This is a genomic window from Flavobacterium crocinum, assembly GCF_003122385.1.
GTDB lineage: Bacteria > Bacteroidota > Bacteroidia > Flavobacteriales > Flavobacteriaceae > Flavobacterium > Flavobacterium crocinum.
Genome location: NZ_CP029255.1, coordinates 461374 through 576716 on the forward strand (window position 1 = coordinate 461374; position 115343 = coordinate 576716).

105 protein-coding genes, 3 tRNA genes and 3 rRNA genes (2 of these 111 only partly in view) are annotated in these 115343 nt (G+C 33.9%); 49 read left to right on the forward strand and 62 right to left on the reverse strand.

All coding sequences use genetic code 11. The features are described 5' to 3' along the window. The 6 genes from HYN56_RS02245 to HYN56_RS02270 all read left to right on the forward strand — a co-directional run. Positions 1-380, forward strand: the 3' portion of a protein-coding gene (locus tag HYN56_RS02245) for a GbsR/MarR family transcriptional regulator (RefSeq protein WP_109190689.1). Its footprint begins 124 nt before the window's first position; only the last 380 of its 504 coding nucleotides appear in the window; its start codon lies off the left edge, out of view; the stop codon is at positions 378-380. 68 nt (positions 381-448) lie between these two features. Next, positions 449-796 (forward strand): hypothetical protein, encoded by a 348-nt coding sequence (locus HYN56_RS02250; protein WP_109190690.1) that lies wholly within the window; start codon positions 449-451, stop codon positions 794-796. Continuing rightward, positions 793-1533, forward strand: coding sequence for a YqjF family protein (locus tag HYN56_RS02255; RefSeq protein WP_109190691.1), 741 nt, complete (start codon positions 793-795; stop codon positions 1531-1533). The genes HYN56_RS02250 and HYN56_RS02255 overlap by 4 nt, the downstream gene beginning before the upstream one ends. Before the next feature lie 27 nt (positions 1534-1560). Beyond that, the gene (locus tag HYN56_RS02260) at positions 1561-2379 is read left to right on the forward strand and encodes a thiol-disulfide oxidoreductase DCC family protein (protein ID WP_109190692.1); all 819 of its coding nucleotides are present in this window, start codon (positions 1561-1563) and stop codon (positions 2377-2379) included. A gap of 101 nt (positions 2380-2480) precedes the next feature. Then, the gene (locus HYN56_RS02265; protein ID WP_109194700.1) at positions 2481-3389 is read left to right on the forward strand and encodes a TIGR01777 family oxidoreductase; all 909 of its coding nucleotides are present in this window, start codon (positions 2481-2483) and stop codon (positions 3387-3389) included. Positions 3390-3529: 140 nt separating this feature from the next. Then, positions 3530-3985: an SRPBCC family protein gene (locus HYN56_RS02270; protein WP_109190693.1), complete on the forward strand. Its 456-nt coding sequence runs from the start codon at positions 3530-3532 to the stop codon at positions 3983-3985. A gap of 754 nt (positions 3986-4739) precedes the next feature. Here HYN56_RS02270 and HYN56_RS02275 read toward each other — a convergent pair. Beyond that, positions 4740-5552, reverse strand: a complete 813-nt coding sequence (locus HYN56_RS02275) for a UbiA prenyltransferase family protein (protein WP_109190694.1) — start codon at positions 5550-5552, stop codon at positions 4740-4742. A 224-nt stretch (positions 5553-5776) separates the two neighbouring features. Here HYN56_RS02275 and gcvP point away from each other — a divergent pair, with 224 nt between their 5' ends. From gcvP to HYN56_RS02305, 6 genes are all read left to right on the forward strand, one after another. Further along, on the forward strand, positions 5777-8626 hold the full coding sequence (gcvP, locus tag HYN56_RS02280) for an aminomethyl-transferring glycine dehydrogenase (RefSeq protein ID WP_109190695.1): 2850 nt from the start codon (positions 5777-5779) through the stop codon (positions 8624-8626). A gap of 530 nt (positions 8627-9156) precedes the next feature. After that, entirely contained in the window at positions 9157-10215 is a 1059-nt protein-coding gene (locus HYN56_RS02285) for a 3-oxoacyl-ACP synthase III family protein (protein WP_109190696.1), read from the forward strand. Between the two features lie 284 nt (positions 10216-10499). Next, the gene (locus HYN56_RS02290; protein ID WP_109190697.1) at positions 10500-11024 is read left to right on the forward strand and encodes a methyltransferase; all 525 of its coding nucleotides are present in this window, start codon (positions 10500-10502) and stop codon (positions 11022-11024) included. Between the two features lie 89 nt (positions 11025-11113). Further along, positions 11114-11962 carry a glycosyltransferase gene (locus HYN56_RS02295; RefSeq protein WP_109190698.1) on the forward strand — a complete coding sequence of 283 codons (849 nt, stop codon included), beginning with the start codon at positions 11114-11116 and terminating at the stop codon, positions 11960-11962. A gap of 79 nt (positions 11963-12041) precedes the next feature. Next, positions 12042-12788, forward strand: a complete 747-nt coding sequence (locus tag HYN56_RS02300; protein WP_109190699.1) for an MlaE family ABC transporter permease — start codon at positions 12042-12044, stop codon at positions 12786-12788. Beyond that, a complete protein-coding gene (locus tag HYN56_RS02305) occupies positions 12788-13555 on the forward strand; it encodes an ABC transporter ATP-binding protein (RefSeq protein ID WP_109190700.1) in 768 nt (255 codons plus the stop codon). Before HYN56_RS02300 ends, HYN56_RS02305 begins: the two co-directional genes overlap by 1 nt. Before the next feature lie 81 nt (positions 13556-13636). Here the strand turns inward: HYN56_RS02305 and HYN56_RS02310 are convergent, their stop codons facing one another. From HYN56_RS02310 to HYN56_RS02325, 4 genes are all read right to left on the reverse strand, one after another. Continuing rightward, positions 13637-14239, reverse strand: a complete 603-nt coding sequence (locus HYN56_RS02310) for a SprT-like domain-containing protein (protein ID WP_109190701.1) — start codon at positions 14237-14239, stop codon at positions 13637-13639. Between the two features lie 82 nt (positions 14240-14321). Further along, a complete protein-coding gene (locus tag HYN56_RS02315) occupies positions 14322-14999 on the reverse strand; it encodes an SDR family NAD(P)-dependent oxidoreductase (RefSeq protein WP_109190702.1) in 678 nt (225 codons plus the stop codon). 35 nt (positions 15000-15034) lie between these two features. After that, positions 15035-16006, reverse strand: coding sequence for a M28 family peptidase (locus tag HYN56_RS02320; protein WP_109190703.1), 972 nt, complete (start codon positions 16004-16006; stop codon positions 15035-15037). Between the two features lie 130 nt (positions 16007-16136). Then, positions 16137-17279: an acyl-CoA dehydrogenase gene (locus tag HYN56_RS02325; RefSeq protein WP_109194701.1), complete on the reverse strand. Its 1143-nt coding sequence runs from the start codon at positions 17277-17279 to the stop codon at positions 16137-16139. A gap of 491 nt (positions 17280-17770) precedes the next feature. On the opposite strand from HYN56_RS02325, the gene HYN56_RS02335 reads away from it, so the two are divergent. From HYN56_RS02335 to HYN56_RS02345, 3 genes are all read left to right on the forward strand, one after another. Beyond that, positions 17771-18346: a chalcone isomerase family protein gene (locus HYN56_RS02335; RefSeq protein ID WP_109190705.1), complete on the forward strand. Its 576-nt coding sequence runs from the start codon at positions 17771-17773 to the stop codon at positions 18344-18346. Positions 18347-18488: 142 nt separating this feature from the next. Next, complete coding sequence (locus HYN56_RS02340) at positions 18489-19715, forward strand: Glu/Leu/Phe/Val dehydrogenase dimerization domain-containing protein (RefSeq protein ID WP_109190706.1); 1227 nt, start codon at positions 18489-18491, stop codon at positions 19713-19715. A gap of 524 nt (positions 19716-20239) precedes the next feature. After that, entirely contained in the window at positions 20240-21145 is a 906-nt protein-coding gene (locus tag HYN56_RS02345; protein ID WP_109190707.1) for a hypothetical protein, read from the forward strand. Between the two features lie 368 nt (positions 21146-21513). On the opposite strand, the gene HYN56_RS02350 is transcribed toward HYN56_RS02345, so the two are convergent. Then, positions 21514-21909: an ExbD/TolR family protein gene (locus HYN56_RS02350; protein ID WP_109190708.1), complete on the reverse strand. Its 396-nt coding sequence runs from the start codon at positions 21907-21909 to the stop codon at positions 21514-21516. Between the two features lie 3 nt (positions 21910-21912). Next, on the reverse strand, positions 21913-22605 hold the full coding sequence (locus HYN56_RS02355; protein WP_109190709.1) for a MotA/TolQ/ExbB proton channel family protein: 693 nt from the start codon (positions 22603-22605) through the stop codon (positions 21913-21915). 131 nt (positions 22606-22736) lie between these two features. Here HYN56_RS02355 and HYN56_RS02360 point away from each other — a divergent pair, with 131 nt between their 5' ends. From HYN56_RS02360 to HYN56_RS02375, 4 genes are all read left to right on the forward strand, one after another. Beyond that, on the forward strand, positions 22737-23963 hold the full coding sequence (locus HYN56_RS02360; protein ID WP_109190710.1) for a bifunctional folylpolyglutamate synthase/dihydrofolate synthase: 1227 nt from the start codon (positions 22737-22739) through the stop codon (positions 23961-23963). Positions 23964-24141: 178 nt separating this feature from the next. Continuing rightward, a tRNA-Val gene (locus tag HYN56_RS02365) sits at positions 24142-24219 on the forward strand. Positions 24220-24282: 63 nt separating this feature from the next. Beyond that, positions 24283-24846: a hypothetical protein gene (locus HYN56_RS02370; protein ID WP_109190711.1), complete on the forward strand. Its 564-nt coding sequence runs from the start codon at positions 24283-24285 to the stop codon at positions 24844-24846. Between the two features lie 25 nt (positions 24847-24871). Then, positions 24872-25294 (forward strand): NUDIX domain-containing protein, encoded by a 423-nt coding sequence (locus HYN56_RS02375; protein WP_109190712.1) that lies wholly within the window; start codon positions 24872-24874, stop codon positions 25292-25294. 78 nt (positions 25295-25372) lie between these two features. Here HYN56_RS02375 and HYN56_RS02380 read toward each other — a convergent pair whose 3' ends face one another. Beyond that, on the reverse strand, positions 25373-26080 hold the full coding sequence (locus HYN56_RS02380; RefSeq protein ID WP_109190713.1) for a DUF6090 family protein: 708 nt from the start codon (positions 26078-26080) through the stop codon (positions 25373-25375). A gap of 218 nt (positions 26081-26298) precedes the next feature. Continuing rightward, the gene (locus HYN56_RS02385; protein WP_109190714.1) at positions 26299-26658 is read right to left on the reverse strand and encodes a MerR family transcriptional regulator; all 360 of its coding nucleotides are present in this window, start codon (positions 26656-26658) and stop codon (positions 26299-26301) included. A 165-nt stretch (positions 26659-26823) separates the two neighbouring features. On the opposite strand from HYN56_RS02385, the gene HYN56_RS02390 reads away from it, so the two are divergent. Then, complete coding sequence (locus HYN56_RS02390; protein ID WP_109190715.1) at positions 26824-27840, forward strand: serine hydrolase domain-containing protein; 1017 nt, start codon at positions 26824-26826, stop codon at positions 27838-27840. Positions 27841-27910: 70 nt separating this feature from the next. Here the strand turns inward: HYN56_RS02390 and HYN56_RS02395 are convergent, their stop codons facing one another. Both HYN56_RS02395 and HYN56_RS02400 read right to left on the reverse strand, forming a co-directional pair. After that, positions 27911-28966, reverse strand: a complete 1056-nt coding sequence (locus tag HYN56_RS02395) for a hypothetical protein (protein ID WP_109190716.1) — start codon at positions 28964-28966, stop codon at positions 27911-27913. Positions 28967-29109: 143 nt separating this feature from the next. Continuing rightward, positions 29110-30222, reverse strand: a complete 1113-nt coding sequence (locus tag HYN56_RS02400; RefSeq protein WP_109190717.1) for an acyltransferase family protein — start codon at positions 30220-30222, stop codon at positions 29110-29112. Between the two features lie 359 nt (positions 30223-30581). On the opposite strand from HYN56_RS02400, the gene HYN56_RS02405 reads away from it, so the two are divergent. After that, a complete protein-coding gene (locus HYN56_RS02405) occupies positions 30582-31472 on the forward strand; it encodes a DMT family transporter (protein WP_109190718.1) in 891 nt (296 codons plus the stop codon). Between the two features lie 62 nt (positions 31473-31534). Here the strand turns inward: HYN56_RS02405 and HYN56_RS02410 are convergent, their stop codons facing one another. The 10 genes from HYN56_RS02410 to HYN56_RS02460 form a co-directional block, all read right to left on the reverse strand. Continuing rightward, positions 31535-32128 (reverse strand): YdeI/OmpD-associated family protein, encoded by a 594-nt coding sequence (locus HYN56_RS02410; RefSeq protein ID WP_109190719.1) that lies wholly within the window; start codon positions 32126-32128, stop codon positions 31535-31537. Positions 32129-32202: 74 nt separating this feature from the next. Further along, the gene (lpxA, locus tag HYN56_RS02415) at positions 32203-32976 is read right to left on the reverse strand and encodes an acyl-ACP--UDP-N-acetylglucosamine O-acyltransferase (RefSeq protein WP_109190720.1); all 774 of its coding nucleotides are present in this window, start codon (positions 32974-32976) and stop codon (positions 32203-32205) included. 66 nt (positions 32977-33042) lie between these two features. Continuing rightward, entirely contained in the window at positions 33043-33606 is a 564-nt protein-coding gene (locus HYN56_RS02420; protein WP_109190721.1) for a Crp/Fnr family transcriptional regulator, read from the reverse strand. Between the two features lie 386 nt (positions 33607-33992). Next, a 5S ribosomal RNA gene (gene rrf, locus HYN56_RS02425) occupies positions 33993-34102 on the reverse strand. 187 nt (positions 34103-34289) lie between these two features. Beyond that, positions 34290-37170: ribosomal RNA gene (locus tag HYN56_RS02430) — 23S ribosomal RNA — on the reverse strand. 135 nt (positions 37171-37305) lie between these two features. Then, positions 37306-37379: transfer RNA gene (locus HYN56_RS02435), tRNA-Ala, on the reverse strand. Between the two features lie 92 nt (positions 37380-37471). Then, positions 37472-37545 (reverse strand) — tRNA-Ile (locus HYN56_RS02440). Positions 37546-37671: 126 nt separating this feature from the next. Next, positions 37672-39185 (reverse strand): 16S ribosomal RNA (locus tag HYN56_RS02445). The 16S, 23S and 5S rRNA genes sit together here with 2 tRNA genes alongside, the layout of an rRNA operon. 966 nt (positions 39186-40151) lie before the next feature. Beyond that, positions 40152-41387: an ABC transporter permease gene (locus HYN56_RS02455; protein WP_109190723.1), complete on the reverse strand. Its 1236-nt coding sequence runs from the start codon at positions 41385-41387 to the stop codon at positions 40152-40154. A gap of 99 nt (positions 41388-41486) precedes the next feature. Continuing rightward, on the reverse strand, positions 41487-41981 hold the full coding sequence (locus HYN56_RS02460; protein WP_109190724.1) for a YkgJ family cysteine cluster protein: 495 nt from the start codon (positions 41979-41981) through the stop codon (positions 41487-41489). Positions 41982-42053: 72 nt separating this feature from the next. Here HYN56_RS02460 and HYN56_RS02465 point away from each other — a divergent pair, with 72 nt between their 5' ends. Next, complete coding sequence (locus HYN56_RS02465) at positions 42054-42761, forward strand: class I SAM-dependent methyltransferase (protein ID WP_109190725.1); 708 nt, start codon at positions 42054-42056, stop codon at positions 42759-42761. Between the two features lie 19 nt (positions 42762-42780). Beyond that, positions 42781-43326, forward strand: a complete 546-nt coding sequence (locus HYN56_RS02470) for a YfiT family bacillithiol transferase (protein WP_109190726.1) — start codon at positions 42781-42783, stop codon at positions 43324-43326. Positions 43327-43386: 60 nt separating this feature from the next. Here HYN56_RS02470 and HYN56_RS02475 read toward each other — a convergent pair whose 3' ends face one another. The 8 genes from HYN56_RS02475 to HYN56_RS02510 all read right to left on the reverse strand — a co-directional run bounded on the left by HYN56_RS02475 (position 43387) and on the right by HYN56_RS02510 (position 49854). Further along, complete coding sequence (locus HYN56_RS02475) at positions 43387-44019, reverse strand: 7-carboxy-7-deazaguanine synthase QueE (RefSeq protein ID WP_109190727.1); 633 nt, start codon at positions 44017-44019, stop codon at positions 43387-43389. A gap of 100 nt (positions 44020-44119) precedes the next feature. Further along, on the reverse strand, positions 44120-45787 hold the full coding sequence (locus HYN56_RS02480) for a tetratricopeptide repeat protein (protein WP_109190728.1): 1668 nt from the start codon (positions 45785-45787) through the stop codon (positions 44120-44122). Positions 45788-45803: 16 nt separating this feature from the next. After that, the gene (locus tag HYN56_RS02485; RefSeq protein WP_109190729.1) at positions 45804-46727 is read right to left on the reverse strand and encodes a PstS family phosphate ABC transporter substrate-binding protein; all 924 of its coding nucleotides are present in this window, start codon (positions 46725-46727) and stop codon (positions 45804-45806) included. A 2-nt stretch (positions 46728-46729) separates the two neighbouring features. After that, a complete protein-coding gene (locus HYN56_RS25185; protein ID WP_109190730.1) occupies positions 46730-46960 on the reverse strand; it encodes a hypothetical protein in 231 nt (76 codons plus the stop codon). Next, positions 46960-47763, reverse strand: coding sequence for an energy transducer TonB (locus tag HYN56_RS02495; protein ID WP_091494873.1), 804 nt, complete (start codon positions 47761-47763; stop codon positions 46960-46962). The genes HYN56_RS25185 and HYN56_RS02495 overlap by 1 nt, the downstream gene beginning before the upstream one ends. 30 nt (positions 47764-47793) lie before the next feature. Continuing rightward, the gene (locus HYN56_RS02500; protein ID WP_109190731.1) at positions 47794-48357 is read right to left on the reverse strand and encodes an ExbD/TolR family protein; all 564 of its coding nucleotides are present in this window, start codon (positions 48355-48357) and stop codon (positions 47794-47796) included. A 17-nt stretch (positions 48358-48374) separates the two neighbouring features. Beyond that, positions 48375-48986, reverse strand: a complete 612-nt coding sequence (locus HYN56_RS02505; protein WP_109190732.1) for an ExbD/TolR family protein — start codon at positions 48984-48986, stop codon at positions 48375-48377. A gap of 43 nt (positions 48987-49029) precedes the next feature. Beyond that, the gene (locus HYN56_RS02510; RefSeq protein ID WP_008464979.1) at positions 49030-49854 is read right to left on the reverse strand and encodes a MotA/TolQ/ExbB proton channel family protein; all 825 of its coding nucleotides are present in this window, start codon (positions 49852-49854) and stop codon (positions 49030-49032) included. Positions 49855-50234: 380 nt separating this feature from the next. Here HYN56_RS02510 and HYN56_RS02515 point away from each other — a divergent pair, with 380 nt between their 5' ends. Next, positions 50235-51755 carry a helicase HerA-like domain-containing protein gene (locus HYN56_RS02515; RefSeq protein ID WP_109190733.1) on the forward strand — a complete coding sequence of 507 codons (1521 nt, stop codon included), beginning with the start codon at positions 50235-50237 and terminating at the stop codon, positions 51753-51755. Positions 51756-51829: 74 nt separating this feature from the next. Here the strand turns inward: HYN56_RS02515 and HYN56_RS02520 are convergent, their stop codons facing one another. Continuing rightward, a complete protein-coding gene (locus tag HYN56_RS02520; RefSeq protein ID WP_109190734.1) occupies positions 51830-53173 on the reverse strand; it encodes an FAD-dependent oxidoreductase in 1344 nt (447 codons plus the stop codon). A gap of 303 nt (positions 53174-53476) precedes the next feature. Here HYN56_RS02520 and HYN56_RS02525 point away from each other — a divergent pair, with 303 nt between their 5' ends. The 6 genes from HYN56_RS02525 (at position 53477) to HYN56_RS02550 (ending at position 59506) form a co-directional block, all read left to right on the forward strand. Then, on the forward strand, positions 53477-54070 hold the full coding sequence (locus HYN56_RS02525) for a GNAT family N-acetyltransferase (protein WP_109190735.1): 594 nt from the start codon (positions 53477-53479) through the stop codon (positions 54068-54070). A gap of 78 nt (positions 54071-54148) precedes the next feature. Further along, on the forward strand, positions 54149-54940 hold the full coding sequence (locus HYN56_RS02530) for a helix-turn-helix domain-containing protein (protein ID WP_109190736.1): 792 nt from the start codon (positions 54149-54151) through the stop codon (positions 54938-54940). 75 nt (positions 54941-55015) lie between these two features. Then, entirely contained in the window at positions 55016-56545 is a 1530-nt protein-coding gene (locus tag HYN56_RS02535) for a serine hydrolase domain-containing protein (RefSeq protein WP_109190737.1), read from the forward strand. A gap of 26 nt (positions 56546-56571) precedes the next feature. Beyond that, positions 56572-57048, forward strand: a complete 477-nt coding sequence (locus HYN56_RS02540) for a nuclear transport factor 2 family protein (protein WP_240622648.1) — start codon at positions 56572-56574, stop codon at positions 57046-57048. Positions 57049-57255: 207 nt separating this feature from the next. Further along, positions 57256-58710, forward strand: a complete 1455-nt coding sequence (locus HYN56_RS02545; RefSeq protein WP_109190739.1) for a serine hydrolase domain-containing protein — start codon at positions 57256-57258, stop codon at positions 58708-58710. A gap of 346 nt (positions 58711-59056) precedes the next feature. Beyond that, positions 59057-59506 carry a hypothetical protein gene (locus HYN56_RS02550; protein WP_109190740.1) on the forward strand — a complete coding sequence of 150 codons (450 nt, stop codon included), beginning with the start codon at positions 59057-59059 and terminating at the stop codon, positions 59504-59506. A 101-nt stretch (positions 59507-59607) separates the two neighbouring features. On the opposite strand, the gene HYN56_RS02555 is transcribed toward HYN56_RS02550, so the two are convergent. Next, positions 59608-61998 (reverse strand): penicillin acylase family protein, encoded by a 2391-nt coding sequence (locus tag HYN56_RS02555; protein WP_109190741.1) that lies wholly within the window; start codon positions 61996-61998, stop codon positions 59608-59610. Between the two features lie 119 nt (positions 61999-62117). On the opposite strand from HYN56_RS02555, the gene HYN56_RS02560 reads away from it, so the two are divergent. Both HYN56_RS02560 and HYN56_RS02565 read left to right on the forward strand, forming a co-directional pair. Further along, positions 62118-63674, forward strand: a complete 1557-nt coding sequence (locus tag HYN56_RS02560; protein WP_109190742.1) for a hypothetical protein — start codon at positions 62118-62120, stop codon at positions 63672-63674. A 464-nt stretch (positions 63675-64138) separates the two neighbouring features. Next, positions 64139-65947 (forward strand): hypothetical protein, encoded by a 1809-nt coding sequence (locus HYN56_RS02565; protein ID WP_109194702.1) that lies wholly within the window; start codon positions 64139-64141, stop codon positions 65945-65947. A gap of 60 nt (positions 65948-66007) precedes the next feature. On the opposite strand, the gene HYN56_RS02570 is transcribed toward HYN56_RS02565, so the two are convergent. The 23 genes from HYN56_RS02570 to HYN56_RS02680 all read right to left on the reverse strand — a co-directional run bounded on the left by HYN56_RS02570 (position 66008) and on the right by HYN56_RS02680 (position 92689). After that, positions 66008-66448, reverse strand: a complete 441-nt coding sequence (locus HYN56_RS02570) for a YMGG-like glycine zipper-containing protein (RefSeq protein WP_109190743.1) — start codon at positions 66446-66448, stop codon at positions 66008-66010. Between the two features lie 259 nt (positions 66449-66707). Beyond that, entirely contained in the window at positions 66708-67985 is a 1278-nt protein-coding gene (kynU, locus tag HYN56_RS02575) for a kynureninase (protein WP_109190744.1), read from the reverse strand. A gap of 309 nt (positions 67986-68294) precedes the next feature. Then, positions 68295-69344 (reverse strand): tRNA preQ1(34) S-adenosylmethionine ribosyltransferase-isomerase QueA, encoded by a 1050-nt coding sequence (gene queA, locus HYN56_RS02580; RefSeq protein WP_109190745.1) that lies wholly within the window; start codon positions 69342-69344, stop codon positions 68295-68297. Positions 69345-69710: 366 nt separating this feature from the next. After that, positions 69711-70940, reverse strand: a complete 1230-nt coding sequence (locus HYN56_RS02585; protein ID WP_109190746.1) for a 3-phosphoshikimate 1-carboxyvinyltransferase — start codon at positions 70938-70940, stop codon at positions 69711-69713. A 98-nt stretch (positions 70941-71038) separates the two neighbouring features. Then, positions 71039-71365 (reverse strand): nucleotide pyrophosphohydrolase, encoded by a 327-nt coding sequence (locus HYN56_RS02590; protein ID WP_012022600.1) that lies wholly within the window; start codon positions 71363-71365, stop codon positions 71039-71041. Between the two features lie 100 nt (positions 71366-71465). Then, positions 71466-73388 (reverse strand): DUF3857 domain-containing protein, encoded by a 1923-nt coding sequence (locus tag HYN56_RS02595; RefSeq protein WP_109190747.1) that lies wholly within the window; start codon positions 73386-73388, stop codon positions 71466-71468. Between the two features lies 1 nt (position 73389). Next, positions 73390-75402 (reverse strand): DUF3857 domain-containing protein, encoded by a 2013-nt coding sequence (locus HYN56_RS02600; protein WP_109190748.1) that lies wholly within the window; start codon positions 75400-75402, stop codon positions 73390-73392. Positions 75403-75446: 44 nt separating this feature from the next. Next, positions 75447-77354 (reverse strand): DUF3857 domain-containing protein, encoded by a 1908-nt coding sequence (locus tag HYN56_RS02605; RefSeq protein ID WP_109190749.1) that lies wholly within the window; start codon positions 77352-77354, stop codon positions 75447-75449. 64 nt (positions 77355-77418) lie between these two features. Then, a complete protein-coding gene (gene dtd / locus HYN56_RS02610) occupies positions 77419-77871 on the reverse strand; it encodes a D-aminoacyl-tRNA deacylase (protein WP_109190750.1) in 453 nt (150 codons plus the stop codon). Positions 77872-78022: 151 nt separating this feature from the next. Beyond that, positions 78023-79000, reverse strand: a complete 978-nt coding sequence (gene rsgA, locus HYN56_RS02615) for a ribosome small subunit-dependent GTPase A (protein WP_109190751.1) — start codon at positions 78998-79000, stop codon at positions 78023-78025. A gap of 258 nt (positions 79001-79258) precedes the next feature. Next, the gene (locus tag HYN56_RS02620) at positions 79259-80341 is read right to left on the reverse strand and encodes a bifunctional 3-deoxy-7-phosphoheptulonate synthase/chorismate mutase type II (protein ID WP_109190752.1); all 1083 of its coding nucleotides are present in this window, start codon (positions 80339-80341) and stop codon (positions 79259-79261) included. Between the two features lie 13 nt (positions 80342-80354). Continuing rightward, a complete protein-coding gene (locus HYN56_RS02625) occupies positions 80355-81209 on the reverse strand; it encodes a prephenate dehydrogenase (protein ID WP_109190753.1) in 855 nt (284 codons plus the stop codon). 288 nt (positions 81210-81497) lie between these two features. Then, positions 81498-82643, reverse strand: coding sequence for a pyridoxal phosphate-dependent aminotransferase (locus tag HYN56_RS02630; RefSeq protein WP_109190754.1), 1146 nt, complete (start codon positions 82641-82643; stop codon positions 81498-81500). 85 nt (positions 82644-82728) lie between these two features. Beyond that, positions 82729-83556 carry a prephenate dehydratase gene (locus tag HYN56_RS02635; RefSeq protein WP_012022608.1) on the reverse strand — a complete coding sequence of 276 codons (828 nt, stop codon included), beginning with the start codon at positions 83554-83556 and terminating at the stop codon, positions 82729-82731. 405 nt (positions 83557-83961) lie between these two features. After that, positions 83962-84261, reverse strand: a complete 300-nt coding sequence (locus HYN56_RS02640; RefSeq protein WP_109190755.1) for a type II toxin-antitoxin system RelE/ParE family toxin — start codon at positions 84259-84261, stop codon at positions 83962-83964. Between the two features lie 9 nt (positions 84262-84270). Continuing rightward, a complete protein-coding gene (locus HYN56_RS02645) occupies positions 84271-84477 on the reverse strand; it encodes an addiction module protein (RefSeq protein ID WP_109190756.1) in 207 nt (68 codons plus the stop codon). 57 nt (positions 84478-84534) lie between these two features. Then, positions 84535-85698, reverse strand: a complete 1164-nt coding sequence (locus tag HYN56_RS02650) for a DUF1501 domain-containing protein (protein ID WP_109190757.1) — start codon at positions 85696-85698, stop codon at positions 84535-84537. A gap of 12 nt (positions 85699-85710) precedes the next feature. After that, positions 85711-87108, reverse strand: a complete 1398-nt coding sequence (locus HYN56_RS02655) for a DUF1800 domain-containing protein (protein WP_109190758.1) — start codon at positions 87106-87108, stop codon at positions 85711-85713. Positions 87109-87392: 284 nt separating this feature from the next. Beyond that, positions 87393-87647, reverse strand: coding sequence for a hypothetical protein (locus HYN56_RS02660; RefSeq protein WP_146194559.1), 255 nt, complete (start codon positions 87645-87647; stop codon positions 87393-87395). A gap of 7 nt (positions 87648-87654) precedes the next feature. Then, positions 87655-88029 (reverse strand): hypothetical protein, encoded by a 375-nt coding sequence (locus HYN56_RS02665; protein ID WP_109190760.1) that lies wholly within the window; start codon positions 88027-88029, stop codon positions 87655-87657. A 117-nt stretch (positions 88030-88146) separates the two neighbouring features. Further along, on the reverse strand, positions 88147-90540 hold the full coding sequence (locus tag HYN56_RS02670; protein WP_109190761.1) for a ribonucleoside-diphosphate reductase subunit alpha: 2394 nt from the start codon (positions 90538-90540) through the stop codon (positions 88147-88149). Positions 90541-90806: 266 nt separating this feature from the next. Then, complete coding sequence (locus tag HYN56_RS02675; RefSeq protein WP_109190762.1) at positions 90807-91784, reverse strand: ribonucleotide-diphosphate reductase subunit beta; 978 nt, start codon at positions 91782-91784, stop codon at positions 90807-90809. Between the two features lie 335 nt (positions 91785-92119). Continuing rightward, positions 92120-92689, reverse strand: coding sequence for a DUF3109 family protein (locus HYN56_RS02680; protein ID WP_109190763.1), 570 nt, complete (start codon positions 92687-92689; stop codon positions 92120-92122). A gap of 317 nt (positions 92690-93006) precedes the next feature. On the opposite strand from HYN56_RS02680, the gene HYN56_RS02685 reads away from it, so the two are divergent. From HYN56_RS02685 to HYN56_RS02695, 3 genes are all read left to right on the forward strand, one after another. Then, the gene (locus tag HYN56_RS02685) at positions 93007-93585 is read left to right on the forward strand and encodes a MarC family protein (protein WP_109190764.1); all 579 of its coding nucleotides are present in this window, start codon (positions 93007-93009) and stop codon (positions 93583-93585) included. 107 nt (positions 93586-93692) lie between these two features. Further along, positions 93693-93896 (forward strand): hypothetical protein, encoded by a 204-nt coding sequence (locus HYN56_RS02690; RefSeq protein ID WP_008465053.1) that lies wholly within the window; start codon positions 93693-93695, stop codon positions 93894-93896. A gap of 3 nt (positions 93897-93899) precedes the next feature. Beyond that, positions 93900-94505 (forward strand): FAD-dependent oxidoreductase, encoded by a 606-nt coding sequence (locus tag HYN56_RS02695; RefSeq protein WP_109190765.1) that lies wholly within the window; start codon positions 93900-93902, stop codon positions 94503-94505. A 182-nt stretch (positions 94506-94687) separates the two neighbouring features. Here HYN56_RS02695 and HYN56_RS02700 read toward each other — a convergent pair whose 3' ends face one another. The 5 genes from HYN56_RS02700 to HYN56_RS02720 all read right to left on the reverse strand — a co-directional run bounded on the left by HYN56_RS02700 (position 94688) and on the right by HYN56_RS02720 (position 98084). Next, positions 94688-95005 carry a hypothetical protein gene (locus HYN56_RS02700; RefSeq protein WP_109190766.1) on the reverse strand — a complete coding sequence of 106 codons (318 nt, stop codon included), beginning with the start codon at positions 95003-95005 and terminating at the stop codon, positions 94688-94690. Between the two features lie 89 nt (positions 95006-95094). Then, a complete protein-coding gene (locus HYN56_RS02705; protein WP_109190767.1) occupies positions 95095-95460 on the reverse strand; it encodes a nuclear transport factor 2 family protein in 366 nt (121 codons plus the stop codon). A 16-nt stretch (positions 95461-95476) separates the two neighbouring features. Continuing rightward, positions 95477-97054, reverse strand: a complete 1578-nt coding sequence (locus HYN56_RS02710; RefSeq protein WP_109190768.1) for a S41 family peptidase — start codon at positions 97052-97054, stop codon at positions 95477-95479. Then, complete coding sequence (locus HYN56_RS02715) at positions 97054-97485, reverse strand: deoxycytidylate deaminase (protein ID WP_091494790.1); 432 nt, start codon at positions 97483-97485, stop codon at positions 97054-97056. Before HYN56_RS02715 ends, HYN56_RS02710 begins: the two co-directional genes overlap by 1 nt. Before the next feature lie 5 nt (positions 97486-97490). Continuing rightward, positions 97491-98084 carry a HupE/UreJ family protein gene (locus HYN56_RS02720; protein WP_109190769.1) on the reverse strand — a complete coding sequence of 198 codons (594 nt, stop codon included), beginning with the start codon at positions 98082-98084 and terminating at the stop codon, positions 97491-97493. 171 nt (positions 98085-98255) lie between these two features. On the opposite strand from HYN56_RS02720, the gene HYN56_RS02725 reads away from it, so the two are divergent. Continuing rightward, positions 98256-98687: a tellurite resistance TerB family protein gene (locus HYN56_RS02725; protein WP_109190770.1), complete on the forward strand. Its 432-nt coding sequence runs from the start codon at positions 98256-98258 to the stop codon at positions 98685-98687. 204 nt (positions 98688-98891) lie between these two features. Here the strand turns inward: HYN56_RS02725 and fbp are convergent, their stop codons facing one another. Continuing rightward, on the reverse strand, positions 98892-99896 hold the full coding sequence (gene fbp, locus HYN56_RS02730; RefSeq protein ID WP_109190771.1) for a class 1 fructose-bisphosphatase: 1005 nt from the start codon (positions 99894-99896) through the stop codon (positions 98892-98894). 262 nt (positions 99897-100158) lie between these two features. On the opposite strand from fbp, the gene HYN56_RS02735 reads away from it, so the two are divergent. Continuing rightward, a complete protein-coding gene (locus HYN56_RS02735; protein WP_109190772.1) occupies positions 100159-100647 on the forward strand; it encodes a GNAT family N-acetyltransferase in 489 nt (162 codons plus the stop codon). 242 nt (positions 100648-100889) lie between these two features. After that, positions 100890-102149, forward strand: a complete 1260-nt coding sequence (locus tag HYN56_RS02740; RefSeq protein WP_109190773.1) for an aspartate kinase — start codon at positions 100890-100892, stop codon at positions 102147-102149. Between the two features lie 70 nt (positions 102150-102219). On the opposite strand, the gene HYN56_RS02745 is transcribed toward HYN56_RS02740, so the two are convergent. Then, positions 102220-102573: a helix-turn-helix transcriptional regulator gene (locus tag HYN56_RS02745; protein ID WP_109190774.1), complete on the reverse strand. Its 354-nt coding sequence runs from the start codon at positions 102571-102573 to the stop codon at positions 102220-102222. 144 nt (positions 102574-102717) lie between these two features. On the opposite strand from HYN56_RS02745, the gene HYN56_RS02750 reads away from it, so the two are divergent. The 11 genes from HYN56_RS02750 (at position 102718) to HYN56_RS02800 (ending at position 114197) form a co-directional block, all read left to right on the forward strand. Beyond that, positions 102718-102924: a hypothetical protein gene (locus HYN56_RS02750; protein WP_109190775.1), complete on the forward strand. Its 207-nt coding sequence runs from the start codon at positions 102718-102720 to the stop codon at positions 102922-102924. Positions 102925-103260: 336 nt separating this feature from the next. Beyond that, entirely contained in the window at positions 103261-103641 is a 381-nt protein-coding gene (locus HYN56_RS02755) for a hypothetical protein (protein WP_146194560.1), read from the forward strand. Beyond that, positions 103625-104272 carry a hypothetical protein gene (locus HYN56_RS02760; protein ID WP_109190777.1) on the forward strand — a complete coding sequence of 216 codons (648 nt, stop codon included), beginning with the start codon at positions 103625-103627 and terminating at the stop codon, positions 104270-104272. Before HYN56_RS02755 ends, HYN56_RS02760 begins: the two co-directional genes overlap by 17 nt. A gap of 165 nt (positions 104273-104437) precedes the next feature. After that, positions 104438-104959: a TlpA family protein disulfide reductase gene (locus tag HYN56_RS02765; RefSeq protein ID WP_146194561.1), complete on the forward strand. Its 522-nt coding sequence runs from the start codon at positions 104438-104440 to the stop codon at positions 104957-104959. Continuing rightward, a complete protein-coding gene (locus HYN56_RS02770; protein WP_109190779.1) occupies positions 104956-107130 on the forward strand; it encodes a peptidase domain-containing ABC transporter in 2175 nt (724 codons plus the stop codon). The genes HYN56_RS02765 and HYN56_RS02770 overlap by 4 nt, the downstream gene beginning before the upstream one ends. 270 nt (positions 107131-107400) lie before the next feature. Next, positions 107401-107844, forward strand: coding sequence for a DUF1648 domain-containing protein (locus tag HYN56_RS02775; RefSeq protein ID WP_109190780.1), 444 nt, complete (start codon positions 107401-107403; stop codon positions 107842-107844). A gap of 99 nt (positions 107845-107943) precedes the next feature. Further along, positions 107944-108174 (forward strand): DUF5808 domain-containing protein, encoded by a 231-nt coding sequence (locus tag HYN56_RS02780; protein ID WP_109190781.1) that lies wholly within the window; start codon positions 107944-107946, stop codon positions 108172-108174. 23 nt (positions 108175-108197) lie between these two features. Continuing rightward, the gene (locus tag HYN56_RS02785; protein WP_091494764.1) at positions 108198-108407 is read left to right on the forward strand and encodes a hypothetical protein; all 210 of its coding nucleotides are present in this window, start codon (positions 108198-108200) and stop codon (positions 108405-108407) included. A gap of 88 nt (positions 108408-108495) precedes the next feature. Continuing rightward, positions 108496-111930, forward strand: coding sequence for a porin family protein (locus tag HYN56_RS02790; RefSeq protein ID WP_109190782.1), 3435 nt, complete (start codon positions 108496-108498; stop codon positions 111928-111930). Positions 111931-111994: 64 nt separating this feature from the next. Continuing rightward, on the forward strand, positions 111995-112549 hold the full coding sequence (locus tag HYN56_RS02795; RefSeq protein ID WP_109190783.1) for a hypothetical protein: 555 nt from the start codon (positions 111995-111997) through the stop codon (positions 112547-112549). Positions 112550-113114: 565 nt separating this feature from the next. Next, on the forward strand, positions 113115-114197 hold the full coding sequence (locus HYN56_RS02800; protein ID WP_109190784.1) for a glycosyltransferase: 1083 nt from the start codon (positions 113115-113117) through the stop codon (positions 114195-114197). 90 nt (positions 114198-114287) lie between these two features. On the opposite strand, the gene HYN56_RS02805 is transcribed toward HYN56_RS02800, so the two are convergent. Next, positions 114288-115343, reverse strand: the 3' portion of a protein-coding gene (locus HYN56_RS02805) for a porin (protein ID WP_109190785.1). It continues 255 nt past the right edge of the window; only the last 1056 of its 1311 coding nucleotides appear in the window; its start codon lies off the right edge, out of view; its stop codon occupies positions 114288-114290.

Genomic DNA, 115343 nt, shown 5'->3' on the forward strand with positions numbered 1-115343 from the left:
CTATGGAAGACATTATGGAAGAATTACAGATTTCCCGCGGAAATGCAAGTATGAACCTAAGAGGTTTAATGGATTGGGGAATTGTTTACAAAGAATTTAAAGCAGGTGAAAGAAAAGAGTTTTTCACAGCAGAAAAAGATCTGGACGAATTAGCAGTTAAAATTTCCAGAGAAAGAAGCAAAAGAGAAATTAAACCTACTCTTAAGATCTTAAAAGAAGTTTCGACAATTGAAGCTAATAATTCGGCAGAAGAAAAACACTTTGTAGACCAAACTTCCAAATTGTATGATTTCGTTTTAAAAGCAGATAATATGCTGGACAAAATGACTGAGTTTAATGATAACTGGCTTGGAAAATTGTTTATGAAAATGATGAAGTAAATCTTCAGATTAAAAAAATTTAAACTAAACTTTCATTTTTTTCTGAAAGTTTAAAACAATCAATAACTATGAAAGCAATAAATTATCTTAATTACTTTTTTGTTGGAACACTGATTATATTGATTGTATTCGGATTATTGAGTAATGAGAGCAGTGGAAATATTACTGGAAGCGGGTTTCTGTTTTTAATATTAACCGGCTTATTTCAAGTGATTTTCGGTATAAAAATGCTTATAGACGAACCGAAAGATAAAAACCTCCAATATTACATAAAAGGAGTTTGTTTCTTTTTTGTCTTATCGTTTATAAATGGCTTCATTTTAAATTATCAGATTCTATATTTTATCCTGTTTGCAATTCCAATTATACTGGCAATTTTCTTTTCTATAATAACCTATAAAAAAGCACACCAATGAACTTCTTAAAAGCAGAATGGAAAAATTTAGCACTTTTCAATTATGAAGTTGAAGCTAAACTATTAGAAAAATATCTTCCAGCAGGAACTGAGATTGATATTTGGAACAACAAATGTTATGTCAGTCTGGTTGGATTTATGTTTAAAAACACCAAAGTTTTAGGATTGAAAGTTCCGTTTCATGTTGACTTTGAAGAAGTGAATTTGAGATTTTATGTAAAACGTTTTGAAAATGGCGAATGGAAACGCGGAGTGGTTTTCATCAAAGAAATTGTTCCTAAAAAGGCGATTACTTTTATCGCAAACACTTTGTATCAGGAACATTATGAAACTCAGAAAATGAGACATGAAATTCATGAAAATGAAGAGCGTAATACTTTCATTTATCAATGGAAAAATGATAAAGAATGGAATACGATGGAATTACAAACTAAAAATATTCCAATAGAAATTGAAGTTGATTCTGAAGCTGGATTCATCACAGAACATTATTTCGGATATACCAAAATCGATGAAGAAACCACTTTTGAATATGAAGTGACACATCCAAGATGGGAACAATTGGAAGTTTTAAATCATCGAATCGATATTGATTTCGAGAAAAATTACGGGAGTGATTTTAGATTTCTTCAAACTCAAAAACCAACTTCTGTTTTTCTGGCTAAAGGATCAAAAATTACAGTGAAGAATAAAAGAAAAATTGAACTGATTCCGATTCAAGAGGAATTATACGCATAAAACTATTCATCTTTAAAACCAAAAATCATGAAAACGTTAGAAAACCAAACCTTACTTTATGATGAAGATTGTCCGCTTTGCAGTTTGTACACGACTGGATTTGTAAAAAGTGGCATGCTTGATGAAAACGGAAGAAAATCGTATTGCCAATTATCTGAAGAAGAGCAAAGTTTTGTGGATTTAAAACGTGCTCCAAACGAAATTGCTTTGGTTGATAATAAAACCAAAACCGTTACATATGGAGTAGATAGTTTAATAAAAGTCATTGGTTTTTCATTTCCTTTAATTGAAAAAATCGCAACGCTTAAACCTATTCATTTTATCCTGAAAAAAATATACTCTTTCGTTTCTTATAACCGAAAAGTAATTATTCCGGGAAATGTAAAAGTAGAAAACAAATTACAATGCACGCCCGATTTCAATTACAAATACCGATTACTTTTTATCGGATTTGCATTAACCATAACAACTTTAATTCTTTTTGGTTATTCTAATTTGATTCCGAGTTTACCAAAAAGCAGTATCACGAGAGAAATTATTCTGGCATTTGGACAAATTGTTTTTCAAAGTTTATTCCTTTTAAAATTTGACAAACAAACAATCCTGAATTACGCAGGAAATATAATGACCGTTTCTTTGATGGGAAGTTTAATTTTAAGTCCAATGTTGATTGTAAGCAGATTTGTTTCTCTTCCAGAAATAATTGTTTTGGGTTGGTTTGGAGTAACGGTTTTAATCATGTTTTTGGAACATTTTAGAAGAGTGAAAATTTTAAAACTTCCTTTTTACTTATCTTACACTTGGATTCTTTATCGAATTCTTGCTTTGATTTTAATTATAAATTAAAGTTGCCACGAATTACACTAATTTCCACTAATTTTTTCTAGCGTTTTGCTAAATAGGAATTCGTGAAAATTCGTGGAATTCGTGGCAAAAAAAACACAATCATGAACAAACTCGTAATAGCATCTGGAACCGGTTTTCTCGGACAAATTTTAGTCAATCATTTCAAAAATAAATTTGAAAAAATTGTAATCCTAACTCGCGGAAAATCTCAGACAATTGACGGAATAAAATATGTAAACTGGAACGCCAGAACTTTTACCGGTTGGGAAAAGGAATTAGAAAATGCAACAGTTTTAATTAATCTTGCCGGAAAATCTGTCGATTGCCGTTACACGAAAGAGAATAAAAAAGAAATTCTTTGGTCAAGAATTGACAGTACAAAAATCCTGAATAAAGCAGTTTTGAATTGTAAAAATCCACCACAACATTGGCTGAATTCCTCAACGGCAACTATTTATCGTTTTTCTTTAGACAAACAAATGGATGAAATTGATGGCGAAATCGGAAATGATTTTTCTATAAATGTGGCGCTTTCCTGGGAAAAAGCATTCTTTAAAACCGAAACTCCAAAGACAATGAAAACGGCTTTACGAACTTCTATTGTTTTAGGAAAAAATGGAGGCGCTTTTATTCCTTTAAAAACTTTGGCAAAAATTGGTTTTGGAGGAAAACAAGGAAAAGGGAATCAGTTTGTAAGTTGGATTCATGAGGACGATTTTGCAAGTGCAGTTGATTTTATTATTCAGAAGGAAATGACCGGTGTGATCAATATTGTTTCTCCTACTCCAATTCGAAATGCCGTTTTTATGCAGAAACTGAGAAAAATCGTTGGTTTTCCTTTTGGAATTCCGATGACTAAATTCTTTCTGGAAATTGGATCTTTCTTTATTCGAACAGAAACAGAATTGGTTTTAAAAAGTCGAAATGTTATTCCGAAACGACTTTTGGAAAATGGGTTTCGATTTAAGTTTGGGGATATTGATGAGGCTTTTGAAAATTTATTGCACTAAAACCACACGCATTTTTGTCATCCCGAGGAACGAGGGATCACACTAGAGAATCGACAAAGATTGACGATTTTGATTGTGGAGTTTCTAGTGTGATTTCTCCTTCGTCGAAATGACAAAACAACGCACAAAACAAGAAAATCATGACAACAATAAACCTCACAACCAAAATTAAAGCACCAAAACAAATTGTTTTCAATGCTTCAAGAAACATCGATATTCATCAGCAATCGGCAAGTCCTTCAAAAGAAAAAGCAATTGCAGGCGTAACATCTGGTTTAATAAATTTGAATGAAACGGTAACTTGGCGTGGTAAACATTTCGGTTTCTATATCACACACAAAAGCCGAATTCCCGTAATGAATCTCTACGATTATTTTGTGGATGAAATGGAAAAAGGAAAATTCAAAACCTTTAAACATGAACATTTTTTTGAAGAAGAAAATGGTTTTACAATTATGAAAGATAAATTACAATATGAAACTCCATTTGGGATTTTCGGAGAACTTTTTGATATTTTGTTTTTGAAAAGACATTTGACCCATTTTCTTTTGGAAAGGAATAAGGTTTTAAAAGAAGTTTCAGAAAACAATAATTGATTGGATTTTATTTCACGCAGATTCTACAGATTTTAGCAGATTTAGCAGATAAAAAAACAAATTCAGTTGCCTCCAGTTTTAACTGGAGGTGAATTAAGGATTAAATATTGTTGGCTTTAGCCGAACTTTGTCATTGGCTAAAGTCTTTATTGGAGGCATTTTTTAACCTCCAGCTAAAGCTGGAGGCAATTCATAAAACAATTAGATGAAAATTCTTCGTTCCAAATTCCAAACATAGCCTGCGGTTTCAACCGCAGGAAGCGTTGTGAAAAGAAAAAGTCTCAATGGTTAAAACCATTGGCCATATTTATCCAAATAAACAACAAATTCAGTTGCCTCCAGTTTTAACTGGAGGTGAATTAAGGATTAAATACTATTGGCTTTAGCCAAACTTTATCATTTGGCTAAAATCCTTATTGGAGATATTTTTTAACCTCCAGCTGAAGCTGGAGGTTAAAAAATAAATTCAATTAAAATTTATTTTTCAAATTCTGATTTTAAACATAGCCCGCGGTTTCAACCTTGGGAAACGTGTACGAATCCGTCTCAGTGGTTGAAACCATTGGCAATATTCTTAATATGTTAGTTCTCTCTATATATATTGAAAACGAATCTTCTCGTTTTACGTTTTGCGTGAGGGATAGGAGCTGTCCGCCGCGGCGGAGCGGATAGCCCGACCCCGATTTGATAAGTGGGCGAATAACTGTAAAGCATTTTGCCCACTTATCAAATCGGGGGCACGTCCAGAATATTTTTAAAGAAAAACTATCATCAGCCACCAAAATATTGGTACACTTTCGACCCAAAAGGAAGTGTAATATTTAGAGCGATTTGGATTGGCAAAAAAGATAAATAACATCAGCATGACAACCATGATCAGATTTATAATCGCATCGTGATAATTGAATGTTGATATAAAAACTTCTAAAAACCAAAACGGAATCAACAATAGAAATCCTAAAAGTTTGGTTTTCTTAATGCCAATTGTCTGCGGAACGGTTTGTAAATGCGGATCATCGTTGGCTAAATCGATGATTTCGAAAACTAAAATCAGCACAAAAACTAAAACAAAACGCTGAATGCATTTGATAAAGAAATCTGTCGTAAACGGAATTTCGGCATTTATTAAAGGTAAAACCAAAGTGGCACCAACCCAGCAAAGTGCTACAATATAAATTTTTACGCCCGCCCAATTTCGGGCATTTCTTCGGTTTGGAAAAAATGGTAAAGTATAAAGTGCAGTAATCAGAAAAATTACGACAGAGATAATTTGGGTAATCCGCTTTAAATGGAAAAAATAATAGCCAACCAAAATTACCGAAATGAAACTCAAAACAGCAATAATTTTTAATTGTGTACCAATTGGATTTTTCTTTACGCGAACCAATGCGTCATATTTTACGAAATTATATCCTACAATTGTTCCAAAAAAAACGAATAGTGCCATTGGCTCATCGTATTGAATATGAAACACATGAAACGTTATTCGGACTAAAGCATAACACGACAAAGCCACGTGAATACTGCTGTTTAAATAAAAATTGAACATTTGTTTTAGAAGTTTCATATCCCGAAATCTAATCAATTGGTAACAAATCAACTCTTTAGTTATAAAATTGATAAAAAATGAAGTTAAAAATACCCATTAAATTATTAATAATACTTAATTTTGCGCCACAAAAAAACAACACATTTACTATAAAATGTAATAAACCTTGTGTAGCATGAGATTACGTCAAATAAAACACCCGGCAAATTACTTTTGATCTTTAAAAAAATAGACTGCTACAAATGAAAACAGATGCTTTTGCTTTAAGACACATTGGTCCAAGAGAAACAGATCTTCAACACATGTTACAAACCATTGGTGTTGACTCGATTGAACAACTTGTTTATGAAACCCTTCCGGACGATATTCGTTTAAAAGCGCCGTTGAATTTAGAACCTGCTATGACAGAATTCGAATTTGCAAATCATATTCGCGACTTAGGAAAGAAAAACAAAACATTTAAATCATACATTGGTTTGGGTTATCACCCAACTATCGTTCCGGCTCCAATTCAGAGAAATATCTTCGAAAACCCGGGATGGTATACTGCTTACACGCCTTACCAGGCAGAAATTGCTCAAGGTCGTTTGGAAGCAATTTTAAATTTCCAGACTACTGTTATCGAATTAACAGGAATGGAAATTGCAAATGCTTCTTTATTGGATGAAGGAACTGCTGCTGCAGAAGCTATGGCGTTATTATTTGACGTTCGTACGAGAGATCAAAAGAAAAACAATACACACAAATTCTTCGTTTCTGAAGAAATTTTACCTCAGACTTTATCGGTTTTACAAACGCGTTCGACTCCAATCGGAATTGAATTAGTGGTTGGAAACCACGAAACATTTGATTTTTCAAATGAGTTTTTTGGAGCTATTTTACAATACCCGGGAAAATATGGTCAAGTAAACGATTACAGTACTTTTGTTGCTAAAGCAAAAGAAAACGAAATCAAAGTTGCCTTTGCTGCTGATATTTTATCACTTGCAGCTTTAACTTCTCCGGGAGAAATGGGCGCTGCAGTAGTTGTTGGAACAACTCAGCGTTTTGGTGTGCCAATGGGGTACGGTGGACCTCACGCAGCTTACTTTGCCACTAAAGATGAATACAAACGTTCAATGCCAGGTCGTATCATTGGAGTTTCTGTTGACACAAACGGAAACCGCGCTTTACGTATGGCTTTAGGAACTCGTGAACAACACATTAAACGTGAAAAAGCAACTTCAAATATTTGTACTGCTCAGGTTTTACTAGCAGTTATGGCTGGAATGTATGCAGTTTACCACGGACCAAAAGGATTAAAATACATTGCAAACAAAGTTCACGCCTCTGCAGTTACCACTGCTGAAGCTTTAAATAAATTAGGAGTTTACCAAACCAACACGGCTTACTTTGATACGATTTTAGTAAAAGCTGATGCTCAAAAAGTAAAAGCTGTTGCGGAGAATAACAAAGTAAACTTCTTCTACCCTGATGCTGATTCGGTTTCAATTTCATTAAACGAAACAACGTCTGTTGCAGACATCAACCAAATCGTTGCGATTTTTGCTGAAGCGTTAGGAAAAGAAACTGTTACGGTTTCTGAATTAACTGCTGCAAGTCAATTACCGGCTTCATTAGAAAGAACTTCTTCTTTCTTGACTCATGATGTTTTCAACAATCATCATTCAGAAAGCCAGTTGATGCGTTACATCAAAAAATTAGAGCGTAAAGATTTATCATTGAATCATTCGATGATTTCGTTAGGTTCTTGTACGATGAAATTAAACGCAGCTTCTGAAATGCTGCCTCTTTCAATGCCAAACTGGAACAGTATTCACCCGTTTGCACCAGTTGACCAAGTTGAAGGCTACCTAACAATGCTTAAAAAATTAGAGCAACAATTAAATGTAATTACTGGATTTGCCGGAACAACTTTACAGCCAAACTCAGGTGCTCAAGGAGAATATGCTGGATTAATGGCTATTCGTGCTTACCATATGTCAAGAAACGAAGGTCACCGTAATGTATGTTTGATTCCTTCATCGGCTCACGGAACAAACCCTGCTTCTGCCGCGATGGCCGGAATGAAAATCATTGTTACGAAAACTACTCCGGAAGGAAATATTGACGTAGAAGATTTAAGAGAAAAAGCGATTGAACACAAAGATGATTTATCTTGTTTAATGGTTACTTATCCTTCTACTCACGGAGTTTTTGAATCTTCGATTATTGAAATCACAAAATTAATCCACGATAATGGCGGATTAGTATATATGGATGGTGCAAACATGAACGCGCAAGTTGGATTAACAAATCCTGCTACAATTGGTGCTGACGTTTGTCACTTAAACTTACACAAAACATTTGCTATTCCTCACGGTGGCGGTGGACCTGGTGTTGGACCAATTTGTGTGAACGAAAAATTAGTTCCGTTCTTGCCAACAAACCCAATCTTAAATGTGGGTGGTGAGCAAGCAATTACTGCTATTTCATCTGCACCTTACGGATCTGCTTTGGTTTGTTTGATTTCTTACGGTTATATCACTATGATGGGAGCTGAAGGATTAAAAAGCGCTACTGAGCATGCAATCTTAAATGCCAACTATATGAAAGCACGTTTCGAAGGTCACTACCCAATTCTTTATACTGGAGAATGTGGAAGAGCAGCTCACGAAATGATCTTAGATTGTCGTGCATTCAAAGAAAACGGAATCGAAGTTGGTGATATCGCAAAACGTTTAATGGATTACGGTTTCCACGCTCCTACGGTTTCTTTCCCAGTTGCTGGAACTTTAATGATTGAACCAACTGAATCTGAAGATTTAGCGGAGTTAGATCGTTTCTGTGATGCACTTATCTCAATCAGAAAAGAAATAGAAGCGGCTACTGCTGATGACAAAAACAACGTATTGAAAAATGCACCGCACACATTAGCAATGTTAACTTCTGACACTTGGGATTTCCCTTATTCAAGAGAAAAAGCGGCTTATCCATTAGATTACATCGCTGACAATAAATTCTGGCCATCTGTTCGTCGTGTTGATGATGCTTATGGTGACAGAAACTTAGTTTGTAGCTGTGCTCCAATCGAAGCTTACATGGAAAGCTAAAATTTAGTTTTCTTAACATATTTAAAACCCGACAGATTTTAAAAGCCTGTCGGGTTTTGTTTTTTTCAGGTTATGTTGAAACTTGAAACAAATCTAAAATCTAAACTCAGAAATCTAAAATTAATTAGGGCGTGCCACCATCCCGATAAATGGGCAACTTCACTTTACGCATATTCGCCCATTTACCGGGATGCTGTCGGGCTATCCATGCTACTTCGGTAGCTTATTCCTATCCCTCACGCGGTCAAGTTCTAAAAGAAAGAATAGTCTTTAAAAAAACTTAACTTTCTATTCCTGTTTTGTTAAATTAATTCAACAAAGCAAAAAAACTATACACAAAATTTGGTCATCAATCTGGCTTCAATCGTTTGAAATCTCGGTAATTCGAAAAATTCATTAAAAAATAAGCAATATATCTTTGAAAAAATCGTTATTCCTTAATTATATGCATGCATAGTAAATTTTATGATAGTTATCATTTTTTTATTTATACTTTAGCATGATATTTATCGGATAATTAAAGGGAAATAATGAAAATAAAAATTATTGGTATTGGGAGCTATATTCCTAATCAAGAAGTAAAAAACACAGATTTTGACAAACATGTTTTTTTAAATGAGGATGGAACTCCTTTTGGTTATCCGAACGAAGTTGTTATTAAAAAATTCAAGGGCATTACCGGAATCGAAAACCGTCGTTATGCTGAAAAAGATCAAACTGCATCTGACTTAGCATTTTTTGCAGCACAAAAAGCAATCGCTAATGCAAATATCGATGCTGAAACTTTAGATTATATTATCATCGCACATAACTTTGGCGATGTAAAAACCGGAACTACACAATCTGATATTTTACCGAGTTTGGCAACACGTGTTAAAAATAAATTAGGAATCAAAAATCCTAAATGTGTGGCTTACGATATTATTTTTGGATGTCCGGGATGGATTGAGGGGGTTTTACAAGCGAATGCTTTCATCAAATCCGGAATGGCAAAAAGAGTAATGGTAATTGGAGCCGAAACTTTGTCAAGAGTAGTAGACGATCACGACCGCGATTCGATGATTTATTCTGATGGTGCGGGAGCTTCAATCTTGGAAGCTTCAACTGATGAAGCTGGATTATTAGCTTACGAAAGCGCTACTTTCGCAACGGACGAAGCTGGTTTTCTTTTCTTTGGAAAATCATACAACAAAGATTTAGATCCGGATACGAAATACATTAAAATGTACGGACGTAAAATCTACGAATTCGCTTTAAGCAATGTTCCGTGCGCCATGAAAAGCTGTCTGGACAATAGCGGAATTGCAATTGATGAAGTTAAAAAAATCCTTATTCATCAGGCAAACGAAAAAATGGATGAAGCAATTATCGAACGTTTCTACAAATTATACGGACAAACTCCTCCTAAAGACATCATGCCAATGAGCATTCACGATTTAGGGAACAGCAGTGTTGCAACTGTTCCAACTTTATATGATTTAATTTTGCAAGGAAAAGTGGAAGGTCACGAAATCAATAAAGGCGATGTTCTTATTTTTGCTTCAGTTGGAGCCGGAATGAATATTAATGCTTTTGTTTACCGATATTAAATAAAGCTTTATAAGTTTTTAAGCGAAATAATCTCGCAAAGACGCGAAGTCGCAAAGTTTCTTTTTTTGCCACAGATTGGAAGGATTAAAATGATTTTTAAAAATCTGCTTAAATCCGCATAATCTGCGTGAAATTAAAAACTTTACGACTTCGCGTCTTTGCGTGAAATTCATTTAAAACTTACCACCGCAACTGAATACTAAAAACTGAACACTGAATACTTTTTTAGTATATTTGCGACCTAATTAACAATTCATGAACGAGAGATTCGTTCGCAATGACTATGTACGAAAAAACGTTTCCGAATAAAAGATTCAGACTTACCTTAGAATTTTTACAAAAACACGTTAGCACATCTGAAACCATTTTTGATTTTGGTGTTCCAAATCCGTTCTCCAAAATAATGGAGGAAAACGGTTATACTGTAAAAAACACTAAAGGCGAAGATTTAGATAACGATCATACTGCTTTACAGACAGAAGACTATACTGTATTTACAGCATTTGAAATTTTCGAACATTTATTAAATCCGTACACCATTTTACAAAACGTAAAATGTGACAAATTGCTAATTTCAATTCCGTTACGTTTATGGTTTTCACCGGCATATCGTTCTAAAACCGATATGTGGGACAGACATTACCATGAATTTGAAGACTGGCAATTGGACTGGCTTTTAGAAAAAACGGGATGGAAAATCACAGATCGTCTTCAATTTACCCATCCGGTAAAAAAACTTGGACTTAGACCATTATTAAGATATTTCACTCCGAGATATTATATTGTTGTTGCGGAAAAAATTAAATAAATTCCAATACTAAAATTCCAAATTCCAATTGAACTCGCTTTAATTGGAATTTGGAATTTTAAAAAGTTGGGATTTTAAATTGAAAATTTATGAAATATTACATCGTCATTCCGGCACACAACGAAGAGAGTTTAATTGGCTTAACCTTACAATCTTTGGTTACGCAAACCGTTTTGCCTTCAAAAGTTGTGGTTGTCAATGATAATTCAACTGATAAAACGGAAGAAGTTGTTTTAGGATTCGCAAAAGAAAATCCATACATCTCTGTTGTAAACAAAACTTCAGATGCGATTCATTTACCGGGCAGCAAAGTGATTCAGGCATTTCAGAAAGGTTTTGAAACTCTGGATTCGGATTACGATATTATTGTAAAGATTGATGGTGATTTAATTTTTCCTCCAAACTATTTCGAAACCATAATCAAACATTTTGAATCGGATTCAAAAATCGGAATGGTGGGCGGATTCTGTTATATTGATAAAAACGGCGAATGGGTTTTAGAAAATCTAACCGATAAAGATCATATTCGCGGAGCGCTAAAAGCCTACAGAAAAGAAACATTTCAGCAAATTGGTGGTTTAAAACCTGCTATGGGCTGGGATACTGTCGATGAATTATTGTGTAAATATTATGACTGGAAAATAGTAACAGATCAGTCTTTACATGTAAAACATCTAAAACCAACTGGTGCCAATTACAACAAAACAGCCCGCTACAAACAAGGCGAAGCTTTTTATACTTTAGGATATGGTTTTTGGATCACTGCGATTGCTTCGGCAAAACTGGCCATGATGAAGAAAAAACCATTTCTATTTTTGGATTACATCAAAGGATTTATGAAAGCAAAAAGCGCCAAAACTCCTTTATTAGTAACTCCGGAACAAGCTAAGTTTATTAGGAATTATCGTTTACAAAAAATGAAACAAAAGTTAATTTGATTGCCAAAACAGTCGAAAAAAGGGAACTCATTACCCATAACTCATAACTTCTTTTTAACTTAGCCAATATTTAAAAATTATGATGCTAATTCGTTATTTATCCCAAATAGGGAAATATTTTTTAATGCTGAAAGAAATTTTCAATAAACAGACCAAATGGTCTGTTATGAAAAATCTAATCTTTAAGGAAATCAATGACCTTATTATTGACTCTCTTGGAATTGTTTGCTTCATTTCTTTTTTCATTGGAGGAGTTGTTGCCATTCAAACGGCCTTAAACTTAACTAATCCATTAATCCCGAAATATTTAATTGGTTTTGCCACTCGTCAATCTGTTATTTTGGAGTTTGCTCCTACTTTTATCTCGGTAATTATGGCCGGAAAAATGGGTTCTTATATTACTTCAAGTATCGGAACGATGCGTGTTACAGAACAAATTGATGCTTTAGAGGTTATGGGTGTTAATTCATTAAACTATCTTGTTTTTCCTAAAATTATAGCTTTACTAATGTATCCTTTTGTAATTGGAATCAGTATGTTTTTAGGAATTTTTGGCGGATGGATGGCTTGCGCTTATGGAGGATTTTCAACCGGAGCAGATTTTATTATGGGAGCTCAGAAAGATTTCATACCCTTTCATATTACATATGCCTTTATCAAAACTTTAATCTTTGCTATGTTATTGGCAACAATTCCATCTTTTCATGGCTACTACATGAAAGGCGGCGCATTAGAGGTTGGTAAAGCAAGTACCATATCGTTTGTATGGACATCTGTTACTATTATCCTTCTAAATTATATATTAACTCAATTATTATTAGGATAATGATAGAAGTAAAAAACATAGAAAAATCATTTGGCGACAGCAAAGTTTTAAAAGGCGTCTCGACGGTATTTGAAACTGGAAAAACCAACTTGATTATTGGACAAAGTGGATCTGGAAAAACAGTTTTATTAAAAACCTTGTTAGGAATCCACACCCCTGACTCAGGAACAATTGAATTTGACGGAAGAGTTTATTCTGACTTAGATAAAGATGAAAAACGCGAATTAAGAACTGAAATCGGAATGGTATTTCAGGGCTCAGCATTATTTGACTCGATGACAGTTGAAGAAAACGTAGCTTTCCCATTAAGAATGTTCACCAATAATACTAAGGCACAAATTAAAGAACGTGTTGATTTTGTTTTAGAAAGAGTTAATCTGGTAGATGCTCATAAAAAATTGCCATCAGAGATTTCAGGAGGTATGCAGAAACGTGTGGCTATTGCACGTGCGATTGTAAACAATCCGAAGTATTTATTTTGTGATGAACCAAACTCTGGCCTGGATCCAAATACTTCAACATTGATTGACAACCTGATTCAGGAAATCACAAAAGAATATAACATCACAACCGTAATCAATACCCACGATATGAACTCTGTAATGGAAATCGGTGAAAATATTGTTTTCTTAAAAAAAGGAGTAAAAGCCTGGCAAGGAACTAAGGAAGAAATCTTTGTAACCGACAACAAAGACATTGTTAAATTCGTATACTCTTCTAATCTGTTTAAAAAAGTTAGAGAAGCTTATTTGAAAGACATAAAATAATTAAAAATTCCAATTCTTTGGAAACCCCAAATACAAAATCCCAAATTCCAAACTATTTTAGAATGGAATTTGGGATTTTATTTATTGAACATTAATTAACTCTACTTCAGCATTTGGATTAAACAGATAGGTTTTTCCGGAACTAATTTCTATACACTCAAAACGTTTTGTTCTAACCGCTAATTTTTTAAAAACCTTACCATTTTTGATTCTAAACACACTTCCGTAAGGTATTTCGAAAACATAATTTTTATCGCTTTCTTTATCGTATTGTTTTAAAGCGAGAGATAAAGTTGTATCCGTATCACTACTTGCCGAGGGATTCTTAAAATGTCTCGCCAATAAAGGCAGAATATGTCCCGGAAATATTTCCGGTCTGATAAATGGAACCATCAAACGCTGAAAAGTAAATTTCCATTCATTTCCATGCGGTTTTATGTTTCTTCCAAATTTTTCGAAAGCAACCAAATGCGCAATTTCATGAATCAATGTGATTAAAAATCGGTATTTATTCAAACTGGCATTAACCGTAATTTCGTGTTTTCCACTTGGTCCGCGTCTATAATCTCCGTGACGGGTTTGACGCTCGTTTACGATTTTCAAATGCACCTGATTGGCCACTATCAAATCGAAAACGGGTTTTACCGCATGTTCCGGAATATATTTAGCTAAAGTATCGCTCAAGTTAGGTTAGATGTTATTTGTTAAATGTTAGAAGTTTTCTTCTGTTTTTGGAATTTGGTATTTCAAAATTGAATTTTAGAAATTACGGATTCGTTGACGAAACTTCTAATACTTTTCCGTTAAAATATTTATTTCCGTTAAGAGTAAAATCATAAATATAAGTTGCCATTCCTTCGGCTGAAATTGGCGCTTGATAACCAGGGAAAGCTTCGTTCAGCATTTCAGTCTGAACAGAACCTAAAGCCAGAACATTAAACGAAATACCTTGTTCCTTATATTCTTCGGCTAATAATTCAGTCAACGTAATTACAGCGCCTTTGCTTGAACTGTAAGCGGCTAATCCTGCAAATTTCAAACTTCCTCTCACTCCGCCAATGGAACTGATTGTTACAACATGGCTTCCTTTTTGTAAATACGGAAGACAGATTCTAGTCAGATTTGCAACTGCAAAAACATTTACTTTGTAAATACTTTCAAAATCGGCCTGGGTTGTTTCTGCAAAAGGTTTTAAAAGTAATGCTCCGGCATTATGAACTACAGCATCTACTTTTTTCCATGTTGAAGAAAGAAAATTTTCTACTTGCTGTAAAGCCGTTTCATCTGCCAAATCAATAGACAGACAAGTTACATTTTGATGTTCTAAAAGTGTCTTAGGTATTTTTCTTGAAATGGCTAAAACCTGATTTCCTGCATTAGCAAACTGCAATGCTAATTCATAACCAATTCCTCTACTCGTTCCGGTAACAATAATATTTTTCATGGAGCAAAAATAATCAAATGCTGTAAAACAGCCTCTTATTTATTCATGGTTATTTCCTGTGTTGGAGAAGTTGTAATTTTAGTAACCGCTGGCAATAATTCCTGAGTAAAAGCCGTAATATGTGGAATATCCATCAGCTTAAATTCATCTGAAACATGATGATAGAAATCAAAATTTTCAAAATCAAAAGTACTTATAGACTGGCATGGTTTTTTGAAAACATCATAGAATGAGTAATTATCCGATCTGTAGAATAATTGATATTCTGCTTCTTTTGGTAAAAATCCTATTGTATTTTTTCCTGTGTATTCATTTATTTTAGCAGCCATATTCGATTTATCAAAACCTGTAATATAAGCCAGATAGTCTCTTTTCATTGGCACACCAATCATTTCGATATTTAATTGCGTGTATAAATTAAAGTTTTGATCTTTCAATTTCTGAACTAAACTTTTAGAACCTAACAACCCTTTTTCTTCTCCGGCAAAAAACACAATTAAAATACTGCGTTTGTTTGATTTGGTTTCGCTGAAATATTTCCCCATTGCAGCAACAGAAGTCACGCCTGAAGCATCATCATTAGCTCCATTATTAATTTTATCAGCCTGTTCTTTTTTCTCTATCCCAATATGATCGTAATGTGCGCTTAACACAACAAATTCTTTTTTCAATTCCGGATCTGTTCCTTCAATTACTCCGACTATATTAAAAGCGGGACTTTTAAAATTAGTCAGTGTATCACGATACGTTTTAAAATAAGGTTTGATATTATTCTTTTTTAGAAAATCTTCCAGAAACACTGCTGCTTTTTCAATTCCTTTAGTTCCAGTTTCACGCCCTTCCATTTCGTCCGAAGAAAGGTATTTTAAGAAATCTGAAATCTCGGTTTCTTTTACTTTATAAGTGACTTCAATTGGTTTTGAATTTGTCTCTTTTTCAGGAATGGTCGAAGTACCCGATTTACAGGCAAAGAAGATAAAAGGAAGCAAAAAGTATAGCTTTTTCATAATAGTGGGTTTTGAATTAGAACAAAAATTGTCTTAAAAGTATAAACTTATGAAAAGTAATAGAATATTCATAAAAAAACCCTTCCAAACTAAAAGTTGAAAGGGTTTTCAAATCTATTGCAACCTAATTTTATCCAGCGATAACAGCTCTTGAAATTACGATTTTCTGAATTTCAGAAGTTCCTTCGTAAATCTGGGTAATTTTTGCATCGCGCATTAAACGCTCTACATGGTATTCTTTTACATAACCATTTCCTCCGTGAATCTGAACAGCTTCTACAGAAGTATCCATTGCAACCTGCGAAGCAAATAATTTTGCCATTGCACCGCTCACATCGTAGTTTTTATGCTGATCTTTATCCCAAGCTGCTTTCATGCATAAATGACGTGCTGCTTCAATATTTACAGCCATATCTGCCAATTTAAAAGCAATTGCCTGATGATTGCAGATTTCTGTTCCAAATGCTTTACGTTCTTTAGAATATTTCAAAGCTAATTCGTAAGCTCCTGAAGCAATACCTAATGCCTGAGAAGCAATACCAATTCTTCCACCGGCTAATGTTTTCATAGCAAATTTAAATCCGAAACCGTCTTCACCGATTCTGTTTTCTTTAGGAACTTTTACATCAGTAAACATTAAAGAATGTGTATCAGAACCGCGGATTCCCATTTTTTGCTCTTTTGGCCCAACAGCAAAACCCGGCATATCTTTGGTCATAATCAAAGCATTGATTCCTTTGTGCTTTAATTCCGGATGTGTTTGCGCAATTACTAAATATACAGACGCAGTGTTTCCGTTTGTAATCCAGTTTTTAGTTCCATTTACCAAATAGTGATCTCCCATATCAACCGCAGTTGTTTTTTGAGAAGTTGCATCACTTCCGGCTTCCGGCTCACTTAAACAGAAAGCGCCATGAATTTCTCCCGAAGCCAAACCTGGTAAATATTTTTGTTTTTGTTCTTCAGTCCCATATTCTTGAAGTCCCCAGCAAACTAATGAATTGTTTACAGACATTACCACCGAAGCCGAAGCATCAATTTTAGAAATTTCTTCCATTGCAATCACATAAGAAATCGCATCAAGACCACTTCCACCGTATTTAGGATCCACCATCATTCCCATAAATCCGAGTTCGCCCATTTTTTTGACTTGCTCTGTTGGAAAAATTTGTTTTTCATCACGTTCAATAACTCCCGGCAATAGTTCATTTTGAGCAAAATCTCTTGCTGCCTGCTGAATCATTAAATGTTCTTCGGTAAGATTAAAATCCATAGTAGTATACTTTAAATGTTTTTTCAACCAAATTTCAAACAGAACTTTTAGTTGATGGTTTTTTATGTTTTTGTTTTTTTTAGCACCCAAACTTTTCAGTTCAAAGGCTTCCAAAGATACTTTTTTAAAGTGTAATTTACAATGCATGCATACAAAATTAATAGATCAGCAAAGATAACGATAACGTTTTCGTAATTATTTATCTTTTTATTCAAATGAACATTAATCTCGCAACAAATCTTTTAAAATTCTGGATGGTATTTTCTCAAAAAAATATTCAAAAAACTAAAAATATTGATCAATTTTTCAAAAGCAAAAGTTAAACAATTCTTAAATCGAGTAAAACTACGTAAAACAACTCCTACTAATTTGATTATTAATATTATAGAGAAATTAAATGTAAATTTTACAGAAAAAAAACATCTTAAATTTGAACCAAATATTAAGAAATTAACATTATTTTTGACCAAAAAATAAAAAATTGACAGAACATGAAAAAGATTTTACTATTATTTACTCTCCTTTTAATCCTCCCTTTTTATACCGTTTCAGCACAAACTCAAATTGAAGTAAATGGCGTAACTGTTCCAAGAAAAATAGAATTTCAAGGCAAACCTTTACAACTAAATGGCGCTGGCGGAAGATCCAAAATGTGGTTGGAAGTTTATGTTCAGGCATTGTATTTATCGCAATTAACTCAGGATCCACAATTCATTATTGACAGTGATACAGAAATGGCAGTTAGAATTGAAATTACTTCTTCTATGGTTTCTTCTAACAAATTGACAAAAGCCATGAATACCGGTTTTGAAAAATCGGCCGGGGAAAATTTGGAACAATTACGTCCAAGAATTGAGCAGCTAAAAAGTTTCTTAAGCGATCCTATTACAGAAAAAGATGTCTTTATTTTAGCTTATAATCCTTTAGATCAAAATGTTTATGTTTCTAAAAATGAAGTACTAAAAGGCAAAATTGCAGGATTTGATTTCAAAAAAGCATTATTCGGAATCTGGCTCTCTGACAAACCAGTTGACGAAACTTTGAAAAAACACTTATTAGGACAATAGTTCTTAATTTTTTAAATATTCAGAAAGCCGAAAACCAAATAGTTTTCGGCTTTTTCTTTTTGTTTACTAAATTTGATGCGGAATACATTATTCGCATTATTCTATTTTATACATTTACGCAAAATAAACATATCACAACAAAATGAAAGATTTATTACAACAATTTGAAAACAAAGCACCTGAAATTGTTTTCAATTGGAAAGATTCAGAAACAGAAGCCGAAGGGTGGACTGTCATTAATTCACTTCACGGAGGAGCTGCAGGTGGAGGAACAAGAATGAGAAAAGGCTTAGACATGAATGAGGTTTTGTCTTTAGCAAAAACTATGGAAGTTAAATTTTCTGTTTCGGGCCCTGCCATTGGCGGAGCTAAATCTGGAATAAATTTTGACCCGAACGATCCGCGCAAAAAAGGAGTTTTACAACGTTGGTACAAAGCGGTTTCTCCTTTATTAAAAAGTTACTACGGAACTGGAGGAGATTTAAATGTTGATGAGATTCACGAGGTAATCCCAATGACAGAAGAGTGTGGTGTCTGGCACCCTCAGGAAGGTGTTTTCAACGGACATTTCCGTCCAACTGAAGCCGATAAAATCAATAGAATTGGACAATTGCGTCAAGGTGTAATTAAGGTAATCGAAAACCCAAAATTCTCTCCGGACGTTACCAGAAAATATACGGTTGCAGACATGATTACCGGTTTTGGTGTTGCCGAAGCTGTTCGTCATTTCTACTCAACTTACGGTGGAGAAATAAAAGGAAAAAAGGCAATCGTACAAGGTTTTGGAAACGTGGGTTCTGCTGCTGCTTTTTACTTAGCCGAAATGGGCGCAAAAGTAATCGGAATTATTGACCGTGACGGAGGTTTAATTAAAGAAGATGGTTTTTCGTTTGAAGAAATCAGAACGTTGTTTTTAAACAAAGACGGAAATAAATTAGTAGCCGGCAATATGATTCCGTTTGAAGAAATCAATTCTAAAATCTGGACAATCGGTGCTGAAATTTTCACACCTTGCGCTGCTTCAAGATTGGTTACTCAAAACCAAATCGACAGCTTAATCGCAAATGGTTTAGAAGTAATTTCTTGTGGAGCGAATGTTCCTTTTGCTGATAAAGAAATTTTCTTTGGTTCTATTATGGAAGAAGTAGACCGCAAAGTAAGTTTGATTCCAGATTTCATTTCAAACTGCGGAATGGCGAGAGTTTTTGCTTATTTCATGGAGAAAAAAGTTCAAATGACTGACGAAGCTATATTTAACGATACTTCAGAAACTATAAAAAATGCAATTGTAAAAGCTCACGCTTTGAATTCAGCTAAAACAAATATTAGTGCAACTGCTTTTGAAATTGCATTGAAACAGTTAGTGTAATTTTTTTTATACTTTAGTATAAGCGAGCTGAATTATATTTGGCTCGCTTTTTTTGTGTCGTAGATTTTTTTAACGCAAAGCGCGCTAAGACATTTTAATTTGGAGCGTAAGCAATATCTAAATATTAAGTTCGCAAAGCTTTGTGCAAGTAATTCTTTGTAAACTTTTAATCTCAAAGATTTATTCAAAGTTTAAGGCAAATAAAACTTTGCGTTTCTTTCCGCAAACCTTAGCGTGCTTTGCGGTAAACAACAAGCATTTTTTTAACGCAAAGCACACTAAGATATTTTAATTGGGACGCAAGCAATATCTAAATATTAAGTTCGCAAAGCTTTATATACATGAAGCTTTGCGAACTTTTAATCTTAGGATTTACTCAAAGTTATACTAAATAAAACTTTGCGTTTCTTTGCGCAAACCTTAGCGTACTTTGCGGTATAATTACATCAGACACTTTCATTCTAAACAATTTTTACTACTTTTAAACGTTTTTAAAATAATACATTTCAAAATTTGTAATCATAATGAGTCTCACTATTTCTTCAGATAAAAAGAAATCACTCTTACTCACAACTGCTATATATGCAGCAATAATCGCATTGCTTTTTTTTATACGCTTTTGGCCTCCTTATAACCCGGAAAATAATGTAGCACTTGCTGATGGCGGCGGAGGTGGCGGTGGCGTGACTGTAAATTTTGGAGACAGTGATTTAGGTTCCGGAGCGAATTATAAAAGTGAAGTGCTGGATGTAAAAAACAATGTAAAACAAGTTGCTGCAAAAGCGGCGCCTGAAGAGGCCACAATAACTCAGGAAAATTCTACTGCTGATGAAACAGACGTTGTAATTCCGACAAAAGAAAAACCAAAGAAACCTGTTCCTGTTACAAAACCGGAACCGAAACCTGTGCCTGAAAAACCAAAAGTTTCAAATTCTACCAACGATGCTTTATCTAGTATCTTAAAAGGTTCAAACAAAGGGGGCGACGGAGACGATAAAGTAGCTGGAAATAAAGGAAAATCTAACGGAAATTTAAACTCTAATGGTTATTACGGATCTGGAGGCTCTGGCGGAGGAACCGGAGGCGGCAACGGAACTGGAAATGGTATTGGAACCGGAAGCGGTTATGGAGCCGGAAGCGGCGGAGGTTCTGGCGGAGGATCGGGATATACTCTAAATGGCCGCAAAGCACTATCGAAACCTGCTCCTAAATATACTTGTAATGAAGAAGGTAAAGTTGTTGTAGAAGTTACGGTTGACCAAAATGGTAAAACAATAAGCGCAACTCCTGGAGTAAAAGGAACAACAAATACAGCAAGCTGTTTATTAGAGCAAGCTAAAATAGCAGCGTTAAACACCAAATGGTCTGCCGATGCTAATGCTGCAGCTAAACAAGTTGGGAGAATTATTTATAATTTTAGTTTGGATTAAAACACGAATTGCACAGATTTTCACGAATCTGCTATATTATAGAAAAAGGCTTTTAGAAATTCTGAAAGCCTTTTGTTTTTCTTCTATTTTGTCATTTCGACGAAGGAGAAATCTTCGTAAGTAACTCCGTAACGATAATCCAATTTTTGTAGAGCTACTCGTGGAGATTTCTCCTTCGTCGAAATGACATACTTTATGGTTACTTTTCTTTCAATCTATACTCTTTCTTCTATACTCTCTTTCCGCGTGAGGGATAGGAGCTATCCGCCGCGGCGGAGCGGATAGCCCGACCGCAATAAAAAAATGGGCGAATCAACGTTATGCTGATTGGCCCATTTTTTTATTGTGGTCACGCCCTAATGATAAATCTACTTTGGACTAGTTGCAATTACAAACTTTAAATTATTTCGTACTCCTATCTGTAAAACATCTACTAAATCCTGAACTTGTAAATTGAACGGAATTCGCACGACAACAGTCTGCGTTTTATCTGTTCCTAACTTGCTCATTAAAGTAGTTTCCAGTTCTTCAAAAGGAACTTCTTGTTTATCGATATAAAATTGCTTGTCTTCTGTAACCGACAAACTGATTAACTGCTTGTTTGTTTTTTCGTTCGATTTCGCTTTTGGAAGCGTCATCTTAATCACATTCGGATTTGCCAGTGTTGAGATAATTAAGAAAAACAACAACAGGAAAAACATAATGTCGCTCAAAGATGAAGTCGCTACTTCGGCGTGAAATCTTCTTTTTCTTTTAATAGACATACCTTATGCTCTTTGAATTATGTTGACAAATTCTAAAATCTGTTTCTGAATTTTTAAAGCGAAATCATCGATTTTTCCGTTTAATAAGTGGTAAGCCGAATAGGCAATAATTCCCACGATTAACCCAGAACCTGAACTGATCATTTTTTCGTATAAACCTCCGGAAATGTTTCCGATACTAATGTTTTCGGTAACCGAAATACTGTAGAAAATTTTAATAACCCCAGAAATTGTTCCGATGAAACCAAGAGTTGGTGCAATACCTGCAATAAGTCCAAGGTGGCCTAAACGTCTTTCCATTTCTCCAATTTCGATATCGGCAGCACGATCCATGTTCGATTCGATTTCAGCGATTGGTCTTCCAATTACCAGAACACCTTCTTTTAAAATATTAGCTGCTGCTGTATCACTTCTTTCTACAATGGTTCTTGCTAATTCAATATTTCCAGAATTTAATTTATCTCCAACATCCTGCATCAAACGAGTGTCAATTTTGGATGCTCGGCTGATGTACATATAACGTTCAAAGATCACATAAATGGTATAAAACAATAAAATCGCAATCGGAATTAAGAAAACTCCCCCTTTCATTATGAATCCAAACATTGATATTTCCTGTTCCGGCGCGATCTTTTCGATCACTACATTTGAAGCATTTGCGATTGTATCTGTTTGTAATTGAATAAAACTAAACATATATTAATTCTGGTTTTTAATAATTAATTCTAAAAAATATTTGAAATTTGCAATAAAGATAATTTTCGCTGTTATATTAAACTACAAAAATCGAAATTTATTTCAATCGACAACCATTTTATCCAAAATAAATGAACTATCAAGAGACTACCAATTGGATGTTTAATCAGCTTCCAATGTACCAATTACAGGGAGCTTCAGCTTATAAAGAAGATTTAACCAACATTAAATTATTAGCGGAGCATCTTGGCAATCCTCAAAAGCAATTGAGATGCATTCATGTGGCTGGTACCAACGGAAAAGGCTCTACTTCTCATATGTTATCTTCTGTTTTACAAGAGGCAGGTTACAAAGTCGGATTGTACACTTCTCCGCACTTAAAAGACTTTAGAGAAAGAATTAAAATAAACGGTCAGGAAATTTCTGAAGAGTTTGTCATTGAATTCATTGCCAAACACAAATCGTTTTTTGAAGCCAATGACATGAGTTTCTTCGAAATGACGGTTGGTTTAGCTTTTGATTATTTTGCTTCCGAGAAAACAGACATTGCGATTATTGAAGTTGGTCTGGGCGGAAGATTGGATGCTACTAATATTATTACGCCTTTGGTTTCGGTAATTACTAATATTGGATTAGATCATACGCAGTTTTTAGGAAATACTCTGGAAGCGATTGCAGGCGAAAAAGCCGGAATTATTAAACCAAATGTTCCTGTTGTAATTGGCGAATATACAGTTGAAACCAAACCTGTATTTTTGGCTAAAGCCGAAGAAAATAACGCTCCGATTTATTTGGCTTCCGATTTAATTGATCAGATTTATTTGTCGGATTTGATTGGAGATTATCAGTTTCACAATAAAAAAACGGTTCAGCAGACGATTTCTATTCTGAATAATGAAACCGATTTTAAAATTTCTGAAGAACAATTAAAAGAAGGTTTATTGCATGTTGTAAAAAACACGGGGTTGCAAGGAAGATGGCAACAATTGGGAGAAAACCCGAAAATAATCTGCGACACGGCGCACAACAAACACGGATTATCGGTTGTAATGAATCAGTTAAAAAAGGAGAAATACGAAAAACTGCATATTGTTTTGGGTGTTGTGAATGATAAAGATTTGGATTCGATTTTACCTTTGTTTCCAAAAGAAGCGCATTATTATTTCTGTCATCCGAATTCGTCCCGAGCTTTGCCTGCCGAAACGTTACAAAATGCGTCTCAAAATTTTGGTTTGATTGGAGAAAAATACGATTCTGTTGCAATCGCTTTCGCGGAAGCCAAGAAAAATGCCTCGGAAAGTGATTTTATTTATGTTGGAGGAAGCACTTTTGTGGTTGCCGAATTGCCTTTGAACTAAAATATACTTTTGATATAGAAAAAAAATCAAAAAAACCGATTTAATAACAAATTCATAAACAAGGAGATATAAATTATTTTTAAAAAAGTTTTATTTTTTATTCGAATTTCTTTGCAGAACTCAAAAACTAGCGTATATTTGCACTCGCAATCACAAACGATAGCAACCTAGTAAAATAGGGCGATTAGCTCAGCTGGTTCAGAGCACCTCGTTTACACCGAGGGGGTCGGGGGTTCGAACCCCTCATCGCCCACCAAAAAACTCCTTAAGAAATTAAGGAGTTTTTTTTTGCCTTCTCCCAAAAAAACATTCAAAAAATATGATAGAAAATGTTACAATTCCAGATATATTAAAAGAAGCAGTTGGAGCAGAAAAAATTGTTTTTCTCATAAAAGCAAAAAAAGACCAACCAATAAGAAATTGTCTGCATGTAATTGGTTTTGGGCTCTTTTGGATTTTAGTAATATCCTTAATATTTTCAGCTTTCGATTGGGATTTTTTCTCTGGAGACTATACAATTTCAGTCAAAGAAATTCCAGATCTTTTATATTTTAGTTTGTTTTTATTTCCGGGAATTATCTGTTTTTTACTTGGCGTTTTTGGACTATTTAAATCTGGCGGTTATTTTATTGGTACTGAAAACAAATTAGTCTGCTATCGCTGGGGTAAAATGCAAACTTACCCTTGGGAAGAATTTACCAATGAAATTGAAGTTTTTGGAAATAAAAATCATGGCAATATAATATTCAAATTAAAAACCGGAGTTTACATTACACGTAATCACAGAAAAGTATTGTCAAACACTAAAATAAATATCGGAGACATTCTTTATGCATTCGAGATTGTGAATTATTGCCGTACTATGATAAATCAGAAACAATAATATTCTACATCAAAAATTTAAAATTATGAAGGAACTGATCGGATTTAATGTTAGAGTTTATGCCTTTTGTATAAATGACAATAAAATTTTGGCACTGCATGAAAAATATGCAGGAACACCAATATGCAAATTGCCAGGAGGTGGTCTTGAATTTGGAGAAGGAACAATTGAATGTCTTCATCGAGAATTTGAAGAAGAATTAAACTTAAAAATTGAAATCCTAGATCATCATTATACTCAGGAAAGCTTTATAGAATCCCGAATTAAAGACAACAAACAGATTCTCAATATTTATTATACTGTCAAAATACTTAATATTGAAGATTTACATGTTCAAATTCCAGGGTTAGAAAAACTGGAATGGATTAACATTAATTCAGAAAACAATCCTTTTGTTTTACAAGCTGATATAATTGCATTAGAGAAATTGAAAAAGAAATTCTTGTAAGTGATTTACAAACTCTTTTTATTAACAAATTTAAATTAGCATAAAAAAACTCCATTATTTCTAATGGAGTTTTTCTTTTTATTTATTCAGCTCTTTTTCAATTTCTTTAATAAGTTCAACTGCGAGAGGTTTTGTATTTTCTTTATAAACTCTTATATTATTCTTACCTAGTTTGACAAGATATGCAAGTGTCTTTTTATATTTTGGATCTGAATATAGTTTTTGTTCTGGCTTATCTGCATTTTCTATTTCTTTATCAAAACACTTAAACAAAAACTCAGTGTACATTTTATCAACTTCGTTTGCTGCCGGTACATATATTTGGTAATAGTTCAAGATTTTCTGTTTTAATTTTTCGTCTTCAATATAGCCAAGCTTACCACTTGACTTAAAACCTTCATAATTACCCACAGTCAATGTTTGCCCATGTGAATAAATTGGAAAATCAACTTTACTTTTTGCGTTATAAATACTATCAAGCTGCGAAGTCGTTAATGCTAAAATTTTTTCATAGTCTACATTTGTCTTTTGATAGGCTTCAACTTCATTATCGATACTTTTTAGATCATTTTGTAGATCATTCTTTAAATTGGCAAGAAACACAGCTACTTCTTTTTGTTGGTGTCTATGCTCACTCCAACCGTGCAGCCATATTGAAAGCGTTACAGCAAAAACAATTATGAATATTTCTATTATGATTTCTTTTACTTTCTCTCCCAATGTGTGTTCTGAATTTTTCACCGTTTTGTAAATTTTGTTTGAATGTTTGGTTATTTCTTCTTGCATAATTTATTCTTGTAGTTCCTGATTATTATTTGTTGTTTATATAGTACCTTATAGATTTCAATGTGTTCATTTTTTTTTCTTCAGAATACAACTTTTATTCAAAAGCGAATATAAGACTATTTGCACAACCTCCTATTAATTTTCTAAAGAACTCGGTAAAAAACACAAAAAAACTCCTTAATTCCTTAGGGAGTTTTACACATTTTAGACTTTAAAAATCACTCATTATTTTGTATTTTCTCACATACTTTTTCAAGAAGTCTCTTGGTTTGCTTAAAATACTTCATTTTATCATCAATCTCTTTTATTTTAGCCTGAAAAAGCTCCAGTGTTTCGGGTTTCGAATCGGTGGTTTCGAACCAGCTGGTCAATATTTTTTTTATTTCTGCTAAACTAAAACCCACTTCCCTGGCTTCTATGATAATCTCTAAACGCTCAATCGTATTAGTGTTGTAATGTTTGTAGTTATTAGATTTCACCTTTTCATCGGTCAATCCCTTGATCATTCCTAAATTCTCATAATATCTGATCGTATGAATTGATAATCCCGTTTTTTTTGATAATTCGTTTATAAGCATGGCACTATTTTTTTTATACTAAAACAATAAAGCATAGAGCAAAGTCTATACTTTTGCGTTTCAAATATACAATTATTTTGCTTTTAAAGTTTTTTTAAACACAAGAAAATAAGACCTCAAACTATTTCTAATGAAGTTTTAGTTATTTTTATTAAAATTTCCAAAATGAACATCATCATCAAAAAAATCAAAATTGTAGTTTTTACTATTGCATTCACAACCTGTAATTATTCTTATGCCCAGACAAATAAAATAGAAACTGAACTGGATGTTTTATTCCAGAAAGCACTTCAAGCCAAAACTTTTAACGGAAATGTTTTAGTCGCCAAAAAAGGAAAGATACTTTATGAAAAGGCTTTCGGTCAGGCCGATGCAAGCAACACCATTCCATTAAATAAAGAGTATCGTTTTCATATTGGTTCAATCGCTAAAGAATTTAATGCTGTCGGAATTATGATGCTAAAAGAGCAGGGAAAATTAAAATTGGACGATTCGGTTTCTAAATTTCTCCCTGAACTTCCGTCCTGGGCCAATAAAATCAAGATTATCAATTTGCTTCAATACACCAGCGGACTTCCTCAAATAAAATGGAATGAAGTCAATCAGGATTCAGACAATATGGCTTTTCTGCAAAAGACTTCAGCTTTAGAATTCGAACCAGGAACTCAATACGATTACAACAATAATAATGTGTTTTTGCAAAGACGTATTATTGAAAAAATCACAAATATGAGTTTCAATTCTTTTGTGATCAAGAAAATCTTGAAACCTATCGGAATTAAAAATGCCGTTGTAGATCCTGGCGAAAACGAATCTCTTTTCGCAAAATCTTTTAACAAAGAAGGAAAACCAGATATTCTGAAATACAACATTTCAGGCTGGACAGCTTTAAATTTAAAGGATTTCTACAAATGGTCGGAAGCTGTTAATTCGTTTAAGATTATTAATCAGCAATCGACACGCGAACTTTTTGAACCTTTTTCTAAGGACAATCAAACCGGTCTTGGTGGTGGTACTATCGAAAACGGAAAAGTAACCAGTCATATACATGATGGCGCGGCTTTTAATTATCAGGCTTTATTAATCAGCAATCTTAACTTCACGATTATTTTAATGACTAATAACAAGCAAAACAACCTGGAAGAACTTAGCAATTCAGTAGAAGCTATACTTAATAAATAAACGTTACTTTCTTAATACTAAAAAAGCTCCATTATTTCTAATGGAGCTCATAAAAAATTATAAAAAGACTTTATTTCAATTTCGTCAAGGCTTTAGAATTCTTCAACAGAAACACATATTGAAAATAATCAGTCACAAAAGCATCTTTCAAAGGAACAATGTTTTCTCCAAATACCCTGGACTTTACAGTAATCAAATTTTGCGAATTGAAATAAGGCGAGTTTTTTGAATTCAGTTTAAAAAGAGTTACAGCATTTGGCTTACTTACTTCTTTTAAATCATTGATTCCTTTTACAAGCATAAATGGACCATCGGCATTTAACCAGTCTACTTTTTCGTCTTCCGGAGTTGGAAACTGAGGATTTTTAGGAAGATACATCTCACTGTCAATTGTATAACTTACAAAACTGGTTACTTTAAAACCGGAATCTTTTAATCCTGCCGCAAAAGTTGCTCTGCCAGATTCGGTTTTCTTTTGCAGTGTATGAAAATATCCAAAAAGACCATAGAATTTTTCATTTTCAAGATGCCTTTTCTTAATCGTATTTTTAAGATTACTTACCATTGCTTCATCTCTTGAACCTTTAGATTCATCATCAAAATTTTTATCAATTCCGATTACGGTAATTTTTAAAGAATCAGCCAAATTCTGGTTGTAATCATAAACAGCACTCCATTTATCTAATAATTCCTGACTTGATTGCTGTGGAATTCTTTTCTTAATTGATCCCACAACTTCTTTCAAAATTGTTTTATTTTTTTGTTTTTCTAATAAAAAACTATTTAAATTCTTAGCCGTCAAACTATCCATTTCGGCAATATAATACTTGATCCCTAATTTTTTATTGAAGAAAAAAAGCATTTCTTTATCTATAGTCTGATTGTCTGCATAACCATGAATTTCTCCCAATAAGAATACTTGTGATTTGTAAAAATCGGCATCAAACAATTTTTCATCAATTGAGGATTTTATCTCAACATTATTTTTGGACAAATAACTAATGTTTTCGTCTTTTTTGGATTCCAAAAACAATTTACTGCTGACATACAAATACGCAATTAAAATTAAAATAATACTCAAAAAGGTAATGCATGTAATTTTAAGAATTTTTAAAAATTTCTTCATGGTTATGGTTGTTTTGATTTTGATGTAAAAGTATTCCCAATAAAAAAAGAAATCAATTTTTATTTACTGAATTGTATTTTTCAAAGGACGAGCTGTACTGATTGTATATTTTAGTTAAAAAATCAAACTATAAAAAAACTCCATCATGATAATGGAGTTTTTTGTTTAGAAAGCTTTTCCTTTCGTTTACTATTTAAATAATTCCTTACTGGAACATCATAAAATATCATAACTAAATAAGCGAATCCAACCAGCAAAACAACTGCAATTGGTACAATAAAAGCTAACTGCGATGTGTCTGGTTTATAATTAGTATAATAATTTCCAAACATCCATAAAACCGCATAATGCGTCATATACAACGGATAAGAAATGTTTCCAGAAAACAGACAGATTTTTTCTAATCCAGGTTTTAAGACTGCGCCTGCTCCCAATGAAATTAGCAATGGAAAATAAAACAAAACGACTAAGGGCTCTGTCATCCAATTCCATTCTGAAAACGGCATTATAAAAGCCAATAACAATAATCCGCTTAAGCTAATAAAACCTAATTTACTTTTTATAATTAAATTAAAACGGTAGATTAGTAATCCCGCTAAAAAAGAATAGGATATTCTCGCACAGCCATCCCAAAAAGTCGGCCCGCTCCAGCCTCCTAATAAATTACCGGAATTGTATGCCACAAAACAAATTGCAAAAGCGGCTATAATAGTCAGCACAAAAAGAAAGTTTTTTCGAATTCTGTAAAGTATAACAGCATAAACTATATTGGCAATATATTCCCAAAACAATGACCATGCCGGCGCATTAAAACTAAATAGATTAAAACCTCGGTCTGCAATTACAGGAAATGGTATTAAAAACAGGGAGCAAATAAAAGTCAAAACAATTTTACCTGCACTATACAATTCAAGATGACCTCCAAACGGATCAAATAAAAAGGCTAATAATCCTAAAATAGATCCTGCAATAACTAAAGGATGAAGTCGAATAATCCTGGCTACAAAAAAATTCCAAATTCCCATTTTTGCAATACGATCGTCATAAGCATATCCAATTACAAAACCGGAAAGACAAAAGAAAAAATCAACAGCTAAAAAACCATGACCAATAAAATTTTTACTCGGATCTGTAAAAATCCATTCCATAAAATGAAAAACAACAACGGCAAAGGCTGCAACGCCACGAAGTCCATCTAAAATTTCAAAATGTTGTTTGGTCTGCAGCACTGACGAAGGTATTTTATTCGTTTCCATTAAGTTGAATGTGGTTTAGTTTTAGTTAATCATTTGGAGCGGTCGCAAGTTTACAAATAAATATTCAAATCAAAATGAGATATAGAGCATTTTAAATTCTAATAATACTTAAAAGTTAGAATTTTCACATTTAAATAACTTTTTAAACTTTTTCATTCAACCTCTTTTCCCTAAGTTTGCTCAAATACAAAAACAAATATGAGCTTAAAAGGTTGTCTTCCTCCTCCTTGAAATTAATAATACTTCTTTAGTATTGACACTAGACTGAAATTTATCAGTCTATTATTCCGTGTCTTTATCTCAAATAAAAAATTATTAATATTCAAAAATAAATCCTCAAAAGGGATAGACAACTTCTTATGAAAAAATCATATTTGATACTGCACACCGCAGTGTTACTAGCTGGTTTTACCGGCGTTTTCGGAAAACTTATTGCGCTTAATGAACTAACATTGGTTTGGTACCGAGTGTTATTTGCTTCAATAATCTTATTTTTTATTCTAAAATCATATAAGCTAAAAGGACTTCAATCTTTTTCAGAAATAGCAAAAATTTCCAAAGCAGGAATACTCATTACCATTCACTGGATTTTTTTCTATGCCAGCATTAAATATTCTAACATTTCAATTGGCGTAGTCTGTTATTGTTTAACAAGTTTCTTTACAGCCATTTTTGAACCGATTATAAATAAAAAGAAATTTAATTTAGTTCAGGGACTGCTAAGCTTATTTACGCTTTTAGGGATTAGTCTGATTTTCCATTTTGATTCATCCTATCAACTCGGAATCCTACTTGGAGTAATTTCTTCCGCATTTGCTGCTTTGTACACGATTTATAATGAGAAATTAGTTCAGTTTTACGACAGTAAATTGATTAACTTTTATCAAATGCTTGGCGGAACTATTGTTTTAGGATTGACACTGCCAATTTACTTTTATTATTTTCCGGAAGAATCTTTTATTCCGAGTTTAAAAGATACTTTCTATTTGTTTGTTTTAGCTTCTTGTTGTACTGTAGCTTTATATGTGATGTTTGCAGAATCGCTCAAAAAAATCCCGGCATTTACTGTAAACTTAACTTTTAACTTAGAACCTATTTATGCAATTATATTAGCTTTTCTATTTTTTGATGAAGGAAAATCGATTAATTTTTCATTTTATATTGGGATAAGTTTAATTATGACTTCAATTCTATTGCAATCATTAATTTCGATTAAGAAAAGAAACGTAGTCGAGGAGCCAATTTCTTAGACTATAAAAACAGAAAAAACTCCTTTAAATTCAAAGGAGTTTTTTTTATGTTTTGGCTGAAGCTAATCGTTTAAACCTTTACCTGCTAAAATTTGCGGAATATTTTTTTCCACTCTTGCTTCCCTTGTCTTAGATTGTTTTGGCTGAGAAAAATGAAGCAAATAAGCTCTCTGTCTTCCGGGAGTTAAATCATAAAAAGCTTTTTTCAAATCATGATTTTCATTCAGTTTAACTTGGAACTCCTCTGCTATTTCAAATTCAGAAACCTTTTTCAATTCTACTTTTAAACCTGCTTTTTCAATTTCAGCGGCTTCATAAATATATCTTTTTAAAGAATCTTTTACATTTAAGATATCATCAACACAAGTAAAACGAACCTGGCGCGCTGCCTGAACATTTTCCGTCTGCTGAATTAAAATGTTATCTGCATCTTTCATCAATGCGCCCTTAAAAAACAAAAAAGCGCAATATTCTTTAAAAGCATGAATCAAAACAATATTCGCTTTATCGAAAGTATAACATGGACTTCCCCATTTTAATTCTTCATTAAGATAACAATCTAAAGCAATGCTTCGCAACAACTCTAGTTCCACCTGCCATTTTTCTTCTTTTTCGAAATAAAAATCAACTTTAGGATTTGCACTATACTCTGTCATAAAATGGTCAATTAAAATAATTAAATAAAATTAGTAAAATTGGAAATCATACAACAGGCTCATTAAAATTAAAATCACTCTCGATAGCCTTTTATAATACCGCGTTTTGATTGGCGTACAAAATCTAAAACTTTATCGCGTTCTATAGTCTGCTCAAATTCATTTTCTATTAACTGCACAGCAAATTTTGTGTTTCTTTTTTCCTGAAACAAAATTCTATAAATCGCTTTAATTTCTTCCAGTTTCTTAGAATTAAATCCTCTTCTCTTTAATCCAACCAAATTCAACCCTAAATACTGTAAAGGATCGTTCGCAGCCATAATGTAAGGAGGAACATCTTTTACAACTCGACTTAAACCGCTAATCATGGTATGTTCTCCAATAATCGAAAATTGATGCACAGCTGTCAACCCGCTAATATTTGACCAGTCACCAACTTCTACCTCGCCAGCCATTCCAACACTAAAACCAATAACGCAATTATTCCCAATTATACAATCGTGTCCAATATGAGCATTAGACATTATTAAATTAGAATTTCCGATGAGCGTTTTCATTTTGGAAATTGTTCCTTTATTAATCGTGACAAACTCCCGAATTATATTATCATTCCCAATTTCTAACAAGGTATATTCATTCCGATATTTTAAATCCTGAGGAATTCCACCTAATATTGAATTGGAATGAATCTGGCAGTTTGCTCCAATTCTTGTACCGCTTAATATGGTAACATTATTCCCAATACATGTGTTGTCACCAATTACAACATCATCTTCAATAGTCGTAAAATTTCCGAGAGTAATATTAACTCCCAAAGAAGCGTTCGTATGAACAAAAGTGTTTTTCAATTTTTGAACTTTTTAAAATAGTCTACAAAAATCAAAAAAAGAGAAAGAATATTTTTTGATGTAATATCAAGAAATTGAAGCCCGAATTCTGCTCAAAGTTTCCTGACTAACACCAATAAGAGAAGCAATATATTTTAATTTGGCCTTAATAATAATTTGAGGAAAAAATTCTAAAAGAAATTCATACTTCTGTTGAGCAGTCATAATCCGAAACAAATGATGAAATTCATTAATTTTAGAAAGATAAAGTCGTAACTGGTTCATATGAAACTTTAAAAAGAGTGGATATTGCAATAAGATCTGTTCATCTGAATAAGAAAGTGAATAAAGTATCGAATTTTCACAAGTCTGAAAAGTTTCAAATGAAGGTTTCTGCTCAAAGAAACTACTCATAGAGGTTACAAACTGATTATCGGTATAAATCCATTTGGTAACTTCTATTCCATCTTCAAAACAAAATCTTCGAACAGTCCCCGATTGAATGAAATATACTTTATCACATATTTTTCCCCCTTGAATTACTATTTCATCCTTCTTAAATTTTTCAAGAACAAAATACTTTCTCACGGCAAGTTCTGTTTCTAAATCTAATTCCTGAAAACTATTTATAATCCGAATTAATTCATCCATACTTTGAATTGTTTTTACTGAGAATCAAATTTAAAATTTTAATTACAAAGCAAATTAGAAAAACAATAAACAAAAAAATCAAACTGAACTTTATAAATCATTTTAAAAGCTTTTAAAGCGAAATTATTACCCAAGAAGAATAGAATAACAAATTGACAAAAAAACAAAATATTAAGCTTAAAACATTTCTAAAAATAATCATGGCGTTTCCCTCCGGGCCGGGCTGTCCGCTGTATCTTTTGCTTTTTAAAGAAAAAAGCAAAAGGATGCCGCTCCCATCCCTAACGCAATCGTACTTTAAGAACGATTTTAGGCTTCTTTATAAAAAACCAAAAGTGCTGCAAAACAAAAAATCCTCATCAAATACATGATGAGGATTCTTAAAAGAAAGGCGACGACATACTCTCCCACAAAACTGCAGTACCATCTGCGCAGGCGGGCTTAACTTCTCTGTTCGGGATGGGAAGAGGTGAGCCCCGCCGCAATAACCACCTTAAGGTTGTTGGTTATTGGTTTGTTGTTTATAGTTTCTCGTTTTAAACGCTTGACTCATAACATATAACCTTTAACCTTCCGCGGTGCGGACAATATTTTAACATACTGAGATAAAGAAACAAATAAGTTTTATTAAGTTTAAGAAAGTTTCCTCCCTCCCTGGTCTGGGACCAGAGAGGGAAAAGTTCGTACATAAGCTTACGGATTATTAGTACTACTCGACTATGACATTACTGCCTTTACATCTATAGCCTATCAACGTGGTCATCTTCCACGATCCTTAAAAGAAATCTCATCTTGTGGTGGGTTTCGCGCTTATATGCTTTCAGCGCTTATCCCTTCCAAACGTAGCTACTCTGCGGTGCCCCTGGCGGGACAACAGATACACTAGAGGTTTGTCCAATTCGGTCCTCTCGTACTAGAATCAGATCCACTCAAATTTCTAACGCCCGCAGTAGATAGAGACCGAACTGTCTCACGACGTTCTGAACCCAGCTCGCGTGCCACTTTAATGGGCGAACAGCCCAACCCTTGGGACCTTCTCCAGCCCCAGGATGTGACGAGCCGACATCGAGGTGCCAAACCCCCCCGTCGATATGAGCTCTTGGGGGAGATCAGCCTGTTATCCCCGGCGTACCTTTTATCCTTTGAGCGATGGCCCTTCCATGCGGAACCACCGGATCACTATGCTCTACTTTCGTACCTGATCGACCTGTATGTCTCTCAGTCAAGCTCCCTTATGCCATTGCACTCTACGCACGGTTACCAAGCGTACTGAGGGAACCTTTAGAAGCCTCCGTTACTCTTTTGGAGGCGACCACCCCAGTCAAACTACCCACCAAGCAATGTCCCCCGCAACGCGGGGTTAGGCCTCAGATAAACAAAGGGTTGTATTTCAACAATGACTCCACAACGCCTGGCGACGCCGCTTCACAGTCTCCAACCTATCCTACACATCATTTATCCAAGGTCAATACTAAGCTATAGTAAAGGTGCACAGGGTCTTTTCGTCCCACTGCGGGTAAACGGCATCTTCACCGTTACTACAATTTCACCGAGCTCATGGCTGAGACAGTGTCCAGATCGTTACACCATTCGTGCAGGTCGGAACTTACCCGACAAGGAATTTCGCTACCTTAGGACCGTTATAGTTACGGCCGCCGTTTACTGGGGCTTCAATTCAATGCTTCTCCGAAGATAACATCTCCTCTTAACCTTCCAGCACCGGGCAGGTGTCAGGCCCTATACTTCATCTTACGATTTTGCAGAGCCCTGTGTTTTTGATAAACAGTCGCCTGGACCTCTTCACTGCGGCCCTGATTGCTCAGGGCGACCTTTCTCCCGAAGTTACAGGTCTATTTTGCCTAATTCCTTAGCCATGAATCTCTCGAGCACCTTAGGATTCTCTCCTCAACTACCTGTGTCGGTTTACGGTACTGGTACTTATTGCCTGAAGTTTAGAGGTTTTTCTTGGAAGCCCTTAGGCGCACTATCTCTTTGTCCGAAGACTCCGAGTACTATCGTATTTCACCAGTTCCTGCGCATTTCACTACAGGACCTATAGCTAGGTACTTCAACGAACTATTCCGTCAGTTCGCGGCGCTTTCATCACTCCGTCACCCCATCACAGCAATAAGTAGTACGGGAATATTAACCCGTTGGCCATCGACTGTCCCTTTCGGGTTCGCCTTAGGACCAGACTAACCCACAGCTGATTAGCATAGCTGTGGAAACCTTAGTTTTTCGGTGTGCGGGTTTCTCGCCCGCATTATCGTTACTTATGCCTACATTTTCTTTTCCAGCCGGTCCAGAATACCTTACGATACACCTTCAACCCTGCTGGAATGCTCCCCTACCACTTACAATTGCTTGCAAATCCATAGCTTCGGTAATATGTTTATGCCCGATTATTATCCATGCTCGTCCGCTCGACTAGTGAGCTGTTACGCACTCTTTAAATGAATGGCTGCTTCCAAGCCAACATCCTAGCTGTCTGGGCAGACAAACCTCGTTCTTTCAACTTAACATATATTTGGGGACCTTAGCTGATGGTCTGGGTTCTTTCCCTCTCGGACTTGGACCTTAGCACCCAAGCCCTCACTGTTATCAATCATTATATAGCATTCGGAGTTTGTCAGGAATTGGTAGGCGGTGAAGCCCCCGCATCCAATCAGTAGCTCTACCTCTATATAACTAAAATAACGCTGCACCTAAATGCATTTCGGGGAGTACGAGCTATTTCCGAGTTTGATTGGCCTTTCACCCCTACCCACAGGTCATCCGAAGACTTTTCAACGTCAACCGGTTCGGTCCTCCACTGTGTGTTACCACAGCTTCAACCTGCCCATGGGTAGATCACACGGTTTCGCGTCTAACACTACTGACTAAAGCGCCCTATTCAGACTCGCTTTCGCTACGGATCCATGTCTTAAACACTTATCCTTGCCAGCAACGTTAACTCGTAGGCTCATTATGCAAAAGGCACGCCGTCACCCCACTTAAGGGCTCCGACCGCTTGTAGGCGTATGGTTTCAGGATCTATTTCACTCCGTTATTCACGGTTCTTTTCACCTTTCCCTCACGGTACTGGTTCACTATCGGTCTCTCAGGAGTATTTAGCCTTAGCGGATGGTCCCGCCAAATTCAGACAGGGTTTCACGTGCCCCGCCCTACTCAGGATACCACTATTCATTACATTTATTACCCATACGGGGCTATCACCCTCTGTGGCCCGACTTTCCAGCCGGTTCCGGTTCTGCATGCATAAAATGTCGTGGTCCTACAACCCCAACTATGCCGTAACATAATTGGTTTGGGCTAATCCGCGTTCGCTCGCCACTACTTACGGAATCACTTTTGTTTTCTTCTCCTCCGCCTACTTAGATGTTTCAGTTCAGCGGGTTTGCCCACCTATCGGTGTACTATGTCTTCAACATAGTGGGTTGCCCCATTCGGATATCTGCGGATCGATCGATGTGTGCTCGTCCCCGCAGCTTTTCGCAGCTTATCACGTCCTTCTTCGCCTCTGAGAGCCTAGGCATTCCCCATACGCCCTTATTTTGCTTATTGTACCAATCTTGTTACTTAAAACAAGACCGTTTTTTTTTGTTTTTGTTACTTATAACAAAAACGCTTTCTACTTTCTTATTATTTTCTTATCTCAATATGTCAATGAACTTTTATCTACTCCTTGGAGCAAATCAGTGGAGAATAACGGAGTCGAACCGTTGACCTCCTGCGTGCAAGGCAGGCGCTCTAGCCAGCTGAGCTAATCCCCCATTTCTTTAGTGATGAGTTATTAGTTATGAGTTATGAATTATTGCTCATAAGGTCTCAACCCCTAAAATTTCCTTTTAATTAAGTCAAATAGTAGTCCCGGGCAGACTCGAACTGCCGACCCCTACATTATCAGTGTAGTACTCTAACCAGCTGAGCTACGAGACTCTGTTTTACTTAATTGTTTATCATTTTTTAAATCAACAGCAAGAGTAATACAATCTAAAATTCCAAACCTGTAGAGTGGCATCTTGTTTCCCATTCGTGCCCTGAGGCTAACAAAATGGGCTCTAGAAAGGAGGTGTTCCAGCCGCACCTTCCGGTACGGCTACCTTGTTACGACTTAGCCCTAGTTACCAGTTTTACCCTAGGCAGCTCCTTGCGGTCACCGACTTCAGGCACCCCCAGCTTCCATGGCTTGACGGGCGGTGTGTACAAGGCCCGGGAACGTATTCACCGGATCATGGCTGATATCCGATTACTAGCGATTCCAGCTTCACGGAGTCGAGTTGCAGACTCCGATCCGAACTGTGACCGGCTTTATAGATTCGCTCCCCCTCGCGAGGTGGCTGCTCTCTGTACCGGCCATTGTAGCACGTGTGTAGCCCAAGGCGTAAGGGCCGTGATGATTTGACGTCATCCCCACCTTCCTCACAGTTTGCACTGGCAGTCTTGTTAGAGTTCCCGACACTACTCGCTGGCAACTAACAACAGGGGTTGCGCTCGTTATAGGACTTAACCTGACACCTCACGGCACGAGCTGACGACAACCATGCAGCACCTTGTAAACTGTCTTGCGAAAGATCTGTTTCCAAATCGGTCAGTCTGCATTTAAGCCTTGGTAAGGTTCCTCGCGTATCATCGAATTAAACCACATGCTCCACCGCTTGTGCGGGCCCCCGTCAATTCCTTTGAGTTTCAAACTTGCGTTCGTACTCCCCAGGTGGGATACTTATCACTTTCGCTTAGCCACTGAAGTTGCCCCCAACAGCTAGTATCCATCGTTTACGGCGTGGACTACCAGGGTATCTAATCCTGTTCGCTACCCACGCTTTCGTCCATCAGCGTCAATCAACCAGTAGTAACCTGCCTTCGCAATTGGTATTCCATGTAATCTCTAAGCATTTCACCGCTACACTACATATTCTAGTTACTTCCTGGTAATTCAAGTCCTGCAGTATCAATGGCCGTTCCATCGTTGAGCGATGGGCTTTCACCACTGACTTACAGGACCGCCTACGGACCCTTTAAACCCAATGATTCCGGATAACGCTTGGATCCTCCGTATTACCGCGGCTGCTGGCACGGAGTTAGCCGATCCTTATTCTTACGATACCGTCAAGCTCCTTCACGAAGGAGTGTTTCTTCTCGTACAAAAGCAGTTTACAATCCATAGGACCGTCATCCTGCACGCGGCATGGCTGGTTCAGGCTTGCGCCCATTGACCAATATTCCTCACTGCTGCCTCCCGTAGGAGTCTGGTCCGTATCTCAGTACCAGTGTGGGGGATCTCCCTCTCAGGACCCCTACCCATCGTTGCCTTGGTAAGCCGTTACCTTACCAACTAGCTAATGGGACGCATGCTCATCTTTCACCGTTGTGACTTTAATTATAAAGTGATGCCACCCTATAATACCATGAGGTATTAATCCAAATTTCTCTGGGCTATCCCTCTGTGAAAGGCAGATTGCATACGCGTTACGCACCCGTGCGCCGGTCTCTATCTCCGAAGAAATATACCCCTCGACTTGCATGTGTTAAGCCTGCCGCTAGCGTTCATCCTGAGCCAGGATCAAACTCTTCATCGTATATTTTAATATTATATAGTCGATGCCTTATTCCAGTCGGTTTGTTTCGAATCTCTCGATTCTATTACTCTTATTCTATTTTGTTCTAACATCTCTGTTAAAACGGCTGTCAATTCAATATGTCTACGAACGTAATTTTGTTTCCTTCGCTTGTTTCTCAAAGCGGGTGCAAAACTAGAAATTCTTTTTGTTTCTCGCAAGAAAAATTTAAAAAATTTTGAAACTTTTTTTTCGTCTCAGTTTTTCAACTTTTTCTCCCAATCCCTCAATGAACTTCCCGTATTTGCGGGGTGCAAATGTAAAAGCATTTTTCAAATCTCACAAGCTTTTCCGAATTTTTTTTTTTTGAAAATTTCTTTCCGTTTGATTCCTCTTTCCTGTCAGTATTTCTGTGAACGTTTTCGCTGTTGCGGGTGCAAAAGTAGCACCTTTTTCCGCTTTCGCAAGCTTTTTACCGAACTATTTTTAATCTTTTTTAGACTTATTTCTTAACTTACTCATAACCCCTACTTTACAAAACAAAATTTCTTAATAATAAGTAGGATTTTTCCTATAAAATCCGTTGATTTGATACTTATTGCCCTTTTCGGATTTCTGTTTTTATGGAATTTTCAAACTTTGAAGCCGCTTTTTGAAGATAAACCTTCTTATGAAAACGGCTCCACTAGCCCCGATAGAAGCGGAAATCCTTTTTGTGGTGGGGTTCACCACAAAAAGATTGAAGCGGATAGCGGGAAATTGCTACTCAAAATTTAAATCCCAATTTTTGAAATTCCAAATTCCAAATTCCAATTTACAATCTCTTAAATCTCATCTGTCTTTCATGTCCTTTATACGCATTAGACGCACTGCGGTGCGTCTCTACCGAAAATTGGAATTACACTATTATATATATGTATAAAAAACAAACCCGACAGGTTTTGAAAAACTGTCGGGTTAAAATTATACTGAAACCTTATCTATCCACTAGTCAAAACGGATAGCTTTTACCGGAGATATTTTCGTTATTATATAGGATGGTACTAATAGCACAATAAAACAAACAGTAACCGTAAGCAAATTTAATAAAAGAATATAAATCCAATTTAAATATACTGGTGCCTGATTTACATAATAATTCTCAGGATTTAACTGAACAATACCGAAGTGCTGCTGGAGTAACAAAATCGATATACCAATCAAATTCCCCCAAAACAATCCTCGAAGGATTAAATAAAAAGCATTATACAAAAATATTTTCCGAACTGCCCAATTGTTTGATCCCATCGATTTTAAAATACCTATCATTTGAGTTCTCTCCAAAATAAGAACTAACAAAGCTACGATCATATTAATAGTAGCAACAAGAATCATAATAGCTAAAATAATGACAATATTAAAATCAAATAACTTAAGCCAGTCAAAAATATAACTATACTTTTCTATGATAGTTTTAGTGTCTAAATTGGAATTTGTCTCCTGATAGATCTTATCTCCTATACTTTTAATATTATCAAAATCATTTACAAAAACCTCAAATGCTCCTATTTGATCCTGATTCCACTTATTGATTCTCTGAATATGACGAATATCTCCAATAATATAGGTAGAATCAAAATCCTGGAATCCGGAATTAAATATTGCCACAATCTTAAAACGACGGCTATTCGGAAGCTTTCCCTGCTCTTCTTTCACAAAAAAGGTATTGAACTGATCGCCCACTTTTAAATTTAAGCGATCCGCAAGAAACTTTGAAATAATGACATCTTCATTCAAAGCCTTAGTAAAGTCCGGTAATTTACCCTCTACTATATATTCGCTAATATTATTCCAATCGTAATCCGGCCCTACTCCTTTAAAAACAATTCCTTCAAATGCGTTTTCTGTTCTGATAATTCCCGCCTTAGTAGCTATTGCCTGAATATGACTTACTTCAGGAACCGATTTAAAATTGGGATAAAAATCCTGTTTTTTTGAAATTGGAACTAAAGTAACTTCAGAATTGTTATTGTCGAAATTCGAAATTATAACCTGCCCGTTAAACGCCGAAACTTTATCACGTATCTTTTTCTGCAACCCAATTCCTGTTGCTACAGAAACAATCATCATGATAATCCCTATGGCAATTGCAGAAATAGCAATTTTAACTATAGGAGCAGAAATACTGCTCTTGTTATCTTTTGCAGTAATAAGTCTTTTGGCTATAAAATATTCTAATTTCAAATTAATAGTATTTCTTCGGATTGTATATAATCATTACTTTTTCAAAAGTACATCTTAAAAAAAGAAAACCAGATGTTCTTTAGGACAATTATCAATTTATTATAACGGAAGTTTCTTTTTCATCTCTTCTACTATATTATATGCAGCAGGACAAATTTCAACATTTTTCAATGTTAAGTTAGAAATCTGATAAAACTTATTCCGATCGGTATGTGGGAATTCACGACAGGCTTTTGGACGCACATCGTAAATCATACAATAATTTTCATTATCCAGAAAAGTACAAGGAACACTCTTTAAAACATAATCTTTATCTTCATCAATTCTAAGGTACTGCTCAATGAACTGCTGAGGCTTTTGTCTAAAATGTTTTGAGATTCTTTCGATATCGGCCATTGTAAATAAAGGACCAGTTGTTTTACAGCAATTAGCACATTTCAAACAGTCTGTTCTTTTAAATTCAGCATCATGCAAATCCTGCATAATATAATCTAAATTCTTTGGCTGTTTCTTTTTAAGCTTATCGAAATACTTTTTATTCTCGTTATGCTTATCTTTGGCTAACTTACTTAAGTTATTTAAAATCTGTTTCAAGTTTAAACTTTAAAGTTGATCTGCAAAATTAAACAACTTTTAACTTGAAACCTTAAACTTTGAAATAAAACAATGAAAGATCTTTTCGGAAAAGCAATATTTGATTTCTATACCAATAATTCACCTGAAGACATTATAACTGAAACCTCTATTTCTGAAGAGGACGAAATGAGCGTAGAATATCTTTTTCGCAGCTACAATGAAATGCCAAAAATTGAGCAAAAAGCACTTCAGCTGGCAAAGGGAAAAATATTAGATGTGGGATGCGGAGCAGGAAGTCATGCTTTGTCATTGCAAAATGAACGCAATTTGGAGGTAACTGCTATTGATATTTCTGAAAAAGCAATTGAAACCTGCCACCTAAGAGGAATTAAAAATACCAAAGTTCAAAACATTTTAAATTTTGAGGGTGAAAAATTTGACACTATCCTACTCCTAATGAACGGAACCGGTATTTTTGGCAAATTAAAAAACTGCAATGAATACTTAACCAAATTAAAATCGCTATTAAATCCAGAGGGACAAATTCTAATTGACAGCTCTGATATCATTTATATGTTTGATGAAGATGAAGACGGAGGTAAATGGATTCCTTCGAATAATGATTATTATGGAGAACTAATATTCAATATCAGTTACAAAAATGAAAAAGAAGAACCTTTTGACTGGCTATATTTAGATTACAACACCCTTCAAAATGCCGCAATTGCAAATGGATTACAATGTGAACTCATTCTCGAAGGCGAACATTATGATTATTTAGCCAAACTTTCTATTTAAACGAAACAAATTTAACCCCATGAAAGAATTAGATTTAGAAAAATTAAAATATCCCATTGGAAAATTTACAGCTCCTGATCATTACTCTCCGGAATATCTTTTGAAAAAAATCGAAGAAATTGAAACATTTCCGAAAAGATTAGAAAAAGAAGTAATTAACTTAACCAACGAACAACTCGACACTCCTTATCGTCCCGATGGATGGACTGTTCGACAAGTAATTCATCACTGTGCCGAAAGTCATATGAATTGTTATATTCGAATTAAATGGGCTTTGACCGAAAATAACCCTGTTATTAAAGCATACGACGAAGTACTTTGGTCTGAATTAAACGATAATTTAACGATGCCAATTGAACCAACTCTTGAATTATTAAAAGGTCTTCATTTCAGATTAGCTTACATTATGAGAAATTTACCTGAATCTGATTTAGAAAAAACTTTTATTCACCCTTCAGATAATTCAGAAAATAAACTCAAAAAAATTATCGGAATGTATGCATGGCACGGAAATCATCATTTAGCACATATTACCAATTTAAAAGAATATAAAAACTGGCAATAGCCCAAAAATATAACCATCTTTTAAACAAAAAAATCTCTTCAATTGAAGAGATTTTTTTGTTTAAGGTATGTTCAAATACTTATGTGTCTGTAACGAAACTCGCCATTTTGGATTATTCATAACATAATCGACAATAAGAGGTGTCATTTCTTCTTTTTTACTCCATTCCGGCTGAAGGAACAAAATAGCATTATCATTAACTAATTCTGCCTGCTCTTCAGCAAAAATAAAATCATGCTTATTATAGATAATAACTTTTAATTCATGTGCATTATCATAAACCGTCTTAGTCGGTAGTTTGTTCTTTTTTGGAGAAAGACAAATCCAGTCCCAAGTTCCTGAAAGCGGAAAAGCACCAGAAGTTTCAATATGAACTTTTAAATTTCTATCTTTTAATCTTTGCGTCAGTAGTGTCATATCCCAGGAAAGAGGCTCCCCGCCTGTCACTACAACCGTATCAGCATATTTTGCTGCATTTTCAACAATTAAATCAATACTCGTTGGCGGGTGAATTTCAGCATTCCAGCTTTCTTTCACATCACACCAATGACATCCTACATCACAACCTCCAATTCTGATAAAATAAGCAGCTCTTCCGGTATGCGAACCTTCACCCTGAATGGTATAAAATTCCTCCATCAAAGGAAGCATAGCCCCTTTATTTACTTCTAATTGTATTTCTTTTGCTAACATTATTCTATTTTAAAGTGCAAAGATAGTCAATAATATACGGAAGAAAAAAACCGATAGCTTATTGAGCTATCGGTTTTTATATTTATTTGAAAAATCTAAATTATTTTAAAGATTTTATAGATTGTGTAGCATATGAATTTGCAGGATCTAAAACTAAAGTTTTATTGAAATATTCAACAGCTTTAACTTTATCTGTGTTAGCATAAGCAGCACCAATTGCATTATAAGCTTCAATAACTTTTTTAGTTGTTGCAGGTTTTGCCAACTCTTCAGCACCTTTAGCAGTTATTTTAGCCACATACTCTTCGTAGTTTTTAATAATCAAATCATCTTTATCCAATGCGCTGTTAATTCTTCCTTTGTACAAGTAAGCTTCATCATATGATGGAGATGCTTCAAGAATTTTATCAAAAGTAGCATTTGCACTTTCTAAAGCAGCTTTATCACGGCTTTCAGCAGGTTTACCAGCATTACCGTAGTAAACAGAAATTCCATAATAAACCGAATCATCTAAATAGTTTTTAGATTCTTTATTGTTTGCGCCAAGTTGAAAAATCGCAGCTGCCTGATTGTATTGTTTTTTACCAAACAATTCTTTTCCAAAATCTGCAAATTCCTCAACTACCAGAGGCTCTAATTCGATTGCTTTTTTGATATCAGCTAAACCTGCATCAAAAGCAGCCTGATCGATTGTTCCGTCTGCAGCAGTACCTTTTTTAATTTTTGCTAAACCCAAGTAGTAGTAATCTCTACCAATTACTTTGTTTGATGGAGTATTAATATAATCCTGGATAGATTTAATAGCTACGTCAACATTTCCATTTTCGTAAGCAGCATATCCCAAATATCTGTAGATTCTTGGATTTACTTTATCCTCAGCAATCATTTTGTTTGCAACAGTTTCTAATTGCTTGTAATCTTTAACCAAGATTAAGAAATCAGCATGACGCATTTTAGAATCAAGAGAGTAATCTGTCAGACTTAAATATTTCTCGTAGTTTGTAATTGCATTTTGCAAATTAACCTTAGCAGTAGAAGGTTTGTTTCTTGCCCATTTGTAATATGTTTCAGCAAGCTCTCTGTAAACCGGTCCGTAGTTAGCATCTAAAGCAATTACCTCATTGAATGATTTAATAGCTTCATCATAAGATTTAGCACCTTTTAATAAAACCCCTAACTGCATTTTTGCTCTTAACAAAGTATTGTCTGCAGTAAAAGCATCACGATATGCTTTGTAAGCATCGTTTTGATTGTTTGATCCGTAATATGCATCACCAATAGCTAAAAGTGCCTGCGCATTTTGAGGATCAACTAATAAAGCACGCTTTAAAACTTCAACCGCATTTTTGTAATCCGGATTCTCAGAATTCATGTATGCCCTTGCGATGTAAATGAATTCATTCACATCTTTTTTTCTCATGTCTTTAGTAGCCAAAGCAAAATTTGCCTGAGCAGCTGCTGTATTTTTAGCATCTAAGTCTAATTGACCTAAACCAATATAGCTCAAGTTTTTTTTGTCTGAAGCTTGTAATCCATTATTGTAATAGATTTTTGCAGAGTCGACTACAGATTGATTTAAATAAACGTTACCTAAAACAAAATTTGCTTCCCCATCAGATGGTTTAGCTTTGATAATCGATTTAAGGATAGTTTTTGCCTTATCAAACTGTTCTGCATCAATTGCCTTTTTTGCTTCGTTGATGTCTTGCGCACTTGCCGCGCCAGCCGAAGCAATCAAAGCAAGACTAAAAATTTTAAATTTATTCATCTTTATCGTAATTAATTTATTCTTTATCTTTTATAATTTCACTTCTAATATTAAGTTTACGCCCCGGAGTTTTATATGGCAGTAAACCTGATTTTAAAACTATACGCTGACCAATATCTCCAGCTATAAATGAAGCAAAGCCCATTCCTAGCCCAGTATAACCCTGACAATTAATAATAAACAAATCACGTGCCAAAGGATATTTACCTAACGCTAAGTCATCCTGAGTTGGGCTGTAATATTGATTGTCATTTAAAGGTTTTACACTTAAAACATTAATTTGTTTTACAGTTTCGACCATATCCGGTGTTGGCTGATATAACCAGTTAACACCAATAACTCCAATCATTCCATCATTCTCTTTCACAAATTTAATTACCTCATTATTTGTTTTAAAAGAAAAAACATCATTTTTCGGAATCTCATTAACTTTCGCTAAATTCTTCATATAACGAACGGTACTTGAGTTTGGATTATCGAAAACTAAACCTTTAATTTTAGAATCTGGTTTCCCCTGCATAAAATCGATTACACTTTTCAACGCAATTAATGTATCATTATTGCTTTTATTTGAAATAAATGCAACGGCATCCTGAGCAAATGGTGTTACACGTGGATTAATCTTGTTTTTCTCAAAACGAGCTTTTTCCTCTTCTGTTAAATCTCTGGTCGTTATTGCAACTTTGGTCTTCTGATTTAACAAATCATTGATTACTTCAGCTTCTGATTTTGATTTAACATTAATTTTTGCATCATAGTAAGTTCCTTCAAAAACCGCAACCTGATCGTCTACAATCTGTTTTACTGTTTCATCCACTCCAACATCCAGCGATCCCTTTAAAATGGTTTCTTTTTCAGCCTCATTTTTGTTTTTTTGGTTACACATGGCAAACAAAAAGACAAAAACTACAAATACTAAAGCCTTACTATATTTCAACATAATTATTCTTCCTTTGAATTAATTAATCTTAAAAATCTTATTCCCGAATACACAATTAGCAAACCACCAAAAGCATATCTGTATTTCCATTCCATGTCAAGCGGAAGCTTTTCCCAAAACATGATCATTAAACCGAGTACAAGATAAATTAAAAAAAACAGTATTCCTAAAACAAGAAGAAATCGCTCTTTGAGCGATTTCTTCTGAATATTATTAAGTATATCTTTTAACATTATTCTGCAGATTGAATAGTAATAGGTAGAGAGTATAATACCCTTACTTTTTTACCATTTTGCTCGCCAGGAGTCCATTTTGGACATTTTTTAAGAACACGAATTGCTTCTGCTCCTGTACCGTAACCGATATCCCTTAAAACTTTAATGTCGGTTAATGAACCGTCTTTTTCAACTACAAACGTAACGTAAACTTTACCTTTTAAACCTTCTTCTTCCGGAGTTTTATAATTGTTTCCTACGAATTTGTAGAATTTCTCAATTCCTCCAGGGAAGTCTGGTTTTACTTCGATACCAGCTGTGTTATATACAGTGTTATCTTCTTGAATTACTTCCTGAACTGGTCCTTTACCAACTGGCTCATCAACAGTTAAAACTGCATCCGGATCTCCTTTGATAGTTTCAGCACCAACTTTTTTGTCTTTCAAATCCACAATTTTTGGTGGATCTTCAGTAACTTCCTCAGCCTTTGCAACCACAGGTTTAACGAATTTTACCTGATCCACTTTTGGTGGTGGTGGCGGTGGTGGCGGTTGATTTGGTTTAATTTCCTCTTTTTTCTTTGGAGGTAATTTTACCGTTGCAATCTTAATATCGTTGTTTACTTCTTCTTCTTGAGAATCTGGTAAAAAACTAGCAATAAGAGGTGCAGCAACAGCAAAACTGAAAATAAGTGAACCAATCACAAGTGCTTTCACAGTTGTTTTACCGTTCGATTTTCTCAGCTCGTATGCTCCATATATCTTATTACGTCCTTCGAATACGATATCAAGCCACTGATTTTTTATAATATCTAATTTCATATCTCTTGATTTTTAATTTGATAAAACAGCTTATTCTGCTTTTTTATCTATTAATTTCGTTTCCTCTGGTGAAAACTCAGGAACGATAGCGTAAGTATCTACTCCTGAAATTGCCATCTCGTCCAACATATCTACCAAATTACGGTAATTTGATTTTTTAGTTGGTTTAATGATCACGATAATTCCCTGATCAGGTTTTCCTTTAGCCGCAGAATATGCTAAAACATTTTTTTTCTGTTTTAACAATTCTCTACGAATACCATCTTTACCATAAGCAATGTCTTTTGGCCCTACTTTAGGACTCGCCAATAATCCCATGTAGTAAACAATTTTGTTATCGTCCCCTAACATTACTGTCATAGTACGATTTTCGTCTACTTTGGTATCCTTCTGTTCCGGATTCTTATCATCTTTATCTGGCAACGATAAATCCATGGATTGAGGTTTTGACAACGAAGTAGTTAACATAAAGAATGTAATTAATAAGAATGCCAAATCCACCATAGCCGTTAAATCGACTTTCGAATTTTGCTTTTTACTTCTTACTTTACCGCCTTTACCACCACCGCCGTCGCCGGTATTTAATTCAGCCATTTAGTGTATTTTTTTAATTAAAAGTCTTTCCCTCTAGTTCCTGTAACTAAGTTAAAGGAATTGATTTTCTGATCTTGTAAAATATCCATAATTTTTTTGATTTGTGGATATTCTTCCTTAGCATCACCTTTTATCGCAATCTGCAATTCTTTATCATCTAAATCAATTGTAGCTCTTCTAGAAATAAGAAGCCATTCTTTTAATTGATTATCTAATGAATCCAAAGGAATTCCAGGTTGATTTGCTTTGGTTCTGTCCGCTGCTTTCATGTCAATGATCTGCTTTAAACCTGTAACAGGAACACCAAAATCGTCCATTAATGCAAATTTGGTTTTATCGTCTTCAGAGAATTCAATACCATATTTTGCACCAATTCCTTCAAGAGTTCTTTTACGAATCTCTCTTCCTTTGATGTCAAAAAATACTTTTCCTTTTCCTACTGTAATAATTGCCAAATCAGTATCCGGTAATTTAGTTTGTACAGTAGATGCAGGCGTATCTACAGGAAGTGCTTCAGGCACTTTAGCAGTAGCGGTCAAAATAAAGAACGTTAGCAAAAGGAATGCAACATCACACATCGCAGTCATATCTGTCGATGTCGACTTTTTTTTCATTTTTATTTTAGCCATTATCTTTTATTTTATTTTTTTGATAGTAAATATCAAAAATTAATTATTGTCTTAAACTCCCTCTGAATTTTCTGTAAGTATTAACGATAGTAGTACCAGCCTCATCGATAGAGTAAGTTAAATCGTCAATTTTAGCAGTAAAGAAGTTGTAAGAAACAATTGCTAAGATAGAAGTAGAGATACCTGTTGCAGTGTTGATAAGTGCCTCAGAGATACCTGTTGCAAGAGCAGCCTGGTCTGGAGTACCAGCAGAAGCTAACGCACCAAACGCTTTAATCATACCAGATACAGTTCCTAATAATCCTCCTAATGTACCTAAAGATACTAAAGTAGAGATAATAGTCATGTTTTTCTCTAACATTGGCATTTCTAATGAAGTTGCCTCTTCAATTTCTTTGTGGATTACTTCTGAAGCTTCTTCGCTGTTGAATCCTTCTTTTTTAACATCTTGGTATTTTACCAAAGCAGATTTAATTGCGTTTGCAACTGAACCTTGTTGTTTGTCACATGAAGCGATAGCAGCTTCGATGTTTCCTTCTTTAATACTTCCCTGAACACTTTTCATGAATTTGTCTAGGTTAGTTTTACCAGCAGCTTTACCGATAACAATAAATCTTTCAATAGAAAAAACAACAACCATTAAAAACATACCTAATAATACTGGTACGATGAAACCTCCTTTATATACTTGTCCTAATGTATTGATTGGATGTCCTGTTTCTGGATTACCTCCTTCGAAGTTAGCAGAATCCCCCATGATTACTTTCCAAATAAACACCCCCACTAAGATACACGCTACAATAATGATTCCTGTGATCATTCCTCCGCCATTTGAAGTGCTTTCTTTTTTAACTTTAACGTTTGCCATTTTTTTTAATTTTAATAGTTTTAAATAATTTTTATTTTTTAGTTATATTTAACTTGTAGAGGAGCAAATTTATACGTTTAGTTTAAATAAAAAAACTTTTTTTAATTTTATTGACCGAAATTTAACTTCAATTTAAAAAATATCTCATTAAATTGCCGACATCATTTTTTAGATAAAACAAAAAAAAGGACGATAATTAGAAAAATTACAACGTTTTAGTAAATATTCAAAGATTCCTTTGATATCTTCTTAAAAAGCTGCGAATTTTTTTTTTATTAAATTTTCAATCAAAAAAAGCTTTTTCTTACTAAAAAAAACATATAAAAAACGCCCGAATACAGAGCAATACTCATATAACAGTCTAAATTACAAATAAAAACATGAATAGAAAAGATAATTTTATTGAAGCTATAAACAAAGGGTATTCTTCTAAGGGAGACAGCATTATTCTTGGAGGCGCAATCCTTGATGGTGAGCCAATTGCGGAAGCTCATGTTAAGATTCCATTAAAAACTCTAAATCGTCACGGATTAATTGCCGGCGCAACCGGAACAGGTAAAACCAAAACAATTCAGGTATTTTCCGAGCAACTTTCAAACGCCGGAATTCCTGTTTTGATGATGGATATAAAAGGTGATTTTAGTGGTATCGCAAAAGAAGGAAAAGAAGAAGGTTTTATTACAGAAAGACATGCCAAAATAAACCTTCCTTATAATGTAGCAGCATTTCCCGTTGAATTGATGTCTTTGTCAAAACAAAACGGAGTTCGTCTGCGCGCTACAGTTTCTGAATTTGGACCGGTCCTGTTTTCCAGAATATTAGATCTTAATGATACTCAGGCGGGTGTTGTTGCTGTTATCTTTAAATATTGCGATGATAAACAAATGCCTTTACTGGATTTAAAGGACATTAAAAAGGTAATCAATTATATTACCGAAGAAGGCAAAGATGAGATTGCGGCAAGTTACGGTAAAATCTCAACTGCTACGACTGGAACTATCCTTAGAAAAATAATTGAACTGGAACAACAAGGCGGTGATTTATTCTTTGGTGAATTATCTTTTGAAACGGATGATTTAATGCGTATTGACGAAAACGGAAAAGGTTATGTAAATATCATCCGCTTGACGGATATTCAGGATAAACCTAAACTGTTCTCTACTTTCATGTTAAGTCTTTTAGCTGAGATTTACCAAAAAATGCCTGAAAAAGGAGATGCAGAACAACCTGAATTAGTAATTTTTATAGATGAAGCACATTTAATATTTAATGAAGCCAGCAAAGCTTTGTTAGAGCAAATTGAAACTATTGTAAAATTAATTCGTTCTAAAGGTGTTGGCGTTTATTTTGTAACTCAAAATCCGATGGATGTTCCTAGTGGTGTTTTGGCTCAATTGGGATTAAAGATTCAACATGCTTTGAGAGCTTTTACAGCTAACGATCGTCAGGCCATTAAAAAAACCGCTGACAATTATCCAACTTCTGAATTCTATAAAACGGATGAATTATTAACGAGTTTAGGAATTGGAGAAGCATTGGTTACAGCACTTAACGAAAAAGGTGTTCCAACACCACTTGTGGCTACCATGATGCGTGCTCCTCAAAGCCGAATGGATATTTTATCTGCATCAGAAATTGATGAAATAAATGGCAAATCGAAATTGGTTAAGAAATATGCCGAAGAGATTGATCGCGAAAGCGCTTTCGAAATCCTGACTAAAAAACTAACAGAAGCTGCTGAAGCTGCCGCACAACAGGAAGAAGAAGCTCCTCCAACAAGATCTTCAAAATCTGAACCAAGTACAGCAACTGTTGTTGGAAAATCGGTTTTAAAAGTCGTAACCAGCGCTACTTTTATACGTGGTGTTTTTGGCGTGCTGAATAAAATATTTAAAAAATAACAACAATATCAAAAAGCAATAACAATATCAATGTCAATTCAAAATTGATTTTTGATATTGTTATTGACATTGATTTATTTCTTTTGAAGTAATTCCAAAATTTTATTTTCTACTTCCGAAGTATTCCAGATATTTTCAATATTATCCATTCTCAAAACTTCTTCCATAATTCCGTTTTGATAATCGCCAATTGCCAAAGCTTCAGCATAAGGGCGATCACTAAAAGTTACACGGCTGTAAAGCGGAATCCATTTGTCCGGATGTTTATCTGAGAAGACTTTTTCTATTTTCTTTTGCAACAAAAATTTTTCGTCTGCTGTTTTGGTACTCATTTCTAAGAAATTTCGATACGAAAGCTCTGCAATAGCATCTGCATTTGGTTTACGCGAAATCTGATATTCTGCAAAAATCTTTTTCCAGTCGTCTCCGTATTTTTCGATCATTTCGTTTAAAACCGTAATATCTTCAAAACCGGCATTCATTCCTTGTCCATAGAACGGAACAATAGCGTGACAGGCGTCTCCAATTAAAGCAATTTTATTTTCAAATGTCCATGGAAAACATTTCATGGTTACCAAAGTACTGGTTGGATTTTTAAAGAAATCATTTGCCAGTTCCGGAATTACTTCTATCGAATCCGGGAAGTTCTTCTCAAAGAAATCTTCTACCATTTTACGGTCTGTAAGCGATTCAAAAGAGTTTTCTCCTTCAAAAGGCATAAATAAAGTACAGGTAAAACTTCCATCCAGGTTTGGAAGTGCAATCAGCATATATTCTCCTCTTGGCCAAATATGGAAAGAGTTTTTATCCAGTTTGTGTGTTCCGTCTGCATTTGCAGGAATATTCAATTCCTTATATCCCATATTTAAAAATTCCTGCGAATAATTAAACATGCTCTGACGCTGCATTCTATGACGGATTCTCGAAAATGCTCCATCAGCACCAAAAACCATATCAAATTTTCTTTCCTCCCACTCGCCTCTTTCACTTTCTCCAATATGAAGCGTAGCATCGTTCAGCGTCACATCCCAAACTTTTTGTTCAAAATGAAATTCGGCTCCGGCTTCTTGAGCCAGATCAATCATTTTGCGGTTTAGCTTTCCTCTTGAAATCGAATAAATAGATTCTCCTTCCTGTCCGTAATTTTGAAAATTCAGTTTATCCACCAAATGAATAGCGCGTTTGTCCATTGGAATCGCAATTTCCCTAACCGAATCACCAACACCGACAGCATCAAGTGCTTTCCAGCCACGATTAGACATTGCTAGATTAATAGAACGGCCAGAAAAGTTAATCTGACGAATATCGGGACTACGATCATATACATGAACGATGTGACCAGCTTTTTTTAGATAAATTGCCAGCAGTGATCCTACAAGTCCAGAACCTACAACTGCAATTTTTAGTGAAGTTTGCATCAGGGATAATCTAATATTGGGTCGTAAAAATAACTAATAATTATACATGAGCTTTAAAATAAAGGAAATATTTGCCTGTAAAGTCTAATATTTAGCTGGGCATGTCCCCGCAAAAAAAAGCGGGGTCGGGCTTTCGGCTATATCTTTTATTCCGTTTCACTTCATAAAAGGATACCGCCTCTATCCCTCATGCGCATCCGTTTTCATAACAAAATCCTGATTTATTCAATTTATTTAGATTTTCAAAAGAACTAAATTAGCTTCAACCACAACAATCTATCTCTCACAATTAAATTAAAAATGATGAACAGCGAACTTTTACAATCTGAAATTATTCTGGAAAACGAAAGAGTACTATTAATCCCTTTTGAGAATGAAAGAAACATTGAACTCAAAGAAATTATTTTTAATGATGAAATCTGGAAATACATGGGAATGTATGTTCGAAACGATCAGGATTTCGAAAACTATATTCAAAATACATTAAAACAAAAAGCTGACGGAATTTGTTATCCGTTTCTTATCATAGATAAAGCTACAGACAGCGTTGCGGGAACTACTCGTTACGGTTATATCAATCATGGAAGTGAAAAATGCGAAATTGGCTGGACTTGGTACGGCAAAGATTTTCAGGGAACTGGATTAAACAAAGCTTGTAAATATGAGTTGCTGCATTTTGGTTTTGAACAAATCCAGTTTAGAAGAATCCAATTCAGTGCTGATCTTGAAAATGAAAGATCACAAAGAGCGATTGAAAATCTGGGCGCTTTAAAGGAAGGTTTGTTTCGAAACAATTATATCGATTCTGAAGGAAAAAGCAGAGATGATGTTTATTACAGTATTATTTTGGAAGAATGGAAAAATACTAAACGAGACTATTTTGGAGAGTTTATTTAATCCAAACTTATAATTAAAAAAGTACTATTTTAGTTTGCGATTTAGTTATATAATAAACTAATTAAAGGGCAAACTAAGATGAACTTATACTCAGAACATTATGTATCTCAAAAAACAGAAAGATTCATCAATAAAATTTGGTGTCTGGATAACAGCATCGGCGAAAGCCTGATCGAAAACAAACTCGTTTTGCCAAATGGCTGTTTTAACCTCGCTATTGTAGCCGGAAACGGAATCGAAGTTCGTACGAGTAAAAACAAATATGAGATGAACGAAGGAATTTACTTTTGTTCTCAAATGACAAACAAAGTTTTGGTGAATATACAACCTAAAACCAAAGTCATTATTATACAGCTTCATGCGTGGACACTCTCGATGTTTCCAAAATACGATTTGAGCAATTTTACAGATTTGATTCTAAAAATTGATGCTTCAGAATTACCTTTTAAAATTGAGATTAATACTGATATCGAAACTTTATTAAAAACTATTAATCCTTATTTTGAAGAATTATCCAATACTAATCCAAACAAAAACAGTATTGAAAAAATAGCCGATTTTATTAAATCACACGAAGACATTTCGGTTTCTGAAATTAGCTCGGCATTAAAGACATCACAACGTTTACTGCAGATTAAATTTAAAGCTGCGACAGGATTAACCATTAAAAAATACATTCAGATTTTAAAGTTTAGAAAATCGGTTGACCAAATGGTTAATGCTGATTTAGAAAAAATGAGTCTGACTGAAATCGCTCTTTATAATAAGTATTTTGATCAGTCTCATTTTATCAAGAAATTCAAAGATGTGACCAAAACAACTCCTAAAATGTTTGACCCAGCTTCCTATTTTCTTTCCCAGAAAAGATAAGATTTCGCTTTTGTACAATTTTGTGATTTTTGATTGAATTACTTTTGCAAAATCATCAATCAATCATCAATCACAATGAAAATCAATCCTTCCTTTTTTCCATTAAAAATCTTTTTATTTGGAATCTTATGTTTGCAATTCCAAATGGGATTTTCTCAGGAGAAAAAAAACTCTCCACTGTACAAAATCATTATTTCAAGAGACAGCCTTTTATTTGATATTGGCTTTAATAACTGCGACATTTTTGTATCCGAAAGCCTTTGTAGCGATCAATTAGAATTTTACCACGATAAAAATGGTCTTTCGAACAAAACGGATTTTGTAAAAACAATGAAAAGCGGCTTATGTGCGTCTCCATCAACGTATCAATCTAGAAGAGAACTAATTGACGAAAGCACTAAAATTTATCCGTTATACAAAAATGGGGTTCTGTACGCTGCTTTACAAAACGGAATTCATTATTTCTATGAAAATAAAACAAACAAAGGTGAGCCATTTTTAAAGGAAAATGAAAAACTAGTTGGAAAAGCGAGATTTTCACATCTTTGGGTTTTAGAAAATAATGTTTGGAAATTAAAACGAATTTTAAGTTACGATCACCAACCAACCAACTCTATAGAAGAAAAAAGTGCTCTTTTTGACAATCAACAGGAAACTGAAAAATGGCTCAAAGAAAACAATATTCCAACTTTAGGAATCGGTATTATTACAGACGGAAAACTAAAGCAGATAAAAGTTTTTGGTGAGCTTAAGAAAGGTATTTCAGCTCCGTATAATACGATTTGGAATGTTGCATCTTTGACAAAACCTGTTACCGCAATTGTAACCCTAAAATTAATCAGTCAGGGAAAATGGGATTTAGACGAACCACTTTACAAATACTGGACCGATCCTGATATTGCGAAAGACCCTTACTTAAAATTATTAACAACCAGATTTGTGTTAAGCCATCAAACTGGTTTCCCAAATTGGAGATCTAATAATGAATCTAAAAAACTGGATTTCAAATTTAAACCCGGAACGCAATACCAATATTCCGGTGAAGGTTTTGAATATCTTCGAAAAGCATTGGAGAAAAAATTCCACAAAACATTAGACCAACTAGCTTCAGAATTAGTTTTTAAACCTTTAGAGATGAATGATTCTCAATTAATTTGGAACGAAAAAATTGATCTTTCCAGATATGCCACTAATTATGATAATAAAGGAAATGAGTACGAACCAACCAAAAATAAAACTGCAAATGCTGCAGATGATTTATTGACCACTATTGAAGATTATGGAAACTTTCTATGCAGTATAATGAACAGCAAAGGCTTAAGCCCAAAAGTTTTTGAGGAAATGATTTCGCATCAGGTTACCACGAAAAAAGATAAATATTTTGGCTTAGGCTTTGAAATCTACGATCTCGGCAATCAAGATTATGTTTTATCGCATGGTGGTGCAGACAAAGGCGTTCAAACGATTGTTTTTATGCTTCCAAAAACTAAACAAGGTTTAATCATCTTTACTAATGTTGATGATGGCTATAAAGTTTACGAAAAGACAGTTCAACATTATCTGGGAGAAATTGGAAACCGAATAATTTCCATAGAAACAAAGTAAATGTTAAACCATAAAATATGATACCGATGATAAATACATTAGTACTTTTTATGCTGTTTTTAAGCAGACAGGCGCTTGCATATACGAAAAATGAACACATTCGAAAAAATCTTTTACATAGTGAAATTATCGAAATGGATCATCAGCTTTTTGATTATGCTTTTAACCAATGTGATGCTTCTCTTTTTAGAAAAATAATTGCAGATGATATCGAATTCTACGATGACCAATATGGCTTAAACATCTCTAAAGGAGAAAATGTAAAAGATTTAATTGGCAGGCAAACGCGTTTTCAAAAAGTAACAAGAAAGCTAAATTTCTGCACGGTTGAAAAACTAGGTGATTTTGGCGCTTTGCAAATTGGTGAACATACTTTTTTATCTAGTGATATTCCGCATCTAACTGGAAAATTCATTCACATTTGGGAAAGAAAAGGTAAAAGTTGGAAATTAAAAAGGGTTATCAGTTATGAACACAAACCCTATCAGGACAATTTGGATTAAACTTTAAAATAAAAGTGAAAAAACTGATCGATTTATGAAACCAAATCAAAAAATGATCGTCTAAACTTTTGAGAGCATTAATTTATTGCAAGTAAAAAAATCGTAATTTCGTTTTAACCTACTGAATATCTTTTTGTTATAAAGTTTCAATCATCAATCAAAAACGAATCATTTTTATTAATCCAAAACCCATAATCATCAATCATTATGAAAAAATCAATCAAACTCATTGCACTCTTTGTAGTTTTTCAACTTTCGGCTTTGAGTGCTTTTGCACAAGATAAGGCAAAGCAAATCGAACAACTTTTAGACAAATACAACGAATACGGACAATTTAACGGCTCGGCGCTGGTTGCTGAAAACGGAAAAGTTATTTTTAAAAAAGGATTTGGTTCTGCCAACATGGAATGGAATATTCCGAATCAACCTGACACAAAATTTAGATTAGGTTCAATCAGCAAACAATTCACCGCACTTTTAATTGTAAAACTGGCCGAAGAAGGAAAATTAAAACTTGATGTTCCAATTACAACTTATCTTCCAGATTATCCAAAGGAAAACGGAGATAAAATCACAACACATCATTTATTGACGCACACTTCGGGAATTCCAAATTATACCGATTCTCCAAACTTCTTTAAAGATAAAGCGAGAAATCCATACACTCCAGAAGCTTTTGTAAAAACATTTTCAAGTCTTCCTCTTGAATTTACGCCTGGAGAAAAATTCAGTTACAGTAATTCCGGATACTTCTTGTTAGGATATATTATTGAAAAAATTACCGGCAAAACGTATGAGCAATATTTACAGGAAGTAATTTTCACGCCTTTAAAAATGGTTAATTCCGGTTACGATCACAGCGATGTAATTTTAAAAAACAGAGCGGCTGGTTATGAAAAAGATGGAAAGCGTTATGTTAATGCACCTTATCTAGATATGAGTATTCCGTATGCAGCTGGTTCCTTGTATTCTACTGTAGAAGATTTATATTTATGGGATCAAGCATTGTATACTAATAAACTTCTTTCTGCAAAATCGATGGAATCTTTATTTAAACCTTACATAAAAGCATGGGGTGACGAATCTTATGGTTACGGTTGGTCTGTTAAGGAAGTAAATAATGGAGATAAAGACAAAATAAAAATTATCGAACATGGTGGCGGTATTAATGGATTCAATACTATTATTTCTCGTATTCCTACTGATAAAATTTTAGTGGTTTTATTGAATAATACTGGCGGCACTATTTTAGGCGAAATGAATAATTCAATTCGCAACATCCTATATGACCAACCTTATAGTCAACCTAAAAAATCATTGGCTTTAGATTTATTGGATGTTTTTACAACAAAAGGAACTACTGCCGGATTAGAAACTTATAAAAAATTGAAAAACGACCCAACGTATATTATTAAAGAAAACGATATGAACAGGGTTGGCTATCAATTGCTACAAGACGGAAAAAAGAAAGAAGCAATTGAAATTTTTAAAATAAACACCGAAGCTTTCCCAAAATCTGGAAATGTTTATGATAGTTTAGGTGAAGCTTATTTAGCCGATGGCGATAAGAAACTGGCCATCGCCAACTACAAAAAATCGGTTGAACTGGATCCTTCCAATGAAGGCGGTAAAAAAGCCTTGGAAGAACTTTTAAAAAAATAAACATGGCTATCGATTACTTGTGCAAGTTTTAAAAATAGCACACGGATGATACTAATTCGCTAATGCGAAGACGCGGATTAGGACGGATTTTTTTTATAAATCTTTGTAAAATCCGTTTTTATCCGCGTTTTTACGAAGTAAATCTGTTTTATCCGTGTCACTAATATGCTTTGGTAAATTATTAGTCCATTTAGCAAAACAAATAACACATTATTAATAACACTTACAGAATCTTCTTAAAATTGATTTTGTAAGTGTTATTTTTTGTAACAACTTGGACATTCTGCTTGGAAATTTATTGTTGAAAGCACTATTTTAGCCCTACCCTAAAACAATAAATTAACCTATGAAAAATCTCAAAAAGCACAGTTTCCTGACTGTTTGTTTCTGCTTGTTTATTTCTTTTAAAAGCATATCACAAACCAATTACACTTCTGCGAGAATGCCGTCTCAGCAAAACAAAATTATTATTGATAAAATTGTAGAAGCAACTCATTATAAAAATTATGTAGTCGATTTTTGTTTGTCTAAAATAAACGAAACTTCTGCAAAAGAAGGCTGGAACGAACAAAAAGCTATGGAAATTACCCAAAGCATTAATTATAAAAATTTCAGAGATGCCATTTACAACAGTTTTGTTGTTTTTGATGAAGTGGAACTTGAAACTTTACTAAAAGCTTACGAAAAAGACACGGCTTATCAGACCAAAAATGTAATGACCAATAATAAAATCCTCATTAATAATTTGAACATTTTTGCCAATGATATTGTTTTGGGGAAGTATGTTTCTAAATAAGGTTCAAAGGGACAAAGTAACAAAGGTTCAGAGGTTTTAAAACAAAAACCTTTGAACCTTTTTATTTTTAAATCTTAATTGGAAAAACTTGAAACTTGAAACTAATTCTTAGGTTTCAGAACCAATTTAGTTGACGTTTTCACTATCTCTTCTTTGTTCAGTTTCATTTTTCTGAATTTCCCTGCGTTGTACATTTCTGCCTGATCGTCATAATGTTTGCTGAACGGATTTCCGGATTGTCCCGTTGGTAAAATACTCCAGCTGTTTTCGATATCAGAGAAATCTACAATTCTTCTGGTTGAAGGGCCACCTTTCGTATAATATTTTCCTTCCTCATTAAATCCGAAGAATAAATTATTGATGACTTCGTTTGATCCTGGAGAATTAAATGGCCCAACATTAAATAGTCCACGAAGTGCTTTTACTTTTCCTAATGGATGTTCGTGTTCTACTGTATGAACTTGTCCCCATTTCCAATCCGAAATAGTATTTCCTAACTGTTTTTGAAGTGTTGCAACCGTTTCATGAAAAGATTTTGAAACAATTTGCTTTCTGGTTTCTTTTACATTTTTAGTTTTAATGTTATCCCACCAAACCGAATTTTCATTTTTAATCTGATTGGCGATAACTTGTTTTCCAACAGAAATACCCAGAAATAAATTAAAGTTTTCTTTCCCCATTTCATCTTCAAACGTATTTTTCAGATACAGATAAATCCATTTGTTGTAAATCGTAGGTGCGATATCTTCCAGATTGGTTGTTCCTTTCCACGATTTTAAAACTTCTAAAACTTGTTTTTCTTCTGCCGAAATAGAAGTCAAATCAGTATTTAAAATTAAATTTTTCACAACGGCAACGGCAACATCCGAAGTATTATCATAAATCATTTTACTAATGGCTTCTTTATCCCAATCTGATTTTGCATCTAAAATTCCTGATATTCTCTTGGCACGATCTTCCGGCAGATAATAACCAGGATACAGATAACCATTATCTATAGTTTCAGGCTGATTATTGGCAGAATAAACATAACCCCATTCCGGATTTTCTGCCGACGGATTTTGTTCGAAATCTAAATATTTGACAATATCATCTTTCCCGCTTGCGCCGTCTAGAATTAAATGGGTGTTTACCCCTTCATTATGTCTGTATAATTTTCCTGTTGCCCACCAGCCCACATTTCCTTTTGCATCTCCATACATTACATTCAATCCCGGCGCTGCAATTAAACTAGCCGCTTTTTTAAAATCTTCTTTATTATTAGCATGTGAAAGTCCGTACGCTGCATCCAGAATCTGAATAGGTTGATGCGTATAAGTCCACATCATTGCAATTGGATTTTTCTTTTCCAAACGCTCCATGAAATCATTCATAATTGGCCCATGACGACTCGATTTAATGGTCAGAACCACATCTGAAGAATCTTTTACTTTGATTGTTTTTTTTCTGATTTCATATATCGCAAAACCAGTTGGTGTTTGATATTGCGTAACATCTCCGTCTTTATTTTTTTCCTGATAAAAATCGATATCATCATTTTCAAACATCGTTAATCCGTAGGCATAATCACGGTTATGTGCCAGTAAAGGAAATGGAGTTCCAGCCAAATAACAGCCGTATAACTCATGTTGTGGCGTTACCAAATGTGCTTCATACCAAGTGGCAGGCTGAGAAAAACCAATATGCGGATCATTAGCAAAAATCACTTTTCCGCTTTTCGATTTCTTTGGCCCGACAACCCAACTGTTACTGCCAATAAACGGTGGAATTGGGGACTGATCCAACATTGCCGTAATCGCTTTTGAAACCTCGCTGTATTCTTCTGTTTTCTCTTTTGAGATTTTAATTCTCGTAGTGTTAAACTCGCCTTCGATTCCTAAATCTTTTAGATAAGAAGCTCCGTATTTATTTTTAATATCCGTCAGCAGCGGATCTGTTTTCTGAGCCATTGCAAAACTGAAAGACATATATCCGAAAATATTGTAAACGTCTTTTATTGTAAACTTTTGCTTTTTAACTCCAACCAAAGTGAACTCAATTGGCGTTACGCCTTCTTCTAAATATTGATTAATTCCATCCAGATAAGCCTGAGTCAGTTTATAACTTTCACTGTTTTTGTCGAGTTTGGCAATCGCTTTCGCGGAAGCTTCTTCAATACCTATTCCTGCAAAAAATTGATCGTTTTTTAATGCAACTCCTCCAAAAATTTCAGCCAATCTTCCTGGAGCAATTCTTCGAAGCAATTCCATTTGCCACAATCTTTCCTGAGCATGTACATAACCAAGCGTGGTCATGGCATCTTTTTCTGAATCGGCGTAAATATGTGGCACTCCAAAATCATCAAAATATACTGTTGTTTGTTTATCCAGATTTTTGAGTTGCAGTTCTCCTTCATATTTTGGTTTTAAATGAAAAATATAGCCACATAAACCTATTCCAAGAAGTACAATTAGTACCAATAAAACCAACAGAATCTTTTTAAGTATTTTCATAATCACGCAAAAAAATATAAATAATGAATTCTAAAAAATGATGTAATGAAATTGTAGAATAATGTAAAATCATTCCTTTTTAAAACTCTAAATTTATGTATTTAAAATTAATAGAGTAAATGTCAATCTATAAAAAAATAGCGATCGGAATAATTTCCTTGTTTATCATTGTACTTTTAGCCAATTTTGGACTGAATTACTGGATTAAAAAACAGCTTCCGATTATTATCCATGAGAAGAATAAAACAGCCTACAATATCAATTACGAAAAAATAGAAGTTTCTCTTTTCTCCCGAAATATCTACGCACAAACTTTATTGGTCAATCCGAAAAATGAGCCGAAAGACAGTAAAAATGGTCTTTTTACCAAAATAGAATCCATCACAATCAAACACTTTAATATTTGGGATCTGGCTTTTCGCGATATTATTCAGGCCGAAAGTATTATCATCAACAAACCACGTGTAATTCTATATAAAAAAGGCGAGAAACTTTTAAATAACAGTAAAAGCATTAAAAACGAAATCGTCGAGCCTTTCCGAAAAATAGTTGGCGTTTCGAATATTTATCTGAATGACGGAACTGTCGATGTGGTTTCTTTGGATACTCAAAAACCCATTTTCAGCGTTAAAAAAATTCTTCTAAAATTAGAAGGCATTTTAATAACCGATGCCACTTTGAAAGAAAAAATTCCGCTTCAGTACAAAAGTTATGCTTTAATATGTGATAGTTTATTTTATCGTCCGAGTGCTTTTTATCACATCACAATTGGCAAAATCAATACTGAAAAGAACTTTTTAGCAATTAATAATTTTGCTAATATTCCACAGTTTTCCCGTCCGGAATTTGTAAAAAGACTAAAAACAGAAAAGGATATTTACACGCTGAAAGTAGATTCTGCAAGCATTCAAAAAATGGATTGGGGATTTAAAAATGATCGTTTTTTCTTTAAAGCAAATTCGCTTGTGATCAATCATTTTGATGCAAATATTTATCGCGGGAAAATGCCAAAAGACGATTTAAGCAAAAAATACCTGTACAATCATTTATTGCGAAATATAAAATTCCCGCTTCAGATTGATACACTTCAGGTTTTGAAATCAAAATTAGTTTATGAAGAAGAAATTGATTTCTCTAAAGGTCCGGGAATTCTAACTTTCGACAAATTCAACTTACAGGCAACCAATCTTCGAAGCGGTTTTGGTTTGAAAAAAACAGCTGATGTCAAAATCAAAGTGAAAACCATTTTCATGAAAACTTCTCCACTCGATGTAGATTGGAGTTTCAATGTTTTAGACAAAAATGATGGATTTCATATTCAGGGCGTAATTTCCAATTTTGATGTTAGAGCGATGGGACAATTCAGTAAACCGTATATGAATGCGTCCTTTACTGGAGTTTTTAATAAATACCGTTTTAATTTCTACGGAAATGATAATATTTCAAAAGGAAATGCATCTCTGGATTATGACGATCTAAAAGTGAAATTATACAAAAAGAAAAACCCTGAAAAAGAAGCCAAACTGAAATCGGCAATTGCTAATTTATTGGTTAAAAACGATTCTAAAGACAAAGCCAAAACCGCCGATGTCGAAATCGAAAGAATTCAGGAAAAATCATTCTACAACTTTTTATGGCGAAGTATAGCGGAATCTTTGAAGAAGATTTTGATATAGATTTTTTTATAGCCACGAATTACACTAATTTCCACTAATTCCTTTTTCTAGTTTTGCCACAGATTAAAAGATTAAATCATTTTAATCCTTTAATCTGTGGCGAAAAACATATGCACATTGTTTGCCAACATAGCCTGCGGTTTCAACCGCAGGAACGCAATGCATTTCCACAAAGAATTTCCATAACACATTCTTACATACGTCCCCCGTAGTTGAAACCACGGGCTATATTTATTTATAATTCGTAGTATTCCAAAAGGTTTTGTCATTGCGAGGAACGAGGAATCACACTCGAGAATCGATAAAGATTGGGACATTCTGTACGGAGTTTCCAGTATGATTCCTCGTTCCTCGCAATGACAAGATTGTGGGAATAAATGATATGCAATTCACAAACCTGACAATTATCACGTTTTAGAAAAATGCTTTTTTCAATATTTGCCTTTATTTTAATTGGAAGACAAATGACAAAAACACCTATACACACTTTTCATATTCCGGTAATGGGGCTTGCGTACACGATTGACAGTCCGATTCGTGTCGCGCAATACGGAATTTCGTCTGTTATTGCTCTTGCTGATGACGATTTAATTGAAAAGATGCGTAACTTTTACAGCACTAAATTCAATATTCCGTACGAAGAAATCACACAGAAATTTCATGATTACCGCGCCGAAAGAATTACATCTTACCTCAATTTAGTTGACAAAATCGTAAAAGAAAAATTCGAGAGTTTTAAAACTGAATTGGCAGAAAGCAAAACCGCTCTGGAAAATTTTATGTCGATGCTACCGAATACTTCTGACATTAAAAAAGGATTTCAGAACTTACTGGATGATGGAATTGCTTTTAAAGAAAACATTCAACAATATATCGAGTCACATCTTTTTCCCGGAGAAATTGACGTGAACATTATGACGAAACTGGATAAAGATAACTTCGTAAAAAACGAACAACTTCCAATTGAGTTTAATGATGCACATGCGGCTTTGAGAGGTTTTGCCAATAGTAATTTAGAATCTTCCGTTGTGCTTTCAGCAGGAATGAATCCGAGATTGTTTGGTTACTTTGAAAATTTTAAGGACTTTTTTCCGAATGAAAAGAATGAACTTAAAAAGAAAATCATTCTAAAAGTTAGCGATTTTAGATCGGCAATGATTCAAGGAAACTTTTTAGCAAAAAAAGGGCTCTGGGTTTCAGAATACCGAATAGAATCAGGATTGAACTGTGGCGGTCACGCCTTTGCCACTGACGGACTCTTATTGGGCACTATTTTAGAAGAATTCAAGCAGAAAAAAGAGCAATTAGTACAATCTGCCCACGATTTAATGATTAAAGCTTTACAGGCAAAAAATCAAGCTTTCCCCGAAAAGCCTTTAGAATTAAAAATTACAGTTCAAGGCGGTGTTGGAACTTCAGAAGAACATGAGTTTTTATTAGATGAATACAAAGTAGATGCTGTCGGCTGGGGTTCTCCATTTTTATTGGTTCCTGAAGCGACATCAGTAGATCAGGAAACTCGTAATTTATTGATGAATGCCAAAGAAGAGGATTTTTACTTAAGTAATATTTCGCCTTTGGGCGTTCCCTTTAATACTTTAAAAGGCACAACAAATGAATTCTTAAAACAAAAAAGAATTCACGAAAAAAAAGCAGGAAGTTCTTGTCCGAAGAAGTTCTTAGCTTTAAGCAAAGAATACGATCCGCATGGAATCTGCACTGCTTCTAAAAAATATCAGGACATTAAACTAGAGGAATTAGAAAACAAAAAAGAAACATTATCTGCAGAAGATTTTGAAAAAAGAAAAATCAAAATAACGGAGAAATCTTGTCTTTGTGTTGGTTTAGCCAATGCTTCTTATCTTGAAAATGATATTAAAATAAAAGGTCAGGCACAAGGTGTAGTAATTTGCCCAGGACCAAACTTAGCTTATTTTGATCAGGAAGTTTCTTTAAAAGAAATGGTTCAACATATTTATCAGGGGAAATCGGTTTTAAGAACCGACCGACCTAATTTGTTCGTTAAGGAATTAAAAATGTATGTGGATTATTTTAGAAATGAAATCGAAAACATTTCGGGAGAAGTAACTGCCATTCAAATTAAAAAATGGAATTCTTTCAAAACAAATATTTTAAACGGCATTGAATATTATCACCAACTTTTCTCCTCTACTTTTTATTTTAAAACAGAGGAAAAGAAAATTAAAGACCAATTCGATTTTTATAAAACAGAATTAAATGCCATTCAAATTCCTACGCTGGAATTAGTATAAGCCCAAAAAGCCGATTTAGTTTTCTAAATCGGCTTTTCTTTTATTATTATAGAATTAAATCTATTCTTTCTTTTTGTTTTTACTGTCAATTACAGCTCCTGTTCCTGTTCCTAAAGCAGCACCGGCCAAACCTCCAATAATCGCACCTTCGCCTTTTTTCTTACTCACAATTGCTCCGGTTGCAGCTCCTACTCCGGCACCAATTACAGCGCCTTTAGCAGTTGCACTCCATCCTTTCTTTTTAGTTGTGGTTGTTGTAGTTGTCGCTTGTCCATTTGCAGGCTGTTGTACTACAACTACTTTTTCAGATTCGACTCTCTGCTCTTCTTTTATCTTTGCCATTTCAGTCTTCATTGAATCGATAACACGTTGTTTGTTAATTTCAACTTTCATGGAATCAATACTGGCTTGCTTGGCTTTGTTTATATCCTCTTTACTTTGTCCTTGGTTTTGGCAAGAAGTAAAAATTATTGCTGCTAATAAAATATATAAGCCTTTCATGATTGTAGTGATTTAAAATTATACACTACAAAATACGGAATATCTGCTATAATGGTTATTACAGAATTTTTTTGAAATTTTATAAGATTAGAAGATTGATGTTTGTTTCGAGCTAAATTTTATTTCCCAAGCTGAATTAAATTAATCTCGCAAAGTCGCAAAGACGCAAAGTTTTTTCTCATTTTTGTCGCTTATTATTTTTATGTGATAAAAAACATTGCGTCTTTGCGACTTTGCGAGATTATTTCTTTTTGAAACTTTACTTCCCTAAAATCCCTTTTTTCAGTATTTGTCCAAAGTCGTACATATCTTCATAAGAACAGTACAAAGGAACTGGTGCCAGACGAATTACGTTGGGTTCGCGCCAATCGGTTATCACTCCGTTTTTCATCAAATAATCAAATAAAGCTCTTCCTTCTCCGTGAAGAAAAACAGACAATTGTGAAGCTCTTTCTTCCGGATTTGTTGGTGTAATAATTTCAAAAGTACTTTCTACTTCTTTATCAATTTCGTGTAGAATAAACTCAAGATAAGAAGTGATATGATCACGTTTTTTAATTAAAGCATCCATTCCAACCTCAGCAAACATCTCTACAGAAGCTAAGTAAGGTGCTAACGAAAGAACTGGCAAATTACTAATCTGCCATCCATCTGCTCCATGAACAGGATCAAAAGTGGGCTCCATTTTAAAACGGCGCTCTTTGTTGTGTCCCCACCAGCCTGCAAAACGAGGTAAATCCGGATCATTGTGATGCCTTTCATGAACAAAACAGCCTGAAGCATTTCCTGGACCTGAGTTCATATATTTATAACTGCACCATGCTGCGAAATCTACGTTCCAGCCGTGAAGGTCCAATTTTATATTTCCCGCGGCATGTGCTAAATCCCAACCTACTTTTGCTCCGGCTTTTTGTCCGGCTGCCGTGATGGTTTTAATATCGAAAACTTGTCCGGTATAATAGTTTACTCCACCAATTAAAACCAAAGCAAGTTCATCACCAACTTCTTCAATTTTAGCTAAAACATCTTCTAAACGAATATTGTGCTCGCCTTCTCGACGTTTAATTTCTACGATTGCATCTTCTGGTTTGTAACCATGAAAATGAACCTGACTTTGAAACATATATTGATCTGATGGAAACGCTTTTTCTTCACAAATAATTTTATAGCGTTTGCCTTTTGGCTGATAAAAAGAAACCATTAACAAATGAAGATTCACTGTCAAAGTATTCATAACCGTAACTTCAGATGGAAGTGCTCCAACAATTTTACTCAACGGTTCAGAAAATCTTTCCTGATAATCCCACCAGGGTTTCTCAGCATAAAAATGACCTTCAACGGCAAGTTCTGCCCAGTCATTCATTACTTCGTCTATATAAGCTTTGGTTCGTTTCGGTTGTAATCCTAAAGAATTCCCTGTAAAATAGATAACTCGTTTGTCATTTACTTTAGGAAAAATAAATTGTTCCTGATAATGGTTTAATGTGTCTTTTGAATCTAGCTCTCGTGCAAATTCGCGTGTATTTTGAAAAGTCATTGTGTTTTTTGTTTTGTCTGCTAAAATAACAAAAATTGTTTGTTTTGTTTCAGATTGATATGCTTTGTGTATTTTTCAACGCAAAGGGCGCAAAGTCTTTTTTTATCAAGGCTAACGTTTATAAACGCTAAGTTCGCAAAGCTTTGCGTTCTTTTGTTTCTGGTAAACACATACTGAGAAAAAAAACTTTGCGCCCTTTGCGTTTAAAATTTCTCAACGAATGTCAAACTTGAAACCTGAAACTTGAAACAAATAAAAAACCCGACAGGCTATAAAACTTGTCGGGTCTTTTTATATGATAAATGCTAATTACAAGATTAACATCGCGTCTCCGTAAGAATAGAATTTGTATCCTTCTTTGATCGCTTCTTCGTATGCTTTTTTCATTAAATCATGTCCACAGAAAGCAGAAATCATCATTAATAATGTCGATTTTGGTGTGTGGAAGTTTGTAATCATACAATTCGCAATGCTGAAATCGTGAGGAGGGAAAATAAATTTATTTGTCCATCCTTCATAAGGGTTTAAAGTATTAGCAGAAGAAACTGAACTTTCGATTGCACGCATAGAAGTCGTTCCTACAGCACAAATACGTTTTTTCTTTGCTTTTCCTTCATTTACGATGTCACAAGCTTCCTGAGTAATAATTAATTCCTCAGAATCCATTTTATGTTTAGATAAATCTTCAACCTCAACCGGGTTAAAAGTTCCTAAACCAACGTGTAAAGTTACCTCAGCAAAATTAACTCCTTTGATTTCTAATTTTTTCAAAAGGTGTTTTGAAAAGTGTAAACCAGCAGTTGGCGCCGCTACAGCTCCTTCTTCTTTTGCGTAAATTGTTTGGTATCTTTCAGCATCTTCCGGAGTAACGTCTCTGTTGATGTATTTAGGAATTGGAGTTTCTCCAAGTTCTGTCAATTTATTTCTGAATTCCTCATATGAACCGTCATATAAGAAACGTAAAGTTCTACCACGAGAAGTTGTATTATCGATTACCTCAGCAACTAACGAATCATCATCACCAAAGTAAAGTTTGTTACCAATACGGATTTTTCTGGCAGGATCTACTAAAACATCCCAAAGGCGTTGTTCTGAATTTAATTCTCTCAACAAGAAAACTTCAATTCTGGCTCCGGTTTTTTCTTTGTTTCCGTACAAACGTGCAGGAAAAACTTTTGTATTATTTAGAATTAAAACGTCTCCGTCATCAAAATAGTTGATCACGTCTTTAAACATTTTATGTTCGATTGTGTTTTTTTTACGGTCAATTACCATTAAACGAGACTCATCTCTGTTTTCTGCTGGAAATTCAGCCAAAAGTTCTTTCGGTAAATTGAAATTGAAGTGTGATAATTTCATATTTGAATTGTTGATTTTAGAGTGTAGCCTTTAGATTTGTTTATCTAAAATTTTAAATCGGTTGCAAATATACGATTGTGAGATAGGCGTTGTCAAGTGTTTTGACGTTTATTTTCAAAAGTCCTTGATTTAGTGAGGTTTCGGAAAGCATTAAAAATGTTTTTTTTGAACCATATAAGTGATATAAGTTCATATCAACTGTTTTTTTACTTACTATTAAACCCGACAGGTTTTAAAAACCTGTCGGGTTTACTTTTAAATTCGCATAAAAAAACCTCTGGTTGAAACCAGAGGCTATGTTTTACATACTTTGCGTTAAGCTTTTATTTAAATGAACTTATATCACTTATATGGTTTCAAAAATTTTTACAATTCTGAAACTTGAAAGTTCAACGCTTTTAAATCGTTCCAGAAATCAGGATATGATTTAGAAACTACTTCAGCATCATCAATAATAATTGGAACTTTGATTGCTAAAGGTGCAAACGCCATTGCCATACGGTGATCGTTGTATGTTGCAATATGAACATCATGGTTAATAGCTCCTGAACGCTCTAAAGTCAGACTGTCATTGGTTACAGAAATATTTGCGCCAAGTTTTGTAAGCTCAATTCTTAAAGCTTCCAATCTGTCTGTTTCTTTGATTTTTAAAGTATGCAGACCTGTTAAATGACATCCAATTCCTAAACCTAGACAAGTTACTACAATAGTTTGTGCAATATCTGGAGTGTTGTTCAATTCAAAATTCACATCCTGATAATTGAAACCTGCGACTTTTTCCAAAGTCATTTTGTTGTTTTGGAAAGTCGTTTTCACACCCATTTTTTCATAAAGAGAAACTAATTCTGAATCTCCCTGAAGGCTGTTTTCTTTATAACTACTCAAAGTAATTTTTGCAGATTCAGATAAAGCCACTAAACTAAAGAAATAAGAAGCTGAACTCCAATCAGATTCTACCACCATTTCTTTTGACTCAACAGCTTCTTTCGGAAATACTTTAATTACATTTCCTTCAAAGCTTGTTTTGATATCTAAATCGGTCAGCAGAGCCAAAGTCATTTTGATATACGGAATTGAAGTGATTTCTCCTTCCAAAGTCAGTTCTAAACCATTGTCTAGTTTTGAAGCTACTAATAAAAGTGCCGAAATATACTGACTGCTTACATTAGCCGCTAAAGTTACTTTTGAAGCCGTTACTTTTTTTCCCTTAATTCGGATTGGCGGATAACCTTCTTCTTTTTCATAAGAAATGACAACCCCCAATTGCGCCAAAGCTTCAACCAAAATTTTGATTGGACGTTCCTGCATTCTGCTAGATCCTGTCAAAACAACTTCTCTTCCCTCGTTAACAGAAAAATAAGCTGTAAGAAAACGCATTGCAGTTCCGGCATGATGAATGTCAACAATTTCGTCATTTCCTGCCAAAGCTTTCTGCATTACTTCGCTATCGTCAGAGTTTGAAGTATTGGCTAAAGTGATATTTGGGAATAAAGCTTTTAGTAATAATAAGCGGTTTGTTTCGCTTTTAGAACCTGTAATATTGAGTTGCGAATCATCAATGGTGAATGGTGAATTCGTCGTTAATTTTAAATTCATGATATTAGTTATGAGTTGCGAATTATGAGTAACATAATCCAAGCGCGCAATTTACCACTCCTCGCCCGTAAATCAAAATTCACGCTGAAATTTCACAATTATTTCAATTTATCATTGTTTTTGTGACGATCTTTATCTCTAACCGATTTTAAGTCCATTTTTTTGTCAAAAGCAGCCTGTAAATCAATTCCTGTTTGATTCGCTAAACATAAAACCACAAAAACAACGTCTGCTAATTCCTCACCTAAATCTTTGTTTTTATCGCTTTCTTTTTCAGATTGCTCTCCGTAACGACGGGCAATAATTCTGGCAACTTCACCTACTTCTTCTGTAAGTTGTGCCATATTGGTCAATTCGTTAAAATAACGAACTCCATGTTCTTTTATCCAGGTATCAACATCTAGTTGTGCATTTTTCAAATCCATTTTTAAGCTTTTTTAAGGACAATTTTTTATTTTGCTTACGAAAGCTATTTAGTATTTCGCAAGTTATAACTGCAAAAATACTATTGTTTATATTAGATTCTCAAATCTTTTTTAAAACTATCTTTTCGGTTTGTTTAGCAGTCATTACTTTATAGTATTCTCTTAAAATCCCATATTGTTCACGTGCCACAATTGGGGAATTAATTTGATGCAAAATCAGTAATTGAAGTACATTGTCATTAAGAGCAATATTATATTTAAAGATTCCCAGACCTTCTTCCATAACTAATCCTTCAGCTTTTGGAATACTTTCTACAGTGAATCCTTCGGGAATACGTATGCTAATATTATATTTTTCTGCAAAAGGAAATCCGAAATCGACTGGATATTCTCTATTTTCCTGTTTAAAAGGATTTTTTGTATTGGCTAAAAAGAGCATTGGATTAATATAAATTTTACCTCCTATCATTTCAGATAAATCATTGCTTATAAACGAAAAGCTTTCTGTTGCAGGCAACAAATACTCTTTTTCATTATCCCGTTTATAATCACTCACCTGAATTTTACCATTTTTATTTTCAAGATTCTCCAAATATGTTTCTTCTTTTGTATTTGAGAAAACATTTCTTATAGCCATAGCATTATAATCTGTAGACTGTCGTCTTATTTTGCCATTAATTTTGCCATTTTCCTCAATGCTATAATCAATTGAAACATTGTTACTGGACATTTTTTTAGGCATTAAATCAATACTTTCAGAAGTTCCGTCTTTACGAATCAATCTTCCAATCCAATTGAGATCTCTTAAAGGAAGTACGTTTGGAGATGAAAATTTGTCTGCAGCATCGACTAATATAATGTCGTCTCCATTTTCAACAGCAGTGATCACAGCGTTAAAAGCGCTTATATTTGGGAAGAAAGCAATCCCGTTGGAACGTGTGCTAATCAAAACCGGATTTGCAGTAAGTCCCGCATATCGAAGCATAGCTGTCAACATTAAATTAATATCTGCACAATTTCCTGTTTTTTCTTTATATGCTTTTCGAACTCCTTTTTCACAAGAAAAACCTAAATGATTATTCCAGTTTATATTGGCTTTTACAAAATCAAGAATGGTCGTTAGTTTTTCTGTCGGATTATTTTTCCCTAACAATAAGGTTTTCAGATCGTCTTCAAAATATCCTGTTTTATTTAATTCTGCTCCAAAACTTTCGAATCCGTAAATTGTTTTTGCAACACTCGTCCAGTCAGAGGAAAATGTTTTATAAAGTTGTCCTGGAATTTCTACCCTTTCAAGTTCGAAGAAAATTCCTGTTCTGTAATTATTAATATTGTTTACATAACTTTCTTCCTTCATTGCCGGAAGGTTCTGATAAACATAAGTGGCTTCAGTTGCATTTCGTCCATACGCGCGGGTCGCTTTTGTGATGATTTTAGGAGAAAAAAAACCTCTCATATTTTTTTTAAATATAAAGTCGTCCGGAATAGTCGTTTTAAGTTCGGAATAATTGACCGGGATATTTTCCTGAAAACTCCAATCATAACGACTCAAAAAACCTACATCTTCTCTGTACTCATATTCTATTATAGATCCTTCTTTTACATCTGGAAAGGCTAACTTTTTTATCCAATAACTGTTATTTGTCTTTTCGATGAATTCGCTTTCCGGTTTTAATTTAGATTTTACAATTTTACCATCTACTAAATTATAAGTATAAGCACTCAGAATGTTTAAATATCCTGATCTTCCAGCACCAAAATACAAATGGACATTTGAAAAATGATACCCGTCACTTTTATAAATTTTGATTTTTTTACGAATGAGTTTTTCTGAATTTCCACTTAAATTTAAATTGATGGTAACATTACTTGCCAGAATAGCAGCTACCGCTCCGGAATCTTTTGGATGCATTTTCTCTTCCAGTTCGGCAATTGTTATCTTTCCAGGCGCATAATTTTGAGCCTGGATATCGATACAATTCCAAAAGAACACAAAACAAATTAAGAAAAAACGACTTAACATATTAAATACGTTTTAAAACTACTTTTTCTGTTTGCTTCGCAATCATTCCCTTGTAATATTCTTTCAGCATTTCATATTCTTCAGTAACCACTATTGCTCTGTTAATTTGATGTACTATACTTAACTGTAACATATTTTCGTTTGCAGCGATATTAAATTTAAAGCTTCCTAAATCATTTTCCATATTGTAAGCTACAGCAGCCGGAAGTGTTTCAACCGCAAATCCATCGGGAATTTTAATGGTGATATTGTATTTGTCCAAAAACGGATAACCAAAATCTACGGGATATTCTCTCACATCCTGCTTAAACGGATTTTTATCCTGAGCGAAGAAAAGCATTGGATTTACGTATATTTTACCTCCAATAACTTCACATAAATTATTTCCTGTAAAGGAATAGGATTCAATAGTTGGAGCTAAAAAATCTTTCTCATTTGTTCTCGAATATTCACTTACTTCAATTTTACCGCTATTATTTTCGAGTTTCTCAAGGTATTCTTCTTCTTTTAATTTCTCGAAATTTTCTCTTGTTATCATGGCATTATAATCTGAACATTGTCTTCGGGTTTTCCCTTTAATTTTTCCCTCTGCATCAATATCATAATTCATAAAAACAATATCATTAGAAGCTTTTGTCGGCATCAGATCAATTTCCTGAGAACTTCCATCTTTTCTTATTAATCGTCCCATCCAGTTCAGGGCTCTCATAGGAAGCATATTAGGCGTTGCATATCTGTCAGTAGCATCTAATAAAATATAGCCATTTGGAGTTTCTACTGCCGCAATAACATAATTAAAAGCTGTTCTGTTTGGGAAAAAAGCAACCCCATTGGAACGTGTACTTACCAGAACCGGATTTGCTGTTAAACCGGAATAGCGTAACATAGCCGTCAGCATCAAATTAATATCTGCAACGTTTCCTGTTTTTTCTTTATAGGTCTTTTTAACTCCGTTATCACAGCCATAACCATAATAACTATTCCATTTTACATTTGATTTTACATGGTTTAAAATTACCCACATTTTTTCCTCCGGAGTATTAATTCCTGCCAATATCTTTTTCAGATCTTCTTCAAAATATCCTGTTTTATTTAGTTCAGGGCCAAAATCTTCATATTCGTAGATTGTTTTTACGACTGAATTCCAGTCTGTAGAATATTCTTTGATAGGTCTGTTTGGAAAATGTGTTAATGATAATTCATGCTCAACACTTGATCTGTAATTATTGATATTATTAACGAAACTTTCATCTTTCAATGCCGGAAAATCCTGAGCAACATATGTAACTTCTGTTTCTATGTAATCTATTTTATCCGTATAGAATTCCGTTTTTGCTACATATTGATTCCCTCTGTCTTTGCTTGTAATCGTAATTGTTCTTGGATTTTTTAAGGTTGTTGTTTTAGGAAATAAATACCCTTTTTGACGTGGTTTAAAGACATAATATTCCGGATAAGCTACTTTAAACTCCGAATAATTTACCGGAATTGAAGTCTGAAAATCCCAGTCACGTATCATAGCATCACTAGGAGATCTCACAGTATATCGAAATTCTATTACCGAACCTTCTTTTAAATTCGGCATTGTAATCTTTTTTTGTCCTCTGTATTTTGAAAGTACTTCATCAAAAGAACCATCACTTTTCAGTTTTGTTTTTTCTATTTTACCATTCACCAGGTTATAAGTCACTGCATCTGAAAAGAATACTCTTTCTTTTAATGAGTTGTAATTGTAATACCAAACTTCCTGATTTGCCCAGTCGTAACCTTCTTTTTTATAAATTTTGATGCGCGTTTCAACATCGGTCATCATATAAAAACCTTCGTTTTGATCAAACTCCATCCTTGACACTCCTTTCTTATACAAAATAGCAGCAATAGCCGAAGTATCTTTTGGGTGGACTTTCTGTTCCAATTCAGCAACAGAGACTTTTCCTAATCTAAATTCCTGTGCAATCGAACTTGTAGCAATTAGCAAAATTGCAGACAAGCTAATAAGTTTAATAATTTTCATTGGTAATTTTTGGTTGGTTTTGTTTAATTTTTGGTTGTTCTTCGTTAGTTCCTGGTCAATATTATTTTGGCATTATCATTTTTAGAAACTTGCTCCATAAACAAACGGTATTCATCATATTCTTTGTTTGAATATTTTCCTTTGTTTAAAAACATGGATCTTTTATATACCAGTTTGTTATCGTTGTTTTTTATGATTTCTGTTTTGTACTCACCAAATTTTCCTTTAAGCTCATAATTTTGAGGAAGAAATTCGATACTAAAACCTGTTGGCAGATTGATCTCGATTTCATCTGTATCTAAATAACCACGCTGAATCTGGAATGGACTTTTACGATTTCTTATTCGTTTTATGTTTGCTGAATTCTGGTTAAAAGCATCCACCGTAAAAATCATTTTACTACCTGAAATCACTCCATAGTTGGATGCTGATAACTGAACATCTTCAATAAAATTGATATTTTCTTTATCATTAGTAAAAGTGATTTTACCCAATTTTAGATTATTGATATTATCCCAATATTCTTTGTAGTGTTTTTCTTTTTCGTGAGGTTGTAAGGTTTCAATCCTTGATTTGGAAGCATATTGACTTCCTTGCGATGCTATTTTTAAAACTCCGGAAAAATCACCGTTTTCATTAAGTGTATAGATTCCTTTTCCCGTTTGAGTATTTCCTTTGTCCTCATAAATTTTAGTACGAACAATTTCACCTCCTTCGGGTTTAACTACTAAAACATCTCTGTCATCTGTAAAAGTTCCCTGATAACCGAAAGGATCGTCCTGACTTGTACATTCCAGCCAAATATAATTATCTCCATTTGGCACTGCTAAAATCATATGATTTCCCTGCATTGAAACAAAATCAGACTGAATATTTGCTTTATAACGATCTCCATATAAAATAGTATTATACGAAGGGACATCTACAATCTGTAAAAGTGCTTTTGTGTAATTAGATAATGCTTTACAATCTCCGTAGCCTAAACGATCTACATCTGCAGCCATCATAGGCTTCCATCCGCCAATACCAACAGCAATATTTACATATCTGGATTTTTTCTGAACATAATCATAAATGATTTTGGTCTTTTTAACAAGATCTTTTTCATCTCCGACCAAAGCTTTGATCTTAACCTTTGTTTCTTCGGGCAAAGTAGTAGTTCCGGACAGAATTTTTTCTCCGTACCATTTCCCAAAAGCTTCCCAGGTTGTTGCCGTACCATCGACTCCTTCTAAATGAAAATGCTCCAGTCCCATCATTATTTTAGGATATAGATCCGATGGATAAGGGCTGTAGTCTTCTTCTTTTTGAGCCGGAATATTAGCTGCTTTATAACTTAGCTTTGTATCCGTATCAACCGTTTTTTTTATTTTAAAATCAGAAAACTGAAACTCTTTCTTTTTAAAACCTAAGTTATTTGGATACGATACATTTAAAATACAATTCTCTACACTAACATTGTAGCCGCTCAAAAAATACCATTTTGGGATAAAAGCCGTATTTGAAGTTTCGATTTCGCTGCTATAAGCCACAGTAAAAGGATATGAAACAGGAGTGTAATCTAAATAAAGTACTCTGTTGTCAGAAAAAAGAGTACTGCCACTTACTGCGCTTTGGTCTTTAAAATCCTTTTTCTTGATTTTTTTGATTTCATTACCAAAAGCGTCATATACAACAGCTTCAACACCTTTTATGGATGTTGATTTATCGTAGTACTCATAACCATCTATTTCACTCAGACCTTTTTGATTTAAAACAGTTACGACTCTCTGTTTTTTAATATTCATGCTTCTTTGCGACAGAATATTAATGTCCATTTGATCTAATCGAACAACAGCATTTGCATTTTCTTTTAGACTATCTGAAATTTTTAAAATGGAATAATCGTTCTTTTGAGCAAAAGAAGTAAGGGTAAAAAATAAAAAAAGTAATGCGCAACAGAGGTTTTTCATTAGTAAGGATTTTCATCAAATATATATTATTTTTAGAAATCCTTAACAAATGTTTAATAATATTTTACTCCTTGTTTTTACTGTCAATCAAGATTGTAACAGGTCCGTCATTTAAAAGATTTACTTTCATATCGGCACCAAAAATTCCGGTTTGGACTTTTTTTCCAAACTCTTTTTCAAGTGACTTTACAAAACTTTCGTACATTGGAATAGCAAAGTCCGGTTTTGCTGCTTTTATGTAAGAAGGACGATTTCCTTTTTTGGTAGAAGCATGAAGTGTAAACTGACTTACCACAATAATATCTCCGTCAACATCCTGAACCGAGCAGTTCATAACATCATTTTCATCTCCAAAGATTCTCATTTTGATGATTTTTCCCGAAAGCCAGTCAATATCATCCTGAGTATCGGCATCTTCTATTCCAACTAAAACCAATAAACCCTTTTTAATATCGGCTGTTTTTTGGCCATCAACGGTTACAGATGCCTCGGAAACTCTTTGAAGTACAATTTTCATTTTTATTTTGATCTAAGTGCAACCTAATTTATTGGCCACAGATTACACGGATTAAACAGATTTTAATTTCTGTGTTTAAATGCACTGCAGTGCATCTCTACATTTGATTTTTTTGTTGGAATTTGGAGTTTAAGAGAATTGGAATTTTAAATTACTTTCTCGTTTCATCACTCGCCGCACGATCTTCGCCGTAAGTATCTGTGCGATAATGCTCTTCGTCTCCTTCAAGGATTTTTAGATAACTGTTATAGCGTGACCAGGCAATTTCATCTTTTTCCAGAGCCGCTTTTATGGCACAATGTGGTTCTTCTTTATGTAAACAGTTGTTAAACTTACATTGGTCTTTGAGTCTGAAAAACTCAGGAAAATAACCACTAATTTCTGATGGTTCCATATCAACAATCCCGAAACCTTTGATTCCCGGGGTATCGATAATTCGGGCATCAAAAGACAAATCATACATTTCGGCAAAAGTGGTAGTATGCTGACCTTGTTTACTTTGTTCTGAAATAACCGTAGTTTTTAAATGAAGACTTGGTTCCATAGCATTTACCAAAGTCGATTTTCCAACTCCGGAATGTCCTGAAAACATACTGACTTTACCAATCATCATTTCTTTCAGCTTGTCAACACCTTTATTTTCTGTTGATGAAATTCGAAGACATTTATAACCTATTTCAGAATAAATATGCTGTAAATAAAGTTGATCGTCTAAAGTCTGATCGTTTAGCGTATCAATTTTATTAAAAATAAGAATGGCTTCTATCCCGTATGCTTCAGCAGTAACCAAAAAACGGTCGATAAAACTTGTAGTTGTCGGCGGATTATCAATCGTAACCAATAAAAAAACCTGATCAATATTGGAAGCAATAATATGAATCTGCTTAGACAAGTTTACCGATTTACGAACGATATAGTTTTTTCGTTCATGAATATTATGAATTGTCCCCGTTATAGCATCCGAAGTTTCATCTAATTCATAATCGACAATATCGCCTACAGCAATAGGATTGGTACTTTTGATACCTTTTATTCTGAATTTCCCTTTCATACGGCATTCCACAAAATCTCCATTTTCAGATTTTACGGTGTACCAGCTTCCTGTAGATTTATAAACGGTTCCTGTCATTCTTTAATTTTAGATTGCTGATTTTAGATTAAACCTAAATTCTTTGCAAAGATAAATGAATAATTTAAACCATATAAGTTATATAAGTGAATATAAATACCCACTTCTTAAAACAAAAAAAATCCCCATCACTTTTTTCAAAGCAATAGGGATTTTTAAAAAACAATCTAATTTTAAATGCGTGATATAACTAAACTCAACAACAAAGCTTTTAAAAAACTTAAATTATCTTATATCACTTATATGGTTTCGAAAAAATTATGCGTTGAAAATTTTCTCTTGGTGTCCAATACTTTCTTGGTGAATTGCTTTGAACATTCTTAAAACGAATTCTTCAGTAAGACCTTTTTTCTCGCCTTCTAAAATCATTTTTCCTAAGATTTCGTTCCAACGGTTGTTTTGAAGAATCGCAACGTTAGCGTCTTTTTTCACTTGACCAATTTCGTCAGCCACTTTCATACGTTTTCCTAATAACTCTAATAAGTTAGCATCCAATACATCGATGTTTGCTCTTAGTTTAGTCATTTTTTGGCTGTACTCATCTGTAGTATCATCCGTTTTTCTGATGGTCAAATCTTTGATGATTTGTTTCAAAGCATCTGGAGTCACTTGTTGTGCAGCATCAGACCAAGCGTTGTCCGGATCGATATGCGTTTCGATAATCATACCGTCGTAATTCAAGTCTAAAGCTTCCTGAGTTACTTCGAAAATCATTTTACGATCTCCAGTAATGTGAGATGGATCGATGATTAATGGCAAATCAGGGAATTTATTTTGTAATTCGATAGCAATTTGCCACTCTGGAATGTTTCTGTATTTTGTTTTTTCGTAAGTAGAGAAACCTCTGTGAATAACTCCTAATTTCTCGATACCCGCCATATGTAAACGCTCAACACCACCTAACCATAAAGCTAAATCCGGGTTTACAGGGTTTTTAACCAAAACAATTTTATCAGTTCCTTTTAATGTGTCAGCAATTTCCTGAACTGCGAAAGGGTTTGCAGTTGTACGTGCTCCAACCCATAAAACGTCGATATCGTATTCTAAAGCTAGTTTACAGTGAGCTGCAGTCGCAACTTCAGTTCCCATTAATAAACCAGTTTCAGCTTTTGCTTTTTGTAACCATTTTAATCCAATTTCTCCAATTCCCTCAAATCCTCCCGGACGAGTTCTTGGTTTCCAGATTCCGGCTCTGAAAACGCTTACTTTAGAATCTTTTAATTCGTGAGCGATTTTCAATACCTGATCTTCAGTTTCTGCACTACAAGGTCCAGCTATCACAAGTGGGTGATTCAAATTGAAATCTTCTAACCACTTTCTCATTTCTTTCTTATTTTCCATTTTATTATAGTTTTTACTTTTTAATTAATCCGTTTAATATTTCTTTTATTTTATTTGTGCTTTCCATTTCTTCAAAAATGGCGTTATAATCTTCTTCTTTTAACAAATCCCTAAACCGACTGAGATTTGAGATATAAGCTTCTAAAGTTTCCAGAACGTGTTCTTTATTTTGTTTAAAAATTGGTGTCCACATCGCTGGCGAACTTTTGGCTAAACGAACGGTACTTTCAAATCCACTTCCCGCCATATCAAAAATATCTTGTTCGTCCTTTTCTTTGTTCATTACTGTTTTTCCGAGCATAAACGAACTGATGTGCGATAAATGCGAAACATAAGCTATGTGTTTATCGTGCGAAACCGGATCCATATATCGAATCCTCATTCCGATTGAGGTAAAAAGATTCAATGCTTTTTCCTGCAATTTAAAAGCCGTTTTTTCGACTTCACAGATAATGTTTGTCTTTCCCTGAAACAAACCTCTTATTGCTGCCGAAGGCCCGGAAAACTCTGTTCCTGCAATTGGATGCGTAGCAATAAAATTTCTTCTTTTCGGATGACTCGCTACCGCATCACAAATTGGTTTTTTCGTCGATCCAACTTCAAAAACAATTGTTTTATCTCCTACTGCATCCAAAACTTTAGGTAAAACCGTCAGCGCTACATCTACCGGAACCGAAACAATTACAAAATCGGCTTTTGATAGATCTTCAAAACTTCCTGCTTCGTCAATAACTCCTAACTCAATCGCTTGTTGTAAATGTTGTTCGTTATTATCGATTCCAAAAATAGTCGCCTCAGGATAACGTCCTTTGATGTCCAGCACCATCGAACCTCCAATTAATCCTATTCCTATTACGTATACTTTCATATTTCTTTTTATTAGAAGCTGTTTCCTGCTATCCGTTTCAATCTTTTCCGCCGAACCCCGGCGCAAAAGGATTTCCACTTCTATCAGGGCTAGGGCTTCTCGTTTTTTCAAGACCTTTATCGTTTTCCGTTTTTTTTGTCATTTCGACGAAGGAGAAATCTTCGCAAGTAGCTCCGCAACGAAAATCCAATCTTTGTGGAGTTTCTCGTGGAGATTTCTCCTTCGTCGAAATGACAAACTGTGGCTAAAAATCTAAAATCTTAATACTTAATTCTAAAGTCTTAATACTTAAAATCGATCTATCGCTTCCTGTACTTTTTCTTCTTTCACGCACAATGAGAATCTGATATAACCTTCGCCGTTGCTTCCAAAAATGGTTCCCGGTGTAATGAAAATATGTTTCTCATATAATATTTCGTCAATGAACTTTTCTGCTGATTCTATTCCTTCCGGAAGTTTTGCCCAAACAAATAAACCAACTCCTTCTTTATACACTTTACAGTTCAACTTTTCAGCTAATTTTTCCGTTAATTCTCTACGGCGTCTGTAAATTTTGTTTTGGTCTTCGAACCAGGATTTATCACATTTTAAAGCGGCGATGGCACCTTTTTGGATTCCGTAATACATTCCGCTGTCCATGTTACTTTTTACTTTTAGAACTGCATCGATAATTTCAGGGTTTCCTAAAACCATTCCGACTCTCCAGCCGGCCATGTTGAATGTTTTACTTAACGAATTCAATTCTAAAGCCACATCCTTCGCACCTTCAACCTGCAATAAACTCATCGGATTATCATTCAAAACAAAACTATACGGATTGTCGTTGATTAATAATATATTGTGTTTTTTAGCAAAAGCAACCAGTTTTTCAAATAACGCTAAACTTCCTCTAGCTCCTGTAGGCATGTGCGGATAACCCAGCCACATAATTTTTACTTTCGAAAGATCCAGTTTTTCTAAAGCTTCAAAATCTGGTTCCCATGCATTTTCTTCTTTCAAATCATAATAAACCGGAACTGCCTGAACCAAATTGGTTACCGAAGTATAAGTTGGATAACCTGGATTCGGAATTAAAACATGATCGCCTTCATTTAAAAAAGCCAACGAAATGTGCATAATTCCTTCTTTTGAACCCATCAATGGCAAAATCTCATTGTTCGGATTCACTTCCACACCAAACTGATCTTTATAAAAATCCGCCATCGCCTGTCTCATTTCCGGTAATCCCTGATAGCTTTGATAACCATGTCCGTTTTCGTCTTGAATTGCTGCGGCAACCGCTTCAATTACTGCTTTTGACGGACTCAAATCAGGGCTTCCAATTCCCATATTGATGATCGGTTTTCCTTCAGACATCAACTGACGAACTTCTCTTAATTTTGATGAGAAGTAGTATTCTTCAACTGTGTCTAATCGTTTTGCTGTTGTAATCATTGTTTTTATTGCTTTAGACCTTAGGCTGTAAGCTTTAGGCTTTCTTTTTTAACTTCTAACTTTTAACTAATAACTCTTAACTTCCTTAAGGTCTGGTATTTTTATATTCTCCCAACACTTTAAAATACTCTGCCATGATATTTAATAATGCTTTTGCTTTTGCAAAATCTTCATATTTCTCGAATGTTACATCTACGAAGAATGAATATTTCCAAGGTGTTTCAATTTTTGGAAGCGACTGGATTTTTGTCAAATTCAGTTTACAGTCACTCATTACATTCAAAACTGCTGCTAAGCTTCCTCTTTTGTGATCTAATTCAAACTTAATAGACGCTCTATTGATTTCGCTTTCCGGCAAAAATGAATTTTGCTTTTTGATGATCACGAAACGTGTCATATTGTTTTTAATCGTTTGAATCGATGATGCAATAATATCCAGATCGTACATTTCAGAAGCCGTTACACTTGCAATTGCCGCAATTCCGGTTAACTGTTTTTCCTGAATTCTTCTTGCTGTTTCGGCTGTATCTTTATCCTCAATCAATTTGATATTTGGATATTGTTTCAGGAAATCCATACACTGTAAAAGGGCCATTGGATGTGAATGAACTTCTTTTATATCTTCAATTTTCTGACCTTTCAAGGCCATTAAATTCTGCTGAATGTTTAAATAATGCTCTCCAATTATGTGTAAATTATTCTTGTCAATCAAAGCATAATTCGGAATAATTGGTCCAGCAATTGAATTTTCGATCGCCATTACGGCCTGATCAGATTTTCCGGCAATAAGGCTGTCGATCAATTCTTCAAAAGACAAACATTCATCAATATCCACATTTTCAGAGAAATACTCCTTTACAACCTGATGATGAAATGATCCTTTAATACCTTGTATTGCAATTTTCGTTGTCATATAGTCAAAAAAAAATCCTGATTTGCATCAGGATTGTATATTAGTTTTATTTGTCTTTTATATTTTTCAAATAACCATAGCACAATCCTCACTTCTACTAAAGAAGAAATAAAAGTTGTTGCTAAAATAAAAACGGTTAGTTGCCATTTTGTTTGTGTTATTTTGTAAATTCTCTGCGAATGTATAAATTATTTTTAGTGCACCAAAAAAAAGATTGCATTTTATGAAACAAAAAGGGATTTCTTAACAAATTTAGCCCGTTTTGTATGATAATATAAAAAAATCGGCTTAAAATGAGAATATTAGAATGAAGTTCTAAGGTTCTGAGATGCTAAGGTTCTAAGTTTTTTCGCCACGAATTCACGAATTAGCGCAAATCATTGTAGTTAATATTTTAAATTTAATTTACAAACCTAATCTTTTAGACCAATTTTTAGGAGAACGAGAAGTGTGAAAAATCCCAAGAACAATTATTTCCTCTTTTTCGAATCTATAATGAATCCCATAAGGAAATCTTGAAATAAATAAAATTTTGACATTCTTATATTTCTTTTGGAACGCATTTGGATTTCTTAAGATTGTATCTATTCCAGCCTCTAAACAAAGTTCAAAATCATAAGAAAGTCCAACACGCTGTTCTTCGTACCAAAGAACAATATCTTCAATATCGAATAATGCTTCCTTTACAAAACGAAGTCTATACACTTTATCTTATTATCTTAGAGATTTTAAATGAGCCTTAACTTCATCCCAAGAATATAATTCCGTTTTTCCTTCTTCTAGATTTTGAATTCGAATATCCAATTCTCTCTTAACATCATCAGAAATTTCCAAATCATTTTTAGAAACACTGTCCCATAATTGCTCTGCTAAAACAATTTTTTCAGCATTGCTATATTTAGATAGATTTTTGATTTCCATATTTTTATTATTAAGATGAATACAAATTTAAGCAAATTTAATTACTAATTAGTTAATTCAAAATAGTCCCGAAACCGGTTTATTCATAATCCCAATTTTAGCATAATCGAAATTCATTTTTTCTTTTAATAAAGAGGCATATACACTTCTAAAATCGATTTGATATTTCAAATCGCCATTATCCAAATCTGCTAAATTTGGATTATTCCCTAAAATTGTTCCTTTGTTGTTTCCTCCTATGATAAACATTGGCGCTGCAGTTCCATGATCGGTTCCGCTTCCGTTGTCTTTTACCCGTCTTCCAAATTCGGAGAAAACCACAACTGTAACATTTTGCAATAATTGAGCTTGTTTTAAATCAGAATAGAAACTAAATAAAGCATCATTTAAATCGGTTAGTTTTCTTTCGTGAATGGAAAGCTGATTATCGTGTGTATCAAATCCGTTAAGAGACGTATAATATACTTTTGAGTTTAGGTTTCCTTTTATTAAACGTGCAATCCATTCCAGGTTTTTCGATAACTCTGTTTTGGGATAACTGATTTCTGTTTTGGATTTTGCTAATGCTTTTTGGATTTCATCTGAACCTTCTGTAACGGAATTAGCAATTTTTCGAACAAAATCTAAATGCGGATTTTTAGACAATATCACATTCTCTTCTTTGGATTTTACCTTAAATCGATCCGGATCTTTTACGGTTATAAAATTCGGTTCAACTCCTTTTAAAGCCAAATTATCAATCGAATCTAAATTAATTCCGGCTGTTGCTTGATGTCCGTTGCATTGCAGATCTAAAAATCTTCCAAGCCAGCCTTCATTTATATATTTATTAGAATCCGTTGCCGTCTGCCAGATTTCCTGACTTCTAAAATGCGAACGAATTGGTTCTGGATAACCCACATTTTGAATTACCGTTAAATCGCCATTTTGCTGCATTTGAGCAAAATCTTTTAACGAAGGATGAAATGCCATTCCTTTGTTCTTTCCAACAACTAAATCTTTATTTAAAGCAATCTTCGTTCGTAAATCATAATATAACGGATCATCGTACGGAATAAAAGTATTCAAACCATCGTTTCCGCCATTCAGCTGTACAAAAACGACACATTGTTCTCCCACAATCAAATTGTTTTGAGAACCAAAAGCGTGTAAGAAATCAGGAAGCACAAGTAATCCGCCTGTAAAAGTTCCTGTCAGTGTTAGAAAATTTCTTCTGTTCATGATTAGTGCTTTTTAGATTAATTGATATTCCGGAAGTTTAGTGATGTAATTAAAAAGTCTGACCACAGCAAAATCAGCATGCGGATCTTTGGGATCAAAATCGTATTTCAAAAGATTCTCCATGTCTTTCTGAGCCGAATCGCTGACGGTAAACAACAATCGATCTGACAATTCAGAAATTATCGTTTTATTATTTCCATCGGAATCAAAAGTAACTTTCACGGAAACTTTTTCATAATCCGATTTTTCTTTTTCAACTCCGTTTACCATTGTTTTCAAAACTCTTCGATTTAGGCTTTTTCCACTGCATAATAAATCGGCTGTATTGTTTCTTTGAAGATAAATCTGTGAAGTCAACCAGGAATTTCCGCCGTCCCAACCTTTTACATTTACCTGATTGTACAAATCCATTCCCTGCTGTTTTATAAAAGCCATAATTGCAGCGTCATTAACATTCTCCAAATGCAATTCGTCACAAAGCTGTAAAATATAAACCAGCGGATTTTTGATTTTATTTCCAGAATTTTCTTTTTTAAATTCTTCAGTGAAGATTTTAGTCAATAAAGGTTCAATTTCAAACTTTTGCTTTCGGAAATAATCGCCATAATACACTACCAGATCTTCAGGCGGATTATCATATATAAACCATTTCAGAATTTTTCTTGTAATGAGATATGGAATGTTTTTTTGTTCGAAAATAATATCGACTAAATCGTCTGCTTTCCAGTTTCCGGTTTTTCCGAAGTAAATTTTATCGCTGTTGTCTTCAATATTTTTTCTGTAAACAGCACCTTCATCACCAATATTCAATCCGGCCAAAGCTTTTGCACCGTTTTTAATATCATTTTCGGTATAATTTCCAATTCCGATTGTGAATAGTTCCAGTAATTCACGGATTAAGTTTTCGTTTACTTTACCCTTTTTGTTATCTCCATTGTCTAAATACCGAACCATCGCATTTGATTTCAGAATTTGTTTGGTTAATTCTTTGAAATTACCAAAGGCATTTTCACGCAAAATCATGTTGTGCTGATAAATCCAGTAATTGATTTTTACTTTTTGTGAAGTCGAAACAAAATGATTGTGCCAGAAACAAACCATGTTTTCACGTAACGGAAATTCATCGTTTCGCATTTTAGCAATCCACCATTTTTTGAATTCGGCAGTCGCTTGATTTTCTTTTTTCTGAATTTCCTTTTTTGTCTCGGGATCTGAAGTTTTGATGATTTCCCGAACTTGTTTCAATTCTAAAGTGGTTTTAGGCTGATCTTGCAGAAAGTCTGGAAGTGTTGTATCAAATTTCGAATTATAAGATTGCTTTAGAAATTTTTCTAAGCCGAGTTTTTCAATTTGCGAAGTTTGTTTTCCTGAAAAACCTAATCGTAAGGACCAAAGACTGCTTTTTTTCATTGTTCAGAAATTATTACAATAAGACTCGAGTTTCTTTTAAAGGTTTAATTTTAAAGAGACTAAGTTGCTAAGATTCTGAGGTGCTAAGTTTTGAAAAAGTCTTTGGTAATAATTAGAACGGGGAATTTTCGGAGATATTGTTTTCACAATATTGAACAACCATAATCAAATATAGCCCGTGGTTTCAACCACGGGAAGACAATGCGTTTTCATAATCTATTTTCACAATCCGTTTCCCGTGGTTGAAACCACGGGCTATATCCACAAAAAGCTCTTAAACCTCCTTAGTACAAAAACTCATCCACGAATTCTTTATTTTCATTTAGATATAGAAAATAATTGCCTGACTTTATCTGATTCTCATAAAGTTCTAATTTGATTTCAATACATGGAGTTGGAATAAAATCATGGTCGATTAAAATCGAAATGGATTTTGGAATAATTTCAACAATATTCACTTCTATAAAATCAATTTTCTTCAAATATTCTTGAGCTAACTCATAATATTCATTTTTATACTGAACAATATTTAAATCCATGCGAATATTAATATTTAACTTTTTTCCAGCAATGATCAAATCTTTCAATATCGTCAATTAAAAAAGCTATTTTTTTATTATTGACTTTGATAAACCTCAATAGCTGTCTATTATCGTAAAGTAATAAAGTATCACCAAGCATTTTCCATTTCCCATATTCATCAACAGAGCTCCTTAAAACATTTTTCCTAGCCATCTTTCTGGAATTATACTTTTGGTATGAGAGTCTATAACTATAATCATCCTTCAGATACAATACACTAACTCCATAAAAATACCCATTTGCAGGATAAGAATCGTAAGCAATTCTATAAATAATATCTCTCTTCTGAGCAAAGACAAAATTGACCAGAAAGAAAACTATGACTAAAGTTTTATTCATACTAATTACCTAATACGTTTAATAACAAATAAACAAAAAAAGCAGTTATCAAAACGACAACTGCTTTTCATATATCAAATTAACAATCTAAAATCTCAGATCTAAATTCTAAAATCATTAAGACCCACACATTTCACAATCCTCAGGATCTGCCGCTTGTGCTTTTAAAAGCATCGCTTTGTAATCCTCAACACTGATTGCTTCAGTTTCTGCAACTAAAGAAGGAGCTGTTTCTTCTTTTTTATCATTGTTTAATGTGAATTTAATCGCATCTACAGCCGCTTTTGTTCTTAGGTAATACATTCCTGTTTTTAAACCAGACTGCCAAGCGTAGAAGTGCATTGACGTTAGTTTAGAATAGTTAGCATCCTGCATGAACAAGTTCAACGATTGAGACTGGTCAATGAAATATCCTCTTTGACGAGACATATCGATAATATCTTTCATCGACATTTCCCAAACTGTTTTATAAAGATCTTTTAAGTCTTGCGGAATGATATTGATGTTTTGAACAGAACCATTATGACGCATAATTTCTTGTTTCAAATCTTCGTTCCATAAACCTAATTTTACTAAATCTTCCAGTAAATGTTTGTTTACTACGATGAACTCTCCAGACAATACACGACGTGTGTAAATGTTTGAGGTATATGGTTCAAAAGCTTCGTTGTTTCCAAGAATCTGAGAAGTCGATGCAGTTGGCATTGGCGCAACTAAAAGAGAGTTACGAACTCCGTGTTCAACCACTTCTTTTCTTAATGAAGCCCAGTCCCAACGGCCTGACAATTCTTCATCTTTCATTCCCCACATATTGTATTGGAATTCTCCTTGTGACATTGGCGACCCTTCAAAAGTTGAGTATGGCCCTTCTTCTTTTGCCATTTCCATAGAAGCGGTTACAGCAGCGAAGTATAAAGTTTCGAAAATTTCCTGGTTTAATTTTTTTGCTTCATCACTTGTAAACGGCATACGCAACATGATGAAAGCATCAGCTAAACCTTGTACACCTAATCCAACCGGACGGTGACGCATATTTGAATTTTCAGCTTCTTTTACCGGATAATAGTTTCTGTCGATTACTTTGTTCAGGTTACGAGTTACACGTTTTGTAACATTGTAAAGTGCCTGGTGATCAAATTCTCCGTTATCAATGAACATTGGTAAAGAGATTGAAGCCAAATTACAAACTGCAATTTCATCTTTAGAAGTAAACTCCATAATCTCTGTACACAAGTTAGAAGAACGAATTGTTCCTAAATTCTTGTGATTCGATTTACGGTTTGCCGCATCTTTGTACAACATATATGGCGTTCCTGTCTCGATTTGTGATTCCAGGATTTTCTCCCATAATTCACGAGCACGGATTGTTTTTCTTCCTTTATTTTGAAATTCGTAATCGGTATATAATTTTTCAAATTCATCTCCATAAACATCATATAATCCCGGACATTCGTTTGGACACATTAAAGTCCATGTAGAATCTTCCTGAACACGTTTCATGAATAAATCTGAAGTCCACATGGCAAAGAATAAATCTCTCGCACGCATTTCTTCTTTTCCTGTATTTTTCTTTAAATCCAAGAAATCAAAAATATCAGCATGCCAGGTTTCGATATAAATCGCAAAACTTCCTTTACGTTTTCCACCACCTTGATCTACGTAACGAGCGGTATCATTGAAAACTCTCAACATTGGAACAATTCCGTTTGAAGTTCCGTTTGTACCGCGAATGTAAGATCCTGTTGCACGAACGTTATGAATAGAAAGTCCAATTCCTCCCGCTGATTGCGAGATTTTTGCTGTTTGTTTTAATGTATCGTAAATTCCGTCAATACTATCATCCTGCATTGCCAAAAGGAAACAAGAAGACATCTGCGGTTTTGGAGTTCCTGCATTGAACAACGTTGGCGTTGCGTGCGTAAAGAACTTTTTAGACATTAAATCGTAAGTTTCAATTACTGATTTTAAATCGTCTAAGTGAATACCAACCGAAACACGCATTAACATGTGCTGCGGACGCTCAACGATTTTTCCGTTTATCTTAAGAAGATAAGAACGCTCTAAGGTTTTGAAACCAAAATAATCGTAATTAAAATCTCTAGTATAAATGATATGAGAATCTAAAAAAGCAGCGTTTTCCTGAATCACTTTGTAAACATCATCTGCAATTAACGGCGCGTCCTGACCGTTTCTTGGGTTTACGTAGTTGTACATATCTTTCATCGTTTCCGAGAAAGATTTTTTTGTATTAGAGTGTAAATTTGAAATTGCCACACGAGCTGCCAATTGTGCATAATCCGGGTGAGCAATTGTCATAGATGCTGCAGTTTCTGCCGCAAGATTATCTAGTTCAGAAGTCGAAACTCCGTCATACAATCCTTCGATAACTCTCATCGCTACCTTTACCGGATCTACAAGCTCGTTTAAGCCGTAGCACAATTTTTTGATTCTTTCTGTAATCTTATCAAACATTACGGGCTCTCTGTGGCCATCTCTTTTTACTACATACATAAGCTTACCTTTTATAGTTATTGAAAAAATGAAAGTAACTGGAAAACGAATTCCAGCACCTAAACATTGCGTGTTTTTAAATTAATTTTAGAGAATTACCAAATTCTCAATAGTTACTTGTTTCAAATTCGAAAATCGAATTTAAATGCGTCAAAAATTGCTATTGAACCTACGACTTGGGGAAAGAGATTCAACCTTTAAAAAATAATCTGTTAATCTTTTTTCAGTGTCTTTAGAAGACAGACACTAAAAGTATTTTTTGTTGTCTAAAAATCTGCATCGAATGAAATTTTCTGAGCATCGCTGTCTGTGTTCATCACACCGGATTTTTGATACTCGGCAACACGTTTTTCAAAGAAATTAGTTTTTCCCTGAAGAGAAATCATGTCCATGAAATCGAATGGATTTGCTGATCCGTAAACACGCTCACAACCTAATTCAACCAAAAGTCTATCGGCAACAAACTCTAAATACTGTGTCATTAAACCAGCATTCATACCAATTAAACTTACCGGAAGAGATTCAGTCACAAACTGTCTTTCGATATCCAATGCATCAACAATAATTTCTTTGATTCTTTCTTTTGGTACTTTGTTTACCAAATGGTGATTATGCAAGTGAACCGCAAAATCACAATGCACGCCTTCGTCACGAGAAATCAATTCATTAGAGAAAGTTAAACCTGGCATCAAACCACGTTTTTTCAACCAATAAATAGAACAGAAAGCTCCTGAGAAAAAGATTCCCTCAACTGCTGCAAAAGCAATAAGTCTTTCAGCAAACGAATCAGACTCGATCCATTTTAAAGCCCATTCTCCTTTTTTAGCAATAGCCGGAAAAACTTCCAAAGCATTAAACAATTCTGTTTTCTCCGCTTCGTCTTTCACGTAAGTATCAATTAATAAAGAATACGTCTCACTATGAATATTCTCCATCATGATTTGAAATCCATAGAAAAACTTCGCTTCAGCATATTGAACCTCGTTTACAAAGTTCTCTGCCAGGTTTTCATTTACGATTCCGTCAGAAGCGGCAAAGAATGCCAAAATGTGCTTGATGAAATATCTTTCGTCGTCATTCAGTTTATTATTCCAGTCTGTCAAATCCTGGTGTAAGTCAATTTCTTCAGCAGTCCAGAAACTAGCTTCCATCTTTTTATACCACTCCCATATATCATGATGTTTAATCGGAAAAATAACGAAGCGATTTTTATTTTCTTGTAATATTGGTTCGATTTGTGACATGACAGATTCTGTTAATTTTTGTATTGAAATTTTACTGATTCAGTAGACTACAAAGATTGTTAATTAACGGCAAAAATAAAAGTCAAACTTATTCACAATCGGACGTAGTTTTTAACAACGGTCAAAATTTGAGAAATTTTTCAGACAATAATTAAAATATTGCTAATGAATAACTTAAAAAGACAATCCACCCTTTAAAGCCCCGTAAAATATAGACTTTTAAATATAAAATGCAAGTAATTTTTAATAGTTTTAAAAAGTTTTTTTTCGAGTCAAAACTTTATTTTTTTGAGTCAAAACACATAGTCAAAAAGACTATATAGCGGATAGGTATTTTAAGAATTTTTAAGTTCCTCAGCTACTTTTTCCAGTTCCATATACCAATCCTCGCCAAAACGACGAATTAATGCTTCTTTGACAAATTTGTAAACGGGAACTTCCAATTCTTTTCCCAAAGAACAAGCATCATCACAAATATCCCACTTATCATAGTTCACCGCAGCAAACTCTGTGAAGTCTTTTACACGAATTGGATATAAATGACAAGAAACCGGTTTTTTCCAGTCTACTATTCCCTGATTATAGGCTTGCTCAATTCCGCAAAGAGCTGTTTTTCCGTCGAAGATTACATAAGCACAATCTTTATTATCAATAAGCGGAGTTTCAAGATCACCATCGGTTCCGGTTACCCACGTTCCCTGTGCTTCGATCGCTTCGATTCCTTCTTTTCGTAAAAAAGGTTTTACTTTTGGGTAGATTTCTTCTAAGATTTTAGTTTCAGCCTCATTCAAAGGCGCACCCGCATCTCCATCAACGCAACAAGCTCCTTTACAAGCAGACAAGTTGCACACAAATTCTTTCTCCAGAATATCCTCTGAAATAATAGTTTTACCTAACTGAAACATGATTCTAAAATACTGTAATTTATAAAGTGCAAAGATAGTCAAAGAATAGACATAAAAAATATACCACAGAGATTCACAAAGGAAACACGAAGTTTCACAAAGATTTTTCTCTATAAAACCAATTTATAAATATTACTTCGCGAATCTTTGCGAAAAAAACTTGCGAAACTTTGCGACATAAACATCAATTGTTACAAATATCACTTTTTTAACCAATAAAACATGTTTTTATAACAAAAATACATTCTATAGAAAAAACACCTAACTTTATTATCTACTTTTGCAGCAGTTTTTTAAACCCTAAAAATCAAAACGATATGTTAGAAATCGACTTCAAAGAAATCATTACCGTAAGTATGGTACTTTTTGCCGTAATTGATATTGTAGGTTCTATTCCCATTATTGTGAATCTAAGAGCAAAAGTTGGACATATTGAATCTGAAAAAGCTTCTATTGTAGCCGGAGCAATTATGATTGTTTTTCTTTTCGTTGGAGAAGGATTATTGAACTTAATTGGTATCGATGTACACTCATTTGCCGTTGCAGGTTCTTTTGTTTTATTCTTCCTCGCATTGGAAATGATTTTAGGAATTAGAATTTACAGAGATGAAGAACCGGGTTCTGCTTCCATTGTCCCATTAGCTTTTCCATTGATTGCCGGAGCGGGAACTATGACTACTTTATTATCACTTCGCTCCCAGTTTCATACTATTAATATCATCATTGCCATTTTACTAAATATTATTCTCGTTTATATAGTTTTGAAGTCTTCAAAAAAAATAGAGACTCTTTTAGGAGAAAACGGACTTGGCGTTGTTCGCAAAACTTTTGGAGTAATACTTTTAGCAATAGCTGTTAAATTATTCGCCGCTAATGTTAAAGGTTTGTTCGTCTAAAATTTATTTTTATACTTTTACCCCATAAAATTTCTAAAATACAACTTTAAGGCATTTTTTCTCCTTTAAAGTTCTACTTTATTATTTTAGGCAAACAAACCAATGTTATGAAAATTTTTACTTCAATCTTAGTGCTTTTAGCATTAGCTTTAATCGTTTTTAATATTACGTTATTAGACTTTAAAAATCCTTTTCAAGGAGACAGTATGGTAGCTTTTATTGGAATCGCCGCTTCATTTTGCGCCGTTTTAATTCTTTTGATTTTTAGAATATCAAAAAGAATTGAGGAAAAAATGAATGATAACAGATAATATATGTTTGATGTTTTAATTATCGGAGGCGGCGTGTCAGGAATGTCTTGCGCTCTTGTCTTAGGATCGGCAAAAAACAAAGCTTTTGTTACTGACAAAAAAATCGGAATTTTTACACATCAAAAAACTTCTTCTTTGCAGGAAGCAATTTTTTATAATGCTTACGGAATTACGCCCGGTAAACTGGGTTCTGAATTACTTACGGAAAGCACTCAGGATTTAGCCGCAACTTATCCTCATATTGAACAGATTCCAAATGAAAAGGTAATTAAAGTAGAAGGAACTTATCCTGAATTTACTGTTACTACCAACAAAAACTCGTACCAGACAAAAAATATCGTGGTCGGCATTGGTTCTGCTAATACTTTTGACATTGAAGGTTTAATGCAATACATTGAACCTCATAAAAAAGCGCTACCTGAAAAACAGCGAATCCAGTTAAAAAATGAAGATCATAAAGTTGCCGATGGCATTTATGTTATTGGAACTTTAGCAGGCTGGAGAAGTCAGCTGGCAATCGCTGCCGGAAGTGGCGCCGCTGTTGCTACAGACATTCTTACTTTATGGAATAACGGTGTGCAGACTCATACGCACGATAGTATTCGATAATTTTTTATTTACCATTAAGAGATTAAGAAAATTAAGTTTTAACATGATGCAAACTTACTTATGAAGTTGCATTAAGAAAAAACTGAAACACAATAAAAAAAACCATTAAAAGATTAAGACAACAAGCTCTAAAGCTTAATAAACTTAATCACTTAATGGTTTAAAATTTTATTTATGTTTCGTTATTTAACAGAAACAATTTCCGTTACCTTAATATGGTTTTCGTCCTCGGTTTTCCATTTTTCTCCTTTTACAGAAACTACATCACCGATTTTTAATTGCTTGTAGTTTTGCGGACCTCCAACATTTACGATACTGATTGTGGCAAAATATACCTCTTTTGCATCTGTAGTAATTTTTGCTGTATAACCGTCTTTTCCTCCTTCAATCGATTCTACTTTTCCCGAAACTGGAGCATTTGCATCGCTTTTCATAGTTGCACAAGAGATTATAAAAGTCATTATAACTGCTAGTAAACTTATTCTTTTTAGATTTTTCATATATTTTAGTTTAACCGCAAAGCTCGCTAAGATTCACGCAAGGTTCGCAAAGTTTCATTTTAAGTTTATATTATTTTCTTTCCCAAAATTTATGCCAGCTGAATACAGCTTCCTGCAATAACTTTTAGATTATTTTCAAATTCCTTCCAAACTCTAATGTATTTGAAGACGCCGTTTATTGGAGTTGTTTCATATAATCCTTTTAATGAAATAGTAACAGCAACTACAGCAGAATCTCCAATAATATTTATAATTTGATCTGAAGCTTCTAAAGAATCTATTTTCATTTTCCCAGAACGATAGGAATTCAAATCAAATTCTTTGGTTATCGTTTGTCCATCCGGGAGATTGAACAATAAGTCATCGTGAAGAAATGTTTCCAAAGCTGTCACGTCCGAATTCTTAATAGCAGTCAGAAGCTCGATTTCTGTATTAATAACGGTTTCTATTTTCATGATATAAAAATTGATTTTATTTCTTCGGATTGAGAATAGTTTTAATCATGGCATCATCTTTTAAGATTACATCATAATAATACAATTCCCCGAATAATTGTCTGGCAAATTCAGCAGTAATATGTCGATTTACAAGTGCTTTTGTTTTGTCTAGTTTTAAGTCTAAACCAGTCATTAAAATGTAGTTTTTAAACTTTTTGAAGTATACATCAGAACTTTTCATTTTTGCTAAAAACGTATTGAAATTATCTCCTGCAAAAGCATTTCTATTTTTATCCAATTCTTCAAAAACAAAATGACCAACAATTCCGGTCTGCAATAAATAGCCTACATTTTCATTTCCGTGCTCAGCTTCCATCGGAACAAAAACATCAGGAACAATTCCGCCGCCACCGTAAACGATTTTACCTTTTGGCGTTTTAAATTTTAACGAATCAGCTACTTTTATACTGTCTTTTGCATACAATTCACCTGTCGCAATTCTGGATTCTGACTCTTTAAAATAATCCTCGTTTCCTTTTTTATAAGGCTTTTGGATTGATCTTCCTGTTGGCGTATAATAGCGTGCTACAGTCAAACGAACTGCTGATCCGTCGTTAAAATCCATTTCTCTCTGCACAAGACCTTTTCCAAAAGAACGTCTTCCAACAATTGTACCACGGTCATTATCCTGAATTGCTCCAGCCAGAATTTCACTCGCAGAAGCACTGTTTTCATTAATTAAAACATACACTTTTCCAGTTTCAAAACTTCCCGCTTTTGTAGCAAATGTTTTGTCGATCGAACCATTTTTACTTTTTGTAAAAACGATTAACTGTTTATCTTTTAGAAATTCGTCTGCAATGGCAATAGCTTCTTCCATATAACCTCCGCCATTGTCACGAAGGTCAATTACAAGCGACTGAATTCCTTTTTGTTTTAGTCTTGTTAAACCTGTCTTGAATTCATTAAAAGTGGTTTCAGCAAAACGATTTATTTTGATGTAACCGATATTATTTCCAATCAGCAAAGAAGCATCGACGCTCTTTATCGGAATAACATCTCTTTTTACTTTAAACTTCAGTTTCTTTTGTTCTGATTTTCTAAAAACCGTCAATTCGATTTCAGAACCTTGTAAACCTTTTAATTTTGAAAACAAGCTATCCGAAGGCAATTTTCTGCCGTACAATTTAGTTTTTCCGGCATATAGAATTCGGTCACCAGATTTTAGTCCCGCTTTCGCTGAAGGTCCGTTTTCAATTGGTTTTATAATGGCAACCGAATCTTTATACATATAAAAATTGATTCCAATTCCAACGAAATCTCCTTTCATGCTTTCGGCTACTTCTGCTTGTTCGCTTGGCGGAATATAAACTGAATGCGGATCTAATTTGGAAAGTATATTATCTACTGTAAGATTAACAATAGAGTCTGTATTGATGCTGTCAACATATTCATTATTGATAAAATCAATCAGTTTGTTCAGTTTGGTTTTAGAGTAATTTTTAGCCAAAAACTGATCATCGGTGGGAGCGTTCATAAGGCTTCCGACAACCGTTCCCAGAGCAAAAGTCGCTCCGATTATTATAGGTAAATATTTCGAATTAAATTTCATTACTCTTCTAAGTCAGGAATATGTTGTACTTCTACACCCGCTTTTATTAAAAATTGAATTCCGGAATCATCACGATATCCATCTTTATACACCACTCTTTTTATTCCGGACTGATGTATCAATTTACTGCATTCCTTACAAGGCGAAAGCGTAATATATAATGTGGCACCTTCGCAAGATTGTGTAGACCTTGCTACTTTAAGGATCGCATTTGCTTCGGCATGTAAAACATCCCAACGTGTAAGACCTTCTTCGTCTTCGCAGCAATTTTCAAATCCGGATGGCGTACCATTGTAACCATCAGAAATAATCATTCGGTCTTTTACGATAATGGCGCCAACTTGTTTTCTTTTACAATAAGAAAGCTGACTCCACTCTTTTGCAATTCGCAGATACGCTTTATCGTATTTATTCAATTTTTTTACTTCCATTTATTTTATCTGTTCCAAATCGGACTTTCGATAATCATCGGAATTACAACTCCAATAACAAAAGCCGACATTACCAGTGCCCAGTCGCGTTTTGAAAAACGAAAAACGGTTTGCACTATATATGATATTACCAAGACCACAAAAACTACTACCAATTGTGCCGCTTCAATCCCTAAAGCAAACTCTCCCAAAGGTAATAATTTTGAAGTTGCAGATCCTCCTAATATGGTTTTGAAATAATTGGAGAAACCTAAACCGTGAATAATACCAAAGAATAAAGTTATGAAAAATACGAGATTTACACTATCATTTTTTGAAGTCTTTCCTGCCGTAAATAAATGATAGAGAGCCGTTACCAAAATTGTAATGGGAATAAGGAATTCTACAAGATTTACTTTTATAGTTATGATACCATAAACGGAAAGAATTAAAGCCAATGTATGTCCTATTGTAAATAAAGAAACCAAAAGAAAAATTCTTTTCCAGTCTTTAAACAAATAAGGAACGGTTAAGGCGATTAAAAAAAGAACATGATCGTAGGCATGAATATCTAAAACGTGTTTTAATCCTATTTGAAAGTAAATCCAAAATTGTGACATAGGTAATCTATAATTTAAATAATTAGGGGTTGTAAACTTACGATTAATTTTCAGAATTAAAGATTTAGGCTATCAAATCCTTCAAGAAAAATAAGTTAAATTTTATGAGAAATTTAAATTTGTCAAATTAAAATAAGATTTATATTTGCTCGATAAAAACCTTAACTAATTATGGCATTTTCAGAATTATTTGATAACGAATTCAAACAAAGAAACAGAGGTCATTTCTCTGCAATTGTACGTGTCGCTTTTGCTGACGGGAAAATAACTCCCGAAGAGCAGGAGTTTTTGAACAAGCTTGCTTCAAGATTAGAAATTTCAGAAGACGAGTACAAAGAAATCCTAGCCGATCCTTGGAAACATCCTATAAATCCTCCTTATTTATATACACAGCGTTTAGAGCGTTTGTATGATTTAGCCAGAATGGTCCACGTAGACCATCATTTAGGAGACAAACAAGAAGTAATGTTAGTTCGTATGGGACTTGCTTTAGGATTTACTCCAGGAAACGTAAACTATATTGTTTCAAAAGCATTATCTCTGGTAGATCAGAAAGTAGATTTAGATACTTTCTTGTTTGAAATGGAGAATATGAATAAATAGTATTCAGTAGTCAGTTTTTAGTGTTCAGTTTATAACTGATGAAAAACTGAAACGAAATTTAATTATAAGCCCGACAGGTTTGAGCCTGTCGGGTTTGTTGTTTTTAATCCCAACAACCAACCTGAAACCTAAATAAAAAAACCTAACAGGTTTTAAAAACCTGTTAGGTTTGCACAGTGACTGAACACTAAAAACTGAATACTGTTATTCAGCTGCCATAAATTCCTCTGCTTTTTCTACCATATTATAGCTTCCGCAGAAAAACGGAACTCTTTGGTGTAGTTCTGTTGGTTGGATTTCCATAATTCTATTAAATCCGTCAGTTGCTTTTCCTCCTGCCTGTTCTGCAAGAAACGCCATTGGATTACATTCATACATTAAACGTAATTTCCCTTTTGGCGCTTTTGAACTTGTTGGATAAATATAAATACCGCCCTTAATCATATTACGATGAAAATCGGAAACCAAACTTCCAATATATCTTGACGTATAAGGTCTATCCCCTTCTTCACGCTGACAATACTTGATGTAATTTTTTACTCCCTGCGGAAAATGAACATAATTCCCTTCGTTGACCGAATAAATATTTCCGTCTTTTGGAAACTTCATATTCGGGTGTGAAAGATAAAAAGTTCCGATTGCGGGGTTCAACGTAAATCCGTTTACTCCATAACCTGTCGTGTAAACCAGCATGGTTGAAGTTCCATAAATTACATAGCCTGCTGCCACCTGATTGATTCCCGGCTGTAAAAAATCCTCGCTGGTTACCGGAGTTCCAATTGGCGTTACTCTTCTAAAAACAGAAAAGATCGTTCCTACTGAAACATTCACATCAATGTTTGAAGATCCGTCAAGCGGATCCATTAAGATCACGTACTTATTATTATGACAGTTGTCGCTCCCCTGAACTGTAATATAATCGTCGTTTTCTTCTGAAGCAATACCACAGACAATCTCACGGTTTATTAACGTCTGGATAAATACTTCGTTGGCATAGACATCTAATTTTTGCTGGTCTTCTCCCTGAATATTCTGTTCGCCCGCGGCGCCAATAATATCCACCAAACCCGCTTGGTTTACTTTATGATTGACCACCTTGGCCGCCAATCTAATAGAGTTGATAATTCGCGAGAGCTCTCCCGACGAATACTGAAATGCTTTTTGGTTCTCAATAATAAACTCTCCCAGTGTTTTATTGCGTTCTTCCATTGCTAAATCGTTATAGTTTTATTTTTAAGTCACAAATATCGCTTATTTTGTGAGAATGATTTAAAAATTATTTTGTTAGTTTGCCCTTATTGTATATTTGCTAATATTTTGCGAAAAGCAACTTTTAAAATGATTTTTATTTGATAATAATTAAATAAAAATACGAATACATAAAATTGCTTCTTTCAAATGTTTGTGAAAACAAATTCTACATTAGGAAAAAGCAATACTATAAAGGACAAAAAAATAAAGTTTACCAATTATGAATATTAGAAAAGGAAATCCTGAGGACATGAAATCGGTGTTGGAGCTAATTCAGGAGCTGGCAATATTCGAAAAAGAACCTGAAGCTGTAGTGATTACAGAAGAAGATTTAGTTCGTGACGGATTTGGAGAAAACCCGCTTTTTCAGGTTTTTGTAGCGGAGGTTGAAAACGAAGAAAAACAAAAAGAAATAGTTGGAATTGCTTTATACTACTATCGTTATTCTACCTGGAAAGGAAAGACAATTCACCTTGAAGATCTGATTGTAAAAGAAAAAATGCGCGGTACCGGTTTAGGATCAGCGCTTTACGCTGAAATCATGAAACAAGGTAAAAAAGACGGCGTTCGAAGAGTAGAATGGAATGTTTTGGCCTGGAATACACCAGCCGTTAATTTTTACAAAAATTCCGGTGCCAAAATCCTTGACGATTGGCAGGTCGTTCAAATGGATGAAGCGGGAGTTAATGCGTTCTTAGAAAAATTATAAAAAAATAGTTCGCCACAGATTATTAGGATTAAAATGATTTTTGTAATCCATATCAGTTTGCCACGAATTGCACTAATCAACACAAATTAATTAGTGGAAATTTGTGAAATTGCTTCGCCTGTTCGCTATCGCTCGGGTCGTGGCAAAAAATCTGTGAAAATCATTTTAATCTGTGGCAAAAAAACAAAATACTAGATTTCCTCAAATCTAAAATCTAAAATCTAAAAAATCTAAAATTAAAAATGAGAGTATTTAAATTTGGTGGAGCATCTGTAAAAGATGCTGATGGAATTAAAAACGTATATGACGTTTTACAAAAAGTAGGTTATGAAGACGTGATTCTTGTGGTTTCGGCTATGGGGAAAACAACAAATGCTCTTGAAGTTGTAATAAAGAATTACTTCGAAAAATCGACAGAGTTAAGTTCTTCTGTACAAGAAATCAAAAAATACCACAATCAAATCTTACTGGATTTGTTTGAAGATGAAAATAATGACGTTTTTGCAGCTGTAAATGCGCAGTTCGCTGAATTAGAATATTTTTTAGCGCATAATAAATCTCCAAATTACAACTTCGTTTATGATCAGGTGGTAAGTTTTGGTGAATTGATTTCTACTAATATTCTTAGTCATTATATGAATTTCAGAGGAATTCAGACACAATGGCTTGATGTACGTAATTTCATTAAGACCAATGCAAATTACAGAGATGCAGAAGTGGATTGGGAAACGACGCAACAAAACATCAGCAAAAATGTTCCAAGAAAACAATTAAACATTACGCAAGGTTTCTTAGGTGCTGACGAAAACAATTTCACGACAACTTTAGGCCGTGAAGGTTCTGATTATACTGCGGGAATTTTTGCATACTGCTTAAATGCAGAAAGCGTAACGATCTGGAAAGATGTTCCCGGAGTTATGAATGCTGACCCTCGTTATTTTGAAAATGCAAGTCTTTTAAACCAAATTTCGTATCGTGAAGCTATCGAATTGGCGTTTTACGGCGCAACGGTTATTCACCCAAAAACATTACAGCCTTTACAGAAAAAAGAAATTCCTTTGTATGTAAAATCATTTATTAATCCTTTATTAAAAGGAACATGCGTTTCTAAAGGTGTTGATCTGGAACCACAATATCCATGTTTTATTGTAAAAAGAGAACAACTTTTAATCTCACTTTCTTCTATTGATTTCTCTTTCATTATGGAAGAAAACATCAGCGAGATTTTTGGTTTATTCCACGAATTTAAAATCAAAGTAAACTTAATTCAGAACTCTGCCATTAGTTTTTCTGTTTGCGTGGAAGATAAATTTGGAAATTTCCCGGAATTGAATGCTATTCTTTCTAAAAAATTCAAAGTAGAATACAGCGAAAATGTAACCTTATACACAATCCGTCACTTTACGGAAGAAGCTGCAGCAACTGTTGAAGCTAACAAAGAAGTTTTATTAAAACAAGTGAGTCGTGAAACGATGCAGATTGTGACTAAAGAACTTAATTAATACTTTATAAAAAGGTAATTATTTCAATTCAACTATATTTAGAAGGGCTCTACATGATTGTAGAGCCTTTTTAGTTTTTCCCTTTATTTAACTCACTAATAATCATTTTCAAATCTTCTATTTGTAATTCGTATTGTCTTATTATTTTTCTGTAAAAGTGAAGCGCTTCACTTTCCGTTTGGAGTTCTGTACTTATTAAATTTTCATAAACAGAATCTCCCACTCCTCTTCTTACTAATTCTTCAGGAGTTATATCGAACATTTGACAGATTTTATTAAAATGAATAGTCCAAGAAGTACTTTCGCCACGCTCCATTCTAGCATAAGCAGACTGTGAAATTTTTAAACAATCTGCAACTTCTTCCTGTGACATATTTTTTGATTTTCTCAGCATTTTCAAATTATCTCCTACAATTTTATTCATATTTAACCTTTTTAAACAAATATAAACATAAGAATTAATTTACAATTAGTCAAAAAAAGGTTTTAATTAACCGATTTTCGACTAAGACTTTTTTTTAATCCTATATAAATTTGAAAAAATATTAACCAATAAATTTAAATCATTATGAAAAAACTAGAATTAAAACAAATGGAAAATTTAGAAGGTGGGAAATCATCATACTGTACAAAAGAAGCAACAGGATTATTACTTGGTGCAGGATGTTTTGTATTTGCCGCAGCTACGGGGGGCATAGGTGCACTTGCTGTTGCTGGACTTAGTTTTTATCTAGCTGCAGACTCTGCCGCAGGTGGAGCTTGCTCTAGTTGGTAACAAATAAAACGCCACTAAATTAGTGGTGTTTTTATAAAACTTACAAAAATGAAAAAATTTATTTATCTATTTACGATGCTAAATTCAGTATATCTATTATCAATTATTTGCACAAGTACTGATACTAAGCTTATAATTTCAAGCATATTAATATATATGACACTTTTTTTAATTTACAGAAAGATTAAGAATTAAAACTCTTCTCCACATCATTATTCAATAAATCACTGTAATCAAATTATTATTGTTTTGTTTTATTCTAAAAGTAACCTCCAAAACATTAATCTTTTTATTTGACAATTTCGTAACTAATTTTTCTGGTTCTAATAAATGATTATGAAACACCCATTTATAAAATGGCTTTTGCTTTGTATAGTGACTTTGTTTGTTTCTGAACTTTTTAAAAATGCAATCAATTTTGATAGACTTTTTCATAGTTCGTTTTCAGAACAATTTACATCAAAACAAATCGAAAACAATAAATGCTCATCATTTAACACACAACTATTATTATCCATAACTTATATGAGGTTTTCTATTTTTAAGTTTTTAATTGCTGTTATAGCTAGTATTTATCTGGCTTACTATTATTATACAAATCAAAATTCAGATTCATCTACACTAAAAATGGCTGGAGTGTTGTGTCTAGGGATTGCTATTGTAATAGCACTAATTAATAAAAGTAAAAAAAGTCGTAATAATGACAATAAAAATTAATATTAAAAATACTTTTCTTAAATACTTATTACTTTGTGTATTATCAATTTTACTAAATCATTTGCTCAAAGAAATAGTGAATTTAGATAAACTACTATATAATTCTTTATATGAACAGCTTACCTCATTACAAATCGAAAAACTTTTTGAATTTCAGAAGAAGTGGCAATGGTTAAATTATACAATTCCTCCCATATTTATAATTGTAAAAACCTTAATAATATCTTCAATTATTTACATAGGAATATTCCTTTTCAACACAGACTTAAAATTTAGAATTATAATAGATTTTGTTCTCAAAGCAGAATTTATTTTTTTACTAGTACCTATTTTTAAAATCATCTGGTTTTACTTTTTTCAAACCAATTATACTCTAGGAGATGTTCAAAGCTTTTATCCACTCTCTGCCCTAAATATTATAGGTTATAAAGGATTAGAAACTTGGTTTATTTATCCTTTTCAGATTCTTAATTTATTTGAATTTTTCTATATCATTTATTTAGGATATGAAATTGGCAAACACACTCAGACCAATACAGATTATGGACTAAAAGTTGTCGGTTTAAGTTATGTACCTAGCTTATTTTTATGGATTGCCACCGTAATGTTTTTCACTCTTAATTACAGTTAGCATGTCAAAATTTAAAAAGATACTCTTCTTATTAGGCTGCATCATGATCATAATATACGCAATCAGATACTTCTTTTTCAATCAAGATTGGAAACAGACTTTGCTTGGAATTTTTTCAATGCTCTGTTTTGTAATATCGATCCTTCTAAACAGAAAAAAACAATAATGAACAGACATTTAAAGACTATTTTATTGGTTCTATTTATTGGCATTATATCTTTTTTGAGTTATCAGATCATTAATAAAGTAAGTCATAAAAAAGAAGTAGCGCAAAAAATAAAAACAATTCCTCTATTTTCTTATCAAGATATAAATGGAAAAACTTTTACTAATGAAAATTTAAAAAAAGCAACCCCAATTATCTTTATTTACTTTAATACTGAATGTGAATATTGCAATGAAGAAGCAAGCATGATTCAGAAAAACATGCCAAAATTCAAAGATTATCAACTCATTTTTATTTCATTTGAAAAACGAGAACAAATCGAAAGTTTTTCTAAGTATTATAAACTTAATCTTTATAACAATGTTCATTTTCTTCAGGATAGCAAAGTTACTTTTGCAACGACTTTTGATGTCAATTCATTGCCTTGTATAGTGCTGTATGATAAAAACCAAAAATTAACTGAAAAAATACGAGGGCAGATCAAGCCTGTAATCCTGATTAAAAAATTGAATATTCAATGAAATTGTTAAGTCTAAAGCAGATCGCAAAAACACATACTTTACAACTTGATCAATCAGATTGCGGTGTTGCTTGTTTACTATCTATTATAAAACTATATAATGGCAATAATTCTATAGAGAAAATCAGGGAATTAAGTGGCACCACAAAAGAGGGAACAACTATGTTGGGGTTATATCAGGCAGCTAATCAATTGGGGTTTACTGCTGATGGATGCGAAGCTGATATTCAGGCACTGATCGATCACAAACAACCTGTTATTTTACATGTATTAATGGAAAATCAGTTGCAGCATTACATTGTTTGTTATCAATATAGTGAAAAAGAAGGTTTCTTAATTGGCAATCCGGCAAAAGGAATTTATACTTTAAGTATTTCTGAATTAGAAAAAATATGGATTTCTAAAACCTGTTTGACACTTGAGCCAAATGATAATTTTGTCACTCAAAAAGCGCAGCAAGACAGTCAAAAGAAATGGTTTTTAGATTTACTTCGAGAAGGTCACAAATTAATCTGGATTTCTGTTTTACTTGGATTTTTTGTGGCAGGGTTAGGATTGACAATGGCATTGTTTTCTCAAAAATTGATTGATGATATATTACCATCAAACAACATCAACAAATTAATTTCAGGAATTATTCTACTGACTATTTTACTTTCTGCCCGCGTCGGAATATCTGTCTTAAGACAATATTTTATGCTTCAACAATCAAAAGATTTTAATAACCGGATCAATAATTCGTTTTTCTCGGCGTTATTACAATTACCAAAAGCTTTTTTTGACACTCGAAAAACAGGAGAGCTTGTTGCCAGATTAAATGATACGCAACGCGTACAAAATGTTATTAAAATGCTTACCAGCACCTTGATAATAGATGTTTTGGTCGCTATAATTTCGACTGTTTTCTTATTTTCTTATTCATGGAGACTGGGATTAATTTGTATTTTTAGTCTACCATTGTATTTTTTCATAATTTATCGTAGCAATAAAAAAATCTTGCTTTCTCAAAAAGAAGTCATGCAAAGTTCTGCTATTACCGAAAGTAATTTTATAAATACAATTCAAGGCATTTCGACTATAAAAAATGACAATAAACAAAATATTTTCAATGAGTTAAATAAGCATCTTTTCGCCAATTATCAGAACAAAATATTTAATCTCGGGAAAATCAACATCACTTTATCCTGGCAATCAGGCTTAACAAGTGTTCTCTTTGTTATAGGCATTTTAATTTATACTTCTTTACAAGTATTTAATCATCAAATTAAAATTGGTGAATTAATGGCTATTTTAGGAATTGTTGGTTCGTTACTTCCTTCAATAGCAAATTTGGCTTTAATTTCGATTCCAATAAACGAAGCTAAAATAGCTTTTAACCGAATGTATGAATTTGCATCGATAGAAAAAGAAAACAAAAAAGGTCAAGAACTTTTAGAGATTAATAAAATCTCTATTCAAAATCTTTCTTTTCGGTTTGCTGGTCGCAGTGAACTTTTTCATGGCATTAATTTAGAAATCGAAAAAGGGAAATTTACTGCTATTGTTGGCGAAAGCGGAAGTGGCAAAAGTACTCTGGGACAAATATTACAACGTTTTTATAATTTTGAAAACGGTAGCATAATTGTAAATAACACTCATGAACTTCAAGAAATAGGACTTGAAGGTTATAGAGATTTATTAGGTGTAATTCCACAAGAAATTACTATTTTTAACGGAACTGTAATTGACAACATATTACTTGGAGCAATTGATACTCCAGAAAACATAGTAACCTTTATTAATGAATATGGCTTCAAATTCTACTTTGACCAATTGCCACAAGGCTTAATGACCATAGTTGGAGAAGAAGGTATCAATTTAAGCGGCGGACAAAAACAGCTTATTGCATTGGCAAGAGCTTTATATAAAAGACCCCAATTTTTAATTTTGGATGAAGCTACTGCAGCGATGGATCGGAAAACTGAGAATTTCACTATTCAGCTACTCCAAAAAATAAAACGAGACTGTGCTGTTTTATTCATTTCGCATCGCTTACATAAATTAAGAAATATTGCTGATACGATTTATATATTGGAAAATAAAACTATAACAGAATTTGGAAATCATGAAGAATTAATGAAAACAGACAATTTTTATAGTGAATATTGGAAAGAAAACAATTACAAAGATTAAACCATGAAACAAAATCATACTAAAACATACATAGCAATCAATTACATTTTGCTTCCCTTGTATGCATTAATAATGTTTCGAATCATGTTTTTTGAAGATAGCGATTCTTTCATTGAAAAAATAATAGCCAATAAAAGCAATCCTTTGTGCCGAAATCATATTTCATCTTTTTATAATAATTTATCACGGTATATTTTCGTTTTTCTTTTCAATCTGTGCTGCTCTGATCTTGTTTCTCTATCCAACACATCAATCTGTAAATTTTAAATTATGGTTTCTAAAAAAATAAGAGTACTTTATCTAATTGCTCTGTCAATATTTTCAATCTATATTCTTTTACTTTTCAGTAATTATTCAGAGATTCCTGAAACTGTTGCATCTCATATAGATATAACGGGAAAAGTGGATGGTTATAGCCATAAGAATGCATTGTGGATTTCTTCTATAGTTAATCTGTTTATACTTGTTGTTCTAGGACTTCTAATAAAAAACCCAAAATATGCCAATTACCCAGTGGAGCTTACAGATGAGAATAGAGAAAATGTATATAAAAAAATGCAGTTATTTTTAGCTGCAATTGCAATTATTACCACATTGTTTTTTTCTTATATGATATTTAAGGCTATTGGTTTAGAAAAGAATTATATATATTTGATTATATATGTAATAGCAGTACCCATATTTACAATTATTTATTTTGGAAGAAGCAAATAATCTGATAACAATAAGATATGATTGAATGTTTATGTGGAGTTTTTCCTAGGGTCTCAACGAGGATAGAAAATCATGCACTGATTTTGTATAATAAATAAAATGAACCACAACCAAGAACCATCTGAAGAAGAGCAAAACAATTGGAGCCACGATCCTGACAATTGGATTTGGGGACTTTTCTATTATAATCCAAAGGACAAAAGAATGTTTCCACCGAAGAGAATAAAAGAAATGGGATTGACCATAAATTTTGCCAATCCCAATTCGGTTTTTCTTTGTGTCATTATGATTCTCATTTTAATGATTTTGTGTGAAAGTGTAAAAAGATAAATTATACTATTAATTACAATTATATGGTAGCTAGAAAAAAATTCGTAATTATTTTTTTAATTCTTGTTCTATTATTCATTGGCTTTGATTTAGCTCCTTTGCTTCAAAAGGAAAGTTTAAAAGAAATTTCATTTTCAGATTTTAGATTATCCATTGGACCATTTTTATCCGGTATTGCTGTTTTTATGAGTTACAGAGCAGGAATCAAAAAAGATAGAAACCTCACTGAATAAACTATTCCTTCATGTCAAGAACACAAAATAACGTTTCCAGTTTTCCCAATTATAAATACTACTTTTGACTTTTCAGAGTTAAGGTATTATGTTGAAAAAATTATTGTTTTTGACGGTTTTCATTTGGTTTTCTGCGGTTCAGGCTCAGGAAACTGAATCGTTATACAAAACCAAAAAAATAATAAGTACAAAAGACACGATTCGGATTGAAAATGTCAGCATTAATTCCGGTTTCTTTCAGCTTTTAAATACTAAAAAAGAACCTATAGATTCTTCTTTCTATAAAATTGATTTCCAAAAAGGCTTTTTACTTTTAAAGGAAAACTTTCCCTCAGCTTCCGACACTTTAATTGTCAATTACCTCAAATATCCGGATTTCTTAACCAAAGAATACAGCCTTTATAAATCGGAACAAATTGTAAACAGCGATGTGGGAACCGAGAAATTATACCGAATTGATAATAATGCCAACACAAAAAAAGTAACCCCTTTTGACGGATTAAATACTTCCGGAAGTATTACTCGAGGAATCACTATCGGGAATAATCAGAGTACAGTTCTAAATTCTAATCTGGATTTACAGATTACAGGAAAAATTTCAGATAAAGTGAGTCTGCGTGCTTCGCTTCAGGATAATAATATTCCGTTGCAGGATGGCGGTTATTCTCAAAAGCTCGATCAGTTTGATAATATTTTCATGGAGCTTTTTAGTGATGATTGGAACATTCGCGCCGGCGATGTGTTTTTAGAAAATAGAAAAACTCAATTTTTAAGTTTCAATAAAAAGGTACAAGGGCTATCGGCAAGTTTTGATTTTGATACCGAAAAAAGCAAAACCAATGTTTTTGCTTCGGTAGCTTTTGTAAAAGGTCAATATGCTAAAAGCACTTTTACAGGTCAGGAAGGCAATCAGGGTCCGTACAAATTAAAAGGTCAAAATGGTGAATTGTACGTTCTCGTAATTTCAGGTTCTGAACGTGTTTACGTAAACGGCGTTTTATTAAAACGCGGTGAAAACAACGATTATGTTATCGATTATAATGCCGGGGAAATTGTCTTTACTTCGCTTTTCACGATTACTTCAGAAATGAGGATTAATGTCGAGTATCAATATTCTGAACGAAATTACAATCGTCTCGTAACCTACGCAGGAGCAACACACGAAAATAAAAAATGGAGTTTTGGCGGTTATTTGTATTCTGAAAATGATTTAAAAAATCAGCCTCTACAACAGAATCTTTCACCGGAACAAGTTCAGATTTTAAGTGAAGCCGGTGACGATATCAATCTAATGAAAGCGCCTTCTGCTTACGAAGATAAATATGCCGACAATAAAATCTTGTATAAAAAAATACTTATCAATTCGTTTGAAGTTTACGAATATTCCAATAATCCGCAAGATGTTTTATACAATGTACGATTTAGTCAGGTTGGAGCCAATGCGGGAAATTATATCATTCAAAACAATAATTCGGTTGAACGTATTTATCAATATGTTGAGCCTGTAAACGGAGTTCTTCAGGGCAATTACGAACCAATTGTACAGCTTGTTGCTCCAATGAAACTTCAGGTTGCGACTTTCTTAGGAAAATATAATCCGAACGAGAAAACTTTGGTCGATTTTGAATTGGCTGTAAGCAATAACGATCAGAATTTATTTTCTGATATTGACGATTCTAATAATGAAGGTGTCGCTTTTAAAACCAATCTGAAAAAACGTCTTTTTTCCCGAAGCTGGAGTTTAGATGCTTTTGCCAATTACCAATATGTACAACAAAATTTCAAGTCCATTGAACGTTTATACAATATAGAATTTAACCGTGACTGGAACTTAACCGGAACACTTTTGGGCAATCAGAGTCTTTTGGTTACGGGTTTTAATTTTAATTTATTTTCTAAAAAGAAAACTTCAAACATTGGTTTAATTACTTATCAATTTGAGAAGTTAGATTTCAGCGAAAGTTATACGGGTTCCAGACATACAACTTCGGCTTTATTCAAAATAAAAAAATGGACAATTGAGAATAACGGAAGCTTTTTGAATTCTGATGCAACGGCTTCAACTTCAAAATTTATCAGAAACCAAACCAGAACAAAATATCATTTTGGTAAAAACTGGATTGGAGGAACTATGCAGCTTGAAGATAATCAGGAGAAAGACAAAATAACGAATCAGTTTTCAACGTTAAGCCAGCGTTTTTCAGAATATGGCGTTTTTACGGGACGAGGTGACAGTACAAAAGTCTTTGTTGAAGTTGGTTTTCTACAAAGACGAAATGATAGTTTACAAAACGGATTATTACAGCATGTCAATAATTCGCAAACCTATTATTTAAAGTCTAAATTAATTCAGAACAAAACAACCGATTTGGCAGTTTATGCGAGTTATCGAAATTTGGATTTCACAGATCAATCCAGACAAAATGAACCATCTTTAAATTCAAGAGTTTTATACAATGATCGATTCTTTAATCAGTTAATGCAGATTGGAACTACTTATGAAACCAGTTCAGGAACCATTGCTCAACAAGAATTCACTTATGTCGAAGTTCCGACAGGACAAGGTGTTTACACCTGGAATGATTATAATGGAAACGGAATTCAGGAATTACAGGAATTTGAAATTGCCGTTTTTCAGGATCAGGCCAAATATGTGAGAATCTTTTTGCCGAATCAGATTTACATCAAAACTAATCAGAACAAGTTTTCACAGTCTTTAACTTTGAATCCTTTGCAATGGCAGAATGAAAAAGGTTTCAAAAAATTGTTGTCTTATTTCTACAATCAGACTTCTTTTATAATGGATAGAAAAGTAAAAAGCGAAGGTGAAAAACTGGAACTGAATCCGTTTAATTCTTCTAAAGAAAATATTTTAGGCTTGAATTCAAGTTTCAGAAACAGCTTATTTTACAATCGCGGACGTCAGAAACATTCGGTCACCTATTCTTATTTAGTCAATAAAGGAAAAAGTTTGCTTTCTATTGGCTCACAAAATGTCCGTAATTATTCGCATCAACTTCAATACACGCATTTGTATCAGAAAAGCTGGTTATTTAATTTCTTTACCAAAACCATTAAAACCGATTTAGTTTCGGAAGATTTTGAAGAGAAAAACTATGATATCAATGGCTGGCAATTGGCGCCAAAAATCAGTTACTTGTTTTCTAAGAATACAAAACTGGATTTCTTTTATGAACTTCAGAACAAGAAAAATCAAATAGGCAATTTTGAAACTTTAAAACAAAACCGAATTGGAACTTCGTTTTCTTATGCCGGAGAAAAGAAAGTAACAGTAAATGGAGAGTTTTCTTTTTATGAAAATAAATTTAACGGAAATGAATTTTCTTCTGTAGGTTTTCAAATGCTGGAAGGACTTCAGGCAGGATCAAATCTGGTTTGGAAATTACTTTTGCAAAAGAACATTACATCCTTTTTAGATGTTAATTTAAATTATCTCGGACGTAAAAGCGAAACCGGAAATACAATTCATACCGGCAACATTCAGCTTCGTGCATATTTTTAATGCGCTCCGAAAAAGATGACAAAAAATTGTTTAACTTTAATTGAAAATTTAAACATATAACCTCATGAAAAAATTAGTATTAACCTGTTTATTAGCTATTTTCTCAGCTAATTTCTACGCCCAGGAAACAACTACAAAAGCGGCAAAAACTAAAACAGAAGCTTCGGCAAAAAAAGCAAAAGCAAGTGCAGACAAAGCTTCGGCTGACGCCAAAAAAGAAGCCACAAAATCTAAAAAAGCAGCAGATGATGCCAAAGCAGCAACATCTAAAGCAAAGAAAGAATCTGCTGATGCAGCAAAAAAAACTGCCGATAAAGAAGCAGCAAAAGCAAAAGCCGATGCAAAAAAAGCAACTGCTACGTCTGACAAAGCTAAAAGTACAGCAGACAAAGCTAAAGCCGATGCTAAAAAAACAACGACAAAAGCTGATAACGCAAAGAAAGATGCTACAGCTGCCAAAAAATCTGCCACAAAAACTTTAAAAGAAACAAACGAAAAAGCACCGTCTGTTCCGGATAAAGTTACCGGTGAATACAACGGTAAAAAAGTATACACTGGCCCAAGAGGCGGTAAATATTACATTAACAAAAATGGTAATAAAACGTATATTCAGGATTAATTTTTAAGATGCTGAGATACTAAGATGCTAAGGTTCTAAGATAATTAGCTGCTAAGCTTTGCTTACATTACAAATTTAAAAGGAGCATTCAAACAGCTCCTTTTTTGTATGCTTCGGAGAAGCATAATATTTATAGAAACAATATTAGGTTTACAATATAAAGCTCCAGCGGAGCGACATATTTTTTTCACAATTTAAATATATCGCTCCGCTGGAGCTTTTTTTATTTGTCTTATTCCAATTCTATAAATATTTTACCCCGCTGGGGCTATTATTGGTTAGAAGAGTTATAAATCCCTCACTTGACAGAAGGAATTATCCTTTTTTTAGAAAGCTTCTTTTCTTATTTTGCAACTAAACCTACAAATTTCCTTATTAAGGTCATTTCAAAAAATGGAAAATTACTTAACATAGAGATAATCTTATTTGGAGAAATGAAAATATTTTTAAAACACCCCTATAAATTCCTAGTATTTATGGGAATATAGAGTTAATAATTTAGTAATACCCTCGAAATAACATCCAAAACATATTTCTTTATCTTCGTTTTTAAAAAGCATTAAAAATGAGCATTGATTATTCTGCGAATAAAACTATTTTAGTCGCTCCATTAAATTGGGGTCTTGGCCATGCAACTCGTTGTATTCCTATTATAAAGGCGCTTCAGGAGAATAATTACATTCCGATTATTGCCTCAGATGGGGTTGCGCTGGCTTTATTGCGAAAAGAATTTCCTTATATACAGACTTTAGAACTTCCTTCTTATCATATCGAATATGCAAAGAATGGAAAAAACTTTAAATGGAAGCTGATAAAAAACCTTCCTAAAATGATTACCGCCATTTTGGATGAGAAAAAAATGGTCAATACCTGGATTAAAAAACATGGAATTGATGGTATCATATCTGATAACAGATTGGGGGTTTTCAGTAAAAAAGTCCCATCCGTTTTTATGACGCATCAGTTAAATGTGATGACAGGAAATACGACTTGGTTTACGAGTATATGCCATCAAAAAATTATAAAAAAATATACCGAATGCTGGGTTCCTGATACCAATGACGAAGTAAATCTTACGGGAGATTTAGGGCATGTTAAATCTGAAGAACTGAATTTAAAATATATTGGTCCGCTAAGCCGAATGCGAAAAAAAGACACTCCAAAAATATATGATCTGATGATTATATTATCAGGACCGGAACCGCAGCGTACTTTCTTAGATGAAAAACTACAGAAAGAAGCGGCTAAATTTCCCGGAAAAGTAGTTTTTGTGCAAGGCATTGTAGATAAATCTCAGGAAAAATGGCAGGCTGGAAATGTTACCTATTATAATTTCATGAATTCAAAACAGCTGGAACAGACTTTTAACGAAAGTGAATTTGTTCTTTGTCGTTCTGGTTATACCACTGTTATGGATTTGGCTAAATTGGGCAAAAAAGCTTTTTTTATTCCTACTCCGGGACAATACGAACAGGAATATCTGGCGGTAAAACTTCAGGAAGAAAATCTCGTACCTTATGCAATGCAAGATGACTTTACTATTGAAGATCTATCAAAAGTAAAGGCTTTTAAAGGCTTGTCTCAGTTTGAAAATAATATCGACTGGGATTCGTTATTTGCTGTTTTCGAAAATAATTCTCAAGCATAAAAAAATCCGTTTAATCTGTGCCAAAAATTGGAACACGGATTAAACGGATTTGCTTTCGCAAAAACGCGGATTAATGCAGATTTTCTTCTTTTAGAAGTTAAACTGCGCTTGTAATCTTAGCACATTTCCTTGTTGTCTGTTTATTGGGAGTGCACTGTCTTCAAAAGTTCTGTCTGCCACCACATATTCTGCAGTCAGCTCAAACGCTTTGATTGGCTGCCATTCGATACCAAATTCATAATCTCTTACAACATAACTTCTGGCATCTTTCTCATATTTTTTACCTCCATCATAATATTGAAATTTAGCGAAAGGATAAATACGTTGTTTTTTAATATCCCATTTATAGTTTAATAAAACATAACCACCATTTAAATCCGTTTCATCAACTGTATTGGTTACGGTATTATATCTTGGTCCTTTTCCAATATTATATTCTGTCTGAATTCCGAAAGGTCTTGGATATAAAACAAATGTTGCTCCTACTCTCTGGTCTTTTACATATTGCGGATCGTTTACCGTAACACCTGATGAAATTTCTCCGGTAAAAGCCCATTTTCCTGTATAAGCCTGGATTCCCGGTTCGATAATCTGGCTTCCAATTACGAATGGATAGGTAACTCTAGTGACTACATTCAGATCTCGGTTTCCGTCCAGTTTATTAGCAATTTGCCCGTTGTAAACTCCAAAAGCAAAAACTCCAAAATCACCCGAACCTTTGTAACCGTCTTTTACCAGCATTTCAAAACGTTTTCTTATTTCGGCTGGAGCCCAATAAAAGAAAATTCCCAAATCACGTTCGTTTAATATGGAACTGTTTATCGCATCGGCACGGTCCATAGTTAAACGCTGCGAGCTGGATTGCATATTTTCGAATCCGTATGGAATTTTACTTTGCCCAACACGAACACGATATTCTCGTAGCTTATCAAAAGAAAGATCAAAATACAAATCACGAATCTGAACAAAGTTCTGAATTCCTGTACTTGGTGAACTGGCAAAATCAGGCTGGAAGTAGAAAAATACATTTGGATGAACTTGTCCTGAAAATACTAAACGTGCACGACGAATAAAAAGTCCGTTGTTTGCTTTGGCATCCGGAGCTGTAGAAGTTGTTCCCCAGGATTTATCACATTGTTCGCAGGA

What these genes read in the sequence shown, in the direction of transcription:
- HYN56_RS02250 (WP_109190690.1), top strand. Translation starts at nt 449, where the DNA reads ATGAAAGCAATAAATTATCTTAATTACTTTTTTGTTGGAACACTGATT.
- HYN56_RS02255 (WP_109190691.1), top strand. Translation starts at nt 793, where the DNA reads ATGAACTTCTTAAAAGCAGAATGGAAAAATTTAGCACTTTTCAATTAT.
- HYN56_RS02260 (WP_109190692.1), top strand. Translation starts at nt 1,561, where the DNA reads ATGAAAACGTTAGAAAACCAAACCTTACTTTATGATGAAGATTGTCCG.
- HYN56_RS02265 (WP_109194700.1), top strand. Translation starts at nt 2,481, where the DNA reads ATGAACAAACTCGTAATAGCATCTGGAACCGGTTTTCTCGGACAAATT.
- HYN56_RS02270 (WP_109190693.1), top strand. Translation starts at nt 3,530, where the DNA reads ATGACAACAATAAACCTCACAACCAAAATTAAAGCACCAAAACAAATT.
- HYN56_RS02275 (WP_109190694.1), bottom strand. Translation starts at nt 5,552, where the DNA reads ATGAAACTTCTAAAACAAATGTTCAATTTTTATTTAAACAGCAGTATT.
- gcvP (WP_109190695.1), top strand. Translation starts at nt 5,777, where the DNA reads ATGAAAACAGATGCTTTTGCTTTAAGACACATTGGTCCAAGAGAAACA.
- HYN56_RS02285 (WP_109190696.1), top strand. Translation starts at nt 9,157, where the DNA reads ATGAAAATAAAAATTATTGGTATTGGGAGCTATATTCCTAATCAAGAA.
- HYN56_RS02290 (WP_109190697.1), top strand. Translation starts at nt 10,500, where the DNA reads ATGTACGAAAAAACGTTTCCGAATAAAAGATTCAGACTTACCTTAGAA.
- HYN56_RS02295 (WP_109190698.1), top strand. Translation starts at nt 11,114, where the DNA reads ATGAAATATTACATCGTCATTCCGGCACACAACGAAGAGAGTTTAATT.
- HYN56_RS02300 (WP_109190699.1), top strand. Translation starts at nt 12,042, where the DNA reads ATGATGCTAATTCGTTATTTATCCCAAATAGGGAAATATTTTTTAATG.
- HYN56_RS02305 (WP_109190700.1), top strand. Translation starts at nt 12,788, where the DNA reads ATGATAGAAGTAAAAAACATAGAAAAATCATTTGGCGACAGCAAAGTT.
- HYN56_RS02315 (WP_109190702.1), bottom strand. Translation starts at nt 14,999, where the DNA reads ATGAAAAATATTATTGTTACCGGAACGAGTAGAGGAATTGGTTATGAA.
- HYN56_RS02320 (WP_109190703.1), bottom strand. Translation starts at nt 16,006, where the DNA reads ATGAAAAAGCTATACTTTTTGCTTCCTTTTATCTTCTTTGCCTGTAAA.
- HYN56_RS02325 (WP_109194701.1), bottom strand. Translation starts at nt 17,279, where the DNA reads ATGGATTTTAATCTTACCGAAGAACATTTAATGATTCAGCAGGCAGCA.
- HYN56_RS02335 (WP_109190705.1), top strand. Translation starts at nt 17,771, where the DNA reads ATGAAAAAGATTTTACTATTATTTACTCTCCTTTTAATCCTCCCTTTT.
- HYN56_RS02340 (WP_109190706.1), top strand. Translation starts at nt 18,489, where the DNA reads ATGAAAGATTTATTACAACAATTTGAAAACAAAGCACCTGAAATTGTT.
- HYN56_RS02345 (WP_109190707.1), top strand. Translation starts at nt 20,240, where the DNA reads ATGAGTCTCACTATTTCTTCAGATAAAAAGAAATCACTCTTACTCACA.
- HYN56_RS02350 (WP_109190708.1), bottom strand. Translation starts at nt 21,909, where the DNA reads ATGTCTATTAAAAGAAAAAGAAGATTTCACGCCGAAGTAGCGACTTCA.
- HYN56_RS02355 (WP_109190709.1), bottom strand. Translation starts at nt 22,605, where the DNA reads ATGTTTAGTTTTATTCAATTACAAACAGATACAATCGCAAATGCTTCA.
- HYN56_RS02360 (WP_109190710.1), top strand. Translation starts at nt 22,737, where the DNA reads ATGAACTATCAAGAGACTACCAATTGGATGTTTAATCAGCTTCCAATG.
- HYN56_RS02370 (WP_109190711.1), top strand. Translation starts at nt 24,283, where the DNA reads ATGATAGAAAATGTTACAATTCCAGATATATTAAAAGAAGCAGTTGGA.
- HYN56_RS02375 (WP_109190712.1), top strand. Translation starts at nt 24,872, where the DNA reads ATGAAGGAACTGATCGGATTTAATGTTAGAGTTTATGCCTTTTGTATA.
- HYN56_RS02380 (WP_109190713.1), bottom strand. Translation starts at nt 26,080, where the DNA reads ATGCAAGAAGAAATAACCAAACATTCAAACAAAATTTACAAAACGGTG.
- HYN56_RS02385 (WP_109190714.1), bottom strand. Translation starts at nt 26,658, where the DNA reads ATGCTTATAAACGAATTATCAAAAAAAACGGGATTATCAATTCATACG.
- HYN56_RS02390 (WP_109190715.1), top strand. Translation starts at nt 26,824, where the DNA reads ATGAACATCATCATCAAAAAAATCAAAATTGTAGTTTTTACTATTGCA.
- HYN56_RS02395 (WP_109190716.1), bottom strand. Translation starts at nt 28,966, where the DNA reads ATGAAGAAATTTTTAAAAATTCTTAAAATTACATGCATTACCTTTTTG.
- HYN56_RS02400 (WP_109190717.1), bottom strand. Translation starts at nt 30,222, where the DNA reads ATGGAAACGAATAAAATACCTTCGTCAGTGCTGCAGACCAAACAACAT.
- HYN56_RS02405 (WP_109190718.1), top strand. Translation starts at nt 30,582, where the DNA reads ATGAAAAAATCATATTTGATACTGCACACCGCAGTGTTACTAGCTGGT.
- HYN56_RS02410 (WP_109190719.1), bottom strand. Translation starts at nt 32,128, where the DNA reads ATGACAGAGTATAGTGCAAATCCTAAAGTTGATTTTTATTTCGAAAAA.
- HYN56_RS02420 (WP_109190721.1), bottom strand. Translation starts at nt 33,606, where the DNA reads ATGGATGAATTAATTCGGATTATAAATAGTTTTCAGGAATTAGATTTA.
- HYN56_RS02465 (WP_109190725.1), top strand. Translation starts at nt 42,054, where the DNA reads ATGAAAGATCTTTTCGGAAAAGCAATATTTGATTTCTATACCAATAAT.
- HYN56_RS02470 (WP_109190726.1), top strand. Translation starts at nt 42,781, where the DNA reads ATGAAAGAATTAGATTTAGAAAAATTAAAATATCCCATTGGAAAATTT.
- HYN56_RS02475 (WP_109190727.1), bottom strand. Translation starts at nt 44,019, where the DNA reads ATGTTAGCAAAAGAAATACAATTAGAAGTAAATAAAGGGGCTATGCTT.
- HYN56_RS02480 (WP_109190728.1), bottom strand. Translation starts at nt 45,787, where the DNA reads ATGAATAAATTTAAAATTTTTAGTCTTGCTTTGATTGCTTCGGCTGGC.
- HYN56_RS02485 (WP_109190729.1), bottom strand. Translation starts at nt 46,727, where the DNA reads ATGTTGAAATATAGTAAGGCTTTAGTATTTGTAGTTTTTGTCTTTTTG.
- HYN56_RS25185 (WP_109190730.1), bottom strand. Translation starts at nt 46,960, where the DNA reads ATGTTAAAAGATATACTTAATAATATTCAGAAGAAATCGCTCAAAGAG.
- HYN56_RS02495 (WP_091494873.1), bottom strand. Translation starts at nt 47,763, where the DNA reads ATGAAATTAGATATTATAAAAAATCAGTGGCTTGATATCGTATTCGAA.
- HYN56_RS02500 (WP_109190731.1), bottom strand. Translation starts at nt 48,357, where the DNA reads ATGGCTGAATTAAATACCGGCGACGGCGGTGGTGGTAAAGGCGGTAAA.
- HYN56_RS02505 (WP_109190732.1), bottom strand. Translation starts at nt 48,986, where the DNA reads ATGGCTAAAATAAAAATGAAAAAAAAGTCGACATCGACAGATATGACT.
- HYN56_RS02510 (WP_008464979.1), bottom strand. Translation starts at nt 49,854, where the DNA reads ATGGCAAACGTTAAAGTTAAAAAAGAAAGCACTTCAAATGGCGGAGGA.
- HYN56_RS02515 (WP_109190733.1), top strand. Translation starts at nt 50,235, where the DNA reads ATGAATAGAAAAGATAATTTTATTGAAGCTATAAACAAAGGGTATTCT.
- HYN56_RS02520 (WP_109190734.1), bottom strand. Translation starts at nt 53,173, where the DNA reads ATGCAAACTTCACTAAAAATTGCAGTTGTAGGTTCTGGACTTGTAGGA.
- HYN56_RS02525 (WP_109190735.1), top strand. Translation starts at nt 53,477, where the DNA reads ATGAACAGCGAACTTTTACAATCTGAAATTATTCTGGAAAACGAAAGA.
- HYN56_RS02530 (WP_109190736.1), top strand. Translation starts at nt 54,149, where the DNA reads ATGAACTTATACTCAGAACATTATGTATCTCAAAAAACAGAAAGATTC.
- HYN56_RS02535 (WP_109190737.1), top strand. Translation starts at nt 55,016, where the DNA reads ATGAAAATCAATCCTTCCTTTTTTCCATTAAAAATCTTTTTATTTGGA.
- HYN56_RS02540 (WP_240622648.1), top strand. Translation starts at nt 56,572, where the DNA reads ATGATAAATACATTAGTACTTTTTATGCTGTTTTTAAGCAGACAGGCG.
- HYN56_RS02545 (WP_109190739.1), top strand. Translation starts at nt 57,256, where the DNA reads ATGAAAAAATCAATCAAACTCATTGCACTCTTTGTAGTTTTTCAACTT.
- HYN56_RS02550 (WP_109190740.1), top strand. Translation starts at nt 59,057, where the DNA reads ATGAAAAATCTCAAAAAGCACAGTTTCCTGACTGTTTGTTTCTGCTTG.
- HYN56_RS02555 (WP_109190741.1), bottom strand. Translation starts at nt 61,998, where the DNA reads ATGAAAATACTTAAAAAGATTCTGTTGGTTTTATTGGTACTAATTGTA.
- HYN56_RS02560 (WP_109190742.1), top strand. Translation starts at nt 62,118, where the DNA reads ATGTCAATCTATAAAAAAATAGCGATCGGAATAATTTCCTTGTTTATC.
- HYN56_RS02565 (WP_109194702.1), top strand. Translation starts at nt 64,139, where the DNA reads ATGACAAAAACACCTATACACACTTTTCATATTCCGGTAATGGGGCTT.
- HYN56_RS02570 (WP_109190743.1), bottom strand. Translation starts at nt 66,448, where the DNA reads ATGAAAGGCTTATATATTTTATTAGCAGCAATAATTTTTACTTCTTGC.
- kynU (WP_109190744.1), bottom strand. Translation starts at nt 67,985, where the DNA reads ATGACTTTTCAAAATACACGCGAATTTGCACGAGAGCTAGATTCAAAA.
- queA (WP_109190745.1), bottom strand. Translation starts at nt 69,344, where the DNA reads ATGAAATTATCACACTTCAATTTCAATTTACCGAAAGAACTTTTGGCT.
- HYN56_RS02585 (WP_109190746.1), bottom strand. Translation starts at nt 70,940, where the DNA reads ATGAATTTAAAATTAACGACGAATTCACCATTCACCATTGATGATTCG.
- HYN56_RS02590 (WP_012022600.1), bottom strand. Translation starts at nt 71,365, where the DNA reads ATGGATTTGAAAAATGCACAACTAGATGTTGATACCTGGATAAAAGAA.
- HYN56_RS02595 (WP_109190747.1), bottom strand. Translation starts at nt 73,388, where the DNA reads ATGTTAAGTCGTTTTTTCTTAATTTGTTTTGTGTTCTTTTGGAATTGT.
- HYN56_RS02600 (WP_109190748.1), bottom strand. Translation starts at nt 75,402, where the DNA reads ATGAAAATTATTAAACTTATTAGCTTGTCTGCAATTTTGCTAATTGCT.
- HYN56_RS02605 (WP_109190749.1), bottom strand. Translation starts at nt 77,354, where the DNA reads ATGAAAAACCTCTGTTGCGCATTACTTTTTTTATTTTTTACCCTTACT.
- dtd (WP_109190750.1), bottom strand. Translation starts at nt 77,871, where the DNA reads ATGAAAATTGTACTTCAAAGAGTTTCCGAGGCATCTGTAACCGTTGAT.
- rsgA (WP_109190751.1), bottom strand. Translation starts at nt 79,000, where the DNA reads ATGACAGGAACCGTTTATAAATCTACAGGAAGCTGGTACACCGTAAAA.
- HYN56_RS02620 (WP_109190752.1), bottom strand. Translation starts at nt 80,341, where the DNA reads ATGGAAAATAAGAAAGAAATGAGAAAGTGGTTAGAAGATTTCAATTTG.
- HYN56_RS02625 (WP_109190753.1), bottom strand. Translation starts at nt 81,209, where the DNA reads ATGAAAGTATACGTAATAGGAATAGGATTAATTGGAGGTTCGATGGTG.
- HYN56_RS02630 (WP_109190754.1), bottom strand. Translation starts at nt 82,643, where the DNA reads ATGATTACAACAGCAAAACGATTAGACACAGTTGAAGAATACTACTTC.
- HYN56_RS02635 (WP_012022608.1), bottom strand. Translation starts at nt 83,556, where the DNA reads ATGACAACGAAAATTGCAATACAAGGTATTAAAGGATCATTTCATCAT.
- HYN56_RS02645 (WP_109190756.1), bottom strand. Translation starts at nt 84,477, where the DNA reads ATGGAAATCAAAAATCTATCTAAATATAGCAATGCTGAAAAAATTGTT.
- HYN56_RS02650 (WP_109190757.1), bottom strand. Translation starts at nt 85,698, where the DNA reads ATGAACAGAAGAAATTTTCTAACACTGACAGGAACTTTTACAGGCGGA.
- HYN56_RS02655 (WP_109190758.1), bottom strand. Translation starts at nt 87,108, where the DNA reads ATGAAAAAAAGCAGTCTTTGGTCCTTACGATTAGGTTTTTCAGGAAAA.
- HYN56_RS02660 (WP_146194559.1), bottom strand. Translation starts at nt 87,647, where the DNA reads ATGGATTTAAATATTGTTCAGTATAAAAATGAATATTATGAGTTAGCT.
- HYN56_RS02665 (WP_109190760.1), bottom strand. Translation starts at nt 88,029, where the DNA reads ATGAATAAAACTTTAGTCATAGTTTTCTTTCTGGTCAATTTTGTCTTT.
- HYN56_RS02670 (WP_109190761.1), bottom strand. Translation starts at nt 90,540, where the DNA reads ATGTATGTAGTAAAAAGAGATGGCCACAGAGAGCCCGTAATGTTTGAT.
- HYN56_RS02675 (WP_109190762.1), bottom strand. Translation starts at nt 91,784, where the DNA reads ATGTCACAAATCGAACCAATATTACAAGAAAATAAAAATCGCTTCGTT.
- HYN56_RS02680 (WP_109190763.1), bottom strand. Translation starts at nt 92,689, where the DNA reads ATGTTTCAGTTAGGTAAAACTATTATTTCAGAGGATATTCTGGAGAAA.
- HYN56_RS02685 (WP_109190764.1), top strand. Translation starts at nt 93,007, where the DNA reads ATGTTAGAAATCGACTTCAAAGAAATCATTACCGTAAGTATGGTACTT.
- HYN56_RS02690 (WP_008465053.1), top strand. Translation starts at nt 93,693, where the DNA reads ATGAAAATTTTTACTTCAATCTTAGTGCTTTTAGCATTAGCTTTAATC.
- HYN56_RS02695 (WP_109190765.1), top strand. Translation starts at nt 93,900, where the DNA reads ATGTTTGATGTTTTAATTATCGGAGGCGGCGTGTCAGGAATGTCTTGC.
- HYN56_RS02700 (WP_109190766.1), bottom strand. Translation starts at nt 95,005, where the DNA reads ATGAAAAATCTAAAAAGAATAAGTTTACTAGCAGTTATAATGACTTTT.
- HYN56_RS02705 (WP_109190767.1), bottom strand. Translation starts at nt 95,460, where the DNA reads ATGAAAATAGAAACCGTTATTAATACAGAAATCGAGCTTCTGACTGCT.
- HYN56_RS02710 (WP_109190768.1), bottom strand. Translation starts at nt 97,054, where the DNA reads ATGAAATTTAATTCGAAATATTTACCTATAATAATCGGAGCGACTTTT.
- HYN56_RS02715 (WP_091494790.1), bottom strand. Translation starts at nt 97,485, where the DNA reads ATGGAAGTAAAAAAATTGAATAAATACGATAAAGCGTATCTGCGAATT.
- HYN56_RS02720 (WP_109190769.1), bottom strand. Translation starts at nt 98,084, where the DNA reads ATGTCACAATTTTGGATTTACTTTCAAATAGGATTAAAACACGTTTTA.
- HYN56_RS02725 (WP_109190770.1), top strand. Translation starts at nt 98,256, where the DNA reads ATGGCATTTTCAGAATTATTTGATAACGAATTCAAACAAAGAAACAGA.
- fbp (WP_109190771.1), bottom strand. Translation starts at nt 99,896, where the DNA reads ATGGAAGAACGCAATAAAACACTGGGAGAGTTTATTATTGAGAACCAA.
- HYN56_RS02735 (WP_109190772.1), top strand. Translation starts at nt 100,159, where the DNA reads ATGAATATTAGAAAAGGAAATCCTGAGGACATGAAATCGGTGTTGGAG.
- HYN56_RS02740 (WP_109190773.1), top strand. Translation starts at nt 100,890, where the DNA reads ATGAGAGTATTTAAATTTGGTGGAGCATCTGTAAAAGATGCTGATGGA.
- HYN56_RS02745 (WP_109190774.1), bottom strand. Translation starts at nt 102,573, where the DNA reads ATGAATAAAATTGTAGGAGATAATTTGAAAATGCTGAGAAAATCAAAA.
- HYN56_RS02750 (WP_109190775.1), top strand. Translation starts at nt 102,718, where the DNA reads ATGAAAAAACTAGAATTAAAACAAATGGAAAATTTAGAAGGTGGGAAA.
- HYN56_RS02755 (WP_146194560.1), top strand. Translation starts at nt 103,261, where the DNA reads ATGAAACACCCATTTATAAAATGGCTTTTGCTTTGTATAGTGACTTTG.
- HYN56_RS02760 (WP_109190777.1), top strand. Translation starts at nt 103,625, where the DNA reads ATGACAATAAAAATTAATATTAAAAATACTTTTCTTAAATACTTATTA.
- HYN56_RS02765 (WP_146194561.1), top strand. Translation starts at nt 104,438, where the DNA reads ATGAACAGACATTTAAAGACTATTTTATTGGTTCTATTTATTGGCATT.
- HYN56_RS02770 (WP_109190779.1), top strand. Translation starts at nt 104,956, where the DNA reads ATGAAATTGTTAAGTCTAAAGCAGATCGCAAAAACACATACTTTACAA.
- HYN56_RS02775 (WP_109190780.1), top strand. Translation starts at nt 107,401, where the DNA reads ATGGTTTCTAAAAAAATAAGAGTACTTTATCTAATTGCTCTGTCAATA.
- HYN56_RS02780 (WP_109190781.1), top strand. Translation starts at nt 107,944, where the DNA reads ATGAACCACAACCAAGAACCATCTGAAGAAGAGCAAAACAATTGGAGC.
- HYN56_RS02785 (WP_091494764.1), top strand. Translation starts at nt 108,198, where the DNA reads ATGGTAGCTAGAAAAAAATTCGTAATTATTTTTTTAATTCTTGTTCTA.
- HYN56_RS02790 (WP_109190782.1), top strand. Translation starts at nt 108,496, where the DNA reads ATGTTGAAAAAATTATTGTTTTTGACGGTTTTCATTTGGTTTTCTGCG.
- HYN56_RS02795 (WP_109190783.1), top strand. Translation starts at nt 111,995, where the DNA reads ATGAAAAAATTAGTATTAACCTGTTTATTAGCTATTTTCTCAGCTAAT.
- HYN56_RS02800 (WP_109190784.1), top strand. Translation starts at nt 113,115, where the DNA reads ATGAGCATTGATTATTCTGCGAATAAAACTATTTTAGTCGCTCCATTA.